Below are 93,435 nucleotides of genomic sequence, written 5' to 3'. Positions count from 1 at the left end.
CTAAGACGAGCCCGAAGGGGGTAGTCGATGGGAACCACGTTAATATTCGTGGGCCTGGTGGTGTGTGACGGATGCCGTAAATTGTTCGGGCTTATTGGATTGCTCCGGGCAGTGAAGGGGTCCCAGGAAATAGCCCCACCGTATAGACCGTACCCTAAACCGACACAGGTGGAATGGTAGAGTATACCAAGGCGTTTGAGAGAAGTATCCTGAAGGAACTCGGCAAATTGCCTCCGTACCTTCGGAAGAAGGAGGCCCCATCTTAAGGCAACTTTTGATGGGGGGCACAGGCCAGGGGGTAGCGACTGTTTAGCAAAAACACAGGGCTCTGCTAAGTCGGCTTCAAGACGACGTATAGGGCCTGACGCCTGCCCGGTGCCTGAAGGTTAAGAGGAGGAGTGCAAGCTCTGAATTGAAGCCCAGGTAAACGGCGGCCGTAACTATAACGGTCCTAAGGTAGCGAAATTCCTTGTCGGGTAAGTTCCGACCTGCACGAATGGCGTAACGACTTCCCCACTGTCTCCAGGATATGCTCAGCGAAATTGAATTCTCCGTGAAGATGCGGAGTACCCGCGGTTAGACGGAAAGACCCCGTGCACCTTTACTGCAGCTTCAGAGTGGCATTAGGAAAGAACTGTGTAGCATAGGTGGGAGGCTTTGAAGCATTGACGCCAGTTGATGTGGAGCCATAGGTGAAATACCACCCTGTTGTTTTCTGATGTCTAACCTCGCACCGTTATCCGGTGCAGGGACCCTCTGTGGCGGGTAGTTTGACTGGGGCGGTCGCCTCCTAAAGAGTAACGGAGGCGCGCGATGGTGGGCTCAGGACGGTTGGAAACCGTCTGTTAGAGTGCAATGGCATAAGCCCGCCTGACTGCGAGACTGACAAGTCGAGCAGAGACGAAAGTCGGTCATAGTGATCCGGTGGTCCCTCGTGGAAGGGCCATCGCTCAACGGATAAAAGGTACGCCGGGGATAACAGGCTGATGATTCCCAAGAGCTCATATCGACGGAATCGTTTGGCACCTCGATGTCGGCTCATCACATCCTGGGGCTGGAGCAGGTCCCAAGGGTTTGGCTGTTCGCCAATTAAAGTGGTACGTGAGCTGGGTTCAGAACGTCGCGAGACAGTTTGGTCCCTATCTGCCGTGGGCGTCGAAATTTGAGAGGAGTTGACCCTAGTACGAGAGGACCGGGTTGAACATACCTCTGGTGTACCTGTCGTCACGCCAGTGGCGCAGCAGGGTAGCTATGTATGGACGGGATAACCGCTGAAAGCATCTAAGCGGGAAGCCTCCCTCAAGATAAGATTTCATCGAGCCGTCGTAGACCACGACGTTGATAGGCTGGATGTGGAAGTGCGGTAACGCATGGAGCTAACCAGTCCTAATTGCTCTGTTCGCGCTTAAGAGTCCCACCATCAACGACAATGCTGGAAACAGCTAGGACGCTGATGGCGTGGTTTTAAGCCAGCCCAGATATACGAACATACAAACACACAAAATTGTGCACGGTATCGATTAAAAACCCGCAGTTATGCGCCTGCTTCATTGCTTGGTGACCATAGCGTCTGTGACCCACCCGATCCCATCCCGAACTCGGCCGTGAAACCAGTCTGCGCCGATGGTACTATTGCTCAAGCACTGGAAGAGTAGGGCGTCGCCAGGCATTGAAGCACGCGCATAGCAACGGATCAAAAACCCATCACAATGTTACAAAACAGGGCGGCCCGCAAAGCCGCCCTTTTTGCATGTCAGGGCCACAAAAGCCCAGTGTCGCGGGATGGAGCAGCCCGGTAGCTCGTCAGGCTCATAACCTGAAGGTCGTAGGTTCAAATCCTACTCCCGCAACCACCGACATAGAACTATAAACACCGCCCCAGGATCTCCCCGGGGCGGTGTTGTCGTTCAGGGCGTAAACCGCCAGATCCGCCACCTTCGCGACGATCTCCGCCTCAGGGCCATTGGCGCCTTCAGGATAGATCGTCACGCTCTCGATCAATCTGTCCATCAGTTCCGCTGCTTCCGTGCGAATGCTCTCGTCGTTCAGCGTATCGCGCAGCGCACCGATCTTCTCCCTGAACTTTTGGAGCAGTTCCGGGTGAGGGACAATCTGGACACCTCGAATAACCGGGTGATTTTGGTCTGATGGCGTAGGAAGGGGCACGCGGCGCTGATGAAAGGCGGCGTTTCGGCTGCATTGGCGGCGTGATCGCGGTATCGGCCGAGTTCGGGACGCCAATTCCATGTCATGCAGGCGCAGTTCTGCCCTCGAGCCATGCAAGGCGCTGGAAGTTATAGACCAGGTTGGCCATGCCGATCTTGATCCTGGCACGAGCGATGCCGATGGTACGGACGACGAGGCCCATGCGGTGTTTCTGTCCGGCAAAGACATGCTCAACGGCGGCGCGTACCTTTGAGCGCCTTGCATTGGCTCTGGCTATCCGTTCAGGCAGCGGCCGCCTAGGCAAGCGCTTCTGGTGGATATTGCTGGTGAACATGCCCCTCGCGAGGAATGCCTCGTTCTTCTTAGATCGATAGGCGGTATCGGCCCAAACGCCCGAGGCGGTGTTCTCCTTGCTGATCAGATCGGGCAGTCGCGCCCCATCATGGGCATTGGCGGCGCTCGCATCCCAGGTGCGGATCAGGCCGTGAGTCCGATCGATGCCGATATGATTTTTATAGCCGAACATCGGAATGGCCAGATCGACCGGTTTTGTCGCCCTGGGATCGGCGCCTTCCTGGGCCTTGGCCTTGGTATATTTGATCGACCAGCGCGCATCGCGGTCTTTCTGCCGAACCCTGGCCGGCGTCCAGTCCTTGGGGATGCGGCCTTCCTTGATCGCCGTTTTCTCCTCCTGGGTGTTGCGCTGCTTGGGCGCGGGCACGACGGTGGCATCAATGATCTGACCGCCCATGGCCAGATATCCCCGGTCCTTGAGCGCGGCATCGAAGCGCGCGAATAGCCGGTCGATCGCCTTGGCCTTCACAAGCCGTTCGCGGAACAGCCAAACCGTGGTGGCATCGGGCACGGTGCCTTCCAGCCCCACGCCCAGGAAACGCTGGAACGATAGCCGGTCCTTGATCTGGAACTCGGTCGCCTCGTCGGACAGCGAATACAACGCCTGTAGAACCAGGATCTTGAACATCAGCACTGGATCGAACGGCGGTCGTCCGCCCTTGTTACGAGGGCCGCGTCGCAGCGCGGCCACCAGCGGTCCCCGGAATAGCTCGAAGTCCACCACGGCCGACAACCGTTCCAGGGGATCGCCCGCCGCGCTCAGCGCCTCGTATCGGTCCGAAAGATCAAAGAAACCCGGCTGTACTGCCATCTCTGCCTCCGCTGTCGCGTACCGGCAGTGAATCACCTCAAGCCGTCAGACGCCACCGGTTTTTCGAGGTGTCCATCTGGGCGATCGGTTTCGTCGGTGCTGTACGGGAGAGGCGTGTTTCCAGATCCGCCTTCTCCGCTTCCCGATCTGACAGCATCTTCATGAGCGTCGGGCTGAGAAGGCCAGACAGCATATTGGCGGACAGATTTTCGAGTTCCGTCTCGATCACCGCGAGACGATTTCTCGTGATCCTTTCCCGATCAATCTCATTGCCGCTGATCTTCTTCACCTCCCGATTGAAGGTCTCCGTGAAGATCTTTGCATGCTCTTCCGTGAAAAGATGGTGTTGGAGAACGGCCATGGCGGCCTGTTCCAGCGCGCCCTTGCGCACGGACAGCGTGTTGCCGCAGGTGCCGCGCTCCTTATGACCGGCACACCGGTAATAATCCTTGCCGCTGATCGTATAATTGGAGCCGCAGTGGCTGCATTTGATCAGGCCGGAGAGCAGGTGCTTCTTGCGCGGTTTGCCTGCAGGCGACTCCGGCTTGTCTGCTTCGCCCTCTCTGGGCTTATTGGAGATGGATCGACGCTGCATCTCAGCGCGAACGGCTTCCCAAAGACCATCGTCAATGATGCGCAGGTCCGGCACTTCGATTTCCAGCCATTCGGACTGATCGCGCATCTTGTAGCGCCGTTCGCGATTTTCGCTGTCGGGATTGCGGCGCCATTTGCGACGGCCCCAGATCAGGCGACCCACATAAAGCGGGTTATTCAATATGCCGGTATGTTTTTTCGGATCGCCGCGGATCGTCGACGCATTCCATTCGCCGCCGCGTGGGCCGGGAATAGCCTCGAGATTCAGTGCCGTTGCGATATCGATGGAGGAAAGACCGCTCGCAAAATCCCGGAAAATTCTTTCTACGACTTCGGCTTTGACTGGCACGATGTCTAGATAACCCCGAATCCGTTCGCCCTCCTGATCATAAATCTTCCTGCTGTCATAGCCATAGGATCGGCCGCCTGCGATCCGGCCTGCTGCGACCGCCGCCGCCATGCCGCGCAGCGTCTTATCGACGAGGTTCTTGAGAAAGATCGCGCCGAGCAGCGCTGCGATACCGAACTTTACCTGGTCGACGTGATTTTCCGACACAGTGTATAATTCTGCCCCATGATAGGCCAGCTTCTTCCCCAACCAGGCCACATCCTCGCCATCACGCGCCAGGCGGTCCAGAGACTCGCACACTACCATGTCCGCTTCGCCATCCTCCACCAGGCGCAGCAGTTGTTTGAGGCCGGGGAGATTGCGCTTGTAGCCAGACATTTCCGGATCATGGAAGGTCGCGACCACCGTGCCATTGAGATAATCGACCAGCTTCATGCAGGACGCCGTCTGGTCCTGGCTCGAGGTGATCGTCTGCAAGCTGGTGGAGTGGCGGCCGTACAAGACGATACGCGGCGCGGACTTCATGAGCATGATGCGCTGTCCTTTTCGGGGGAATGGTTGGAACATGGGTCGGCACATGGCTCAGCGCAATGGGCATGTGCGGCCTGTCTGGCGAGCAGGCGCACAAGATCGGCCAGCGCCTTCTGCGCTGACGGATCCAGTTTCATTGTGCCTTTCTTGCCGACCATGAGCCGGTGTTAGGACGGTGCTTTTCTGGCTATGCATCAACTACACACGCCTGCTATTATTTTTTGATGTCCGATGAAATCAGGCCGTATCGTTTCCGTCTGCCAGCAGGGCTGAGCCATTTTGACAGCCGCTTTGCCAAAGCGCTGAAGGCGCTTCGGGCAGATCGGAAGGAGACGCAGCAGGTGGTCGCTGATGCCATTGGGATTACCCGGACCGCCTATGCCAGGTTTGAAAACGGAAAAAGCTGGCCACGCCCCGACACGTTCGAAGCATTGCAGGACTATTTTGAAGTTTTCGGTGAGCAATTGGCTGTGGCCCGGCAACCTGGAGAGAGGGCGACTGGGCGCGTGAAACCAAATTTCGACACAATTCGGGCAGGCGCCATCCTAGACATGGGACGGTATCTCAGGGAATGTCGAAAGAAGAAGAAATATACCCTGCGACAAGTCGCAGCATGGTCGGGCATATCTGCTGCGCAACTCTCACGCATCGAACGTGGTGAATGCGCGAACTCGCGGGTCATCGGCGCCGTGGAAGAAGACAAGAATCTCCACAAGGATGAAAAGCGGCTGACGTTCACAAATCAGGTCATCCGAGAAATATACCAGGGAACATTCATTCCGCCGAAGAATGAATAAGGGCACTGGCGAACAGCGCGGCCCGCGTAAATCGACCCTTTGTCGCCATTCAGGCACCAATTTCGCATCCCCAGGTCCGGACTGTCCGGTAACCGGCAGGTCGCGACCACAATGCGCCGTTCGTCGGGAGGCCCGGGAACGTCGGCTTGCGCCGCAACCCGCCGTTCGGCGGAAATCTACCTGATAGGCAGCAACGCGCCCCATCAAAGCCGTTCGGGAGCGATTTTGTCTCTCTTGGAAGCGGACAGTTAACCGTCAGTGGAAAAGGCTGATGATGAACGCTTCGATAAACGGTTCCCAGACCAGCGAGATCACCGTCAGGACGGTCGAAATGCTGAGAAGCATGAGCGTGGAACGCGCGGCGCGGCGACCCGTATTCCGGCCCTGTCGCCACACCATGATCCATGCGGCCGCGACGATAAGCACGGACAATATGCGCAGCCACGGCGAGGCGCCTTCGAACCAGCTGAGGGTTGTGCCCAATCCGGCCAGGGCCGCAGCGGGCAGTGCGAGCGGGAGGACACAACACGCCGCGCAGCTTAGAACGGCGGCAGACGAGGTGATCGTCGCGGCCACACCGACACTCGTTTCCGCGACGACGTCGTTTTCAGTCGTTTCGATCCGGGTGGCCATCACTTTGTTCCTTCCGGCCTGCAGCCACACGCCCCGTCGATTTTGCAAGCTGTCACCCGAGGTCGTCGACGTTGCACGACGTATGCGGCAGCGATCCCGGCAAGTAATAATCCACCGATCAGCTTCATGGCTCCGATCGCGCTCACAAGCCCCAGAACACCAAGAGCGGTCGCTCCAGACACGAGCGGGAAGGCGCAGCAGGCTCCGACGCCCAATGCCAATTGCCATTTCATCCTATGCCCCTTCACAGCCAATTTTGATCCGGGTATGGCCTATACGACCTCAAGTTACTTGAGGTGCAAGCAAAAAGAGCGACTTCCCATGAGCAGCGAAATGATGATTGGCGAAGCAGCGAAACGGGCAGGATGCTCCGTCCCGACTATCCGCTATTATGAAAGCGTCGGCTTACTCGCCGAAGCCCATCGGACATCAGGGGGACACCGTTCCTACAGGCGGCAGGATGTCGAGCGCCTGACGCTTATCCGTCGCTGCCGCGACTTCGGCATGACGATTGACCAGGTGAAGACGCTGATAGCGATCCGCCAGAGCCCATCGTCTTGCGACAATGCGCTGGAGGCCGTGACACTCCATCGTCAGCAACTCAACGCCAGGATCACCGAGCTGAAGGCTCTCGACCGTGCCCTGGCACTGATCATCGCGCGCTGCGATAGCGACTGCGCCGGTGGAGCGTCATCCTGCTGCACCATTTATGACGATCTCTCGGCCGTCTGAGGAGAAGTGCATTCATCTCGTGAATGAAGGCAGAAACAAAGCGTGCAGGTGGCTCGATACGGCCGTAATGGCGATCGACGTTCCCTCCGAGAACGCCGACGCCTTATCTGCCAAGCCGGGGCATGACACGGATGAAGATCAATTCGGCCACTAGCTCAACGAGCGTTTGCGCAACGATGATCGCGGGCAGTAGCGGCACTGCCCCGGGCACCGCCAAGGCCAGCGGTAGCACGACCAGCGAATTGCGCGTCGCCGCACTGAACGCCATCGCGCGGCAGGCCTCCGCATCGAGCTTCGCGGCCCGCGCAGCGAACCACCCGAGCAGCGGCGCTATGATGGCGAACGCAACATAGGCTGGCACAACGCGCAGCGCAGCGCCGATCGCCTGACCGAGCTGTGGGACGACTGCGGCTATAACGATCAGCAGGACCAGCGCCGTTGCCGGCACCGGCAGCAGGCCGAGGGCGGCCGACACCCGTTCGCCCGCCACTGATCGCCGCGACCACAGTTGAACCAGAACCGCGAGTGCGAGCGGGATTGCGATCAACCACAGGAAAGCGTGCAGAAAGGGACCGGCTTGCACAAGGTCTGAGGCGGCAGAGCCGAGGAATAGCCTGAGATAGATCGGCAATAGTAGCATCTGCACGATGAGAAGCGCTGGGGTGGAAGCCAGCAAAAGCTTGGCATCGGCGCGACCGAGATGGGCGAACGTCACCACATAGTCGATACAGGGACAGAGCAGCACGAGCAGCACACCCAGACGGATCATCGGTTCATTGGGCACGAACTGGACGAGGACCGCTACCAGCAATGGCACCGCGATGAAGTTGACAGCGAGCAGTGCTCCCAGGAAGTGGAGTCGACCGAAAGCACCGGCTAGTTCCGCGAGTGGCACTTGCAGGAAGGTAACAAACAGCATCAAAGCGAGCGCGGGATTGATCGCTGCTTCCCATGAGGCGGTTCCGGTCACCGCGAGCGCGATCAGCGCTCCCGCGATCACCGCCGCGAAGTAGATCACGATCTGGCTCCCTTCGAGTAAGCGTGGCGCGGAGGCCGCCTTGCGCTGTTGGGGGATGAAGGGCTGATTGCCACTCGGATAGGGAGCGGCGATGGATAACGAGATCGAAGGTGGGCCAGCGAGCAGTCATATGAGTGCTCATACGAGCGATCGTATGAGCAGTCGGATCGAGGTCGTTGCGGGTCGGCGCCGCTGGACAGTAGAGCAGAAGCTGGCGATCCTGCGCGATGCCTTCGGCCCCGAGGGTTCGGTTGGCGATGCCTGCAAGCGGCACGCGATCGGCAGCGGGTCGATCTATACCTGGCGGCGGCAGGCGATGTCGGGTGAGCTTGGCGGTGCCAGGCCAGCGGCATTGCCCACTTTCGCGGCGGTCGAGCTCTCAGCCCCGGTTCGAGCGTTACCGGCGCCCGGCGGTCATATCGGGATCGAACTGCCCTCGGGCGTGAAGCTGACCGTGGACGCCGGTGTCGATGCCGAGGCCCTGGCACGGGTCATTGCCGTTCTCACGCGATGATCCCACTGCCACCTTCCACCCGGATCTATCTGGCCTGTGGCGCCACCGACATGCGCAAGGGCTTTGACGGTCTGGCAGTGCTGGCCCAGCAGGTGCTGGAGCAGAGCCCGCATTCTGGGGCGCTATTTGCCTTCCGGGGCAAGCGTGGCGATCTGGTGAAGCTGCTCTGGTATGATGGCCAGGGCCTATGCCTGTTTTCCAAGCGGATGGACCGTGGCCGGTTCGTCTGGCCAGTGACGAAGACGGGCAAGGTCGGCCTGACCTCGGCGCAGCTTTCCATGCTGCTTGAAGGCATAGACTGGCGACGCCCGGAACGGACAGCCGCGCCGCTGCTGGCGGGCTAAAAAGTGCGGATTCCTGTGGGTTTATCTGGCATCGATGGTGCCGCTTTGATACTATTCCGAGGTGTCGGATCGAAGCTCTTCCCCCGTCGATAAGGACGCCCGCATCGCCGAGCTGGAGGCAGCTCTGGCGGCCCGCGACACGCTGATCGATACCTTGCGTTTCCAACTGGCCCAGCTCCGGCGGCTCACCTTTGGCCAGTCTTCGGAGAAGCTGTCCCTCCAGATCGAACAGCTCGAACTCACCCTTGAGGAGTTGGAAGGCGAAGCTGAGCTTGCCGATATCCGCAAGGTCCAGGCGGATCAGAGGGAGCGACCGGCGCCGATCCGCGCCTTGCCGGCCCATCTGCCGCGGGCCGAACGCCAGATCGAGCCGGAAGCAGGCACCTGCACCTGTCCTTCCTGCGGAGGCGCCCTGCGTCCGCTCGGGCAGGACAGCGACGAGATGCTCGATGTCGCGCCGGTGCAATGGCGCGTCATCCGCACCGTCCGTCCTAAATATAGCTGCCGATCCTGCGAGCAGATCGTGCAAGCCCCGGCGCCCGTAAAGGCGATTGCCCGGGGCAAGGCCAGCTTCGCCACACTCGCCCATGTCGTCGTCGCCAAGTTCGATCATCATCTCCCCCTCTATCGCCAGGCCGAGATGATGGCGGCACAGGGCCTCGATATCGACCGATCGACGCTGGCAGGCTGGGCAGCACAGGCCGCACATCTGCTTGACCCGATCGTCAGTCGCATCCGGGAAGAAGGGATCAAGACCGACAAGATCCATGTCGATGACACGCCCGTGCCGATGCTGATGCCCGGCCCGCGCGCGGATGCGCGCAGAATCAATGGGCAGCCTGACTGTGTCAGGCGGGGCAAGACGGTGCAGGCAAGGCTCTGGGCCTATGTCGTCGATGATCGTGCCGCTGGCGCATCCACGCCCGTGCTGGCGTGGTATCGCTTCACCCCTGACCGCAGCGGCGTCCACCCGCAAGGCGAGCTCAAGGACTTTACCGGGCTGCTACAGGCTGATGCCTATGCAGGCTTCGACAAGCTCTACAGGGGCAACCGCATTCGGGAGGTCGCCTGCTGGGCGCATTTCCGGCGCAAGATATTCGAGAACCATGCCACCAGCCCGACGCCATTGACGAACAACCTGCTGGACCGGATCGCCGCTCTCTACCGGATCGAGGAAGAGATACGCGGGCAGCCGCCCGACCAGCGCCGCCGGCATCGGCAGGGCAGAAGCAGGCCTCAGGTGAACGAGTTACGCTCGATCATCGACGATGCGCTGCGCCGCCTGTCACCCAAGTCCAACATGGCCAAGGCGCTCAGCTATGGCCGCAAGCGGTGGGATGCGCTCACCCGCTACATCGACGAGGGCGTTGCCGAGATCGACAACAACATCGCCGAGCGCGCGATCCGCCCCGTGGCGATCGGCCGCAAGAACTGGATCTTTGCCGGATCGAAGGCTGGCGGCGAACGGGCTGCCGCCATCTATTCCGTCATCGAGACTGCCAAACTCAACGGCATCGAACCGCAGGCCTACATCGCCGATGTCATCGAGAAAATCGCTGGCGACTGGCCCGCTACTCGCTGGGACGAACTCATGCCGTGGAACTGGCAGCCAACCCAGCAAGACGTCGCCCAAGCCGCTTAATTGCGGTGCTCAGGCCACGCTTACTTAGCGCCCGCTGCCGACATTGTGACAACGGCTGCTCTCGACAAGACTTTGATCGGTCGATGGAGCTTATCTCGCACGCTAGTTATTCCACTCGGCGGTCACTGCAATAACGGCGGCCGCCATCCGTGAGCGCGGCTTGAGGCGACAATTCGAGTGTCTGCTCATGGGCTAGCGCGTAGACTCATTACGCGTTGCACCTTCAACCGCATCAAGCAGTTCCGCGGCATCGCCACCCGCTACGACAAGGATCCCGCCAACTTCCTCGCCGCCATCAAACTCATATGCGTTCGCCTCTGGTGCAACGCGTAATGAGTCTACGCGCTAGTCATTTTCGCACATGCTCGCGCGCAACACCGACATGCTGCAAGGCTGCGGCCAAACATTTTCAGCGTCAGCTTATCAGTCCAGCGCCATTGATGATCAAGGCTAGCCCGATCGGGTTTTGGGCTGCGGCTGGGACATGGGCGTCGAGTGCGCCAGCAGATCGCTCCGTTTACGCTTGCAGTAGCGGCTGTTTGCACCGTCATAGGTTTGGAAGCTGCATCAGCCAGGGTCCACAACCGGCCTGTTCGTCGACCAGACGCTGTCGCGCGGACCGGTCGCCGCACGACGGGCCGCGGCCCGCGCCGACAGGAGCAAAAGCACTGCCAGCAGCACCGCCGTGAGATCCACCAGCATCAGTGCGGGCGCATCATACCAGCCGGTCCCCGCGATCAGGCTCGCGGCCGGGATGCACAGCATCGCCACCGCGCCCAGCATAGCCAGTTCGACGCCCGATCGCGCTGCGCCACGTACCAGTGCCCAGCCGGTCGCGATCAGGAAGACGGCATAATAGATGGCGCTGTGCAGGCCATAGCTGGCATGTCCGCCCAGCAGCTTGGCCGCCGCCAGCGTCACCGAAATGCCGGCAATGCTGCCCATCGGTACGCCCACGGTCAGCGCGCCCAGGATACGAGTCGCCCGCGTCTGTTCGACTGCTCCGGCCTTGCGCTCCTTCTTGCGGCGCGATTCCACCCAGAGGAGATTGCCGGTGTAGAAGAGGAAGGCACCGGCCAGCCCCAGCAGGAAATAGGCCCAGCGGATCGTGTTCCCGCCGAAATTGCCGAAATGCAGGGCAAAGAAGCTGGTGATGGTCGCCGACCAGCCATCCTGCATGCCGGGCATATAGTCGGTGCCGGTGATCGCACCGGTCTGCGGATCTATCCCGGCCATGCCATAGGTCGGCGCGCGCAGGCCATAGCGGGCATCGCTGCCCTGCACCCGCAGCGCCGGCAGGCCGCCACGCCCCTGACCATAGACCAGCGTTTCGGGCGTGAAGCCGGGCGCCTGTTCGCGCACGCGGGCGACGATCTGCGCCGGCGTCAGGGTGGCGGGCGGCGGCCCCTCCGCCGGGGCTGACAGGCTTGGCCGTGCCCGCTCCGCGCCGCCGCCAAAGGCCAGCCCCTGCGCACCATAGAATTGGTCATGGAAGGCGAAGACCACAGCGGTCAGCGCCATGATGATGTGGAAAGGCAGGCTGAAAAGGCCCAGCACATTATGCACATCGAGCCACATGCGCTTCACATTCCTGCCGATGCGCAGCGCGAACAGATCGCTGACCAGGCTGGGCAGCAGCACGACCAGCCCCGACACAAGGGCGATGGTGTAGAGCAGCGCGATCGCACCCATGATCGGCATGGAAATCTCATGGTCGAAGGGCAGGCCGACCTGCTGGTGCAGCACATCGATCAATTGCGCGACCTCGGAGGGCCCCTGGCTTCCAACCTGCAGCGCGCCGTCCGGCGTCAGCGAGGCGTAATAGCGTTGACCGCCGCCATGCTCGTCCGCTTCGCCACGCACCATCCATGTCATTCGGGCCGGATGGGCGGCATCGATGACGAGGTTGATGTCATAGCCCTTTGCTGCCTGCGGATGGGCGGCCAGCACCTTGGCGACCAGTTCCGGCGTCCGTTCCAGCGAAGGGGCCGGCGCCAGCGTTGGCGGGGGCGAGGCCCAGCGCTGCAAGGGCAGCTCGAACATGGTCAGCGCCCCGGCATAGAAGGCGATGAACAGGCACAGGCCGGAAATGATGCCGACCCAGCCATGCACTTCCTTGTACATCTTCACGACGTCGGTCGGCAGTTTCACGGCCGCAGCCCTCCCATCAGCAGCACCGGCACCCAGACCAGCAAATTGGCGGCGACAAGCCACAGCCAGGCGCGCAGGCCCGAACGAAACAGGAAGCAGAAACTCAAGCTTAACGCCCAGATCGGCGACATCAGCCACATGGCGAACTGCCCCTTGGTGGAGAAATAGCCCTCCCCCACATCCATCAGTTCGCGAAACAGGCCGGCGAAGCCGAGCGCCAGCGTGAAGCCCAGGATGAAAGCGGCCGATACTTTGCCGAACCAGTCACGGCTGGAAAGCGGCCACCGCGATCCGATCCGGCTCATCGCTTGCCCTCTGGCGCGCCGCGCCGCCATGCGATCGTGACAGGCACCACCGACCAGATCGTCATCACCAGCGTCAGGGCGATGAAGATCGCCGTCGCCACCCCGGCCCAGCCGAGCAACAGACCGGTGCCGGCGATCAGCAACGCCAGGCCGCCCCATCCGGCCAGGCGCGGCGGGCAGCGCAGTTGCCCCATCTGCTGGTGCGGCGCCGCCAGATAGAGCAGCATCGCCGCGACACAGACCAGCAGGCCGCCAAGGATTGCGTATATCATTTCGTTTCCGTTCCAAATGCCATGGCAATGCCGTCCGTCATCATCGCCATCATTGTCGATCCATGACTATGCCCCGGCAGCAGCCGGAACTGCGCCTCGACCCCATGGGTCGCGAAAAGGGCCGCTACCCTGTCACCTTCGCTGTCGCCCTTGGTCGGGCCGCCCTCGCGGTCGCCACTGGCCGCCAGCAGCCGCTTGCCCGGCCCAGGCGCCATGGCTTCGACCTCCCGCGCGACCAGGCCATTGCCGAACCAGAAGGACGGGCTGACCGCGACATAACGGCTGAAGGGCGCGCCCTTGGCCAGCGCGTGCAGCGCCAGCAGCCCGCCAAAGCTGTGGCCCATCAGCGTCTGCCGGCTGGCATCGATCTTCCAGCGCGCCACGATCTGAGGCCGGACCTGCTGCTCGATGAAGCGTAGGAAGGCCTCGGCGCCGCCGGTCGGCAGGCCACTGGCCGGCGCTCCGGCGGGAATGGCATAGCCCGGCGCTGCCGGCGTATAATCGAACACCCGCCGGGCCAGCGGCCCGGAATCGATCGCGACGATCAGCCCCGGCCCGATCCCGGATCGCGCCCCGGCGCGCGCCAGTCTTCGGGCAGTGGTCGCGGCGATCGGGAAATTATCCTCGCCATCCAGCATCCACAGCAAAGGCCAGCCGCCGGCGGGCGGCTCGCCCTCCGGCCAGGCAACCAGCACACGATAGGCATGGCCATCAGGCGACCTGATGGTCAGCACGTCGGATCGTTCCAGCTGCCATGGCGCCGCCACCGCAGGCGATGACGCCACCCCCGGCGCCATCGTCAACAGGCCGAGCGCCGCAAGGGCCGACAGCCGCCTCACCAGTTGAACTGCAGGCGAGCGGTAAGGCTGCGGCCCTGGCCATAATAGCAGGCTGAAACCGCGCTGCAGGTCGCGACATAACGCTTGTCGGCAATGTTGCGGCCGTTGATCGAGAAGGTCATGCCCTCCAGTGCGTCCGACGCCTTGCCCAGGTCATAGCGGATGAACAGGTCGAACAATGTATAGTCGGGAATGCGGAGCGAATTGGCGGTGTCGCCATAGCTCTTGCCGGTGTAGCGCACGCCGCCGCCAAAGCCGAGGCCGGCAAGCGAACCGCCCTCGATCGTCTGGTTGAGGAACAGCGACGCCATCCATTCAGGCACCTGCGGCAACTCGTTGCCGACCTGGCCCGCCGTGTTCGACTTGGTGACCTTGCTGTCCATGCGGGTCGCGGTCGCGATCACCGCCATGCCCCAGGGCAGGGTTGCCTTGCTCTCCAACTCCAGGCCGCGCACCCGCCCTTCGCCAGTCTGTACCAGACAGGTCGAGGTGCCGCACAGCGTGCCGGCCGGATCGGGCGTGGTCATATTCTGCTGGGTGATCTGATAGGCGCCCAGCGTCACATAGATATTATTGCCATGCTGGTAACGGATGCCCGCTTCATATTGCTGGCCGGTCGTCGGCTTGAACGGCGCGCCGGTCAGGCTGGTGCTCGGGTCGCTGACCTGCGGCTGGAAGCTTTCGGAATAGCTGGCATAGGGCGCCAAACCATTGTCGAACATATAGACAGCGCCGGCGCGCCAGGTGAAGGCATCGCTCTTGGTGATGTAGCGAACGCCGCTGACGGGGTTGTAGGTATTGTCCTTGGCCCAGTCCTGCCGGCCGCCCACGGTGAGGCGCAGCTTGCCCAGCTTGATCTGGTCCTGAAGATAGACGCCCGCCTGCTTGCTGACGGTCTCGGTATAGACCTGCGGCGACATGTTGCTGGCATAGCCGGCCGAGCCACGCGACACCGGATCGAAGATATCCAGGATCGGCAGCACCAGCGACGAACTGACGAGATCGCGATAATGCTCCCACTCGGTGTGGAAATAGTCGAAGCCGCCCAGCAGCGTGTGCTCCACCGGACCGGTGGTGAACTTGGCCTCCAACTGGGTGTCGGTGGCCAGGCCGTCGCTCTCGCCCTTGCCCTGCACCGCGCGGCGGCTGATCGTCTGGCCGGGAATGCAGCCCGCTATGGTCGACGGGCAGGTCGTCAGCGTGTTCCCGGACAATACGACCACGCGGTAGAGCGTGTCGAGATGGGTATAACGGCTGTTGTTGCGGATCGTGATCGCATCGTTGAACTTGTGCTCGAAGAAGGATCCGATCAGATACTGGTTGCGGTCGAACGTGTTCCAGTCCGGCTCGCCCAGATTGTCGTCATTGGCGATATATTTGCCGTTGCTGGGATAGAGCGCACCGAGCGCTGGCAGGAACTGGAAGGTCGAACCGCCCTTATCCTGCTGATACTGGCCCAGGATCGTCCAGGTCGTGGCATCGTCCGGCTTCCAGGTCAGGCTCGGCGAGATATAGCGGCGGCCGATCGACACATCCTCGACCTGGGTATCGCCATAGCGCGACAGGCCGACGATCCGGCCCGACAGGGTGGAGGTGATCGGTCCGCTGACATCGGCCGCCGCCTGATAGTTCCAGTTGTTGAGATCGGTCGTGCCGATCGCCTGGAGCATGACATTGGCCTGGAATTCGTCGGTCGGCCGCTTGGTGACGATATTGACCAGGCCACCCGGCGCGGTCTGGCCGTAAAGCGCGCCCGAAGGCCCCTTGAGCACTTCGATCTGTTCCAGCGCATAGGAATCGAAGCCCGGCCGCGTCCATTGCCCACCCGAAGGCAGGCGCAGCCCATCGACGAAATTATTGTTGGACGAAAAACCGCCTGCGCCAAAGCCGCGCACCGACACTTCGTCGACGCGGCTGTCCACGCCCCAGCTTTCCGACTGCACGCCCGCCGTATAGGCCAGCGCATCAGCGATCGTGGGCGAAGCGCGCAGGTTGATCTCCTCGCGGCTGATGATCGAGATCGACTGGGGCGACTCGATGATCGGCGTGGCGCTCTTGGTCGTCGAAATGGCCGACGACTGGCCGGTCGCGGTGACGATGATGATGTCGTCGCGGTTCGCCTCCGCGGGCGCCGCTTGGGCATGGGCGATGGTGGAGGTACCCGCCAGAATGACGGCGGTGGCGATGGAAATTCTGCGCATGACTGTCCCCTAAATTCGGGGTTGAGCTAATGCGAATCGGTCGCGTTAGCAACCGTGGAGATATTTCAGCTTCTTTGCAGGATGTTGCAAAGCGCCTGTTTGCGCGTCGGAGCAGAGCAATATCAGCCATTTCCTCGCGGGTTGTCTATTACGCTGACCGGACGGGACGCGTTCCTAAACTGTCGACAGGAACTGGCTTTTTAGAAAATCACCGTCATTTGAGCAGCATTTTCGGAGGTAATCCGTAACTAATGAACTTGGCCTTTTCGTTGCGTTCTTCTGCAACAACCTGTTCATCAGCCTTTCACAACAGCCTATGAGAAGCTCTCGTTATGCCGGTGGGGCCCGCACAATTACGCTCGTCTCATCCAAGGGAGGCGACGATGGCCGACGAAACGCACAGCCAACTGCATCAGGGCGCGATCCTGGAGGGGGCGGGTGGCGACCAGTCGAGTTGGCTCGATCCCGAGCCTATCAATATCCTCGCCGACCCGAAGCCTATCATTGCCGACAGCGATGAGAAGGCTCGCGCGATCGAAGACGCTGGTCGCGAAGCGCTCGACCACAGCTATATGGGGCAGGCCAAGCGGATCATCCAGACAGCGCAGGAGGCGGGTGTGACACTGCGCCTGGCCGTCGGTCGCTTCGGTGATTGGCGCTCGCAATTCGCCGGTTCGCCCGAGCCGTTCCGCCGCTTCCGTGAGGAAGTGGTGCCGATCCTGCAAGCGCGAGGCCTGTTCCGCACCGAATATGCGCATGATACGCTGCGCGGCCATCTTGGCCTGCCGGTGCCGGAAAGCCGCTACAGCGCGATTGTGCCTTCGCCCGCCGCTGTTGCCGCCGAATGAGCGAATCCGCGCCGATCACGCGCAGCGCCGATGTCCTGATCATCGGCGGTGGCATGGCCGCCTGCTGGGCAGCGATCATGGCGGCACAAGCGGGTGCCGAGGTGCTGCTGGTGGACAAGGGCTTTGTCGGGACCCGCGGCGTCACGGCGACCGGCGGTCCCAATCATTGGTGGGTCGCGCCCGAGCCTGGCCGGCGCGAGGCCGCGATCGAGGAGCGTTACGGCCGCAGCTTTGGCCTGGCCGAACGGGACTGGATGGCGCGTATCATCGATGAAACCTGGCGTGCCCTGCCGCAGCTGGCGGGCTATTATCCTTTTGCCGGCGACGGCAAGGGCGGAACTTTCTATTCCGGTGTGCGCGGGCCGGAATATATGCGCGCCCTGCGTCGCTTTGCGCAGGATGCCGGTGTCACCATATTGGATCATCATCCTGCATTGGAACTGCTGCTGCATGCCGATGGATCGGTGGCGGGGGCGGCTGGCTATGCGCGGCTGAAGCAACAGGCCTGGACAGTGCGCGCTGGTGCAGTCGTGATCGCGACCGGAGGCTGCGCCTTCCGATCCGGGCTGATCGGAAGCCATGGCAATAGCGGCGACGGATTGCTGATGGCGGCGGAGGCCGGCGCGGTGCTGTCGGGCATGGAATTTTCCGTATCCTACTCCCTCTCGCCGGCCTGGAATTCGACCCGGACGCTGCCCTATTTCGCAGCCCGCTTCTTCGATACCGAAGGCCGCGAACTGGACGTGCCGCCACCGATGAGCGGAGAGGCGGCGCATCTGCGTGCCCTGGCCCGCGCGCTGGAGGCTGGACCGGTACTGGCCGACCTGTCCGACGCGCCGGACGCTCTGAAACAAGGCTTGCGTCGTATCCAGCCCGCCTCGCTCGCCCCGTTCGAGCGCAAGCGGATCGATCTGTTCCGCGATCGCTTCCCGGTGCGACTATTCGGCGAAGGCACGGTTCGCGGCACCGGCGGGCTGCAGATCGTCGGCGACGGCTGCGAGACCAACGTCCCCAATCTCTATGCGGCGGGTGACAGCGCCACGCGCGAACTGGTCGCCGGCGCCACCAGCGGCGGCGGCGCGCAAAATGCCGCCTGGGCGCTGACCTCCGGCCGGATCGCCGGCGCCGCTGCGGCGGCCCATGCACGTCGGACCGGACGACGAGGCGACACGCCGGTGCTGGCGGCCACCATCGGCTATGATGCGGCGCTCTGGCGCTGCGCGGACAAGCTTGTGCGGCACCGGGACGCGGTCGAGGCCGTCTGGCGCACGATCGCGGATCATGGCCGTGCGGAGGGGCTGGGGGCGGTGGCCTTGCGCGAACATGCGGCGATGGCGGCGTGCGCGCGCTGGATACTCGCGGCGGCGCTGGCGCGCGACGAAAGTCGCGGCATGCATATGCGCATCGACCGGCCGGGGACCGATCCGGCGCAGCAGAGCCGCTTGCTGGTCGCAGGGCTGGATCGCGTCTGGACCCGTCCGGAACGGCCCGCAGCGCGGGAGATCGCCGCATGATCGCGCAGATATTCGCAGAGCGCTGCACCGGTTGCCAGGCCTGCGTTGCGGCCTGTCCCACCCATGTCTTCGATGTCGGAGCCGATGGCGTGCCGCTGATCGCACGGCTGGATCAGTGCCAGACCTGTTTCATGTGCGAACTCTATTGCCCGGCCGATGCCCTCTATGTCGCGCCCGAGCAGGAGGGCGCGCAAGCCTGTCCGGAGCTGAGGCGCTGGCCATGGGGCATGTCGGGCGGCTACGCCATGATTATGGCTGGGATCGCGATGCACCGCCAGAGGCACCGCATCTGCAGGACTTCTGGCAACTCGGCCCCTTGTTGCGCGAAGGGGCGGAGATTGCCGCCCGCCGTTATGCCGCGCGACGGGCGGACACGGACATCGCCTAGCGGAAACTATAGCCACCATCGCAGAACAGGGTGGCGCCGGTCATGTTGCCATTGTCGAGCAGGAACAAGGCAGCATGTGCCTGTTCCTCGACATGGGCGGGGCGCCCGGTCAGGCAAAGTCCGTTCCAATGGGCGTAGGCGGCCTCACGCTGCGGCGCGGGGCGACCCCGCCACAGATCGCTGTCGGTGGTGCCGGGCGACAGGCAATTGACCCGGATCGGGGACAATTCGAAAGCGAGGCCACGCGCCAATCCCTCCAGCGCTGCATTGCAGGCGGCATAGGCCGGCGCGCCAATCGGTCGGACCGAGGCCGCACCCGACATCAGCAGGATCGATGCTGTCTGTTTCAACATCGGAAGGGCGGCGTGGACGGTCCAATATTGCCCCCAGAATTTGGCGTCGAACAGCGCTTCGCTTGTGTCAACATCGCCGTCACGAAAGGCCCCGGTGCGATAGCTGGCGGCCGGGGTGAATAGTCCGTCGAGCGCCGGCACATCGTTGAAGAAGGCCGCGATCGACGCGCGATCGCCGGTGTCGATGGGACGGGCGGAGGCCTGATCCCCCAATGTCGCGATGGCGCTGGACAATCGGTCGGGCGATCTCCCGCCGATCAGCACCCTGTCGCCGCGCGCGACCAGCAATTTCGCCACGGCAAGGCCGATGCCGCTGCTGCCGCCGACGATGGCATAATGCCGGCCCGCTTGTTCCGTCGCAGCGCCCATCAGCTACGCTCGATCGCGACCGTCGGCCGGGTATTGGGATAGATTTGTTCCACGGCCGGCTCGCCAGCCGCAAGGTCCGGCTTCTTCATGCCATAGGCGTTGACCGGCTGCGACCGGTTCACCCACAGGGCATAATGGAGGTGGTCGGCGCGCGGATCGTCGGTATTGGGATGGACAAGGATGGTCAGGCCCAGGCTGTTGAGCTGGAGCCAGGGCAGGATCAGCGGCTGCAGGTCGGTGCCGAAGCCGAAATAGAAGGATGGCGTGACATGCGGGCCGCGCGGCTCCGCATTCCAGTTGCCCAACTCCACCGCAAAGCGTTCCGCCGTCCATTGCCGGATGCGGACTGCCTTCTCGTAACTATCCTCGTCGAAATAGATATGGGCGTGGTAGCTTTTGATATCGGTATAGGCGCGGGGCCGATCGGGTAGGCCGTTCTCCTCGCCGGGGCGCACCGCCAGGGGACGGGGCGTCGGTTCCGTGGCGGTAGCATAGCCCCAGGGGCTCTTGCCCGTATGGGCGGCGATGGCGGCGGGAGAGGGCGCAGGACCGGCGGCAAAGGCCGGCGCCCCGATCAGGCCACCGACAGCCGCCAGTCCGCCGGCGCGCAGCAATTGCCGTCGGCCGGGGGAGAGAAGATCTGCCCAATGCTGGTCGATTGGGTCATGGGTCTGGGACATGTCCGGTTCCTTGTTCTAAGATTTTGGAAATGAAGCGCCGCTCAGTTCCTGACAGCCGCCACGGCCGAAGGACGGGTGAAGCGGTTGTCCGGGCGATCGAGGCCCAGATTGTCGCGCAGCGTGGCGCCTTCATAGGCGGTGCGGAACAGGCCGCGCCGCTGCAGTTCCGGCACGACCTCTTCGACGAAACGATCGACCGATCCGTGCAGGTCGGGGAACATGATGTTGAACCCGTCGGCCGCGCCGGCATGGAACCAATGTTCGAAATCATCGGCGATGTCGCGCGCGCTGCCGAACAGGATGCGATGGCCGCCGGCGACCATCTTGCGCAGCAATTGCCGCACGGTCGGCTGTTCGCGGCGGATCAGGTCGATCACCAGTTGCTGGCGGCTCTTGTGCGTGTTGGTGACGGGGATCGCGGCGGGCAGTATGACCGGTTCGTCCAGCGGCAGAGTCCACAGGTCGATGCCGATATTGACGAAGCGGGATATGCCCTTGAGCGCGGAAACCGGATCGAGCAGATCCTGAAGCGCTTCGTAGCGGGCACGGGCTTCCTCGGCATTCTGGCCGACATAGACCGATATGCCGGGGAGTATCCGGACATCGCTGCGCTTGCGGCCATAGCGGCCGAGGCGGGCGGCGATGTCCGCGCCGAAGGCCAGCGCCTCGTCGATCGTCTGGGCGGCGGTAAAGATGATCTCCGCCGTCCGTGCCGCCAGTTCGCGCCCGTCATCGGATGATCCGGCCTGGGCGATCACGGGATAGCCCTGAACTGGGCGGGCTGCGTTGAGCGGCCCCTGCACCGAAAAATGCGTACCCTTGTGATCGAGCCGGTGGAGCTTGGCGGGATCGGCCCAGATGCCGCTCTGCTTGTCCTGGATGAAGGCGTCATCTTCCCAGCTATCCCACAGCCCTGTGATGACGTCGAAAAACTCCTCCGCGCGCTGATAGCGCTGGGCATGCAGGACATGATCCTCCCGGTTAAAATTCTCGCCGCCGCCGAGCGACGTGACCAGGTTCCAGCCGGCCCGTCCCGCGCTCAGATGATCGAGCGAGGCGAGGCGGCGGGCCAGCGTATAGGGTTCGTTATAGGTGGTGTTGGCCGTGCTGATCAGGCCGATCCGGCTGGTAACGACGGCCAGGGCGGGCAGCAGCGTCAACGGATCCCAGCGCATGCCCTGCGCCGTGCGGGCCAGCGAATCCGTGTCGAGGTCGGGAATGGCGACGCTGTCGTTGAGGAAGATCGCGTCGAACAGCCCCTGTTCCAGCTTCCGCGCGACGCGGGCATAGGGGGCGAAGCTGCGCGAGGCATCGACATCTGCCTCCGGCAGGCGCCAGCTCGCATTATGCGAGCCGTGCCCCGACAGGAAGGCGCCGAGCTTGAGCGTGCCGGATGGATGGGTCATGCCTGCGTCTCCATCAGAAGCTGAAGGCCAGGCGGCCATAATAATAGCCGCCATAGAAGCCGAACGGGGACTGGGCCGGATAGGGCGGGAAGCCGTTGGTATCCGGCAGCGTGTTCTTGTCGGGATAGGTGTCGAAGAAATTGTTCGCGCCGATCGCGACGTTGATGTTGCGGGTCGCCTGGAAGGACAGGTCGATATCGGCGATCCACTTGGCGCCGTAGAACTGGTCGGTCGCGGCCGTGGTGCCGAGGAAGCCCACCTTGGCGTAGCGGGTCTCGCGCAGGTTGAGCTGGAGATTGCCGAGCTTCAAATCCTGTCCCAGGATCAGTTTGGATCGCGGCAGGTTGCCGGCGATATAGCCCTGCGCCTGACGGTCGAACAGAGTGAGGTTGAGCGCAGCGAGTTCCGACGGATTGTCGGCCACGCGCGTGATCTTGGTCTTGTTATAGTTGTAGCCGAGCGTGAAGCGGATCGACTTGTCCTCGCCCAGCAGCTGTAGATAGTTGGCGACCGCTTCGACGCCGCGGGTCCGGGTGTCGATCGCATTGGCGAAATAGCGCACCGAATAATTGGGATCGAAGCCGTTGGCGACCAGGATAGCGCTGACGCCCGCGCCGGTCAGATAACCAGTCTGGGCGATGCGATCGTCCAGCTTGATCTGATAGGCGTCGACCGACAGGTTGAAGCGCGTGCCCAGTCTGTAGGTGAAACCGGCGCTCAGGTTGAAGGATTTCTCCGGCGTCAGCGGCTTGGCGCCGAGCGCATCGCCAATCGGCGTGCCGGGACGCACTGATTTGGCGGTGATGAAGGTCTGGACGCCGTTGACGGTGGTATATTGGTTCGATGTCTGGGCAAAGGCGGACTGGGCCAGCGAGGGCGCGCGGAAGCCGTTGCTGATCGTGCCGCGGATGGCGAAATGATCGGTGAAGTCATAGCGGGTGGTGAACTTGCCATTCAGCGTGTCGCCGGCGCTGTCGTCATAATGTTCGGCCCGACCAGCCAGCCCAATGAACCAGCGCGGCACCGGATTGATGCCCATGTCGACATAGGCGGCATAGCTGTTGCGGGTCAGCTTGGCGGCATCCTCGGGCGTGAGCACGATCGCGCCCTGCGCGCCGATGGTGGCATAGCGGCCGGCCAGCGGCGTGCCGGCGGGATATTGGTAAAGGCCGTTGGCATAGGCTTCCGGGTCGCCGGCGATGGTCTGGAAGCGCTCGTAGCGATGTTCGGCGCCGAAGGATATTTTCAGCGGTTCGGCAAGGCCGATGTCCACGCCCCTGGAAATGTCGAGATTGTTGGTCCACTGGGCGAACTTCGCGGTGAAGGTCCAGAATTCGGTTGGACTTGCATCGCCCAAGGAGGCGTTGAGGCTCTCCGTAGAGCCGTTCTTCGACCGGTTCTCGCCATAGGTGCTGGACAGATCCCAGCTCCAGCTCCCCGCTTCGCCCTTGATGCCGGCGAGGATCTGGAAATCATTCTCGTCCAGCGTGTAGTTGGGCGCATAGCCATCGGGATAGATGGACAGCACTGCATTGGTGGAATTGGGGCGGCGGAAATTCTGCCCGATGATCGCTTCGCGGGTTGACCATGTCGATGAAGAGTAAAGGGTCGCGGCCGGCGAAAGCGGCAGTTCCGCATTATAGAGGACCGTCAGGGCGCGCAGGTCAGGCAGGCCGCCGGTGAACACCGTCTTGTCCCGGTTTTCGCGCGGATCGGGCTGCCCATTGGCCAGCGGATAATAGAAGGCGCCGGTCGCGGGAATGGCGCGGCGGGCATGATTATTGTCCTTGGCGCTGGCGGCGATGTTGACGAACCCGTCCGGCCCCAGCTTGAAGCCGATATTGCCGCCTGCCTCGATATTGCGCCCATCGGAATTGCCGCGATAGCTGTAGCGCTTGCCGCCGTTCACCGTCAGCGTGCCGCCATGGTCATCATCCTTGAGCACGATGTTGATGACGCCGGCGATCGCGTCCGATCCATATTGGGCGGCAGCACCATCGCGCAGCACCTCGATCCGTTTGATGGCGGCCGCCGGGATCAGGTCGATATCGACCGAATTGGCACCCTGGTCGACACTGCCGGTCGACAGGTTGAGCAAGGAGCTATTGTGGCGCCGCTTGCCATTCACCAGCACCAGCACATGCGACCCGCCCAGACCGCGCAGGCCCGCCGGGCGTGCAACGCTGTTCCAGGACGAGGAACTGACGGTCAGCGAGTTGAAGCTGGGCAGCAATACGCCCAGTGCGTCACGCAGCGAACTATTGGCCCCCAATGTCGCCAACTGGCTTTCGTCGATCACATCGATCGGCACCGGGCTTTCCAGCGCGGTGGTGGCGCGGCTGCGGTTGCCGACGACGACGATCGTCCCCTCGGCATCGGCTGGGGCGGGGGCTGCAGCCGGGGTAGGCAGTTCCTGGGCAAGTGCCGACGAACCGATCCCGAGCGCGGCCAGCGTCGCGGTAGAAAGCCATAGCTGGCGCAGCACTCCAAAGGCTGGTCGGCTGATTTCATGTCGCATAAATTCCCCCTTTTTTGAGATGTTCGTGACGGTCGGCCGATCAGATCAGGCCCGGTTCCCACAGCGCCGACAGGTCGAAGCGATCCCGCACCAGCGCGAAGCGGGCGAGATCGTCGGCGACATGCTGCAGGCTCGCGATGGCGGCCTTGGCTGGCGGGACGATCAGGGCAGGCCGGCTTGCCTCGCGGGCCAGGCGCCGGAACAGGGTGGCGGGCTGGCTGCTGAGCGTTGCCGACAGCGCCGCCCAGCGTTCCGGGTTTCGGTCGATCCATTGCCAGGTCGCCTGTTCCCGGCGCAGATAGTCACGGATCGCCGCCCGCTTGAGCGGATCGGCCAGCGCGGCCGGATGGGCAGAGATGCAGAAATTGCCTGAATAGAGACCGGCGACCGATCGGACGATCCAGCGCCCGCCGAGCAGGCTTTCGGTCAACAGGGCGGAAATGCCGCCGGTGACGATCGCTTCGACATGACCACGCGTGAAGGCGGCATTGGCGTCGTTGGCGGGCAGGCCGATGGCCTGCACCTCGGACAGGCGCAGATCATGCGCTTCGAGCAGCTTGAGCAGATAATAATGATTGTTGGTGTTGGGCGTGTAGGCAATGGTGCGTCCGCGCAGATCGGAAAATCGCCGTGCGCTCGATCCCTTCACCACCAGCACGCCGCTATTGTTCACGTCGCCCTGGTGGGTCGCGATCAGCCTGAGCGGCGTGCCCGACTGCAGCGCGAAAGCCGGCGGGATTTCGCTCATATAGGCATAGTCGAGCGCGCCGGCGGCATAGGCGTTGAGCACCAGCGGGCCGCCGGGCAGGTCGACATAGCGGACCTGATAGGGCGTGTCGGCCTGTCCCGCCGCCGCCATGAAATTGCCGGCCGTCGTCTTGTAGCGCCAGACGCTCAGGGTCACGTCGGACAATGCCCGTTCCGTGGCCGCGCCGCATCCGGCCAGCGTCAGGGCGCCGGCGCCGGCTAGCAGCGCCCGCCGGGAATAAAGCTGACGGGGCATCAGTCGAGCAGATCGGGCTGCGCGCGGACGATCTCGTCCCAATAAGGCAGGAAGCTGAGCCAGGCCCATCCTTCCCGCTGGTCGGGAGAGGGGCTCTGGGTCGGCGGATCGACGATCGCTGTTCCGGCGGCCCGTGCCGCCAGTTGCACGCGGGCCGCGCTTTCATAGGCAATGAAGCGCCAGGCCGCGCTTTCGACGCTGTTGCCGACGGTCCAATGACCATGATTGGCCCATAGGAGAATGTTGCGGTCACCCAGTGACCGGACGAACTGTTGCGCGACGGCGTCACGACCAGCGGTGGCATCCGACAGGCGATCGGGCACGAAGACCACCTGATCCCCATGGAAGGCGGCGAGGTCGGCGATGATCGGCTCGATCGGCTGCCGGAAGGCGGACCAGGTCTTGGCATGGAAACTATGGGCATGGACGATGCCGACGACATCCGGCCGGGCGCGCTGGACGGCATGATGATAGGGGATGCCGGATATGTTGACCGGCCCGTCGCCCTCGACGACCCGCCCGTCGCTGTCGATCCGCAGCAGGTCCGAAACCCGGATATGGGAAAAGGGGACGCCGACCGGATTGACCCAGAAATGGTCCACATGTTCGGGGTCGCGGGCGCTCAGATGGCCGGCCAGGCTAGGCTCGACGCCATGCTGGGCCAGCAGGCGCAGCGACGCGGCCAGTTGCTGCTTGCGGTGCAGCCGTTCGTCCAGAACTGTGCGCCGGGCCGCGTCCGCATGCAGCCGTGGCGCATCGCCATCGCGGGGGACATCATGGATGCGAGGGCGCCGTAGCGCCGGGTGCGAGAATTCATCCGCGTGACTTTGCGATATTATCGTCATTCACCGCTCTCGTTGGTAAACGTGGCTGGTGATGTTTTTTTAGATATGTTCCGTGTTATGTATCAAATGACTATGACGTCATTTGAATTGTAAGATTGAATAGGTGGACATTATTTTCTTATGATTTTCTCATTTTTATCATTGCTGCAATTTATCGATCGTTGATCGACATGCTCAATCTGGCGGGATCAGGGCCAGATTCTGGATCGCCGCCAGCCCCCATTGGGCTGCGCCGTTTGTCGATAGGCCGGGAATCTCCACGCTGCCGTCGCCCGCCTGGATGGTCGTCAGGCCTGGTTTCAGTTCGCCATCCTGAAATTCGTTCCAGGCGCGCGCTGCCAGCGCCGTGTCCTGCAGCGCGTGCGCGGCATAGGCGGTCAGGCGCGAATGGGCCTGGCGCAGATTATGACCGCGTGGCGCTTCGCCAAAACGCCTTTTCCATTGGTCGGCGGGGGCGTTGTACCATTTGCAATAATCGATCCAGGCCGCCCGATAGCCGGGCGCATCGACCAGTGGCAGAAGTTCGGCCATGATTTCGACAATGCCGAAGACCGCGTTGAGGTGGCTGACGCTGATATGATCGCCGCCGGACACGAAGCGGCCGCTGGCGAGATCGAAATTGGCGCCGCCGGCCCACCATTGGCGGGGCAGGGCGGCGATGCTGTCCATGCCGGCCAGGATCCGGTCGCGCCAGCGGCGGTCGCCGGTCCTTTCCCATTCGGTGAACCAGGCCGCGACCAGGCTGCCCCAGCTCGTGCCGAAGGACAGCTGGATCACGCCGTCCGGTAATCCTGCGGGTTTGACGACAGCGCCGACCCCGCCGGGCGGCAGCGATTCCGGCGCTCGATCGGCAACCTTGCGGCCAATATCCACATGTTGCAGCACGCGGTCGGAATGGACCAGCGCCCGCATCAGGTCGCCGACCCGTTCGTCGCCGGTCAGATAATAGAAGATGCGGCGATAGGCAGCATTGGATACGCGCGGCTGCTTGCTGCTGTCGCTCCAGTGCTGGACGCCATGGCGCGTGCCAAGGCCAGCCCAGGGGCCGGCATGATAGACGTCGACCTCGCCTGTGTGCCGGGTCATGGCTTCCGCCATGCGGAATATGTCCGCCCGGCCCGATCGCAAATAGCTGTACCAGAACCACAGGTCAGTCGACAATTCGCTATTGTCCCAGGCATAGCCACCAATGTCGTAACGCCATTGATGCCGGTCGCTGTCATAGCTGTGCATCACGTCGCCATGGTTCCAGAAACCATACCAGTGGCGCCGGTCAATCTCGTCGCGATAATGATCGATCAACAGGTCATTCTGTCGCTCGATCGCCAGTGACAAGGCGCCACTGGTCGCGCGCGGCGCCCAATCGCCGAACACGCCGGCGGCATGAATGCGATCCGGCTGGACCTGCAACCGGGCGGGGCTGGCCACCTGGGCGGCATAGCTGTCCAGCGTTGCGGCATCGGGCGTCGCGGGCAGCGCCCAGAGCCATAATTCATTGGTTCGGGCGATGCCTTTGGCCTGATCCCAGCCGGGTTCATAATCCTCATAGGTCATGTCCAGCCCGTCATTCTGGCGGGCATAGTCGGTCATCCGCAGCACATCGCGATAGGAGCGCATGTCCATGGCAGGCGCGTCTGGTGCGTGCAGCCAGGCGGTCAGGTCGGCCGCGTCCCCCGCCGCGCCGTCAATGTCGAGCTGGACCGGATGGCGTTTCCAGAAATCGGCCATGCCGATCGCCGCGCCGCCCGAGGGCGTGCCGACATAGGCCAGCCCACGGGCGCGATCGCCTTCGAGCGACTGGATCGGCGCACGCCCCTTGCGGGTGCGCTTGGTCAGGGTGAAACCCTGGGCATTGCCCTGGAACAGCCGGAAATCGCCCCATGCCGGGATATTGTCGAGCAACTGGCGCAGCCGATCCGGCAGCGTGTCGACCGATGGGGTTGCGCGTCCGACAATCTGTGCCTGACGAAAGGCTTCGCCGACATCGCGGCGCAGGCCCGTGAGCGGCCGAACTGCTTCACTGAACAGGCCATGATCGGTGGCGATGCGGACATGTCGATCGTGCAAGGGCGCGGCCATCGGCACCTGCGCCCGGATGCCGAGACCGCGCAGGAAATCGCGATCGGCGTCGCCATCCCAAATGAAGCTGTGGACGATGCGGACGGCCGGACTGTCGGCGGTGAAATAGAGGCGCAGGCTGAAGGGCAGCCATTGGCGGCTGTTGTCGGTATGATTGCCCTCCACCTTGACGACGGCACGGACCGGACCGCTTTGTTCGACGGTCAGCGCGTCGATCCGGCTGGTGTAGCACTGGATCGACAGATTTTCCGATTCCTCGTCGGACGCCGCATTCTGGACGCTGGCCAGCAGATGGACATTGCGCAGCAGGGCGCGGCCATCCCGTTCTGCCGCGGCGATGATGGCGCTGCCCGTGCGCGGTAGGCGCCAGGACGTCGCGCCAACATGCACCAGCACGGCATCGGCCTGCTGTTCGACGCGGACAGGATGCGCGGGAGCGGGATTGCGTCCGATGCCGATCGAGACATGGGAGGGGCCTCTGTCGATCATCGCCGGCAGCGCATGGCCGCTCCATTTGATCGATCCGTCCGGCCAATAGGCCAGCGGCCAGCTTTGCAGCGGCAGCGCGATACCATCCGCATCATGCGCCTGAAGCCTGTCCGTCCCGCGCAGCGTGCCGCGGGGCCAGGGCGTGCCCCAGATCTGGCCGCCGTCCCAGGCCGGTGGGCTGCCGTCCAGCCAATGCACATTCGTTGCCGGCGGCGCCTTCGCGGCGCGCGCTGGTGTCGGCAGGGCGAGCACGGCGCCACCCAACAGGCTGGACTGGAGCAGAGCGCGGCGGGAGAGGGGCATGCGGTTTCCTTGGGTCAGCGAAGTGCGCGAACGGTGAAGTCGCGGATTTTCAGATGGCTGGCGGTGGTGCGCAGGGCGAAGTGGCCATGGGTGTAGGGATGATCGTCCTGAAAGGCGAACAGTCGCTGGCCATCGCGCAAGAAGGCGATCTTGTCTCCGTCGGCAATCAGGACGATATCCTGCCAGCGATTGGCGACCAGCATGTCTTCGGACCCGCGCCGGTCATTTTCCGGCAAAAGGGGCCGGTCACCATCGCGGCCGACATAGCGGCGAAAGCGGGTGGTGCTGTTGCCGTTGCCGCCCAGCCCGACATAATAGGTCTTCAGGCCGTCATACTCCTCGAACTTGCCGCTGCGCGGTCGGGCCAGGACATCGCCGTCTGGCAGCGCGGGGTCGTTGGCCATCCAGAAGCAGTTGAGGTCGCTCACCCGATCATGCGGTCCGCCCTGCGCCACGGCCTGCGCCCGATAGCGGATTTCGAGAGGCCCGTAGAGCAGCGGGCGGAACCACAGGGTAAGCCCAGCGGGCGCTTCGATATCGAGCAGCCCGCCCTGCGCGCGCACGGTGGCGAGCTTTTCGGCTTCGATCTGCCATTGGCCCAGCCCATGCCGGAAATCGTCCCGATGCAGCAGGTGGCCGATAGCGGCACGGGCAAAGGCCGGCAGGAGCGAAGCCCCCGCCAGGCCTGCCAGCGTATCGCGCCGCGTCACAGCTTTGCCCGGACGCCGAAATAGATGCGGCGGCCATAGGTCTCGATGACGTTGCGACGATAGATGCTGTTGGCATTCTCGATCCGGGTGGAATCGGTCAGATTGACGCCCTCTAGGAACAGCGAGACATGCGGGTTGACGACATAGCTGGCTGACCCGTCCAACTGGCCGAACGCTTCGCCAAAGGACGGATTGTTGCCGCGATCGACCGCGTTGATCAGATAGCGGCTGCGCCAGTTATAGGATCCGCGAATGGCGAAGCGCCCGTCATCGTAGAAGAGCGAGGCATTATAGCTGTTCCGTGATACGCCGGGGAAGGGCAGGCTGGCATTGGTGAAATAGTCACGCCCTTCATAGCCCTTGTCCTTGTTGTAGGTATAGTTGGCGATCACCCCCAAATGGCTCAATATACCGGGCAGGAAATCGAGGCCCAGTTGCACGCCGGCTTCCACGCCCTGGATGGTGACATGCTGAGTGCCGTTGACCGGCAGGCGAATGGTGTAGACCTGCCCGTCAATTTCCTCCTCACGGCTGTCGGTGTCGATGAAGGACTTAATGTCCTTGCGGAAAGCCGTGACGGAGAGATAGTTGGTGCGCGAGATATAATATTCGACACCCAGATCATATTGCCAGGCCCGATAGGGCTTCAGCCCCGGATTGCCGCGCGATCCGGTCAGCCCAACGGGATCGAGCCGGACATTGGGCGCCATTTGCGAAGGGGCGGGGCGGGCCAGCACGTCAGACGCGGTGGCCCGCACCACCAGCCTGTTGGGGACGAGTTCGGCGCGCAGGTTCGCGGACGGCAGCAGCACGGTATATTCGCCGGTATAGCGGGCGGGCGTGATGACGCCGCCGCTGCTCTGGCTGCCGGTCGATATGGTGCGGGTGTGGACCAGGCGCGCGCCGAACACGCCCGACAGGTCGAAGCCCAGATCCGCCTTGAACGCGGCCTGACCATAGCCGGCGATGGTTTCTTCCTTCACCCGATAGGTGTCGAGCGGCGAGATGCTGGTATAGGGATCGGGAATGCCGATCGCATTGGCGAGGTCATCGCCCAGATTCCACCAGCGGTCGATGCCGGAAAAGCCCAGATCGCCGGTCTTGAAGAAGCTGCCGTCGCCCATGCCGCCATAATTGTTGAGCAGGCTCTGGATGGTGGCCAATTGAGCGGCCGGCGTGGTGGTGGCCAGAACCTGCGCGCCGGTGATGCCTGACCGGGTCAAGGTGGTCTGGCCCGTGATGCCGTTCAGCGTATAGACCGCGTTGCTGAAGCGGCTGCTCGAAACCAGCCTATTCTGTTCGATGCCGCCCTTCAGCGATGTCAGCAGGCCGTCATTGTCGGGGCGATATTCGGCGTCGAATTTGGCGCCTTGCTCCTGCTGGCGATTGAGGCGCGGCCGCGCCTCGACGGACAACGTGTTGATGCCCTGGGTCGTGGTGGTGTCGATCGGCAGGATGATGTTGGGCGCATGCTGCGGATTGTCATAGTCGATGGTGATCCAGGGCAGGGCATCCTTGCCGGATACCGACGCGGTCACGTCGACCTCATCATTGAAGACGCGCGATGCGGCATAGGTGCCGCGGGCCGACAGCTTGACCTTGCCGACCTGCCATTCGGCGCCGACGATGCCGTTGAAGGTGCGACGGCGCAGCCCGCCGATGACGCTGCGATAATTGACGCTGGGGCCGGTCCCGGCGGCGCTGTTGTTCACGAAGGTGACGGTCTGGGCCGTTTCGTCGCGGATCACGACGCCGGTCGGGTCGACCCCGCCATTGGCCACTGACTGGGTGGTGGAGAGTTGCAGATACTGGTCGTCCGATCGCGTATCGCTCTTGGTAAAGGTACCCTCGACATAGGCCTTGAAATTATCGTCCGGGCGCCATTCGACAATGCCATTGAGGGCATAGCGCTTGGTGGGCTCGGTCGCGGTGATATAGCGCGGAATGTCCGGGTAGAAATCGCCAAAGCCGCTGCCGTCCAGGTCGACGCAGCGGGCCTGGTTGCGGCCCGACAGGCAGTTCTGGCTGGCGGGCGTTGCCGGTTGCACCGTTTCCACCTGGCGCCAGCCGGTGGTGCGCGCCTGATCATAGCGGATGGTGCGATCTTCATAGGTGCCCGAAAGCAGCACGCCGATCGTGTCATGCGCGAACAGCTTGGAGCCGATCAGCGCGAATTTCGGATCCACCTTGTCCGCCAGTTCATTGTAGATGCCCTGTGCCGACCCGGCCAGATAGCCTTCCTTCGCATCGAACGGGCGGCGCGTGATGATCCGTACCGTGCCGCCCAGGCCGCCTTCGGTCATGTCGGGCGTGGCGGACTTGAGCACTTCGAGGCGCGAGACGAATTCGGCGGGCAGGTCGCGAAAGTCGACCGCGCGGTTGCTGCCATTGCCGGCGGCCGCTGCGATCGAGGTTGAGAGGGCAGACTGGCCGTTGATCTCGACCCGGTTGAGTGATGGATCGGCGCCGCGAATGGTGATCGCCTGCCCCTCACCGCCGCCGCGGGTGATTTGCACGCCAGTCACGCGCTGGAGCGCTTCACCGATATTCTTGTCGGGAAACTTGCCGACATCCTCGGCCGAGATGACGTCGACGACCTGTGCGGACTGGCGCTTCACTGCCAGCGCGTCGGCCAGGCTCTTGCGGATACCGGTCACGACGATGTCGGAGCGTTCCGTTGCCCCTTCCTGAGTGGCTTGCGGCGTGGATTGATCCTGCGCCTGGGCGAAGGTGGATGTCGTAGAGAGCAGCAGGAAGACGGCGCTGGTAAGACGATGCACGACAGAGGACCCCTTTTTGTCGGACTATTGGACGAGGGGCGGGCTAAAGATAACGGAATTGGTAGACAAAAAAGTTTTTCTACCCCGGTATGAAGAGAGAGGCGGTGGCTGCTGCTCCTATTGGCAACGCTAAACGTTTTAAATTGGGCTATTGGTGCTGGAGAGGATGGCGATACGGGAATTAGGCATCGTCGGCGCGCATGGGGACATCGGGCTCGGCCACGACCTATGAGATATACTCATGGGTCAACAGCGGGGCTATTTGCTTCTGAACGCCAAGGCACGCCGCACGCCCCCTCCTTCCCACTGCCTGGTTCGATCTTAGCAGACCCGAATGGAGCCGTTTATTTGGTTATCTGGGGCCACGAAGTGGCAGTAGATGACCCGGCCGTCGGTCGGCCTTGGTCGGGTTGCTGCCATGGGGGGGTGGCGGAAGCGGTGTCTTTGTCCGCCATATTTCCACACGCTGCGACCCGTCGAATTATTGGCTGTTTTTCGCCATTTTTGGAATGTTCCCTGATGCCTCACGTTGCCACTTGTTGCGGCCCGTCGCAACGGTTATGATGGGTTGGTAGGTGGGTTAACGGAGTTCGAATCCCATGCCAAAACTTGCCAAGGTTCTAGGCCCGCTGGCCGTGAGGAACCTCAAGACGCCCGGTCTGCATTTCGTCGGGGAAGTGGCTGGACTGGCGTTGCAGGTTTCGCCTACGACCGCGCGGACCTGGATACTGCGCATAAAGATCGGTGACAAGCGCCGGGACATGGGCTTGGGGGCCTTCCCGGAAGTCTCGCTGGCCGATGCGCGCGACATGGCCCGGAAGGCACGCCAGCGTGTGCGGGAGGGGCACGACCCTATCGAGGAACGTCGCGCGTTACGCGAGGCCCTCAAACTGCCGCGGGCAAAGGGCATGACGTTCGAAAAGGCATCATTGGCCTACATCGCGGGCAAGGCGCCGGAATGGAAGAACGAGAAGCACGCAGCACAGTGGGAATCGACGCTGAGGAAATATGCATTCCCAGCAGTCGGCGAGCTGTCGGTGGCAGATATCGAGCTGCCGCAGGTGCTGGAGGTTCTTGAACCCATCTGGCGAGACAAGCCGGAAACGGCCAGCCGCCTGCGCGGACGCATGGAAGCTGTGCTAGATTGGGCGACCACGCGCGGCCATCGCGAGGGCCTGAACCCAGCCCGTTGGCGCGGTCATCTGGACAATCAGCTACCCAAGACCGGCAAGCTCAAGAGCGCCAAGCATCACCGCACCGGCAGCGATGGCCACCATGCGGCGATGGCCATCGACGACGCGCCGGTATTCCTGACACGGCTTCAAGAGGCCGAGGGGATGGGCGCGAGGGCATTGGAGTTCGCGATATTGACCGCTGCCCGGTCCGGTGAAGTGCGCGGGGCGACATGGGCGGAGTTCGACTTGACCAAGGGCCTGTGGACCATTCCGGGCGCACGGATGAAGGCCGGGAAGGAGCATCGCGTTCCCCTGTCCAAGTCCGCCCTGGCGCTTCTGGAGGGCTTGCCCTGTATGGGCGACACCGAAATCGTGTTCTGGGCACCGCGCGGCGGGAAGCTGTCGGACATGACGCTGAGCGCCGTCATGCGGCGGATGGAAGCGGGCGCAACGCCGCACGGCTTCCGCAGCACATTCCGCGATTGGGTGTCGGAACGGACCAGTTATCCGGGCGACATGGCGGAAATGGCACTGGCGCACACGATCGGCGACAAGGTGGAAGCGGCCTATCGGCGCGGCGACCAGTTCGAAAAGCGCCGGCGCATGATGCAGGACTGGGCCGACTATCTCGCCAAGCCGCAGGGGGAGGGTAAGGTCGTGCCGATCGGGGCGGGGCGGGCGTGACCGAAGTTATAGCCGCCCATATCCTTTGCAGTGAGACCGACCCTCGACAGGCAGCGGCCTCCTACCTGTCATGGCTAGCCTACCCCGAGAGGGAGAAGGTTAAGAAGGGCGCTGAGTTCTTTGAGGCGGTGGTAGCTGGCACGCTCAAGGCGCAGGGGCACCACGCGCCAACAGCGTTTCGCATGAAACGGGAAAAGGCAATTTCGATAATGAACGCAGGCCTTCGCCGGATTGCACGGAGGCGACTGCCGGCAGCATGGCTTGCACTACGCATGGTCGAACACCAAGGTCTGTCAATTCGCGAGGCGGCCGAACGCTTGTGCAAGTTGGTCGATGGCGATTCCGCTGATGCCAGACTTCTTCCTGACAATATCCGCAGAGATATTTGGTATGAGACCGCCCCCGCCATTCCGATGGCGATGGCCATAGTGCTGAGCAGGTCGCCGCAATATCGTTCCTTGGCAACAACGGGAAAGGTATCGGACTTCCTGGCGGATCCCTCTTGGGTTGATGATGCAGTTGCCTGCGCTAGCGAGATTTGTGTGCCCATCGCACGAAAATTTGCTCTCAAGGCTGTATTTAGGCCCATCCTCATTAAATCGCCGGTTTCTTGATACCGACCGAGTTGCAACGCACCGCTACTTGAAGGGCCTTGGCGCAACATGAGGTGTTCAAATGGCGTGCGAAAGCCCCGAAAATCTCGATTTCGACAACCTGCCTGACAGCGCATTCGTCCGCGAGCCGGTTGTTTCCATGTTGACCGGTGGCGCGCACCGCTCGACCATCTGGCGCTGGGTTCGGGCCGGTAAGTTCCCCGCCCCCCGTAAACTTGCCCCGCAGACTTCGGTTTGGAATGTCGGCGAGTTGCGCCAGCATTTCGCTTCGCTGGTAGCGGCCTAACGGCCATGAAGTATAACGCCCCCGGTCATAAGACCGAAGGCGCTCTCTGTTCTTCTGACGGGTCGAACGGCGGCGTTTATAGCACGGCTCCCGCCACGCGCAAAGTGGAGGCGGCATGACCTCCACCAATCTCGAAATTGAAATGGTCGCTGCTTGCTCACGGGTTCGCCAGGAGCATATCGACCGCATGCTGGCACTTGGCGTCCCCGGCGCCGCCATCGCAGCCTTGGGTGCGATCCAGCCGGTTTTCGGTATCACCGCCGCGCTGCCCGAGCGTTCGCATATCTACCAGCCCGGCGATGGCCCCGCGCATGTTGTCATGCCCGTGATGGACATGGGCGAGATGGTCGACCTTATTGCCTGGCGCACGACCAATCCGGCGCGCTGGTTCTGGAGGACTGGCCTTGGCTGGGCGCTTGGCACCGACTGGCTGCTGCCCCGATGGGATAATGGGCCGGTGCGCCTGTTCGCCACGCCACTTGAATGGCTGGCGAACGCTGGCGAAGGCATGTGCATCCTTGATTGGGCTGCGCCTGAGATCCGTCAAATGGCGATGCTCGATGCGATCGAGGCTGACGAGATGGTCGGCCGGCGCTTGCTCTCCATTCTGTCGAAACCCGTGCGCCTGCCGCGCATGGTCTATCGGAAGGCGGTGCGACGTGCCGCATAACGACGCCGCAAACCGTGACGCAAACGATGACTTCGTGCAGTTCGGCCCTGAGCCGATCCGCGCGGCGATAGCTGCCGCTCGTTCGCCCCGGCGCAAACCTGATGAGCCATCCGAAGATGACGTGGCAAGGGCCTTCACTAAGGTCCATGGCGACACACTGCGCTATGACCATGATGCGGGCACGTGGTTCGAATGGTCCGGGCAGCGCTGGCAGAAAGATGGCTGTCATCGCGCTTTTACCTATGCGCGCACAATGGCGCGGAAAATCGGAGGCGCTGGCAAGGCGTCGTTCGCTGGAGGCGTTGAGAAGTTTGCCCGCGCTGATCCTGCGCATGCGGTCACATCAGAAATATGGGACAGCGATCCCCTCCTGTTGGGAACGCCAGGCGGCACGGTGGATTTGCGGGATGGTGAGTATGCCGCATCCCGTCCGGGCGATCACATCACCAAATTGACCGGCGTTGCGCCAGAGCGTGGCGTCCCCGTTCGCTGGCTCCAGTTTCTGGACGAGGCGACCGCGGGTGATCGTGATCTGGTGCGCTTCCTCCAGCAGATGGCGGGTTATTGCCTCACTGGCCTAACCGACGAGCATGCCCTGTTCTTCATCTATGGACCGGGCGGCAACGGCAAATCCGTATTCCTCAACATGCTGAACCATGTCCTGGGCGACTATGCCACGACGGCAGGCATGGACACCTTCACGGCTAGCAGGAGCGATCGGCATCCGACCGATCTGGCGATGTTGAAAGGGGCGAGGCTGGTATCAGCCAGTGAGACGGAAGAGGGCAGGGCATGGGCTGAGGCTCGGATTAAGCAGCTCACCGGCGGCGACAAGATCAGCGCGCGGTTTATGCGGCAGGACTTTTTTGAGTTCACGCCCGCGTTCAAGCTGGTGATCGTGGGCAACCATGCCCCCGTGCTGGCGAACGTGGATGACGCGGCGCGCCGGCGTTTCAACATCGTGCCGTTTACGCACAAGCCCGCCCGGCCCGATCCGATGCTGGAGCAGAAGCTGAAAGAGGAAGCGCCGCAAATCCTCGCCTGGGCAATCGCTGGATGTCTGGACTGGCAGCGCAATCGCCTCGTCCGGCCTGAGATCGTCACAGCAGCGACGCAGGACTATTTTGATGACCAGGATCTGTTTGGCCAGTGGATAGCTGATCGGTGCGACCGCGCTTCCGGCAAATGGGAAGCTCCAACCACGCTCTATAACGATTGGGCCGGATATGCCCGCGCGGCTGGTGATGAGCCAGGCACGCAAACGGCCATGAGTAGCAAGCTCAAACGGGCAGGTTTCCAGCGCGGCAAGGTCGCTGGCGTCCGATGCTATCGCGGGTTGGCGCTCAAGGGGAAGAGTGCTGCGCATGACTGAGGGACAGGTTGGACAGGTCTGGACACCTTTTCCTGATGATCGTTCATGCGCGCGCACGCACGTATGGGGAGATAGGTTCAACCTGTCCGAACCTGTCCAGCTTGTCCTTAGCTCCGAAAGTGGAGGGGGGGGGTGATTGGCCCCGCACTCGCAAAGGCCCAGCCGAGCGACTTTTCTCGCCGGCCTGTTGGCGCACGCTCAGATTGCGATGGCGGACGCAGCGTCCGCCGCAAGTCTAGCTTTGTGGGGATAATTGACCATTCTATAAGTTCATGCCATCATTCTACCCATCATAAAGATAGGTCGACCATGCCGCCGTCCAGCCCCAAGTCAGCCCTCCCCAAACCCCAAGCGCGGACCCGCATAGGCAATGGCCGCGTGGTCCTTCAGGACGTAGACGCCCGCTCCATCACGTTCCGCCGCTACCGCGAGATCCTGGCCAGCCTGATTGCGGACATGGGCGGCGATCCGACCGAGGCCCAGTCTCAGATCGCCCGGCGCGCTGCATCGCTCTCCATCTGGTGCGAGGAGCAGGACACGGCAGCCGCGAATGGCACGCCGATCGACATCGGGGCTTACACCACTGCCAGCAATTCCTTGCGCCGGCTGCTGGAGTCACTGGGGCTGGAGCGCAAGCAGCGAAACGTCACCCCCACCATTGCCGAGTATGCAGCCCAGAAGGCGGCTGAGAAGGCGAGGGCGGCATGATCACCTTCGCTGAGGCCTGCCGTGACCCGCAACTGTTCGGGGCGTGGTTCACCGGGGATAGCTGGGCAGTCTGGCGTGTCATCGACAAGGCGCTGTTCGGCGAGCAGCTGGATGCTGACGAGCTGGCGATCTTCACCGAGATCACCGGACGCACCGAGGCGCCCACCGGGCCATCGAGCGAAGCGTGGTTCGTCTGCGGCCGGCGCAGTGGCAAGGACGTGAAGGCATCGGCGCTTGCTGCATTCCTTGCCACCTTCGGCGCCGAGCAGCTGGGTTTCCTCGATCGGCTGGTGAAGGGCGAGACGGGCGTGGTCCAGTTGATCGCGGTCGATCGTCGCCAGGCCAAGGTCTGCCTGTCCTACCTGCGCGCCTATTTCGAGCAGCCCCTGCTTGCCCAGATGGTTGCCAAGTCCACCGCCGAGGGGCTGGAGCTGACCAACGGGCTGGCGATCGAGATCACGACCAATGACCAGCGCTCCAGCCGTGGCCGCACCGTCGTCGCTGCCGTGTTCGATGAGGTGGCCTTCTGGAGCGCCGAGAACAGCGCGAACCCGGATCAGGACGTTTACAACGCCGTGAAGCCGGCCATGGCCACGATCCCCGGCGCCATGCTGATCGGTATCTCGTCGCCCTACGCCCGGCGCGGCCTGCTCTGGAACAAGCACAAGAAGCACTATGGCAAGCCTGGCAATGTGCTGGTGGTGCAAGCTCCGACCTGGCGCATGAACCCGACCGTGCCGCGTGATGGCGACTTCCTGACCGAGGCCTTCAAGGATGATGCAGCATCGGCTGCAGCAGAATATGGCGCCGAGTTCCGCAAGGATGTGGAGGCGTTCGTCTCGATCGAGGTGGTCGAGGCTTGTGTCGAGCTGGGCACCTATGAGCGCGGGCCTATCTCCAGCATTAGCTATGCCGCGTTCGTGGACCCATCGGGCGGCTCGCAGGACAGCATGACGCTGGCGATCAGCCATCAGGAAGGCGAACAGGACGACGGGTTGACCGTCATCGATGCCGTGCGCGAGGTGAAGCCGCCGTTTAGCCCCGAGGGCGTGGTGGCCGAGTTCTGCGACCTCATGAAGCTCTATGGCATCACCAGCGTGACGGGCGATCGCTATGCCGGCGAATGGCCCCGTGAGCAGTTCCGCAAGCACGGCATCAACTATGACATTTCCGAACGGTCCCGATCGGACCTGTATCGCGAGATGCTGCCGATCCTGAATAGCGGCCGTGCGGTCCTGCTGGATGACGAGAAGACCGTGAACCAGATCGTGGGCCTGGAGCGCCGTGTTGCACGCGGCGGCCGTGACAGCATCGATCACGCACCCGGCCAGCATGACGACCGGGCCAACGCCGTCGCGGGAGCGCTGCTGAGCGCTGCGAAGCCGAGATGGAAACCATGGCTTTTCCTGTTCCCCGGCGAAGGGGGCAAGGACTGGAAGAACCCGAAAAACACCCAGCGGAGTTATATCCCATGACCAATGTGATTCAGCAGTTTCTCGCTGGCCGCGCCGAAAGGCAGGCGAGCCATATCACCAACGCCGAACAGCCAGTCACGCGCGCGGAGTTCAACACTTTGGTGCGCGCCGTCCATGGCCTGATCGAGGATGTCGACGCCGCTCTGTCGCCCGAGAAGCTGACGGCGACCATGAATGCAGCGTTTGGCGAGGCGATGAAGGGCCGCGCACCGATCTCCAATGCCCGGCGCGGCAATCCGCTGAGCCAGTATCTCGCCCCGTCCGATGATGACGAGGGCCAGACGATCGCCAATCAGCGCAATGGGCGCCCGGCCGCCAACAATCGCCTGTTTCTCGCACCCGAGGGGGACTAAGCCATGGACCTGTCGAATCTGAGCCGCAACACGATGTTGGGCAAACCCTTCCCTGTGCCTGGACAGTCCGCGCAGACCCATACCGCGATCGACATGACGCATGTCCTCGATCCGGCCGAGTTCTGGCCCGATCCGATGTCGTGTCCCGACTGGCCGATGGAATATAGCGATAGCTTCTCCACGCGCCGCTATGAGGGGCCGCGCGGCAAGGCTGGCGCCGAGATGCGGATGCAGATGCTCGGAAGCGCCCTCAACCGCGGGATCACCAGTCTGCGCAAGCCGACACAGGAGGAGCGGGCAGCGGAATTTGCGCGGATCTTCAAGCGCGCGGGCTCACCCTTCTATCGATACGGCATCAATGACCTGGCGGCGCGCGATCGCCTGACCGAGGATCAGGCCCGCCATATGGTCGATGCCCTCCATGTTCGCGGCTATCTCCGCAAGCTGGAGGCGATCGAGGCGCGGCAGGAAGAGGCCAGGAAGGAGCGCCCGCGCGCCGAGGCCCGCCAGACCCTCGCCAGTTATCGCAATACCGTGGAGGGCAGCACCGAGGAAATCGCGGCGCTGGCGGAAGCGGCGGCCCGGCATCAGCAGCGGATCGATGATGAGAAGGCATTCAACCGTTCGCGGATGCTGCGCCAGAATCTGGAGACATTGCACGCCAATGCGGTGATGGCGGCGCATGTGCTGGGCGAAGAGGCGCCGGCGCGCCCGGCTTTCGGCTGAGGGGGGGCAGGCATGAAGCAGTTCAATCTCTCGTCCGCCGAATGGACGCAGATCGTGCCGCCTGATGGGGGCAAGGACGTGGATATTCGTCCGCTGGTGGGGGCATGCCTCACCAGCCTCCATGTCCCCAACGAGCGGGGCGCGGCGACGCTCTCGATGCCGCCTGTTTCAGTGCAGGATTGGGTGTGGACCGGCCGCGAGGTCACTGCTGGCATCGCAGTCTATGCCAAGGGCGTCGGCGGTCCTGCCGTCGTCGCTGTCGGCGCTCTGGCCAGGTAGGAGCGCCAGTTGGGCTTCGTCAAAAAACTGGTAGCGTTGGTCGCCATCGCGGCGCTGACCTATTACACCTTCGGCGCCGGCGGCTTGGTTGCATCCGGCGCCCTGGGTTCTGGCTTTCTTGGCGTGGCGATCGGCTCGGCAATTGTCGCGGCCGGCACCTACATCATTCAAACCGCGCTCATGAGTTCGGGCCGGGCACCGAAGATGGATGCGGGCAAGGTCAACGTCCGCATCTCCGATCCCCCGCGCTGGCTCCATTGTGGTCGCGCCCGCTCCGGCGGTGGCGCCATGTTCGGCGAGTTCGATGGCCAGGGGCGGTGGTGGTATCTGATCGTCCACAGCGACGAGATCCTGCACGCCCCCTACAGCTACTTCCTCGATGACGAGCCGGTCACGCTGGGAAGTGATGGCTATGTCCAACAAGCCGCGTTCCGCCTGAAGACGAACAAGGATAAGGATCCGGCCGACGTCGACGGGGAGGGAAAAGGCTACGTCCGCATCTGGACCACGACCTACAGCGCGACCGACCCCGTGCCTCCCCGCATCGCTGCCCTGGATGCCGCGCTAGGCACTCTGTGGACCCCAGATCATAAGCTCGTTGGGACGACGTTCTCCGTCGTGTGCATGGATGCAATCAAGATCGAGCATCGCCACAAGATCTATCGCTGGCGTGGGCCGTTTGGGATGGGTGAGCCTGCCGTGAGCATCGTGGGCGACTGGAGCAGCGCCTATGACCCCCGCGACCCGACCCAGACGCTGGGCAACCGCACCAGCTATAAACCGACCCGCAATGCTGCCCTCGCATGGGCCTGGTTCCGCACGCATCCCTTTGGTCGAGGCAAGGCCGAAGCGTCGATCAATTGGGAGCGGATCGCTCAGCAGGCCGACATATGCGACCAGACTGTCACTGGCATCGAGGGAACGCAGAAGCGCTATGAGGCTGCCCTTGCCATCGTGGACAGCAAGCGCCGCGCGGATGCCGAGCGCGAAATCCTCCTGTCCTGCGACGGGCAGCTGGTGTTTGATGAGGATGGGCGATCATGGGTCCGGGTAGGCCAATGGGAGACCCCGACGCTCGCGTTCAGCCGTAATCGCGACATAATGGCGATGTCCAGCGTCGAGCCTCAAGACGGGGAGAGCGAGACACAAGGGGTGATCGTCAATTATGTCGAGCCGGATGCCAACTATACCACCCAACCATCGGCCGCCTGGCTGAACCCGCTTTACTACGACCCCCTCTCGACACCGAAATTCCTGACGGTCGACGTTCTGGCTTGCACCAATCACAATCAGGCCATGCGCTTGGCCAAAGCGATCGGGATGCGGTCGCAGCCAAGGCACAAGATCACGCCTGTGGTGAACCTGCGCGGCCTTCAGGCACGGCAACAGCGCATCGTCACAATCAACTACGACAACACCTTCGCGGGCGACTATGAGATCGCCACGAATGTCGAGCTGGACGCATCAGGCATCATGACGGGCTTCGGCGCGGTCCCTGTCGATCCGGCGCGCTGGACCCTCCTGCCGGGCGAGGAGGCGCCCAAGCCTGTAGTTGACGGGACATCGGGCACAGTCAGCTATCCCCCGATCGCGGGCGAGAATGTCTATTATGCGGACTCGACGCTGCGGATCGACTTCCCGGCCCTGGCGCGAGACGATGCGGCCTATGTCGCCGAATATATCCCGACCAGCGCCATCACGGGCGCCGAGACGGACCCATGGACCCCCATGGCGATCAACGAGGTTACGGCGGTCAGCGCGACCGTTCCGGCCGGTGTCAGCTATACGGTGCGCTATCGCTATGTCGTAGGCTCTGGCGCCGGCTCTGCTTGGGAATATAGCGTCATCTCGCCCGAGACGCCCATGCCGGCGCCTGAGGGCCTGACGGCGACCGGCGGGGTAGGGCAGGCGGTTATCGGCTGGCAGAACCCGCAAGACCTGCGGTTCAAGTCCTCCGACACCTGGCGCGGATCCACGACCGATTTCGGATCGGCCACCAAGATCGTGGCGAACTATCCCGGCGGTGTCGGCCAGGTCCAATCCATCACGGACACTGTGGCGCCGGGCGTCTGGTATTTTTGGAATGTCGCGACGGACGGGGCGACGGTCGAATCCGACCCTGCCGGCCCGGTGAGCGCGACCGTGACCTGATCAGTTAGCGCGGCGGCGGGTTCCCCCCCCTCCGTTGCCGCGCCGGAGCCGGGAGGGGGAATGCCTCGTCCACCCTCCCGGCTTTGACTGCATCGCCTAAAGCACTCCGAAAAAGCTGGGGCCGGCGTAAGAAACGTTCATCCGGAGTGTCGGTGTCCCATTACCGGCGACATAATAATTGAACAATTTTTCGACCTGATATGGATAGATCTCGCCGCCGAGATCAAGCTCGACCTGGTCGCCTACTTCCGGAACGCTTGCAAACGACCAGTCGCCCACTTTCTCGCCATTATACCAGATTTCGATTGGCATTCTTTCCTCCCGTTGTGTCACTTGCTGTCGATAAATCCTTCAGGAGCACCTTCCATCACGACAACGCGGACACCTCCTTTGTCTCCGCCGAACAAGTCGGTAATGAAAAATTCCCTCGTCTGTCGAATGATGATGATATGTCGCTGAAGTAGGTAGCCGAGAGCGTTATGCCATTCGACTAATTGGCCGAGATCATAACGTCGCGCTTTCTTTCTCAAGACGTTTTTGGCTGGCCCACGATGTAGAATGTTGCCAAGCCTGCCGTAAAGTGTGTTCATCTCCTCGAAAGATAAGCGGCCGGAGATGATTTCGATCTGCCTTTTTCCGTTGGTTTCAGAAAACTGGATGGCTCGCGGGAAGCTCCGGCTGTTCAATTCTTCTAAGCGCTTCAGAGCTTCGCCCGCGCTCCATTCATCTAACAGTTTGCTGTTCAAGCCGAGCTTATGGTGAGCGATCAAAGACCCGATCGATACCAGTTCGCAGATGAAGCGAAGGTGGACGCAGCAAAGTTCATAATCATAGTAATGATGCTCGCCAATATCCGCCGGATCAGCGGCACGAAGCGCCGCAATGCGTTCCCGGCAGTCCAACAGGCGCGATCGAACTTCGGCCATCAATTGGCTGTAGAGATCGACCTGCTCGTCGGTATTCAAGGCTTGGGGGAAAGCATTTCAGCAAGCAATCCCTCAACGCTGGCAAGCGAAAGGCCGCTGATTTTCGTTCCGTTCGGGTCCGTCAAGGTGAAGGCTGATTTCCTGCGAATGGTGCCGGTGAGCTTCCAACCGCGCCCGGCTAACTCTCTTTGAAGACGATCCAGGTTCTGCTGGGTGTGAGCCTTGGCATGGCGCTCCAGCAATGCCGCTGCCTCAAGGCGGATTTCGTCCATTTCGTCCGGTGTCACGCAATCCTCCCCTGCGGCTGATCATAAGAGGTTAAGATGGCAGGTCGCTTTCGTCGGCGCCTATGCTGATGAGCATGTCGCGATAATCTTGGACCCACAAGGCCATAGCCTCTCGCATGACATCTGAACGGCTGGTGCCAGCTTGAGCGCAATACATATCCATCAGCGCCAGCATTTTTGGATCGAGGCGAACGGGGACGCGTGGGTTTACGCCTGTGGAAGGGCGTCCGCGTTTTTTTTGTGTGCCATTAATTGACATGATTATTTATGTGTGCCAGAAAATGTGGAGCGGTGCAAGGACGGCAATCCTCGCTCCGCTCCTAACCGCAACCGTCTTTAGTGGAGACGACCATGGCTAATGCCGCCCCTATCACGGGCGCACCGCTGCGTGCATCCAAAATTCGCCCCCGTGGCGTCGCATCCCCGGCTTTCGATCTGCTGCCCCGCATCGAGCGGGCCTGTGCCGATCGGAACATCCTGCCCAGCCGCTTCGGCCGCCGGGCGACCAATGATCCCCAGCTCGTCTATGACATCCGCCGCGGGCGCCGCCTGCGCGCTGAAACCCGCGATCGCATCGAAACCTATCTGCGCCGGCTGGAATGGCTGGCGTCGATGAAGGGGGAGGGCTGATCATGGGCACAATGCATCTGCATCCCGCCAGCCAGCCCAACATGCCAGCTGTGGCGCGCATCCTGTCCCGATATGACCGGGAGAGCCTTGAGGCCTTCTTGGAGGTCGCGCTGGAACTGCTCGACACCATGGACGGCAACCCCGATCTGGAGGACGGCGGCGACAACGAACCTGATGGCGACGCGCAAGGCGATATAAGCTGGCCCGAATGGCACACGCGTGGCTGGCGCACTCAGCGCAAGGCTGGTGCTGAAATGGCATCCACCTGCGAGATCGGGGATCAGGAGGATGACGAGAACGACGACCATGCAGAGGAAGACGACGATAGCGGCGACCATGCCAGCGAGGACGAGCCGGCCGGTTACCGCGTGCAGTCGCGCAGCGACTTTGGCCCAGGCTGCCCGATCAGCGATCCCGGTGGTGGAAATGTGGAGGACGAGGCGCAGATCGATTCTCTGCCGCCCTACACTGGCCCGCTTCACTGATGGATGAAGGGGCGCCCCGGTTCGACAGGATCGGGGCGTTTTGCTTATGATGGGTAGTTTGGCTTTGCACTTTATTAATTTGGAAAATATCCAATTAATTCAATGGCAAATGGCGGAAGCGGTGGGATTCGAACCCACGGTGAGCTTGCACCCACGGCGGTTTTCAAGACCGCTGCCTTAAACCACTCGGCCACACTTCCGTTGCGACGCTTCCTAGCGAAGCCGGCGAACAAGCCAAGGGCAAAAATGACAATATTGAGGGGAATGGTCGTCCATTCGCGACTTCGTATCGGATAGGGGTTTCGCCGGTCGCCCTGGCTGTGCCACAAAAGGTCATGGCAGATTCTCGGTTCAATTCGCTGGCCATTGCGCTGATGATGGGTTTTTCGACGGTTGTGGCGGGATTGGCCGCGCCGCAGGTCGCGGTTGCGCAGGATGATGGGGACTTTCGCGCCTATCTGGAATCGCTGCGGTCCAAGGCACGCGCCATGGGCATTCGGGATGCGACGCTGGACGCCGTCTTCCCGACCCTGACGATCAACCCGCGCGTCGTGGCGCTCGACCAGAGCCAGCCGGGCGGGGGCGCCTATTCGCCCATTCCCAATTTCGAACCCTATCGGGTCAAGCATGTCGATGCCGCGCGGATCAGCCGCGGGCGGGCAGTCTATGCCGCCAATCGCGCACGACTGGCCCGGATCGAGGCGGAAACCGGGGTGCCCGAGGAAATCATGGTCGCCATTTTCGGCCACGAAACCAATTATGGCTCCTATACCGGCGATTTCGACCTGATCCGGTCGCTGGCCACGCTCGCGCATGAGGGGCGCCGCCGCACCTTGTTCGAGCCGGAATTGCTGGCGACGCTCAAGATGCTGAACGATGGCGTGCCGCGCAGCCGGCTGGTCGGCAGCTGGGCCGGGGCGACCGGCTATCCGCAATTCCTGCCCTCGGTCTATCTCAAGCTCGCCAAGGATGGCGACGGCGATGGCCGGGCGGATATCTGGACCAGCCAGGCGGATGCGCTGGCGTCGATCGCCAATTATTTCGTCGCGGCCGGATGGCGGCGGGGCCAGCCCTGGGGCGTAGCCGTCAGTGTGCCGACCAGCTTCAACCGCGCTTCGGTGGCGGCGCGCACGACGGCGCCGCGCTGCCCGCGGGTGTTCAACCGCCACAGCCGCTGGCTGACCATGGCCGAATGGCGCAAGCTGGGCCTGTTCCCGGCCAGCGGCATCTGGCCGGCGGACACTGTCATGGCAACCCTGCTGGAGCCGGATGGGCCGGGCAAGACCGCCTATCTGCTGACCAGCAATTATCGCGCGATCCTCGACTATAATTGCTCCAATTTCTACGCTCTTTCCGTGGGGTTGCTGGCCGATGCGGTCAAGCAATAGGAACTGGATCACGCTGGGCGCCGCGGCGTCTCTGCTCGCCTCCTGCGGCAGCGAGCAGGCCGCGGCGCCGCCGGCGCCACGCCCCGCGCCACCTGTAACGGCGCCAGCGGTTGCGGACGAACCGGTCAAGATCGGCGAACCCTATAGCGTGGGCGGCAAGACCTATGTCCCGGCCGATCCGGTTAATTATGACGAGGTCGGTTATGCTAGCTGGTATGGCGAGGAGGCGATCGGCAAGCCGACGGCCAATGGCGAGGGTTTCGTGCCGTCGGCGATCAGCGGCGCCCACAAGACCTTGCCCCTGCCAAGCTATGTCGAGGTGACGGCGCTGGGCAGCGGTCGCACCATTCTGGTCCGGCTCAACGATCGTGGTCCGTTCAGCGACGACAAGCTCATCGACCTGTCGCGTGGCGCGGCCGAGCAACTGGGCATTACCGGCGACGGCGCTGCGGCCGTTCGCGTTCGCCGGGTCAATCCGCCCGAGCAGGAAAAGGCGCTGCTGCGCGCTCATCACCGCGCGCCCGCGCGGATCGAGACGCCACAGCCTTTGCTCAAGGTGCTGCGCGAGCGTCTGGCGCAAGTGCCGGCAAGCCCGCCAGCGCAGGTTCAGACCGCACGCCCCGTCGTTCAGGCGATCCCGGTCGCGAGCAGCCCCAGCCGTCCCGGCGCATCCTTCGATACGTCCACGCCGCCCACTCCCAAGCCGGCCCCGAAGGCCACGGCACCGGTAAAACCGGTGTCTGGCGGCTATGTCGTTCAGGTTGCTGCTCTTTCCTCGCAGAGCCGGGCCGAGGCGCTCGCCAGGCAGATCGGCGCGCACGCCGTGGCGGCCGGTTCGGTCTGGCGGGTGCGCTATGGTCCCTATCCCTCGCAGGAAGCGGCGCAGGCCGGCGTGAAGGCGGCGGCAGGGAAGGGCTTTGCGAATGTCCGTGTCATGGCTAATGACGCGCGCTAATCATAGCGATGCGTCCAGCGAATCTATCCAGTCGAAGGCTTGAGTTCATGAAGAAAACCGTTGCCGCCACTCTCTTCGTCGGTCTGCTGGCCCAGCCGCTGGTTGCCGCGGCCCCGCCCTATACGAGCGAGGCGCCGATCGCCTATCTCAAGGATCTTTCCTCGGGCGCGGTCCTCTATGACAAGGGCGGCGAGACCCGGATGCCGCCGGCTTCGATGGCCAAGATGATGACGGCGCATGTTGCCTTCCGCCTGATCCAGAAGGGCGAACTCAAGCTCGACACCAAATTCACGGTCCGTCCGGAAACCTGGCAGCAATGGCACGGCCCCAAGGCCGGATCGACCATGTTCCTGTCGGTGGGCGAGCAGGTGTCGGTCGAAAATCTGCTGCACGGCATCGTAACCCTGTCGGGCAATGACGCCTGCGTCGTGCTGGCTGAGGGCATTGCCGGCACCGAGCAGGCGTTCGTCGCGCTGATGAACGAAGAGGCCAAGCGCATGGGGCTCAAGAACAGCCATTTCGGCACCAGCAATGGCTGGCCTGACGAGGGCGTGACCTATGTCACCGCCGAAGATCTGGCCAAGCTTGCCGAAGCCACGATCGTCGAGACGCCGGACCTCTACAAGAAATTCTACGCCACCCGCTCCTTCACCTGGGGCAAGACCATGGGCGGCTCCGACATTGCACAGGCCAATCGCAATCCGATCCTGGGCAAGATCGCGGGTGCCGACGGCCTCAAGACCGGCCACACCGAGGAAGCTGGCTTCGGCTTCACCGGTTCGGCCGAGCAGGATGGTCGCCGCCTGGTGATGGTGGTCGCCGGCCTGACCAGCTTCAACGGCCGGATTACCGAATCCGTCCGCTTCATGGATTGGGGCTTCCGCGCCTGGAAGGCACAGCCGCTGTTCAAGAAGGGGCAGACGGTCGAGACGGCCGCGGTTCAGTTGGGCAGCGCGTCGACCGTGTCGCTGGTCGCGCCGCAGAATATGGCCGTCACCATGCCGCGCACCGCGTCGGCCAATGTGAAGGTGAAGGTCGTCTATACCGGCCCGATCAAGGCGCCGATCGCCAAGGGCCAGCAGATCGCCCAGCTCATCGTCCAGACCCCGGATACGCCGCCACAGGTGCTGCCGCTGGTCGCTGGTGAAGATGTCGCGGAAGCGGGCATTTTCGGTCGTCTCTGGAATGGTCTGAAGTCCTTCTTCGGGTGATCACAGGCCGTTTCATCACGCTCGAAGGCGGCGAGGGCGCCGGCAAGTCGACCCAGCTTCGTGCGCTGGCGGCGGCTCTGCGGGCGCGCGGGCTTGAGGTTGTCGAGACCCGCGAGCCGGGCGGCAGCGAGGGGGCGGAGGCGATCCGTGCCATGCTGCTGACCGGTGGTGCGGACCGCTGGAATGCCCGCGCCGAAGCGTTGCTGTTCGCGGCCGCGCGCGCCGACCATATCGAAAAGACGATCCGCCCGGCGCTGGCCCGTGGCGCCTGGGTGCTGTCCGATCGGTTCCTCGACAGCAGCCGTGCCTATCAGGGGCAGGGCGAACTTAGCGACGCCGACATATTGGCGCTGCACCAGATCGGCAGCGCTTGCTTCCTGCCCGATCGCACCTTGTTCCTGACCCTGCCGGAAGCGGAGGCGGAAGCTCGCGCCCATGCCCGTGACGGCGACGTGTCGGACCGGATCGGCGGTCGCGACCGCGCCTTTCATCGGGCCGTGGCCGAAGCGTTCGTCCGCTTTGCGGCCGATGAGCCGGAACGGGTCCGCGCAATCGATGCGTCGGGCGCGGCGGACGATGTCACTGCCCGGCTGCTCGCGGCACTGGACGACCTGCTGTCATGACGTCACTGGTCGGGCATGATGCCCAGGCGCAGACCCTGCTGGCGGCGGCAAGCAGCGGCCGCATGCATCATGGCTGGATATTGACCGGCCCGCGCGGCATCGGCAAGGCCAGCTTTGCCCGCGCCATGGCAATGCGCCTGCTGGCGGACGCGGCCGGCCCGAAGATTGCGGGCGAGGGGCTCGACGTTCCCGAAAACCACCCGATCCGTCGCCTGATCGAGGCGAGCGCGCATCCCGATTATGCCGAACTGGCGCCGCTGGAAAAGGACGGCGTTGCCGCGCGGAACATCAGCGTCGACCAGGTGCGCGGCCTGCAGCGGCTGATCCAGTCGGCGCCCTCGCTCTCTTCGCGGCGCATCGTCGTGATCGACAGTGCCGATGATCTGGAGCGCGGTGCGGCCAACGCCCTGCTCAAGACGTTGGAAGAGCCGCCGGCGGACATGATCTTCCTGCTGGTCAGCCATGCGCCGGGCCGGCTACTGCCCACCATTCGTTCGCGCTGCCGCACGATGCGCTTCGATCCGCTGTCGGACAGCGCCATGGCGACGGTGCTCCGGCGCGAGGATGAAAGCCTGTCCGGGCCGGAACTCGATGCGCTGCTGCGCGCGGGGGAGGGTTCACCCGGTCGCGCGCTGCGCTATGCGGGGCTCGACCTTGCGGGCCTCGAAAAATCGCTGCTGGCGATCGCGGCCGACGGTGATCCCGGCAATCGGGAGCGCTTGCGCCTGGCCAAGGCGCTGGCGGGCAAGGCGGCCAAGCCGCGTTACGAAGCCTTTCTGGAGCGCGCGCCCGCCTTCATTGCCCAGGCCGCCCGGACCCGCCATGGCTCGGCACTGGGCAGTGCGCTCGATCATTGGGAAGCAGCCCGGCATCTGGCGGGCGGCGCGGTGATCCTGTCGCTCGACCCGGCCTCTGTCGTTTTCGAGCTGGGCGGCCATGTCGCGACACTGGCTGAGGCGGCGACCTGAAAAGCGGCTTTGCGGCGACGCGAACAGCCGCTAGGGAGGCTGCATGTCGCAGCCTTACACCATCACCACCGCCATCTCCTATCCCAACGGCCGTCCGCATATCGGCCATGCCTATGAGGTGATCGCCACCGACGCGATCGCCCGGTTCCAGCGGATGATGGGCCGCGATGTCTTCTTCCAGACCGGGACCGACGAACATGGGCTGAAAATGGCCCAGACGGCGCGCAACCGGGGCATCGAGCCGCGCGAACTGGCCGATGAGATGTCGTCCTATTTCAAGCAGATGAACGATAGCCTGAATATCAGCTATGATCGTTTCATCCGCACCAGCGAACCCGATCACCACCGCGCCAGCCAGGCCATCTGGCAGGCGATGGAGGCCAATGGCGACCTGTATCTGGGCCGCTACGAAGGCTGGTATTCGGTCCGCGACGAAGCCTTCTATGACGAGAAGGAAATCACCGACGGCGAGGGCGGCGTAAAGCTGTCGCCGCAGGGAACGCCGGTCGAATGGACCGTCGAGGAAAGCTGGTTTTTCCGCCTGTCCAAATATCAGGACAAGCTGCTGGAGCTCTATAACAGCCAGCCCGATTTCATCCGTCCGGAAAGCCGGCGCAACGAAATCCTGCGCTTCGTCGAAGGCGGGCTGTCCGATCTCAGCATTTCGCGCACCAGCTTCGACTGGGGTGTCCAGGTGCCTGGCGCAGACGGCCATGTCATGTATGTCTGGGTCGATGCGCTGACCAATTATATCACCGGCTGTGGCTATCCTGACGATGCCGAACGGATGGCGCGCTATTGGGCCGAAGGGGGCGATATCACCCATATCATCGGCAAGGATATCGTGCGTTTTCATACGGTGTACTGGCCGGCTTTCCTGATGAGCGCGAATCTGCCGCTGCCCAAGCAGGTGTTCGGCCATGGCTTCCTGCTGAACCGCGGCGAGAAGATGTCGAAGTCGGTCGGCAATGTCGCCGATCCGATGGAATTGGCCGAACGCTTCGGCGTCGATCAGCTGCGCTATTTCCTGCTGTCCGAAGTGACCTTCGGCAATGACGGCAGCTATAGCGCCGAAGCGATCGTCCAGCGCTCGAACAGCGACCTTGGCAATGCGTTCGGCAACCTCGCCCAGCGCACGCTGAGCTTCATCGCGAAAAATCTGGAAGGCCGACTGCCGGCAATCAATGGTCATGACGCGGCCGATACGGAGCTGTTCGCGCTGATCGACAAGGTCGTGCGCGGCGACATGCCGGCGGCCATGGCCGATCTGGCACCGTCGGTGGCGATCGATGCCTGGCTGCGCGCGGCCTTTGCCTGCAACCAATATATCGATGCGCAGGCGCCCTGGTCGCTGCGCAAGACCGATCCCCAGCGGATGGAGACGGTGCTGGCCACCCTCTATATCGCCATTGCCCAGCTGGCGGTCGCGATCCAGCCGGTGATCCCGGCGAGTGCCACCGCGCTGCTCGACCATATGGGCGTGTCGGCGGACAAGCGCAGCTATGGCGCGATCGGCGATCATTGGTATAGCGATCTGGCCGAAAGCGATTTCGTGCTGGCCGCGCCCAAGCCGCTCTTCCCGCGCCTGGAACTGACCGAAGCGGACGCCTGACGCATGCTGATCGACAGTCATTGTCACCTCAATTACAAGGGGTTAATCGAGGATCAGCCTAATGTGCTGGAACGTGCCCGTGCGCGGGGCGTCGACCTGATGCTCAACATCGCCACCCGCGAAAGCGAGTGGGACGATGTGTTGGGCACGGCGGTGCGCGAAGCGGACGTGTGGGCGACCGTCGGCATCCATCCGCATGAGGCGGACGAGCATCCCCATGTCGACACCGCCAAGCTGGTCGAGCGCGCGGCCCATCCGCGCGTCGTTGGCATCGGCGAAACGGGCCTCGATTATTATTACAACCATAGCGATCGCGAGCGGCAGCAGAAGAGCTTCCGCAGTCATATCGCCGCCTGCCGCGAGACCGGCCTGCCGCTGATCGTCCATACCCGCGAAGCGGAAGAGGATACGCTGGCGATCATGCGGGACGAAATGGGGAAGAGGGCCTATAGCGGCGTCATCCACTGCTTCACCGCCAGCGGTGCCTTTGCTGATGCGGCGATGGACCTTGGCTTCTACATCAGCATTTCGGGCATCGTGACCTTCAAGAGCGCGAAGGATCTGCAGGAAACGGCCGCGCGCCTGCCGCTCGACCGGCTGCTGGTGGAAACGGACTCGCCCTTTCTCGCTCCGGCGCCCCATCGCGGCAAGTCGTGCGAGCCGGCCTTCGTCGCCGACACGGCGCGCTTCCTGGCTGATCTGCGCGGCGAGAGCATCGAGGATCTGGCGGCAGCGACATCGGCCAATTTCCTGCGTCTCTTTGCCAAGATCGAGGGCCGGCCGCAGGCATGAGCCTCAAGCTGACCATCCTTGGCAGCGGCACATCCTCCGGCGTTCCCCGGATCGGCAATGATTGGGGCGCCTGCGATCCCACGGAACCCAGGAACCGCCGCACCCGCGTCTCGATCCTGGTGGAAAGCGCGACGACCCGGATATTGGTCGATACCTCGCCCGACATGCGGGCGCAGTTGCTGGCGGCCGACGCGATCGACATCGACGCGATCTTGTGGACCCATGACCATGCCGATCACAGCCATGGGATCGACGATGTTCGCCAGTTGTTCCATCACCGCGGCAGCCCGATCCCCGGCTATGCCCGTGCCCAGACGATGCGTCTGCTTCAGGCCCGCTTCGCCTATGCCTTTGCGGGGAGGGGGGGCTATCCGCCGATCATCGTCCCGCATGACCTGCCCGATGGGCTGCGGATCGGCGATATCGACATTGCCTGCACCGACATGCCCCATGGCGACATTTATTCGACTGGATTTCGTTTCAGTCATGATGATAGTCATGTCGGATATGCCACGGATTTTCATGAAATAACCCCGGATATGCTGGCGCTGTTCGATGATCTCGACATCTGGGTGGTCGATGCGCTGCGCGCGCGGCCGCATCCCACCCATGCCCATCTGGAGATGACGTTGGCGGGGATCGCGGCGACCCGGCCCGGTCGCGCGATCCTCACGCATATGGACCAGAGCATGGATTATGCCACCCTGTGCGCCACGCTCCCCAAAGGCGTCGAGCCGGGCTATGACGGGTTGGTCATCGACCTCAACGACGGAGCACCCCACTGATGGACGGCACGGATCAGGCGATGTCCAGCATCTGGTATCTGCTCGCCCTGGTCCTGGTCGCCTCCGCGCTCATCGGCCGCCGCATCGCTCTGGGCAGCTTCGTGCGGATGGCCCTGCTCTGGGTGCTGATCTTCGGTGCCCTGCTCGGCCTCTTCACCTTTGCCCAGAAGGCGGGATTGATGCCGGCACGGTTCGCGGCGGAGGAGGGGGCTTTGCTCCAGCCACAGAACAGTGCCGAGCCTATATCACAGCCCGCGCCGCCGCCGGCCCCACCGCCGATCCAGTCCGATGGTCAGGTGGTGCGCATTCCGGTGGCGCCGGACGGTCATTATTGGGTGGAGGGCATGGTCAACGGCATGTCCGCGCGTTTCCTGATCGACAGTGGCGCGACCATCACCGCCCTTTCGGAAAATACCGCCCGCGCCACCGGCCTCAATATCGACATGAATGCGCCCCCGATCCCGCTCAACACGGCCAATGGCAAGATCGACGCGCGCCGCGCCAGCATCTCGACGCTGACGGTCGGGCCGCTGCGCGCCAATGATGTCGAGGTCGTCGTTTCCCCGGCGCTGGGCGACGTCAATGTCATCGGCATGAACATGCTGTCCCGTCTCAAGAGCTGGAGCGTTGAAAATGGTGAAATGGTGCTGACGCCATGACGTCACATGAGGGTCAGGGTGCAGCACCCGATAAACGCGCCCGGCTCAAGGCGATCATCGGCGGTTCCACCGGCAATCTGGTCGAATGGTATGACTGGTATGCCTATGCCGCCTTCACCCTCTATTTCGCCCCGCATTTCTTCCCGAGCGAGGATCGCACCGCCCAGTTGCTGAGCGCGGCCGGCATCTTTGCCGTCGGCTTCCTGATGCGACCGATCGGCGCCTGGCTGATGGGCGTCTATGCCGACCGTCATGGACGCAAGAGTGGCCTGACCCTGTCGGTCTCGCTGATGTGTGCCGGATCGCTGCTGATCGCGGTGACGCCGGGCTATGAGGTGATCGGCGTCGGCGCGCCGCTGCTGCTCGTGCTGGCCCGGCTGATGCAGGGGCTGTCGATCGGCGGCGAATATGGCGCCAGCGCGACCTATCTCACCGAAATGGCCGGCAAGGACCGGCGCGGTTTCTATTCCAGCTTCCAATATGTGACGCTGATCGCCGGGCAGCTGGTGGCGATCTGCGTGCTGCTACTGCTCCAGTCTATCCTGACGGAGGCGCAGCTTGACGCCTGGGGCTGGCGCATTCCCTTCGCCATTGGCGGCGCGCTGGCGGTCATCGTCTTCTGGCTGCGGCGCGGTCTTGCCGAAACCCAGAGCTATGAAGTGGCCAAGGCCGAAGGCGCCCCCAAGTCCGGCTTCATCGAACTCATCACCAACCATCCGCGCGAAACGCTGACGGTGATGCTGCTGACCGCCGGCGGCACGATCGCCTTCTATGCCTATTCCATCTACATGCAGAAATTCCTGGTCAATACGGCGGGCTTCGGTCGTGAAACAGCATCGGAAATCAATGGGATAACATTGTTTGTTTTCATGTTGTTGCAACCGGTAGCCGGCGCCTTGTCCGACCGCATCGGACGCAAGCCGCTGATGATCGGCTTCGGCGTCATGGGCATGCTCTGTACCTATCCGATCTTCGCCACGCTGGCGGTGACGCGCGATCCGCTGGTCGCCGGGCTGCTGGTGATGGCGGGCCTGGTGATCGTCACCGGCTATACTTCGATCAACGCGGTGGTGAAGGCCGAGCTGTTTCCGGCGCATATTCGTGCGCTCGGCGTCGCGCTGCCTTATGCGCTCGCCAATACCTTGTTCGGCGGCACGGCCGAGTTCGTCGCACTCTGGTTCAAGCAGTCCGGGATGGAATCCGCTTTCTATATCTATGTCAGCGTCATGATCGCGATCTCGCTGACCGTCTATGTCCGCATGCGCGACACCAAAGCCCATAGCCGCATCCTAGAGAATTGAGATGGATGAGGAGGAATATCTCCCATCCGTCCAACCCGTGATTTAACATAATATATATTATCAAACTTTTATCGTGTAGCAGCAACGTTCAAATGTCACAGTCGCGCAAGTTTGAGATGTCTCACCTGCGCTATCGTGCCCTCCAGCTGTTTGGAGGTGTTATGCATGGCGGTGTTGCGGATGAGTACCGAAGAGCTTTCGCGGGTTGAGACGCTGGTTCAGGTGGCTTCCGGCCGATTGACGGTTACGGAAGCTGCACGGATCATGGGCATTACACGACGACACGCGCACCGTCTGCTGACCCGGTTCATGGACGACGGTTCCTCCGGGCTTATTTCGCGCCGCCGTGGTCGCCCCAGTAACCGGCGCATGGACGACGCGATCCGCACCCGGATCGTCGCGCTTGTCCGGGAGCATTATTACGACTTCGGCCCGACGCTGGCCGCTGAGTATCTGGCCGAGCGGCACGATATCCGCGTTTCGCGCGAGACGCTGCGCAAGCTGATGATCGAGGCTGGCATCTGGCGTGATCGCGTGGCCCGGCGCCCACGCCCATATCAGCCGCGCTACCGACGGGACTGCCGAGGCGAGCTGATCCAGATCGACGGATCGAAGCACTGGTGGTTCGAGGATCGCGGGCCGCAATGCACCCTGCTCGTTTATATCGACGACGCGACGAGCGAACTGATGCACCTCAAGATGGTCGAGAGCGAGAGCACCTTCGCCTATATGGAGGCGACGCGTGAGTATATCGAGCGGCACGGCAAGCCGGTGGCCTTCTATTCCGATCAGCACAGCGTTTTCCGCAACTCCCGCGCCAGCGCCGCGCGAGGCGATGGCATGACGCATTTCGGTCGGGCTCTCGATGCGCTCAACATCGAGATCATCTGCGCCAACTCACCGCAAGCCAAGGGCCGGGTCGAACGTGCCAACGGCACCTTGCAGGACCGGCTGGTCAAAGCGATGCGGCTTGATGGCATCTCATCCATCGCCGAGGCCAACGCCTTTCTCGCCAGCTACATGGCCAGGCACAATGCACGGTTCGCCCGCCCTGCCTTCGATACCCGCGATCTGCACCGCCCCCTCGCCCCGCATGACGATCTGCGCTCGATTATGGTCTGGCGCGAGCAGCGGACCGTGACAGCGGCGCTGACGCTCCACTACAACAAGGCGATGTTCATCCTGGAGCCGACCGCGATTAGCAAGGCACTGGCGCGCAAGCGGGTGACGGTGTGCGAATATCCCGATGGCCGGCTTGAGATCCAGCATGAGGGCCATGTCCTGCCCTACCGTCAGTTCGACAAGATGCGGCAGGTCAACCAGCCCGCCATTGTCGAGAACAAGCATCTCGATGCCGCGTTGATGCTGGCAAAACAGATGCAGGCCATCATGCCGCATCACCGCAAGCGCAACAACGACGCCCCTGCCCGCCGCGACCAGCCCCTGCATCTCTTCCCCGAGCCAGAACCGCCGCCAAAGATTGACCGCCGCAAACTGGGTGGTTCAAAGCTCAAGCGCGGTCTCAGGCTCAGTGACGAGGCGTTGCGCGAACGCGGCACGCTCAGCTTCGTGCAAAGGGCATGACCGGGCCCACTGCAGAGCAGCGGGTCCCCAAGGTCAGCGCATCAGCAGGGTCTGCGCTGCGCTGTATGGATGGCTCCACGCAGCCCCTGCTGTCCACGAGCGTGTGACATTTCTAAATGGCAGAGATTGTGACTTCTCTAAATGGCAGGAACAAATCTGCGAAGTGAGGGCTCATTAATCGAAGCGTCTCCAAGCCGCTTGAGCCCCATCAGCGGAGCGCCGCGCCGCGCCGACATCACAGGCGTTCAATAAATGGCCTCCCGTCACCTGCCCCGCCCGCGAAAAAGTGCCGCCGATCACGCGATCGGCGGCACTTCAAATTCAGGTGATCGATCATTCGCAATAGACGTTGCCGCGATCAATCTCACGGCCCAGCGCGCCGCCGACGCCTGCGCCCAGGATCGTGCTCAGCACGCCGGAATCGCCGTCACCCAGCGCATTGCCCAGGAGGCCGCCGACGGCCGCACCGACAATCAGGCCGGTCGATCCATCGTTCCGGCGGCAATAATAGCGCCCATTACCACCGCGATAGATGCGCGTGTTCCGGTCGATGCGATAGCGGTCGCGCGACGAACCCGGGCGATAATGCTGATCCGGATAATATTTGCCGCCGTGAGAGGCCGAATGGGACGGCCTCCCCGGTGCCGGCGGGCGTCCATTATTATGGGATGGCTTGCCGTGGGATGCGCCAGGGCCCGGCCCGCTATTATGGCCCGGCGGTCGGTTGCCCGGACCGTTGCCATTATTGTGCGAAGGCTTGTTCTGCCCATGGCCGGGCGGATGTTGAGCCGTTGCCGCAATCGGGGCCGCGATCACAGCCAAGGCCAATACCATCGCAAATTTTCTCATGCCTTTCTCCTTCCGCCGGAACATCCGGTCCGCATCGCGCAGGCGCAATGCGCAACGGCCTGTCAGCGCAAGAGTTCCGCATTTTCGTTGCAGGACCAAAACAAAAAAAAGGGCGCTGCCATCGGCAACGCCCTTCCCTGTTTCTCGCCTGTGGTCGCGCCTCAGCTCAGCGCACCATGGCAATGCTTGTATTTCTGACCCGAACCGCAGGGGCAAAGCGCGTTGCGGCTGATGTCGAGATTGGCGAACTCGCCCGGCGCGACATTGTCCACCGGCGCGCGCGGAATGGTGGTGGTGATGCCCGCCAGCTGGCTGCCATCGATATCCGCGCTGTTATCCTCGCCCGAGAAGGGGTCGATATGGGTGGTGATGAAGTCCGGCAGCACCGGCAGGTCGAACTGCGGCTGCGGCGCCTCCATACGGAACTGCACCCGCGCGATCGAGCTGGTCACGTCCTCGCGGATATTCTCGAGCATGCGCTCGAACAGGGCGAAGGCTTCCTGCTTATATTCGTTGATCGGCGTCTTCTGCGCATAGGCGCGCAGATGCACCACCTGGCGCAGCGCGTCGAGCGTCGAGAGATGCTCCTTCCAGTGATGGTCGAGGCTCTGGAGCATGATGCTCTTCTCGATCATGTGCCAGTCGGCCGCTTCGACTTCCTGCGTCTTCTCGGCAATGGCCGCGTCGGCCAGACCGGCAAGCCGCTCCTCGATCATTTCCGGATCGACGGCATCCTCGGCCAGCCAGGCGTCGAAATCAGGCTCCAGGCCCAGCACTTCGGCGGTGCGCAGCTTAAGCCGCTCCATATCCCACTGTTCGGGATAGGTGCCCGGCGGGCAGGACGCGCCGACCAGGTCGTTGACCGTTTCATGGCGCATGTCGGTGACGACATCGTCCACCGTCTCGGCGTCCATGATGTCGCTGCGCTGCTCGTAGATCACCTTGCGCTGGTCGTTCATGACATCGTCATATTCGACGACCTGCTTGCGGATGTCGTAGTTGCGGGCCTCGACCTTGCGCTGGGCCGTCTCGATCGCCTTGCTCAGCCACTTGGACGGGGGCAGCGCCTCGCCATCCTCCAGGTTGGAACGGATCATCTTGGCGAACATCGTGTCCGGGCCGAAGATGCGCATCAGGTCATCGTCGAGGCTGAGGTAGAAGCGCGACAGGCCGGGGTCGCCCTGACGGCCCGAACGGCCACGCAGCTGATTGTCGATGCGGCGGCTTTCGTGCCGCTCGGTCGCCAGCACGAACAGGCCGCCGGCGGCCAGCACTTCCTGCTTCTCTGCCTCGATCTCGACCTCAATGCGGGCGATCGCCGCGTCACGCTCCGGGCCTTCCGGCATATCACGCAGTTCGTCCTCGACGCGCATCTCCAGATTGCCGCCCAGCTTGATGTCGGTGCCGCGGCCAGCCATGTTGGTGGCGATCGTCACTGCGCCCTTGCGGCCTGCCTGGGCCACGATATGGGCTTCGCTCTCGTGGAAGCGGGCGTTCAGGACCGCATGCTTGACGCCTTCCTGATTGAGGAATTCCGACAGCATTTCCGACTTTTCGATCGACACGGTGCCGACCAGCACCGGCTGACCCTTTTCAGCATGTTCCTTGATGGTGCGCGCGATGCCCCGGAACTTGTCTTCCAGATTCTTGTAGAACGTGTCTTCCTCGTCGACGCGCTGCACCGGCCGGTTGGTCGGGATGGTGACGACGTTCATCTTGTAGATTTCGTAGAATTCGGTCGCCTCGGTCGATGCGGTGCCGGTCATGCCCGAAATCTTGGGGTACATGCGGAAATAATTCTGGAAGGTGATCGACGCCAGCGTCTGGTTTTCCGGCTCGATCTGGACGCCTTCCTTGGCTTCCACCGCCTGGTGCAGACCGTCCGACCAGCGGCGGCCATCCATCATGCGGCCGGTGAATTCGTCAATGATGACGACCTTGCCGTCCTTGACGATATAATCGATGTCGCGGCGGAACATCACCACCGCGCGCAGCGCCTGGTTGACGTGATGGACGACCTGCGTGTTCTCGAAATCGTAGAGATTATTGCCCTGGAGCAGGCCGGCGGCCTCCAGCAGGCGCTCGATCTTCTCGGTGCCGTCTTCGGTCAGCGTAATCGTGCGCTGCTTCTCGTCCTTCTCATAATCCTCCTCGACCAGCTGCTTCACGATCGCGTCGACCGCGACATACAGCTCCGACTTGTCGTCGGTCGGACCGGAAATGATCAGCGGCGTGCGCGCTTCGTCGATCAGGATCGAATCGACTTCGTCGACGATCGCATGGTTGAACGGGCGCTGGACCATCGCACCGCGATCGAACTTCATGTTATCGCGCAGATAATCGAAGCCGAGTTCATTGTTGGTCGCATAGGTGATGTCGGCATTATAGGCCTCGCGGCGCTGGTCTTCCGACAGGTTGGGCACGATCACACCGGTGGTGAGGCCCAGGAAGCGATAGACCTGACCCATCCATTCGCAGTCACGGCTGGCCAGATAGTCGTTCACGGTGACGACATGGACGCCCTTGCCCTCAAGCGCGTTCAGATAGGTGGCGAGCGTCGCCACCAGCGTCTTGCCCTCGCCGGTGCGCATTTCGGCGATCTCGCCGCGATGCAGGACGATGCCACCGATCATCTGGACGTCGAAGTGACGCATGCCGAGCACGCGGACCGAGGCTTCACGAACGGTCGCAAAGGCTTCGGGCAGCAGGCCGTCCAAGGTTTCGCCATTGGCCAAGCGCTCGCGGAAACGTGCCGTCTGGCCGACCAGTTCTTCATCGCTCATCGCCTGGATAGTCGGTTCGAAGGCGGCAATCTGGTCGATGATCTTGCCCAGCGACTTTACATAACGTTCGTTGGACGATCCGAAGATGGACTTGGCGAGTGCGCCGAACATGCAAATTCCTGACAATGAGGGGGCCATGGGTCCAACGGACACATGGGCAGATATGCGCCGCGATTTAGGCACGGCACAGCCGATAGTCAATCAATGCGACGGACTGTCGCACGGCTGTAATGGCTTTGCCCGATGCGGTTTTGCCGTAGCCGCGCCGTCCTGCCGTCGTGCAGGCGCGACGCGCCGCCGAAAATATTTTGCGTTTGGGCGCACGCCGCCGCAAGAGCGCCACGACAACAAGGGTCGCAAACAGGGTGTATCGTTCCATTTCCATGGCGCCGTCGCGCCGATTGCGCCTGCCTCTGGCGGCGCTGCTGGTCAGCGCATTGACCGGCTGGTTCCTGATCGCCGCGATTGCCGCGCCCTTCGATCATGACGAAAGCCAATATGTCGCCGGTGCCTATTTCAGCGGCCATGCGGTCATGTTTCGCGACTTTCTCTATCTTCAGCCGCCGCTGCACGCCTGGGTGCTGGCACCGCTGAGCCTATTGGCATCGGGCCATATGGTACTGGCGATGCGCCTTGCCACCGCCGTCATGGCACTCTCGACACTTGCGCTCATCTGGGCGGCCCAGCGTGCGGCAGGCATATCCCGCTCCAGCGCTACCCTGGCCATGTTACTGATGGCGGCGACAGCCGCGTTCCAGTTCAGCGGCTCCGTTGTCCGGAACGATATGCTGGCGACCCTGCTGGCCTCCGCCGCCATGCTGCTGACCTTGCTTGGCCTGCGCCATCGCTCGGACAGCCAATGGCTTGGGGCCGGCCTGCTGTTTGGCCTGGCGATCGCGACAAAGCTCAATTTCGCTCCGCTCGGCGCGACCGTCGGCCTTTTCGTTATCGCCAGCGGCGGCCGGCACGCTATTCGCGCCGCCCTGTTCCTGGCACTCGGTGCGCTGCTGGGCATGGCGCCCATGGCCATTGCCTGGATATCGGGGCCGGACAGCTTTCTGTACGGCATCCTGACCTATGGCATGACCGCGCCCCACGCCTGGTATGCCGCCAACGGCGCCGCGCAGGAGCTGGCGACGGCGGAAAAGCTGCGCGACCTTCTCAAATATCTCTGGAAGGGGCCGGCGCTTGTCGCCTTGCTGCTGCTCATCGCCAACTGGATCGCGACCCGTGGCCGCACGCGCTCATCCGGGCGTCGGCTGGCGATCTGGATGAGTGCCGGCGCGCTGATCGGGGCCGCGCTGCCGACCCCTACGCAATTGCAATATCTGATGCCGCTGTTGCCGCCGCTCGCCCTTGCCCTCGGCTATCTGCTCGACGATGCCCGTCACTGGCGGCCGCTGCGGCGCAAGGCGATGCTGGCGCTGCTCTGCCTGGCAGCGATCCCCGGTCTCATTCCCTCGATCCGGGATCTGGTAACGGCCGCCCGTGCCGGATCGCCGCTATTGGCTGCACAGGCCAATGCCCATTGGCTGGGCACGACGGTGCGCGCCGCGGGCGGCGCCGATATCCTCACCCTCTCGCCGCATCTCGCGATCGACAGCGGCCTGACGCTCGATCCGCGCCTTGCAACCGGCCCGTTCGTCTATCGCACCGGCTGGACGCTCCGCCCCGAGCAGGCGCGCCGGCTCCATGCACTGACGCCCGCTACCCTGCCGGACCTGGATCGCGCCATGCCGGCGGCGATCCTTATCGGCTATGAAAATGGCACACGGAAATTGCCGCTGCGCCCCGACGACGGTCTGGACAATTACGCCCGCCGCCATGGCTATCGCATGGTCCCGATGCCCGACGGCGTCGGGTGCCTCTATCTGCGGGACTAGCGCCCGATCGAGCCATTGACGCAAAGGGGGATTTCGCTCATGCCGCGCCCCATGACCGACCGTTCCCCCCTCGCCCCCGCCGCCTTTCCCGCCCTGCCCGCCATTGCCGGCGTGACGTTGCGTGTCGCCAAGGCGCGATACAAGAATTGGGACCGGTGCGACCTTACCTATGTCGAGCTGGACGCAGGCACGGCGGTCGCCGGCGTGACGACGCAGAGCAAATGCCCCTCGCCCGAGGTCGAATGGTGCCGGGACGCCATCCCGATGGGCCAGGCCCGCGCCGTCGTCGTCAATGCCGGCAACGCCAACGCCTTCACTGGCCATCGCGGCCGCGCCGCCGTGGAGGCGATCGCGGCCAAGGTCGCCAATCACCTGTCCTGCCAGCCCTCCAATATCTTCGTTTCCTCGACCGGCGTGATCGGCGTGCCGCTGCCGATCGACAAGGCCGAGGCCGGCCTGGACGCCGCCTTCACCGCCGCGCCCTGCGGCTGGGAGGATGCGGCCAACACCATCGGCACCACCGACACCTATGCCAAGGGCGCCCATGTCTCCGCAATGATCGGCGACACTCGCGTCGACCTGGTCGGCATCATCAAGGGATCGGGCATGATCGCGCCCGACATGGCGACGATGCTCGGCTATATCTTCACCGATGCAGCGATCGATCCGGCGCTGCTGCAGCAGATGCTGTCGGCTGCCAACAAGCGGACCTTCTCCTGTATCACCGTCGACAGCGACACCTCGACCAGCGACACGGTGCTGGCCTTCGCCACCGGCAAGGCCGGCAATGCCCCGCTCGCGTCGATGGAAGATGCCGGCGTCGACGCTTTCGCCGCCGCGCTCTCCGACCTTTGCCGCCAACTCGCCCATCTGGTCGTACGCGACGGCGAAGGCGCCAGCAAGTTCATCGAGATCACGGTCGAGGGCGCCGAGAGCGACGCCAGCGCCCATCGCATTGCCCTTTCGATCGCCAATTCGCCGCTGGTGAAGACCGCGATCGCCGGCGAGGACGCCAATTGGGGTCGCGTCGTCATGGCCGTCGGCAAGGCGGGCGAACCGGCCGAGCGCGACAAGCTCGCCATCCGCTTCGGCGCGACCCAGGTGGCAGCCGGCGGCCTGGCGCTTGACGGCTATGACGAGGCGCCGGTGACCGCCCATCTCAAGGGGCAGGATATCGTCATCGGCGTCGATATCGGCCTGGGCGAGGGCCGCGCCACGGTGTGGACCTGCGACCTGACCCACGGCTATATCTCGATCAACGCGGATTATCGCAGCTAAGGGGACCGGCGCATGATGGTGGAACTGCATGATCCCGTCGTCGCGCTGATGCGACAGGTGGGGCGCGACATCGTCATGCCCCGCTACCAGAATCTGGCGGCGGAAGAGATTAGCGAGAAGGCGGCGAACGACTTCGTCACCATCGCCGACAAGGAAAGCGAAATCCGGCTGGCCGAGGGGCTGACGTCGATCCTGCCCGAAGCCGGGGTCATCGGCGAAGAGGCCTGCGCAGCCAACCCGTCGATCCTCGACCGCGCCGGCGACGGCCTCAACTGGATCATCGATCCGATCGATGGCACGGGCAATTTCGCGTCGGGCAAGCCGCCCTTCGGCATCATGATCGCGCTGGCCGACAATGGCGCCACTTTGGCCGGCTGGATCCTCGATCCGCTGACCGGGCGACTGTGCCATGCGACCCTGGGCGGCGGCAGCCATGTCGATGGCGAACGGATCATGGCGAAGGAAAGTAGCGGCGACCTGCCGATCGCGGCCATCTCCACCATCTTCATGGAGGCGGAGGAACGGGCCGAAATGGAGCGCAAGTCGCAGGCCATTTTCACCATGGTGGACATTCCCCGCTGCGCGGCGGAGCAATATCCCCGGCTGGTGCTGGGCCAGAATGACGTGTCGATCTTCGCGCGCGTGCTGCCCTGGGACCATGCGGCCGGCACCCTGTTCGTCAATGAGGCAGGTGGCTGCTGCCAGCGGCTCGACGGCAGCGCCTATCGGGTCGGTGAACAGCGCCGGGGCCTGATGGGTGCGTCCTCGCCGCGCCTGTGGGATCTGGCGGCCAAGACCTATTACGCCTGACCGAAGGAAGACCGAACATGCTGACGATCTGGGGCCGCCTCAATTCGCATAATGTGAAGAAGGTCGCCTGGTTCGCGCAGGAAATCGGCCTGCCCTTCGTGCGCCATGATGTCGGCATGGAACATGGCATGTCCGACGCCTATCTGGCGATGAACCCCAACCGGCTGATCCCGACGATCGAGGATGGCGATGTCGTGCTGTGGGAGTCCAACGCGATCCTGCGCTATCTCGCCCATCGCTACGCCCCGGAGGAGATCTATCCCACCAACCCCGCACTGCGGGCGCAGGGCGACAAATGGATGGACTGGCAATTCAGCTTTGCCGACGCCCAGCGCGACGCCTTCATCCAACTGGTGCGACGCCAAGATGGACAGCGAAATTTACAGGTCATCGAGCAATCGGCGCAGGCATCCGGCGCGGCGATGACGATCCTCGACCGGGCGCTGGCGGATCAAGAATGGCTTTCGGGTGTCAATTTCGGTGTCGCGGATGTGCCGATGGGCGTCTACGCCCACACCTATTTCACGCTCGACATGCCGCGGCCCGCCCTGCCGCATCTGCGCGCCTGGTATGACCGGCTGCGCGAAAAGCCGGCCTATGCCGAACTGGTGATGATCCCGCTCAGCTAACAAAAAAGGGACGGCAACCGGGCTGCCGTCCCTTTTTAGATTTACCAGCGACTTAGAGGACGCTTTCGATCCAGCCCTTGAGCGCGCTCTTGGGTGCGGCGCCGACCTTGGTCGCGGCGACTTCGCCATTCTTGAACAGGATCATCGTCGGGATGCCGCGCACGCCATACTGGCCCGGCGCATCGGGATTTTCGTCGATGTTGATCTTGGCGATCGTGACCTTGTCGGCCAGTTCCTCGCTAATCTCTTCCAGAGCCGGGCCGATCATCTTGCACGGGCCGCACCATTCCGCCCAGAAGTCGACAAGCACGGGCTTGTCGGCGTCGATCACGTCCTGCTTGAAGCTGACATCGGTAACTGCCTTGGTGGCCATAACTGCAAACTCCTTAAGTTGGTCGATATCTAGGATGGCTGCGCCCGCTGCTCAACGGGTCACAGCAGCAAATATTGCTGCGTGGGCGAAAAGCCCGGCTTGTAGGGCGCCAGTTGCGCCGCCGGCAGCGCGATGAGCCGCGCCGCGCTGGTATAGAGCAGGGCCGCTTCCACCACGCGGCCGGGGAAGATCACTTCCAGCGCGGCGACATAGGCCGCCATCTGCCGGACATGGGCGACCGGCACCTCCTCCGCATCGCGCGGCGTCATCCGCCCGGTCTTGAAATCGACCAGCTGGACCCGGTCGGCCTCGACCCGCAGCCGGTCGACGGTGCCGGCAATCACCGCTTCGCCCACGACCGCGGCGATCGGCGCTTCGGCCAGCGCACCCGGCGCGAACAGGGCGGCGAAATGCGGATCCTCGATCACGCGCAGTGCATGATCGATCACATCCCGGCGCAGAGTGGCATCCCCTGCCCCCTGCTGTTCCAGCCAGCGCTCCGCCCCCTCGCGCCGCCGCTCGGCCGGCAGGTCGGGCAGACGCTGGAACAGGGCATGGAGCCAGCGACCGCGCTCGGCGGCCTGCCGCATCGCGGCGGTCGGCGGCGGGTTGGGGACATCATCCTCGACCGGCGCGGACGGCGCCAGCGGCCGGGGCGGACGCTGTTCCGCCGGCGCCTGCGCGCGCAGCCAGTCCGGCTCGACCACCACGGGCTTGTCTTCGGCGCTTTCGGGCTGCGCGGCCTTGGGCGTCAACACCTCGGTCCCGCGCCAGCGGCGGCGCGCACCCCAGAGCGGATCGGCTTCCCAGTCGCAGCCCATGTCGACCATCGCCGCATCGACCGCGCCATACCAGCTTTGCGGCTTCACCTCACCCTTCGCCCTTGGCCCGAGCGATCCGGCAACGATCAGTTTCTCCTCGGCACGGGTCAGCGCGACATAGAGAAGGCGCCAATGCTCCTCCCGCTCGATTGCCGCGGCATCGGCCGCGACCTCGCCGATCGGCCCCAGTCGCTCGCCCTTGCGCGGGGCCAGGATCGGCAGGCCGTTCCATTCAAGCGAATCCATGCGGTTGCCGGCGTCGGGATCAAGACAGGCATCGGCGAGTATGACGATCGGCGCCTGCAGCCCCTTGGCGCCATGCACGGTCAGCAACCGCAGCGCATCGCCCTGTGCCGCCGCGTCGCGGACGATTTCGACTTCGCCGCGATCGAACCAGTCGATGAAACGCTGCAGCGAAGGATGGTCGTCCGCCTCGAAACCTAGCGCGGCGTTCAGCAATTCCTCGATCGGGTCTGCCGCTTCCGCGCCCAGCCGCTCGATCAGCCGGCGGCGCCCGTCCATCGGGCCGGACAGGATCGCCTCCAGATAGCGATAGGGGGTGGTGAAGTCCGCCTGCCCCAGCAATTGGCGCAGCGGCAGCAATTGCGCGTCGTCCAGCCGCTGGAGCAGATGGCGCCACAGGCCACCCTTGCGCCCGATCGCCCGCTCCATCAGTTCGTCCTGGGTCCAGCCGATCAGCGGCGACACCAGCAGGGCGGCCAGGTTCAGGTCATCGTCGGGCTGCGTGGCAAAGCGCAGCGCGGCCAGCAGGTCGCGCACCGCCAGTGGCGCATTGAGGCGCAGGCGGTCTATCCCCGCAACCGCGACCTTTTCCTCATAGAGACGGGCGACGATCAGCCGCGCAAGTTCGCTGCGGCGGCGGACCAGGATCATGATGTCGCCAGGGCGGACCGGGCGCCCACGCGCCTCCAGCATCATCTTGTCGTCGATCCATTGCCGGATCTGGCGCGCGATCTTGCCGGCCAGTTCCCGTTCCTGATCGGCGACCCAATCCTCCTCGCCCTCGACCTCGTCGGCCAGGCCCGCGATCGTCGGCTTCCACAGCAGCACCTCGCCCGGATGCCGATTGGCGCTGATATGCCGCACCTCGCCATCGGACAGGCCCAGCGACTGCGCCCGCAAGGTGGCGATCGTCCGGTCGACCAGGTCGAGCACCGGCGGGGTCGAGCGAAAACTGCGATCGAGCGACAGGTCGTGGAAGGCATGACCGGCCATATCGGCATGGCGGGCGAACACCATCTGCGCGGCGGCGAACGCCTGCGGGCTGGTGCCCTGGAAACCGAAGATCGCCTGCTTGAAATCGCCCACGGTGAAGATGGTGCGAACCTTGTCGGCCTTGGCACCGTCACCGGCGAAGAACTCGGCGGCCAGCGCACCGACGATCGCCCATTGGTGGACGTTGGTGTCCTGCGCTTCGTCGACCAGGATATGGTCGATCCGCTGGTCCAGCTTGTAGCGTATCCATTCGGCGATCCCCTCCTTCTGGAGCAGGGACGCCGTGCGCGCGATCAGGTCGTCGAAATCGACCGCACCGGCGAGCCGCTTGGCCTCGTCATAGGCGCGGGCATAGGCGCGCCCGGCATGGAGCGCGCGGGCCAGCAACGCAGCATAATCGGCCTGCAGCTTGACGCCGATCAGTTCGGCGCAACGGGCATGGAGGCGCGCGGTCGCCTCGCCATAGCCGTCGATCGGCGGCACCCAGCCCTTGGCGGAGATGAGGTCGCCATCCGCCTTCGCCCAGGCGCTGTGCAGGTCGGTCAGGGTTGCGGCACGCGCGGCGGGATCGCGGCCGCGCCAGGCGGCGATCCGGTCGCAGCGCTCCAGTGCCCGCCCCGTGCCCCAGTCGGCATTGGCCTGCGCCACCCAGGCAAGGTTGCGCATGTCGAACATGTCGTCGCTGCACTGATCCGCCAGCCAGGCGTCGATATCGCCTTCGGGCAGGCCCAGTTCGCGCGCCAGCCAGGGACCGATATCGCCGGGTAGCTCTGTCAGTGCGGAGAGGCGCGCGGCACAGCGCAGCAGGAAAGTCTCGGCCGCCCCCTCTCCCAGTCGCAGGCTCAAAGCCTGCAACGCGTCGATCAGGTCGCCATCGCCCAGTTCCTCGGCGCGGATGACCATGTCGGCCAGCGTCTGGCGGGCCAGCACACCCTGTTCGCGTGCGTCGAGCGGGCGGAAGCCGGGGGCCAGGTCCGCCTCCAGCGGGAAGGAGGCAAGCAATTGCTGGCAGAAGCCATGAATAGTCTGGATGCGCAGGCCGCCACCGGTCGATTCCAGCACTTCGGCGAACAGGCGGCGGGCGCGGTCGCGCGCTTCCGGCCCGCTCTCTTCGCCGAGTGCCTCCAGATCGTTGAACAGGTCGCGTTCCTCGGCCTGCACCCAGGTGGCGAGCCGGTCATGGATGCGGTCGGCCATTTCCGCCGCACCGGCCTTGGTGAAGGTCAGGCACAGGATATTTTCCGGCCGCACGCCCTGGAGCAGCAGGCGGAAGACACGCGCGGTCAGCACATGGGTCTTGCCGGTGCCGGCCGATGCCGACAGCCAGACATGGGCGTCGGGCGCAGCGGCCAGCGCCTGCGCGCCGGCCAGCGGTTGCAAAGGGCTGGAGCCTTTAGCCATCGTCGCGCCCATACCATTCCTCCAGCCGCATCAGCTGGTCATAATCACCATAATTGGCCACTTCCGGATTGACCTGCGCGGCGAAGGGCGCAGCGCCGGTCAGCCAGGTTTCGGCCGCGTCGCGGAACTGGTCGTAAACGAAGGCGGTGAAATCGGCGGTGACGACCTTGTCGCGCTTGCCCATCGGATCGACCGGACTCTCGCGATAGCCAAAGGCGTCGCCCTTCTTGGCCAGCGACCAATATTCGAAACTGCCCGCCACCCGCGCGCCGGCCACGCCGGGAAAGGCGCCATCGGCGGATTCCGCGATCAGGCCGAGCAGGCCCAATTGCAGCGCATAGCCGCCGCGCACCTGCCGCGCGCTGGGCGGCTTGCCAGTCTTGTAGTCGACGATGCCGATGCTGCCGTCGGGCATCCGGTCGATGCGGTCGGCCTTGCCGGTCAGCAGCACGCCGGCAATCTCTGCCTTCCCTTCGGTCTCCACCGCCAGGATATGGCGGCCAGCAGCCTGATCCTTCGCCACTTCGGCCGCGATCCAGCGGATCGCCTCGATCAGGCGCGGCTGCCACAGGGCACGCAGCAGCGGATGGACATCGGGCCGGGCGAACATGGCGCGTGCCCGCGCCTCCAGATCGGCCGGATCACGGCTGCCGCCCTGCGCCCAATGCTCCAATATCTCATGCACGACCGTGCCACGCCAGGCCGGGCCGGCATCGGCATCGACCGGATCGAGCCGATTGAGCTTCAGGATACGCCGGGCATAGAAAGCGAAGGGATCGGCCTTCAGCCGGTCGACATCGGTGACCGGAATGCGGGTCGGCCGGGCGGCGAGCGGCGGCACCGGCGCGGGGCGCGCGGACGGCCGGTGGCTGGGCGGCAGGTCCAGCGCATCGGCCAGCAGGTGATAACGATCGGCGGTTTTCCATTGCGGCCCGGCCATCGCCTTCAGCCGCAGCCAGAAGCGCGAGGCGATCGCCGGGCCACCGCTGCCGCGCCGGGCGCGGGTGATGAGGACATGCGGGGCGCCCAGCGCGCTCGCAAAATCATGCGCGGCAAGCCCGATCCGGGTTTCGAGGCCCGGCAGACCCAGTTCGCGGCGAATGCGCGGCGCCAGCCAGGGGTCGGGCGATGGCAGGCCCGGCCAGCTACCTTCGTTGAGGCCGCCCAGGATCATCAGGTCCGCCTGCACCAGCTGCGCCTCGACCAGTCCCAATATGGCGATGCGCGGATGGCCGCCCTGTGGCGGGCGCACCGACACGACGCCCAGCATATGGTCGAGCAGTGCCGGCAACGACCGGATATCGGCCTGGCGCGGACCTTCGATGGCGGCCGCCTCCATCTCGGCGAACAGGTCGGCGGCGGCATGGCCCTGATGCCCGGCCCAGAGCGCGTCATTGGTCAGCGCCCCGGCCTGTTCGCGCACCGCCGCCAATTGCCCGGCCAGATCGGGCGCGAGCGCGAAGGCGGCCTCCAGCGGTTCGAGCAGATCGCGCGCCCATGGCCACCAGGCGCGGGCCTGCGCACGCAGATCCTTCTGCCGGTCATCACCCTCGCGCGCTTCCAGCAGCAGGTCGATGCCGCGCAGCCCCGCCTGCGGCCGCGGTCCGCGCAGCAGCAGGTCGAGTTCGCGCACGCCCTCCAGCCAGGGCAGACGCATTTCGCCGCGCATTACCAGCGGATGCTTGAGCAGGGTCAGCAGCGCGACCGGCGCAAAACGCTCGGCCGCCGCCTTCGCCATCGCGATCAGCAGGGTGCCGGGCGGCAGGCGGGACAAGGGCTGACCGGCGGAATCGTCGGCCTCTATGCCCCAGCGGCGCAGATGCGCGGAAACCCGCACCGCCAGTTGCCGATCGGGCGTCACTAGCGCGGCGGTGCGTTCGGGTGTTTCCAGCGCCTCGCGCAGCGCGATGGCAATGGCCTGCGCTTCCTCGCCCGGCGTGGCCACCTCCAGCGCCTCCACTCCGGCCAGCGAGCGATCGGCGGTCTTGAGGTCGCGCCAGCGACTGGTCAGGCGCGGCGGCAGCATCGCGTTGGAAATATTGCGGCCGCGCACGGCGCGGGCATCATGCTCGCTGCCCCAGCGCCACTGGGCGACATCCTCGCGGCTGGCGCTCATGCGGTCGAGCAGGCGCTTGAGCGCATATTGCGGATGGGTCTCATGGCCCGCGGCGCTGCGGCCAGTAACGGGATCGGGCGGGAATGGACCCATCGCCGTCCAGGCATCTTCATCCAAATTCTGGTCGAGGCCGGCGAACACCACCTGTCCATTGGGCAGTTCGGCGATCCGCCGCAGCAACCCCGCGATCGCCGGTGCGGTTGCGCTGATGCCGGCCGCGACGATGAAGCCGGGTGGTGGAGCCTCAGCCCAGCGTGCGGCAACCCGATCGAACAGCCGATTGCGCCGATCCGCGAGGTCGATGAAGCCCAGCCGCACCAGCTCGGCCGGCCAGCGGGCAATCAGGATGGAGAAGAGGTCGAGCGATTTTTCCCAATGGCTCGACAGCCCCTCGATCAGGTCGAGCTTCGACAGCGCATCGAGCGGCGCCCGCTCAACCTGCATCTGGTCGAGCACGGCGCCGAGCGCCTGCCCCAGTTGCAGCGCCTGACCGGCATCGGCTGCGCCGCCCGCATCCTGTACCATGCGCGCCAGGATCATCTGCCGCCGCATCGGCGGGATGGCGGCGGGAACGGCATCGCCCTCCCAGAGCGGATCGAGCGCGCCGCCGACTTCCTCGCCCAGTTCCGGGTCGCCCAGCGCGACCAGACGGGGCAGCAGCAGGCCGCCTTCGGCCCGGCGGACAAAGGCGTCGCTGACGGCGCGGACCGCGCGATTGCTGGGCAGCAAGATCATGCCCTGCGCCAGGCGGACGGGATCGTTCCCCTGCTGCGCCAATATGCCGGCGACCAGCGCGTCGGCGAAGGCGCGGTGCGCCGGGATGGTGTACAGCGCCGGCTTGGCCCGGTCACCCATGGGCGATCATCGACTCCACGACGGGAATGGCCTGCGGCGTGCCCACGTCGAACCACAGCCCCTGATGCACCGCGCCATAGAGGCGCCCGGCCGCGATCGCGCGGTTCCAGAAGATATTGGTCGAAAAGACATCCGCCGGCGGATCGATCAGCAGGCGGGGCGAGAGGATCTGGACGCCGGTGAAGACGAACGGCGCCACATGAGCGATCTTGCGCCGGGTCAGACGGCCATTGGCATCCATATGAAAATCGCCCGGTCCGCTATGGCAATTGGCCCGCGCCAGCGGCACCAGCAGCAGCAGCGCGTCCATCCGTTCGGGATCCCATAGCCGCTGCATCATGCCCAGCGTCTCGGCCGGACCGTCGATCCACAGATTGTCGCTATTGGCGCAGATGAAAGGCTTGTCGCCGAGCAGTGGCCTGGCGTGGATCAACCCGCCGCCGGTTTCCAAGAGCTTGGCCCGCTCGTCGGAAATACGGAAGTCCATGTCCTTGCGCGTCCTGAGATGCGCTTCGACCGTGTCAGCAAGATAATGGACATTGACCACCACCGTCTTGATGCCGCCGGCTGCGAGCCGATCGAGCGCATGGTCCATCAGCGCCTTGCCGGCGACCTTTACCAGCGGCTTGGGCCGCGTTGCGGTCAATGGCCGCATCCGCTTGCCGAGGCCTGCTGCCATGAGCATGGCGGTATCGATCATGCCTGGGCAAACTCCGCGAGCGCATGATGGCGCTTGTCGGCGGGGATATTGGCGTCAAACCAGACCTTCACCGGCGCCAGCGCCGGATGGGCGAGATCGCGTTCCAGCAGCCCCCACATGCGCGGCAGGTAGGACAGATAGCGCGGCTTGTGGTCGCGCTTCCAAAGGCGGGTGAAGATGCCGATGATCTTGGCGTTGCGCTGGGCGCCCAGCACCGCATAGGCGGCGTCGAAATCGGCCGGCGGATTGGCCACCGCGTGATAATGGGCGAGCATCGCGGCCTCCAGTTCCGGCGACACGTCACGCCGGGCATCCTGCAGCAGCGAGACGAGGTCATAGGCCGGGTGGCCGGCCAGCGCGTCCTGGAAATCGAGCAGGCCCAGGCCGCCCACTTCGGGCCGGTCAATCAGCATGATATTTTCGGCATGATAGTCGCGCAGCACGGTGACCACCGGGCTGGCCGACTGTTCGGCGATGGGCAGTACCGCGTCCCAGGCTGCATGATAGGCGTCGGCATCGACGTCCAGCCCAAGCGCCGGGCAATACCATTCGGTCAGCAGCCCGACCTCGCGCTGATAGACCGCGCGGTCGTAGGGCGGGACATCGGCGGCGGGCAGCTTGTGCAGGTCGGCCAGCAGATCGATCGCGCGGCGATAGACCGCCAGTTCACCCGCCGGATCATCCTCGACGTGCTCCTTCAGGCGCTCGTCACCAAAATCTTCGATCAGGACGAGGCCCTGCGTCAGATCCTGCGCCAGGATTGCCGGCGCGGCAAAGCCCTGACCCAGCAGATGCTGAGCAATCACGATGAACGGACGCGGATCTTCATGCGGCGGCGGCGCGTCCATCAGCACGGCACGGCGGCCGCCGTCGACCACGCGGAAATAGCGGCGGAAGGAGGCATCGCCGGCAAGCGGCACGATGGCGGCGCCATCCCAACCCGCCTGCGTGAGGAAAGCGGGGGCGGTTGCGGGGGGGATCATATCTGTGACCATCGGTCCGTCCAAGCGTCGGGCACGCGCGCTGTCAAGCGCCGTGCGCCATCCGGCTCGATCATGATGGTCAGAAACAGGGCGTGCGACCAGAGCCCATCGCCCAGCCTGTCGGGCCATTCGATGATCAGCAGGCTGTCCTGCAGATATTCGTCCAGCGCCAGCTCGGCCGCTTCCTCCGCATCATCAAGCCGGTAGAGATCGACATGGGCGACCGGCAGGCGGACATCGGGAATGTCATAGGGCTGGACGATCGCGAAGCTGGGGCTGGGCGCCTCCCCCTCCAGGCCAAGCCCCTCCAACAGGCCGCGCGCCAACGTCGTCTTGCCGGCGCCGAGGCCGCCTTCCAGCGCGATGACGTCACCGATGCGGACATGGCCCGCCAGTCGTCGGCCCAGATCGAGCTGAGCCCCCTCGCCCTCCAGGATCATATCCAGCTCAGCCACGGGGCAGCTCGATCACGACCATCGTTCCCTGCCCCGGCTCCGATACCAGTTCGAACGTGCCGCCATGGGCTTGTGCCAACTGCTTGACCAGCGGCAGGCCGATCGTCGCGCGGGCGCCCTTGCGATTCTGTTCGGCGCGGCTGATCGCATCGAAGATCGTGGCTTGCCGGGTGGCATCGATGCCGGGGCCATTGTCCGACACGACAAGGCGGGCGAGATCGGGGCCGCCATCGCCGTGCAACAGCACCCGTGCGCCCGAGCCGCAATAGCGTACCGCATTTTCCAGAAGATGATCGACCGCCTGGCCGATCCGGCGTGCATCGCCCTGGATCACCCCCAGCGTATCCTGCAGGGTGACGGCAAGATCGATCCCCTTGGCCTTTGCCTCGGCGTCGATGCGCGCGACGCTGGCGCGCACCAGCGCCGCCAGATCGACCTCGCTGCGTTCGATCGGCAAGGTGCCGGCCTCGCCCTGGGTCAGGTCGAGCACATTGTCGATCAGCATCGACAGGCGCCCGGTGCTCTGCAGGATACCGTTCACATATTCGACCGCGCTGTCGCTGAGTTCGCCGGCATAGCCGGCACTCATCATCTCGGCAAAGCCGGCGATGGTCGTCAGCGGCGTGCGCAATTCATAGCTCATGTTGGTGACGAAGGCGGTCTTGACCTTGTCGGCCTGCTCCAGCGCCTCGTTGCGGTCGCGCAACATCTGCTCGACCCGCCGGCTGTCGGTGACATCCAGCATGGTGAACAGCGCATTGCCATCCGGCAGCGGAATGGCGGCAAATTCGAAGATGCGCCCGTCGGCAAAGCCGACATGGCCGACACGCTGCTTGCGCTCGACCGTCGCCGCGCGGACCAGTTCGCGCACCAGATTGCTCTGCTGCGGCTTGGCAAGGCGGCTCTGCACGGCGCGCATCAACTCATCGATGCGAGGATGTTTGCCCAGCGCCTCTTCGCTGATGTCCCAGATGGTGCGGAAACGGCTGTTCCACAGATGCAAGCGCCCATCCGACGAGAAGACGCCGATCGCCTCGAACAGATTGTCGAAGGTCGCGGTCCGCACCCGCAGCAGCGTATCGCGCGCGCTCGACAATTGCACCTGCTCGGTCCGATCCTCGAAGATCAGCAACAGGCCGCCATCGGGCAGCGGCTGGGCATAGACGCGCAAATGCGTGCCATCGACCAGCAGCCAGTTCTCCTCCAGCGGATCAGGAGACAGGAACCAGTCGCGCCGCTCCGCGCGCCAGGCCGGAAAGTCGCGATTTTCCGGCAGGCGGCGCGCATCGCGCATCTGATCCAGCACACGCTCGAACAGCGGTGCATCCGTGAGCGCTTCCTGTTTCAGGCCGAACAGGCTGATGAAGGGCTGGTTCCAGAAACGCAGCGCCCGGTCGGGACCGAAGCGCGCAACACCGGCCGACAGCCGATCGAGCAGATCGCGCTGCGCCGCTTCCAGCCGGCGATGCTCGACCCGCGCCTGTTCCAGCTCATGCTGGTCCATTGCGAAACCTGCGACACCGGCCGCGCCCAGCGGCACGTCGACGACGCGCATGGTCCGCCGTTCGCCGTCGATTGTTGCCGGAACGATACGCGCAAGCGAATTGCCCTCGTCGAGCGCCTGTGCTGCGGCGTCCTGCGGGCTGAAGCCGTTCACATTCTCGACCAGTTCGGTGCCGTTCATGATCACGTCATGGGCGCCGGCGCCATCGACGGCGCGGACATAGGCGCTGTTGACCAGGCTCAGGCGCAGATCGGGCGTGCGGTGCCACATCGGGAAGGGTGCGGCCTCGACCAGCCCGGCGAGCGCCTCCAGCGCCTCGCGCAATTGCCCGACGGTCGCGCTCAGCGCCTGGATTTCCGCCTGGCTGTCGGTCGCGTCGAAGATCCACAGCACGACGCCGCCATTGGCGGCCAGCGCCGGCCCGGCGGGCGCACCGCGAACCAGCAGCGTGCGCGACGAACCGCTGCCCCGGATCGGCAGCGAAAAACTCTTGCCCGCTTTCTGTGCGGCGCCGATCTCGCGCCCCAGTGCGGCAGCATCGGCCGGCTCAAGCCCGCCATCGGGCGCCGTCAGTTCGGACACGAAGGTCGGCACGCGGTCCCGGCCCAGCCATTTGCCCAGCCGGTCGGCGGCCTCCATCCGGCCGTCAGGATGAATGATGACGGGCGCAGCCGGCGCCGACGCCAGCAGCGTCGTCAGCCGATCCAGCTTGCCCTGCGCCTGCATCCCTGCGCGGCGCATGCGCTGACCCGTGATCAGCGCCCATATCGCAGCCCCCAGCCAGCCGGCCATCACCGTGCCCAGCAACAAAGTGGCAAGCGGGCTCATAGACCCCATTGCGCCATTCCCATCCCGTTCGCGACCAGTTGTTTATCGTTCATACAGACCAATGGCCACGGGCCTAACGCAACTTGGCGCCGGCGGAAAGCGCCCAGATATGATGAATGCCCGGCACAGCATGGTCCGGGCATCGGATAAGGTAAAAGGGGGAGGATGGCCCTCCCCCTTTCCAATTTTTAGTAGCGGTAGTGGTCCGGCTTGAACGGGCCTTCGACCGGCACGCCGATATAGTCGGCCTGACGCTGGCTGAGCTGGGTCAGCTTGACGCCCAGCTTTTCCAGGTGCAGCGCGGCGACCTTCTCGTCCAGATGCTTGGGCAGGACATAGACGTCGTTGCCGTAGGTCTCGCTCTTGGTCCACAGCTCGATCTGCGCCAGCGTCTGGTTGGTGAAGCTGGCCGACATCACGAAGCTGGGGTGGCCAGTGGCGTTGCCCAGGTTGACCAGACGGCCCTTCGACAGGACGATGATCTTCTTGCCATCGGGGAATTCGACTTCGTCGACCTGCGGCTTGATCTCGGTCCACTTCATGTTGGCGAGGCCGGCGATTTCGATCTCGCTGTCGAAGTGACCGATGTTCGACACGATCGCCATATTCTTCATGGCGCGCATATGATCGACGGTCAGAACGCCTTCATTGCCGGTCGCGGTGACGAAGATGTCGGCGCGCGGCGCGGCTTCTTCCATCGTCACGACTTCATAACCTTCCATCGCGGCCTGCAGGGCGCAGATCGGATCGACTTCAGTCACGAGGACGCGGGCGCCGCCATTGCGCAGCGATGCGGCCGAACCCTTGCCGACGTCACCGAAACCGGCAACGCAGGCGACCTTGCCGGCCAGCATGACGTCGGTGCCGCGACGGATGGCGTCGACCAGCGATTCCTTGCAGCCATAAAGGTTGTCGAACTTCGACTTGGTGACGCTGTCGTTGACGTTGATCGCCGGGAAGGGCAGCTTGCCCTTCTTCGACAGTTCATACAGGCGGTGAACGCCGGTGGTGGTTTCTTCCGACACGCCCTTGATCGACTGGACGGTCTTGGTCAGGAAGCCCGGACGCTCGGCCAGAACGCGCTTCAGCACGGCGCAGAAGATTTCTTCTTCCTCGTTCGACGGCGTGAACAGCTCTTCGCCAGCTTCGACGCGGGCGCCCCACAGGGCGAACATGGTGGCGTCGCCGCCATCGTCGAGGATCAGGTTGCAGACGCCGCTGTCGTCATTGTGCCAGTCGAAGATGCGCTCGACATAGTCCCAATATTCCTGAAGGCTTTCACCCTTGACGGCGAAGACCGGCACGCCCGACGCGGCAATCGCGGCGGCGGCATGGTCCTGCGTCGAATAGATGTTGCAGGTCGCCCAGCGGACCTGCGCGCCCAGCGCGGTCAGCGTCTCGATCAGAACGGCGGTCTGGATCGTCATGTGCAGCGAGCCGGTGATGCGCGCGCCCTTGAGCGGCTGCGACGCACCGAATTCGGCGCGCAGAGCCATCAGGCCGGGCATTTCGGTTTCGGCGATCTCGATTTCCTTGCGACCAAAGGCGGCAAGGCCGATATCGGCGATCACATAATCCTGCGCCTTGTCAGCGGGTACGGTGGCCACGAGCCTGTCTCCATCATTAGAAATTGACCGGCCGCCGGCATAAGGAAGGCGGCGGCGATGGTCGGGCTTTACCAATCGCCGCCAAGCATGGCAACTCAATATAAAGTTTTCTTTATGTGTTAATTGGCCGGACCCCGAGCCTGTGCGGACGGCAGGCGCGCTGCCCCTTCGGCCATGGCGATGGATCGGCCCACAGAGCCGCCGCTTACACCTTCGTCGGCCAGCAGATCATTGGCCAGCGCGATCGCCATGTCGCACTGGGGCGCATCGATCCGCGGCGCAATGCCGGCAGATTCCGACAATTTCCAGATCGCAGCCCGATTGGCCGGGACCGCATTGGCCGCCGCCTGGATCGCCTGAAGATCCCGGCATTCCAGCCCGCCGGCACCCGCGCCATAGCTGTTCGCCAGCATGATGACATAATCATCATAGGCGTCGAGACCGCCTTCCAGACCCGCAACGTCCGCAAAGTGGCTGCGCAGCGCGTCATTCACCTCGACCAGGGCCGTCCGCTTTTCACGCACGAACTGGTTATAGGCCGGCAGGAAATCATAGGCGCTCGTATTGCAGCGAAGCGCCGACACCATCAGCATCATCTCGAAATTGCGGACCTGCGCCGCCTCGACATGATCCTTCTTCCAGCAGGTCGCTGCCGACGCCGGCGCGAGCGGCATCGCTGCGGCAAGCGCCGCACAGATAATCTTCTTCATGAAATAACCCCGCATATTCCCCAAGGACGGAGAATGAGCGGAACCGATTGCTGCAATCTATCGCGCTATGGTTAAGGCGAATTTACCCTAAACGGTTCAGTTACGATGACAGAACAAGCGGCCAATGGCTGGTGTTGTTCTGGCTCTACAACGGTCGAAAATCGACAGCGCAACGGATCAAAAAAGTCAGGCCGACCCGCCGCCACTCACCAGATGGGCCGAATCGACCCCCGCGGCGGCATAGGCCGCGCGCCATTTGCGGTGCGCAGGCGTGTCGAACAGCAGGGCCGCATCGCCCTCGGCCAGGAACCAGCTTTCGCCCGCCATTTCCCGTTCCAGCTGGCCCGCGCCCCAGCCCGCATAGCCCAGCGCGACAAGATAGCGGCTCGGGCCGCGCCCTTCGGCAATCGCCTTCAATATGTCGAGCGAGCCGGAAAGTCCCCAGTCCGGCCCGGAATGCACCATGTCCTGCCCGGCCCAATCGAGCGAATGCAGCACGAAGCCGCGCCGCGGCTCCACCGGTCCGCCTTTCAGGACGGGCTGGTCAGGAATGCCCGAAGCGTCGATATCGAAACTCTGGAGCAGGTCGCGCAAGCCGACCCCCTCGACCTCCTCGCTCAGGGAAATACCCAGCGCCCCATCCTCGTCATGCACGCACAGCGCAATCACGGAATGGTCGAAGCGCTCATCCTCCATGCCCGGCAATGCCAGAAGGAAGCGGCCGCCAAAAAAGCGCGGATCGGTCATGCCAGCGAATATAGGCACAATCGCGACGATGCCAATCGGCGACCGTCGCAGCAAAGGGGCGTCATGTCATATTCCACATTCGCACCCTTGACAGGGGAAGCGCGAGCAACGAACTCCGCGACGCCACAGGCCAGGAGACAAGATATGACCATCACCAAGGGTGATCGCCTTCCCAGCACGACCTTCACGAAGATGACCGAAAACGGCCCCGAACAGGTTGTTTCGGACGAATATTTCGCAGGCCGCACCGTTGCCCTCTTCTCGGTGCCCGGCGCCTTCACGCCGACCTGCTCGGCCAAGCATCTGCCCGGCTTCATCGAAAAGGCCGAGGCCCTCAAGGGCAAGGGCGTCGACGAGATCGCCTGCACCGCCGTCAACGACGCCTTCGTCATGGGCGCATGGGGCAAGTCGGCCGGCGCCGATGACAAGGTGACCATGCTGGCCGACGGCAATGGCAGCTTCGCACAGGCCGTGGGCCTGACCATGGACGGCAGCAAGTTCGGCCTCGGCGAGCGCGGCCAGCGCTTCTCGATGATCGTCAAGGACGGCGTGGTCGAGGAACTGAACGTCGAGGCTCCGGGCGACTTCAAGGTCTCCTCGGCCGACTTCATGCTCGAACAGCTCTGAATTTTCGGGTCGCACGCCCGGCCGGAACGGTCGGGCGTGCGATTGTTTCGCTGGCATCTTCCTTCCGTCACACAAGTGCGGTAGCAAGAGGTGATGACACAGAGCATCGGCACAGCGATCGTCGCGCAACTCGACGCCATCTATCAGACATCCATCGAAAATCTGCGGGATGCTATGCGTGCCTATGCCCGCGATGGCAGCATTCCGCCGCCCGAGGCCCGGGCCGATCGGCGCTTCTGCTACCCCGAACTGCGGGTCACCTATCAGGATGACAGCCAGGCACCACCGCCGGGCCGCTCCTTCGCGCGCCTGTCGAAGCCCGGCCGCTATGTGACCACGGTCACCCGGCCCGCCATGTTCGCCGATTATCTCGCCGAGCAGATCGACCTTCTGGTCCGCGACTATGGCGTGGAGGTCGAAACCGGCCTGTCGGATCAGCAGATCCCCTTCCCCTATGTCCTGGACGGACTCGACATCAATGCGCTCGACGGCACGCCACCGACCGAACTGGCGCGCCACTTCCCGGCAACGGAACTGGCCGAGATCGGCGACGAGATCGCCGACGGGCTGTTCACCCCGGATGCCGAAGGCGACCGCCCGCTTGCCCTGTTCGACGGGCTGCGCACGGATTTCTCGCTGGCGCGCCTGAAGCACTATACCGGCACCCCGGCCGAGCATGTGCAGCGCTATATCCTGTTCACCAACTATCATCGCTATGTCGACGAGTTCGTGGACTGGGCCTGCAAGGAACTGCAGCGCCCAGATAGCCGCTTCACCGCCCTGTCGGGTGCCGGCGGCGTCTTCGTTACGCCCGAAACCGCCGATCCCGCGCAGATGATCGCCGACAGCGCCTGGCGCAAGCATCAGATGCCGGCCTATCATCTGATCGCCGCGGATCGCAGCGGCATCACCCTTGTCAATATCGGTGTCGGCCCGTCCAACGCCAAGACGATCTGTGACCATCTCGCTGTCGTCCGCCCCGAAGCCTGGCTGATGATCGGCCATTGCGGCGGCCTGCGCCCCAGCCAGCGGATCGGCGACTATGTGCTGGCCCACGCCTATCTGCGTGACGACCATGTGCTGGACGAGATGCTGCCGCCGGAAATCCCGGTGCCGGCGATCGCCGAGGTTCAGGTCGCGATGGCGAGCGCCGCCGAAGCAATATTGGGCGGCGGCAACCCGGAGGATTTCAAGCGCCGCCTGCGCACCGGCACGGTCGTCACCACCGACGATCGCAACTGGGAATTGCGCTATTCCAGCTCCGCCCTGCGCTTCAGCCTGTCGCGCGCGGTCGGCATCGACATGGAATCCGCCACGATTGCGGCGCAGGGTTATCGCTTCCGCGTCCCCTATGGCACCTTGCTCTGCGTATCGGACAAGCCGATCCATGGCGAACTGAAGCTGCCCGGCCAGGCCAACCGTTTCTATGAGGAAGCCATTGCCGGCCATCTGCGCGTCGGGCTGATGGCCTGCGAACTGTTGCGCCAGGAAGGTCCAAAGTTGCATAGCCGCAAGCTGCGCGCCTTCAACGAGCCGCCCTTCCGGTAAAGCGGAAATCCCCGCGTCGTTGCCCGATCCCGATGGATCAGGCGGCGGCGCGGGATACCGTGACCCGGTTCTTGCCCTCGCGCTTCGCCGCATAGAGCGCCGCATCGGCCCGCGCGACCAGATCGTCCAACTCCCGATCATCCGGCCGCAAATCGGTAACGCCAAAGCTCGCCCGCAGCAACGCCTGGGGAGCTTCGCCAAGGCGCAGGCAACTGATTTCCGCCCGCACGCGCTCCATCGCATCGGCCGCGACCTCTGCACCGGTATCCACCATCAGCAGGCCGAACTCGTCGCCACCCAGGCGGCCGACCACATCACCGCGCCGTACCGCGTTGGTCAGCAGATGGGCAAAGCCGCGCAACGCGGCGTCGCCCGCCATATGACCATAGCCGTCATTCAGCCCCTTGAAGCCATCCAGGTCACAAATGACCAGCGCGACAGGGCGCCCCTGTCGCCGGGCATTGGCGATCGCCCGCTCGGCGGCTTCCTCGATACCGCGACGATTGAGGACGTTGGTCAGCGGGTCATGCATCATCTGCTGCCGAAGCTGTTGGGCCAGGTCGCCCGCCACCACCAGCACGGCCGTGACCGCCGTGCCGACATAGACGGTCGGCATGAACAGCCCCAGGATCGCGCGATAGAGTTCCTTGCCCTCCTCCGGACCACGGATCAGGGCTGCCGATGTGGCAAGCGCCAACTGACCCAGGGCAAAGGCGAGCAGCGCGGCGAAGAAGGCCAGTTCGGGCGGCGTGAAGGACCGGTTGCGCGGCCAGAGTGACAGCGCACTGACCGCCATGAGCAGACCGACATAGGCAGGAATGATCATCCCCTGCATGATCTGACTACCCACCGGCCCGATCGCAATCGCCATTGCCAGGCTCACCAGGACAGCCGGGACGGCAAAGGCGAGCAACTGCAATGGGCGGCCAGAACGCTGACGGATGCCGATCGCCAGTAGCGACGCGCTGACAATGAGGCCGATGCCGGTCAGGATGAACAGCCAGCGGCTGTGCAGGAAATAGCCACCTGCATTGGCGATCCATTGGAGGATGGCGACCGCATAGGATGCGGTCCAGGTCAGCACATGCCTCTGGCGGCCGAAATGCAGCCATGAAACACCCATGGCGATGGTCATCACCAGGGCAGTACCGAAAAGCAGGGAAAGAATAACGGCCGGCGCGCTCATGCGCCGGCCATTTACCAATTTTTACGGCGACTTACCAGCCGCAGGACTTGCCCTTATTCTGCGTCTTCAACCATGTCTGAAGCGGCGCAAAATAATTGACCAGCGCCTTGCCTGACATCTCGCGGCTGCCGGTGAAGGCCTGCAGCGCGTCGGGCCAGGGCTTGGATGCACCCATCTTCAACATGGCATCAAGTTTCTCGCCTACTGCCTTGTTTCCATAGAAGGAGCAACGATGGAGCGGCCCCTTCCAGCCGGACTGGCGGCAGGCCGCTTCATAGAATTGGAACTGCAGCACACGCGCCAGGAAGTAGCGGGTATAGGGCGTATTGCCGGGTATATGGAATTTCGCGCCGGCATCGAACTTCGTCTCGTCACGGGACACCGGCGGGACAATGCCCTGATACTGGCGGCGCAGGTCGGTCCAGGCCGACTCATATTTGGATTCCGGGATCGATCCGTCGAACACACCCCAACGCCATTTGTCGATCAGCAGGCCGAACGGCAGGAAGGCGACCTTGTCCATCGCCTGGCGCAGCAACAGGCCCAGATCCTTGTCGGTGCCCGGCACCTTGGCCGGATCGAGCAGGCCGATCTTCACCAGATAGTCGGGCGTGATCGACAGCGCGATGAAATCGCCAATCGCCTCGTGGAAGCCGTCATTGGCGCCGTCGAGATAGAGCGGCTTCTGGATATTATAGGCGCGCTGGTAATAATTATGGCCTAGCTCATGATGGATGGTGACGAAATCATCGCCATTCACCTTGGTACACATCTTGATGCGGATATCGTCCTTGTTATCCAGATCCCAGGCGGAGGCGTGGCAGATAACTTCGCGGTCGCGCGGCTTGGTAATCTGCGACCGTTCCCAGAAAGTCTGGGGCAGCGGCGCGAAGCCGAGCGAGCTGTAGAAGCCCTCCCCCGTCTTCACCATTTTGATGGGGTCGTAATTCTTGGCCGTCAGCAGGTCGGTGACGTCATAGCCGAGATCGCCGGCACCGGCGGGCGCGACGATGTCATAGATATTGCCCCATTCCTGCGCCCACATGTTTCCGAGCAGGTCCGCGCGGATCGGCCCGGTCTTGGCCTGGACTGCATCGCCATATTTCTCGTTGAGCTTGGTGCGAGTGTAGCAGTGCAGATCATCGTAGAGCGGTTTTACTTCGGCCCAGATCTTGTCGGTCAGCTTGGCGAAGTCATCGGCCGGCATGTCATATTTCGACCGCCACATCGCGCCGGTGTCGGCAAAGCCCAGTTCCTTGGCCCCCTGGTTGGCGATCGTCACCAGCTTGGCATAGTCGCCGCGCATCGGGGCGCCGACATTATCGTGCCAGCTGACCCACATTTCCTTGAGTTCGTCCGGATTGCGGTCCGTGCCCATCTTCTCTTCAATGTCGCTGCCGTTGATCGGCTGGCCGTTCAGCGTGCCCTTGCCCTTGCCATAGGTGGACTGGAGCTTGGTCGCGAGATCGTTCAGTTCCTGCGAGGCGCCCGGCGTGGTCGGCGCGGGCAAGGTGAGCGCCGTGCGCAGCAGCGTCAGGCGGCGCCTGGTCTCTTCGGTCAGACCCGGCGCAGTCGCGAACTTGGCCGCCTCCAGTGCATAATCGACCCGCATCGTCGTATCGATCGCGCCGAAATAGGAAGCAAGCGCATCGGTATCGTCGGTGATGTAGGTCGCATTGATCCAGGCGGCCCGGCTGCTGATCAGCGACTGATCGAACAGCGCCTTCTCCGCCTTGGTCAGGAAAGCTTCGGCCTCGGCAGCGGTCGGCTGCTGCGTGGTCGGCGCCTGCTGCGCCAGCACCGGCGATGCAACAAGGGCAGCCGCAAGCGCGGCGATCGAAATGGCGATTTTCATGGAACTTGGCCCCTCAGGTCTTCTTATGGGGCCAAGGTGGATTAGGCGGACGAGACAGTCAAGCGGTCAGGAAATCGACCATCGCCTGGCCCAGTTCCTTGCGGGTCACGGCGTTCATATGATTGCCCGGAATCTCGACATAGCGGCCGTTGGGCAGTGCATCGACCAGTTCCTGCGCAATCCCATTATCCTGATCGTCGGCGCCGCAGATCACTTCGGTCGGCTGCTGGAAGCCGGCAATGGTCGCCTCGTCGGTATCGACGAAGGTATTGAGGATATGCAGCATCGCCACCGGGTCGCCCTTGGTGGTCTTGAGGAACGCCTCCGTCATCCATTCCGACGTGCCGCGCTCGAACGTGCCGAGATTGGTCAGCACCTTCTTGTAATAACCACCCTTGTCGAGCGTCTTGGTCAGCCCGCGCAGGCCCATGCCGGCCAGGATCACCCGACGCGGCGTCGCGCCGCGCGCCAGCATCCGCACGGTCGTGCGCGCGCCCAGCGAATAGCCGCCGAGGTCATAGTCGGTGAGGCCCATCTGCTCGACTAGCGCCAGATTGTCGTCGGTCAGCGCATCGGCCGGATAGGCGGCTGGATCGTGCGGCTTGCCGCTTTCGCCATGGCCGCGCAGGTCCGGCATGATCAGGCGGAAACCCGCCTCCACCAGCTTGGCGGCATGACCGTAGCGGATCCAGTTGGTCCAGGCGTTGGAGAAATAGCCGTGGATCAGCACCAAATCGCGCCCCTGTCCCACGACATGCACCGCGATCGGCAGGCCGCCCAGGCCCTTGATATCATGGCGTTCGATCTGCAGGTCGGTCATTGTGCTGGTCCTTCGGGGCTTGGGGCCTCGCCGATAGGATCTCCGCCGCGCCCGCGCAAGAGCGCGATCAGGGCAAGGGCGCTGCCGATCTGGGCGGCGGCCATGTCCTTCTGCGGATCCCACACATCGCCCTGCTGGCCATTATAATAATCGGCGGTCTCGCCGGCGGCGATCACCGTCAGCAGCCATTCGAAAATCTCGTAAAGCGCACTGCCAAGGCCGATCGCGGCAAAGGCGAAGGCCAGGCTCCAGCCATGGCGCAGGCTGCCCTTGCGTCGCGCAATCTCCGCCACCGGTGCGGTCAGCAATGCCCCAAAGGCGAAATGGACGAGCCGGTCATAGGCATTGCGATGGAGGCCAAGCAGGCTGGAAATATCATGTCCGCTGAGCATCCGCGCCCAATCGTCATAGGGCACATAGCTGTAGATCCAGCGCGCGCCCAATGTGTGAAGCAGCAGGAACAGCCAGATGCAGCCGACCGATTGGCTCGACAGCGGCCAGCGTCTCAGCATCCAAGGCGCGCCGATCGTCAGCAGCACAGTCGGCCCATGCTGCAACGGCGCGAGATCGGGAAAGGGCTGCGCGACATTGGCCAGCCCGATTGCCACCAGCAGGGTGGCGATCATCCGGCGCTGCGCGACAGGAAGGGCTTTCCATGTCGCGACAGCGCCGGAGATCATGTGCAGGCTCAGCCCTTCTTGAGGTGGCGACGGCCCAGCAGTTCGGCGATCTGCACTGCGTTCAGCGCCGCGCCCTTGCGCAGATTGTCGCTGACGCACCACAGGTTGATGCCGTTCTCGATGGTCGAATCCTCACGCACGCGGCTGATGAAGGTCGCGAAGTCGCCAACGCATTCGATCGGGGTGATGTAACCACCATCCTCGCGCTTATCGACGAGCATGATGCCCGGCGCCTCACGCAGGATGTCCTGCGCTTCCTTGGCCGAGATCTCATTCTCGAACTCGATGTTGATCGCTTCGCTATGGCCGACGAACACCGGCACGCGTACACAGGTCGCGGTCAGCTTGATCTTGGGATCGAGGATCTTCTTGGTTTCCGCGACCATCTTCCATTCTTCCTTGGTCGAACCATCGTCCAAGAAGACGTCGATGTGCGGGATCACGTTGAAGGCGATCTGCTTGGTGAACTTCTTCGGCTCGGCCGGATCGCCGACGAAGATGTTGCGCGACTGCTCGAACAGCTCGTCCATGCCTTCCTTGCCGGCGCCCGACACCGACTGGTAGGTGGCGACGACGACGCGCTTGATCTTGGCGGCGTCATGCAAGGGCTTGAGCGCCACGACCATCTGCGCGGTCGAGCAGTTGGGGTTGGCGATGATGTTCTTCTTCACATAGCCATCGATCGCGTCCGGGTTCACTTCGGGCACGATCAGCGGAACGTCCGGGTCCATGCGATAGAGCGACGAATTGTCGATCACGACGCAGCCGGCCGCCGCCGCCTTGGGCGCATATTCGGCGGTCGGGCCGGAGCCGGCCGCGAACAGGGCAATGTCCCAGCCGGTGAAATCGAAATGTTCAATATTTTTGCATTTGAGTGTCTTGCCGGTGTCACCGAAATCAATTTCGGTGCCCTGCGACCGGGGCGATGCAACCGCCGCGATCTCGTCAATCGGGAATTCGCGTTCGGCGAGAATGGTCAGCATCTCGCGGCCCACATTACCGGTGGCACCAACGACGACGACCTTATAACCCATGACTTAACACTCCACTCCATGCAGCATTGCGGGGTGGCGCATAGCGCAGTGGCGCGATTTGTCCAGAAAGAAGGGCTATTGCCAGCGATAGTCACGGGGTGGGAGGTGGCGTCAGCACGGCCGACACCACCCATCCGTTACTCTCTACCCCCGGCCTTCACTTGGCCGGATCAACACCTTGATCGCGCAGAAAATTCTCGATCGTGGTCCAGAGGTGACCGCTGATCTTGGGACCGCCGACGCGGTGCGTCTGCCCCGGATAGACCATCAGTTCGAACGGCACGGCCGCGCCCTGCATCTTGGCCATCAGCGCGGTGGAATTGTCGAACACGACATTGTCGTCCGACATGCCGTGGATCAACAGCAGCGGATCCTTGATCTTCACCGCGTCATCGACCGCGTCCGAGCCGGGATAGGCGCTGGGCTTGTCCTGTGGCTGACCCAGATAACGCTCGGTATAATGGGTGTCGTAAAACTCCCACTTCGTCACCGGCGCGCCCGAGACGATCGCGGCGAACGTGCCCGGCGCCTTTTCCGCCAGCTTGAGCGACATATAGCCGCCATAGGACCAGCCATAGGTGGCGATCCGCTTGGGATCGACGAAGGGCTGGGCCTTCAGCCATTCGACGCCCTTCAACTGATCGTCGACCTCGACCGTGCCCATGGCGCGATGGATCTGGTCCTCGAATGCCTTGCCGCGATCGGGCGTGCCGCGATTGTCGATCGAGAAGACGATCCAGCCCCGGTCGACCAGATATTGGTTGAGCGCGCCGCTCCAGGTGTTGGTCACCTGGCGCCCGGCACCCGGACCGCCATAATGGATCATGAAGACGGGATAGCGCTTGCCCGGCTGCATCGGCGGGGTCAGCATCTTGGTGTAGAGGGTGCTGCCATCGGCCGCCTTGACGGTGCCGAAAACGGTCCTGGCATGGCTCGCCAGATAGGGCGCATAGGGATGATCGCCCTTCAGCGCATTTTCCGAAATCCACTGCAGCTGCTTGCCGCTGCTATCAGCCAGATAGACCTGCTTGGGCTGGTCGGCATTCTGGCGCGAGACGACGATCCGGCTCGCCGCACCATCCATCACCGCATCGTTCCACCAGCCCTCGGCAGTCAGCGCCTTGAGCGGGCCGGCCTTGGCTAGCGACGTGACATAAAGCTGCTGCTCCAGCGGCGTCTCGCGGTTGCCGGTGAAATAGACCAGGCTCTTGCCCTCATCCACACCAACGATATCGCGTACTTCCCATTCGCCGCTGGTCAGCGCGGTCCATTTGCCGCCCCGCACATGATAGAGATGGCCATGGCCGGTCTTTTCCGACCACCACAGAAAACTGCCGTCACTCAGCGGCATGAAATTGTTGCTGAGGTTGATCCAGCTTTTCGACGTTTCGGTGAGGACGATCTTGGCCTTGCCGGTCGTCGGATCGACCGCAAGCAGGTCGAGGCGCTGCTGGTCCCGGCTTTCGCGCTGGACATAGAGGGTCTTGCCATCCTTCGACCAGTCGACACGGGCGAGATAGACGTTCTTGTCCGCGCCGAGATCGACCTGGACCTGGCCTGAGCCGTCCGCCTTCATGACGAAAAGGTCTACGATGGCGTTGGGCGTGCCGGCAGCCGGATAGCGCTGCTGATAAACCTTGGTGCCCTCCCCGCCAATCGCGGTGCGGGTGACAATCCCGACCGGGCTTTCATCAACCCGCGCGACCGCGATCATCGCGTCGGTCGGTGACCACCAATAGCCGGTGCGCCGATCCATTTCCTCCTGCGCGACGAATTCCGACACGCCCCAGCTGACCGTATCGCTGGCGCCCTGGGTCAGTTGCTTCTCGCTGCCGTTCATCGGCTGCACGAACAGGTTACCGCCGCGCACGAAGGACACGAAGCCGCCCTTGGGGCTGACCACCCCATTGAGTTCGCCGTCCGGCGTGTCGGTGAGGCGGGTGACCTTGCCGTCGAGCGCGGCGAGATAGAGATCGCCATCGACCGGCACCAGGATGCTCTTGCCATCGGGCGACCAGTCATAGCTGGTGATGCCGGTGCTGCCAGCGACCGAGCGGTCGCGTTCGCGCTGCATCTTTTCCGCTTCGCTCAGTTCCGCGCCGCTGCCGGTCTTCTTCGAATCCACCAGCATGCGTTCGGCGCCGGTTGCGGTGTCGATCGCCCACAGGTCGAGCCGCTCCTTCTCGTCGGCACGCGGCTTGAGCAGGGTCACCAGCTTGCCGTCGGGCGAGAGCTTGAGAGCACGCGGCTGCGGGCCGGCAAGGTCGGGGCTTGCGAACACCCGCTCCAGCGTCAGCTTTTGCTGCGCCTGCGCGGCTGTGACGGGAAACAGCAGCAAGGCGCCCAACGCAGCGCCGGCCTTCAGATATGGGGACATGCTCATCCTTTCCGGGCAGCACCCGATCGGGCGCCACAATATCGGCCGGGCTTAGCGCGATGCGACGGAAAAGATCAATCGGTTGGAAGAATATGTCCTCCTTCCACGGGAGCCCCTGACACTCAGACCAGCCCGCTCCGCACCTGCCATTTGCGCGCGATTGTCGGCCAGTCGGCAAAGGGCTGGGCCGGGTCGCCGCGCAGGCCGACGCCATGACTGCCTTCGTCGAACAGATGCATGTCGATCGCCCCCTGCGCCGCGCGCACCGCGCCGAACAGGGTCAGCGACTGGTCGACCGGGACGGTGCGGTCATGGACCGAATGGAATAGGATCATTGGCGGCGTGGTCGACGCCACGATCTTGTCCAGCGAATATGCCGTAATCTGGGCGTCAGTCGGATTGTCGCCGATCAGCGACCTTCGACTCCCGCCATTGGTGGCGCCGGCCATCGTCACCACCGGATAGAGCAGGATCGCCCCGTCCGGCCGGGCCGACAGATGGTCCGCACTTTCCGCCATCGGATAGATGCGGTCATTGGGCCGCATGCACAGGCTTCCGGCCAGATGGCCGCCGGCCGATCCGCCCAGCACCAGCACCCGCTGCGGATCGACGGTCCAGCCGCCGCTGCGCCCGGCCCGGATCAGTCGCATCGCCCGTTGCGCATCCTGCAACGCGACATCTGCCCCCGCCGCCCAGCGATCGGCCGGCAGGCGATAGCGCAGGACGAAGGCATGGATACCCATGTCAGCCATCCAGCGCGCGCATTCATAGCCTTCCCGGTCGATGCCGACCCGCGAATAGCCGCCACCCGGAATGATCAGCACTGCCGCGCCAGTCGGCTTGGCCGCCGCGAACCAGGACAGGGTCGGCCGCGTCACATGGATGCCGACGCGGTAGCGATAGCCCAGCGTGTCGATCTGGTCGTCCACCACTTCGGTGATGGCCGGTATCTTGCCGCCCGGCACGCCATCGGGCCAGAGCGGGATGATCTGCGTCGGCTCGTCGGTGGCCGCGGAAAAGCGGCCGAACAACGGTGAACTTGCCACCGCCGCCAGAAATTCGCGTCGACTGCCGATCATCCCGTCTCCCTTTCAGTTCGTGACCTGCGTCAGATAGACGCTGCCGGTGGTGCTGTTCACATCGGTCGGCGCGGCCCCATAGATGATGTCGGTGTCGGCCGACAGCGGCACCGTGGTAAGCCGGGTTATCGCCTTGCCGGGCGCGAGGTCGGTAATCGTCCAGCCCGACGCCGTCGATGTCTTGAGCCCCTGGCGCAGCCCTTCGCCGGTGGTGGCGAAATAGACGCGGACCTGCGCCGCCGTGCGCGATATGCCCAGCGCCGCGGGCACATTGTTGCTGGCGGCGTAGACTTTTTCCCGGCTGGTCCAGCCGGTGCCGCTCCAGCGCACGCGCCAGACGTCGAAATTGGCGTCGCCGCTGCCGTCGGTCGGACGATAGCGATAGGCGATGGTCGGCTGGTTATAATCGTCGAGCGCCAGCTTGGCGCTCTGCAAGCCTTTGAGCGTCTGGTCGGTGGTGAAGACCTCGCCCGACTGGAGCGGCAGGAAGAAGAGCTTGGCATTGGCGAGGCCCACCGGCAGCGTCGCCGCTGTGCCATCGGCATAGCTCCAGCCGCCGCCGGTCGGCGAGTAGCGCAGATAGCTGCCATAATGACGCAGCGACCGGGGCAGCGACTTGGCCCATTCCCACAGCAGATGAACGCTGCCGTCGCTGCCGAATGTCATGTCGTCGGGATAGACGACCGCATCATTGGCGGCGGCAAAGGTGCCGACATGGCTCCAAGCGCTGCCGCCGCCCGACATGGCCCAGCGATATAGTTCGCCCTCGCCATCATAGGTTGCCGCGTCATAGCTGCGGATCATCAGATAGATGTCGCCATTGGGCGCCCGCTTGGCGACCGGATAGGTATAGAGGCCGGTGGCGGGGATATCGGTCTGGCGGGTGAAGCTCATGCCACCGGGCGCATCGGCGCGGAAATAGCGCATGCCATCCGACAGATTGTGCATGTCGGCCCAGACATGCAGCACGCCCGCGCCGTCGACCGCGATGGTCGGCTGCTTGTGGCCGATATCGTCCGCCTCAGTCCAGACCGTGCCATCGGGATTGCGCAGCACGGCGAAGGTCCAGGTGCCACTTGTGTCGCGCTTGCCGATCTTGACCTCATGGCTGCCGGCCGCGCCGGAGGCTGGCGGACTGTCGAAGGCGACATAGAGCGTGCCGTCGGGGGCCAGCGCGATCGGTACCCACCAGGCCGCCTGGTTGGAGGAATCCGCGTCGCGCGGCACCCGTTCGACACTGATGCTGGCGGCGAGCGCAGCGGCCATGGGTTCTTCCGCCGTCGCCTGGAGCGGGCTGCCGAGGCTGACCCAGTTGGCGATAGCGCTGGTCGCCGCCGGACCCGTGCCGGTCGTTGTCGCATCGCTCAGCAGCAGCGCGGCCGAGGCCGTTCCGGCAAGGGCCAGTCCCCCTGCCAGTCCATAGAAACGCTTCATCTTCCTCTCCCACTTGTTGTTATGCGTGGACGAGTTGCCCTTCCCCATTGGATCGGCGCGCACTGCGCAGCGCCAGGAAGGCAAGCAGAAAGGCGATCGGATGGAGCAGCGCCATCAGCAGGAAGCTGCGTTCGAACGCACCGCCCGCGACAAGCTGGCCGACCAATTGGGTCGAGAGCAGCCCGCCAAGCCCGCTGCCCGCCGCGACCACGCCGAACACGGTGGCGACGATTCGGGTGGGATAGAGATCGACGATCAGCGTGCTGATATTGATCTGGAACACCAGATGGGCGAAGGCCACGGCGGAGGCGAGCGCGAACAGGATCGGCAGGGCCGGATGGCTGGCCGCGATCGCGCCGAGCGGCGCCACCAGCGCGGCCGCGCCCATCAAGATGATGCGGCTGGTTGCCGGCGCCACACCGCGAGCGATCAACCGGCTGGAGAAGAAGCCGCCGCCGATGCTGCCAAGGTCGGCCGCGAGATAGACGATCCACGCCATGGACGCGACCGCGATCAGGGTCAGGCCATAGATGTCCGTCAGATATTTGGGGAACCAGAAGAGGTAGAAATACCAGACTGGATCGGCGACCGCACGGGCACCGGCAAGCAGCCAGACCGACCGGTCGCGCAGGATGCGGCCCCATAGGGCGCCCTCGCTGATCCGCTCCTCCTTCGGCTCCGGCGCGCTGCGCGGATAGACCATCAGCCAGACGACCAGCCAAGCAAGGCCCGCCGCGCCGGTGGCGATGAACGCCGCGCGCCAGCCGAAATGCAGCGCGATGCCGGCGATCAGCGGTGGCGCCAGCGTTGCGCCGATCATCGCGCCGGCCGTATAGATGCCAAGCGCAATGCCGCGTTCCCTGGGTGGAAAATGTTCCGAAACCGCCTTGGGCCCGGCGGTATAATTGCCCGCCTCGCCCAGCCCCAGCGCGAAGCGCGTCGCGCCCAGTTCCCCTGCCGACCGGACGAAGCCGGTCAGCAGGTTCGCCA

At 63.7% G+C, this 93,435-nt stretch carries 81 protein-coding genes, 2 tRNA genes, 2 rRNA genes and 2 pseudogenes (2 of these 87 only partly in view); 43 read left to right on the top strand and 44 right to left on the bottom strand.

The genetic code is table 11. The features are described from left to right. From ACI6S0_RS08255 to ACI6S0_RS08245, 3 genes are all read left to right on the top strand, one after another. Positions 1-1,409, top strand: a 23S ribosomal RNA gene (locus tag ACI6S0_RS08255); it begins 1,384 nt to the left of the window's first position. A gap of 144 nt (positions 1,410-1,553) precedes the next feature. After that, positions 1,554-1,668, top strand: a 5S ribosomal RNA gene (gene rrf, locus ACI6S0_RS08250). Between the two features lie 108 nt (positions 1,669-1,776). Beyond that, a tRNA-Met gene (locus tag ACI6S0_RS08245) sits at positions 1,777-1,853 on the top strand. Between the two features lie 395 nt (positions 1,854-2,248). Here the strand turns inward: ACI6S0_RS08245 and ACI6S0_RS08240 are convergent. Then, positions 2,249-3,331: an IS5 family transposase gene (locus tag ACI6S0_RS08240; protein ID WP_017501924.1), complete on the bottom strand. Its 1,083-nt coding sequence runs from the start codon at positions 3,329-3,331 to the stop codon at positions 2,249-2,251. 37 nt (positions 3,332-3,368) lie between these two features. Continuing rightward, positions 3,369-4,805: a recombinase family protein gene (locus tag ACI6S0_RS08235; RefSeq protein ID WP_434405479.1), complete on the bottom strand. Its 1,437-nt coding sequence runs from the start codon at positions 4,803-4,805 to the stop codon at positions 3,369-3,371. 224 nt (positions 4,806-5,029) lie between these two features. Between ACI6S0_RS08235 and ACI6S0_RS08230 the strand changes: the two genes are divergently transcribed. Then, positions 5,030-5,602 carry a helix-turn-helix domain-containing protein gene (locus ACI6S0_RS08230; protein WP_434405478.1) on the top strand — a complete coding sequence of 191 codons (573 nt, stop codon included), beginning with the start codon at positions 5,030-5,032 and terminating at the stop codon, positions 5,600-5,602. A gap of 255 nt (positions 5,603-5,857) precedes the next feature. Here ACI6S0_RS08230 and ACI6S0_RS08225 read toward each other — a convergent pair whose 3' ends face one another. Continuing rightward, on the bottom strand, positions 5,858-6,235 hold the full coding sequence (locus ACI6S0_RS08225; protein ID WP_434405477.1) for a hypothetical protein: 378 nt from the start codon (positions 6,233-6,235) through the stop codon (positions 5,858-5,860). A 321-nt stretch (positions 6,236-6,556) separates the two neighbouring features. On the opposite strand from ACI6S0_RS08225, the gene ACI6S0_RS08220 reads away from it, so the two are divergent. Further along, the gene (locus tag ACI6S0_RS08220) at positions 6,557-6,967 is read left to right on the top strand and encodes a MerR family transcriptional regulator (protein ID WP_434405476.1); all 411 of its coding nucleotides are present in this window, start codon (positions 6,557-6,559) and stop codon (positions 6,965-6,967) included. A 103-nt stretch (positions 6,968-7,070) separates the two neighbouring features. Here the strand turns inward: ACI6S0_RS08220 and ACI6S0_RS08215 are convergent, their stop codons facing one another. After that, complete coding sequence (locus tag ACI6S0_RS08215; RefSeq protein ID WP_434405475.1) at positions 7,071-7,985, bottom strand: arsenic resistance protein; 915 nt, start codon at positions 7,983-7,985, stop codon at positions 7,071-7,073. 91 nt (positions 7,986-8,076) lie between these two features. Here ACI6S0_RS08215 and tnpA point away from each other — a divergent pair, with 91 nt between their 5' ends. The 4 genes and pseudogenes from tnpA to ACI6S0_RS08195 form a co-directional block, all read left to right on the top strand. Further along, positions 8,077-8,499 carry an IS66-like element accessory protein TnpA gene (tnpA, locus tag ACI6S0_RS08210; protein ID WP_434404615.1) on the top strand — a complete coding sequence of 141 codons (423 nt, stop codon included), beginning with the start codon at positions 8,077-8,079 and terminating at the stop codon, positions 8,497-8,499. Continuing rightward, the gene (tnpB, locus tag ACI6S0_RS08205; RefSeq protein WP_009824048.1) at positions 8,496-8,843 is read left to right on the top strand and encodes an IS66 family insertion sequence element accessory protein TnpB; all 348 of its coding nucleotides are present in this window, start codon (positions 8,496-8,498) and stop codon (positions 8,841-8,843) included. The genes tnpA and tnpB overlap by 4 nt, the downstream gene beginning before the upstream one ends. A gap of 61 nt (positions 8,844-8,904) precedes the next feature. Continuing rightward, a complete protein-coding gene (gene tnpC, locus ACI6S0_RS08200) occupies positions 8,905-10,485 on the top strand; it encodes an IS66 family transposase (RefSeq protein ID WP_434405180.1) in 1,581 nt (526 codons plus the stop codon). A 222-nt stretch (positions 10,486-10,707) separates the two neighbouring features. After that, positions 10,708-10,818 (top strand): annotated as a pseudogene (locus tag ACI6S0_RS08195) (IS5-like element ISRhru5 family transposase); the annotation flags it as partial. Between the two features lie 234 nt (positions 10,819-11,052). Here the strand turns inward: ACI6S0_RS08195 and ACI6S0_RS08190 are convergent. From ACI6S0_RS08190 to ACI6S0_RS08170, 5 genes are read right to left on the bottom strand one after another with little or no spacing between them, the layout of a single operon-like run. Next, positions 11,053-12,636 carry a PepSY-associated TM helix domain-containing protein gene (locus ACI6S0_RS08190; RefSeq protein ID WP_434405474.1) on the bottom strand — a complete coding sequence of 528 codons (1,584 nt, stop codon included), beginning with the start codon at positions 12,634-12,636 and terminating at the stop codon, positions 11,053-11,055. Continuing rightward, entirely contained in the window at positions 12,633-12,941 is a 309-nt protein-coding gene (locus tag ACI6S0_RS08185; RefSeq protein WP_434405473.1) for a hypothetical protein, read from the bottom strand. Before ACI6S0_RS08185 ends, ACI6S0_RS08190 begins: the two co-directional genes overlap by 4 nt. Next, positions 12,938-13,213, bottom strand: a complete 276-nt coding sequence (locus tag ACI6S0_RS08180) for a hypothetical protein (RefSeq protein WP_434405472.1) — start codon at positions 13,211-13,213, stop codon at positions 12,938-12,940. The genes ACI6S0_RS08185 and ACI6S0_RS08180 overlap by 4 nt, the downstream gene beginning before the upstream one ends. Further along, positions 13,210-14,052, bottom strand: coding sequence for an alpha/beta hydrolase (locus ACI6S0_RS08175; protein ID WP_434405471.1), 843 nt, complete (start codon positions 14,050-14,052; stop codon positions 13,210-13,212). Before ACI6S0_RS08175 ends, ACI6S0_RS08180 begins: the two co-directional genes overlap by 4 nt. Further along, complete coding sequence (locus ACI6S0_RS08170) at positions 14,049-16,253, bottom strand: TonB-dependent siderophore receptor (protein ID WP_434405470.1); 2,205 nt, start codon at positions 16,251-16,253, stop codon at positions 14,049-14,051. Before ACI6S0_RS08170 ends, ACI6S0_RS08175 begins: the two co-directional genes overlap by 4 nt. A gap of 383 nt (positions 16,254-16,636) precedes the next feature. Between ACI6S0_RS08170 and ACI6S0_RS08165 the strand changes: the two genes are divergently transcribed. The 4 genes and pseudogenes from ACI6S0_RS08165 to ACI6S0_RS08150 all read left to right on the top strand — a co-directional run bounded on the left by ACI6S0_RS08165 (position 16,637) and on the right by ACI6S0_RS08150 (position 19,003). Further along, positions 16,637-17,101: a hypothetical protein gene (locus ACI6S0_RS08165; RefSeq protein WP_434405469.1), complete on the top strand. Its 465-nt coding sequence runs from the start codon at positions 16,637-16,639 to the stop codon at positions 17,099-17,101. After that, entirely contained in the window at positions 17,098-18,615 is a 1,518-nt protein-coding gene (locus tag ACI6S0_RS08160) for an FAD-dependent oxidoreductase (protein ID WP_434405468.1), read from the top strand. Before ACI6S0_RS08165 ends, ACI6S0_RS08160 begins: the two co-directional genes overlap by 4 nt. After that, positions 18,612-18,716, top strand: a pseudogene (locus ACI6S0_RS08155) (4Fe-4S binding protein); the annotation flags it as partial. The gene ACI6S0_RS08160 and the pseudogene ACI6S0_RS08155, both read left to right, overlap by 4 nt. A gap of 119 nt (positions 18,717-18,835) precedes the next feature. After that, on the top strand, positions 18,836-19,003 hold the full coding sequence (locus ACI6S0_RS08150; protein ID WP_434405999.1) for a hypothetical protein: 168 nt from the start codon (positions 18,836-18,838) through the stop codon (positions 19,001-19,003). Here ACI6S0_RS08150 and ACI6S0_RS08145 read toward each other — a convergent pair. The 9 genes from ACI6S0_RS08145 to ACI6S0_RS08105 all read right to left on the bottom strand — a co-directional run bounded on the left by ACI6S0_RS08145 (position 19,000) and on the right by ACI6S0_RS08105 (position 32,538). After that, a complete protein-coding gene (locus ACI6S0_RS08145) occupies positions 19,000-19,725 on the bottom strand; it encodes an SDR family oxidoreductase (protein ID WP_434405467.1) in 726 nt (241 codons plus the stop codon). The two genes, ACI6S0_RS08150 and ACI6S0_RS08145, sit on opposite strands and share 4 nt — an antisense overlap. Then, complete coding sequence (locus tag ACI6S0_RS08140) at positions 19,725-20,405, bottom strand: DOPA 4,5-dioxygenase family protein (RefSeq protein WP_434405466.1); 681 nt, start codon at positions 20,403-20,405, stop codon at positions 19,725-19,727. The genes ACI6S0_RS08145 and ACI6S0_RS08140 overlap by 1 nt, the downstream gene beginning before the upstream one ends. Positions 20,406-20,446: 41 nt before the next feature. Next, on the bottom strand, positions 20,447-21,811 hold the full coding sequence (locus ACI6S0_RS08135; RefSeq protein ID WP_434405465.1) for an LLM class flavin-dependent oxidoreductase: 1,365 nt from the start codon (positions 21,809-21,811) through the stop codon (positions 20,447-20,449). Positions 21,812-21,824: 13 nt separating this feature from the next. Next, positions 21,825-24,329, bottom strand: coding sequence for a TonB-dependent receptor plug domain-containing protein (locus ACI6S0_RS08130; RefSeq protein ID WP_434405464.1), 2,505 nt, complete (start codon positions 24,327-24,329; stop codon positions 21,825-21,827). 40 nt (positions 24,330-24,369) lie between these two features. Continuing rightward, positions 24,370-25,332, bottom strand: coding sequence for an ABC transporter substrate-binding protein (locus tag ACI6S0_RS08125; RefSeq protein WP_434405463.1), 963 nt, complete (start codon positions 25,330-25,332; stop codon positions 24,370-24,372). Next, complete coding sequence (locus ACI6S0_RS08120) at positions 25,332-26,177, bottom strand: class II aldolase/adducin family protein (protein WP_434405462.1); 846 nt, start codon at positions 26,175-26,177, stop codon at positions 25,332-25,334. Before ACI6S0_RS08120 ends, ACI6S0_RS08125 begins: the two co-directional genes overlap by 1 nt. 174 nt (positions 26,178-26,351) lie before the next feature. Then, positions 26,352-29,048 carry a Tat pathway signal sequence domain protein gene (locus tag ACI6S0_RS08115; protein WP_434405461.1) on the bottom strand — a complete coding sequence of 899 codons (2,697 nt, stop codon included), beginning with the start codon at positions 29,046-29,048 and terminating at the stop codon, positions 26,352-26,354. Between the two features lie 14 nt (positions 29,049-29,062). Then, positions 29,063-29,758 (bottom strand): DUF6250 domain-containing protein, encoded by a 696-nt coding sequence (locus tag ACI6S0_RS08110; RefSeq protein ID WP_434405460.1) that lies wholly within the window; start codon positions 29,756-29,758, stop codon positions 29,063-29,065. Continuing rightward, positions 29,755-32,538 (bottom strand): TonB-dependent receptor, encoded by a 2,784-nt coding sequence (locus tag ACI6S0_RS08105; protein ID WP_434405459.1) that lies wholly within the window; start codon positions 32,536-32,538, stop codon positions 29,755-29,757. The genes ACI6S0_RS08110 and ACI6S0_RS08105 overlap by 4 nt, the downstream gene beginning before the upstream one ends. Positions 32,539-33,137: 599 nt before the next feature. Between ACI6S0_RS08105 and ACI6S0_RS08100 the strand changes: the two genes are divergently transcribed. The 11 genes from ACI6S0_RS08100 to ACI6S0_RS08050 all read left to right on the top strand — a co-directional run bounded on the left by ACI6S0_RS08100 (position 33,138) and on the right by ACI6S0_RS08050 (position 43,031). Continuing rightward, positions 33,138-34,397: a tyrosine-type recombinase/integrase gene (locus ACI6S0_RS08100; protein WP_434405458.1), complete on the top strand. Its 1,260-nt coding sequence runs from the start codon at positions 33,138-33,140 to the stop codon at positions 34,395-34,397. Next, positions 34,394-35,011 carry a hypothetical protein gene (locus tag ACI6S0_RS08095; protein WP_434405457.1) on the top strand — a complete coding sequence of 206 codons (618 nt, stop codon included), beginning with the start codon at positions 34,394-34,396 and terminating at the stop codon, positions 35,009-35,011. The genes ACI6S0_RS08100 and ACI6S0_RS08095 overlap by 4 nt, the downstream gene beginning before the upstream one ends. Positions 35,012-35,072: 61 nt before the next feature. Continuing rightward, complete coding sequence (locus tag ACI6S0_RS08090) at positions 35,073-35,297, top strand: helix-turn-helix transcriptional regulator (RefSeq protein WP_434405456.1); 225 nt, start codon at positions 35,073-35,075, stop codon at positions 35,295-35,297. A 115-nt stretch (positions 35,298-35,412) separates the two neighbouring features. Further along, entirely contained in the window at positions 35,413-35,967 is a 555-nt protein-coding gene (locus tag ACI6S0_RS08085) for a hypothetical protein (RefSeq protein ID WP_434405455.1), read from the top strand. Further along, a complete protein-coding gene (locus tag ACI6S0_RS08080) occupies positions 35,957-37,339 on the top strand; it encodes a phage/plasmid primase, P4 family (protein WP_434405454.1) in 1,383 nt (460 codons plus the stop codon). Before ACI6S0_RS08085 ends, ACI6S0_RS08080 begins: the two co-directional genes overlap by 11 nt. Before the next feature lie 378 nt (positions 37,340-37,717). Next, entirely contained in the window at positions 37,718-38,047 is a 330-nt protein-coding gene (locus tag ACI6S0_RS08075; protein WP_434405453.1) for a hypothetical protein, read from the top strand. After that, positions 38,044-39,522, top strand: coding sequence for a hypothetical protein (locus tag ACI6S0_RS08070; RefSeq protein ID WP_434405452.1), 1,479 nt, complete (start codon positions 38,044-38,046; stop codon positions 39,520-39,522). Before ACI6S0_RS08075 ends, ACI6S0_RS08070 begins: the two co-directional genes overlap by 4 nt. Continuing rightward, complete coding sequence (locus ACI6S0_RS08065) at positions 39,519-39,875, top strand: hypothetical protein (protein ID WP_434405451.1); 357 nt, start codon at positions 39,519-39,521, stop codon at positions 39,873-39,875. Before ACI6S0_RS08070 ends, ACI6S0_RS08065 begins: the two co-directional genes overlap by 4 nt. Before the next feature lie 3 nt (positions 39,876-39,878). Continuing rightward, positions 39,879-40,601, top strand: coding sequence for a hypothetical protein (locus tag ACI6S0_RS08060; protein WP_434405450.1), 723 nt, complete (start codon positions 39,879-39,881; stop codon positions 40,599-40,601). A 12-nt stretch (positions 40,602-40,613) separates the two neighbouring features. Next, positions 40,614-40,880, top strand: coding sequence for a hypothetical protein (locus ACI6S0_RS08055; protein WP_284113344.1), 267 nt, complete (start codon positions 40,614-40,616; stop codon positions 40,878-40,880). 9 nt (positions 40,881-40,889) lie between these two features. After that, complete coding sequence (locus ACI6S0_RS08050; RefSeq protein ID WP_434405449.1) at positions 40,890-43,031, top strand: hypothetical protein; 2,142 nt, start codon at positions 40,890-40,892, stop codon at positions 43,029-43,031. Positions 43,032-43,127: 96 nt separating this feature from the next. On the opposite strand, the gene ACI6S0_RS08045 is transcribed toward ACI6S0_RS08050, so the two are convergent. Genes ACI6S0_RS08045 through ACI6S0_RS08030 form a run of 4 tightly spaced genes read right to left on the bottom strand, consistent with a single transcriptional unit; the run spans position 43,128 to position 44,503 of the window. Beyond that, complete coding sequence (locus ACI6S0_RS08045; protein ID WP_434405448.1) at positions 43,128-43,343, bottom strand: hypothetical protein; 216 nt, start codon at positions 43,341-43,343, stop codon at positions 43,128-43,130. Positions 43,344-43,360: 17 nt separating this feature from the next. Beyond that, the gene (locus tag ACI6S0_RS08040) at positions 43,361-43,996 is read right to left on the bottom strand and encodes a hypothetical protein (protein ID WP_434405447.1); all 636 of its coding nucleotides are present in this window, start codon (positions 43,994-43,996) and stop codon (positions 43,361-43,363) included. Then, complete coding sequence (locus tag ACI6S0_RS08035) at positions 43,993-44,244, bottom strand: hypothetical protein (RefSeq protein ID WP_434405446.1); 252 nt, start codon at positions 44,242-44,244, stop codon at positions 43,993-43,995. Before ACI6S0_RS08035 ends, ACI6S0_RS08040 begins: the two co-directional genes overlap by 4 nt. 31 nt (positions 44,245-44,275) lie before the next feature. Beyond that, positions 44,276-44,503: a ribbon-helix-helix domain-containing protein gene (locus ACI6S0_RS08030; protein WP_434405445.1), complete on the bottom strand. Its 228-nt coding sequence runs from the start codon at positions 44,501-44,503 to the stop codon at positions 44,276-44,278. Positions 44,504-44,595: 92 nt separating this feature from the next. Here ACI6S0_RS08030 and ACI6S0_RS08025 point away from each other — a divergent pair, with 92 nt between their 5' ends. Together ACI6S0_RS08025 and ACI6S0_RS08020 are read left to right on the top strand one after the other, a co-directional pair. Then, positions 44,596-44,874, top strand: coding sequence for a hypothetical protein (locus tag ACI6S0_RS08025; protein ID WP_234780491.1), 279 nt, complete (start codon positions 44,596-44,598; stop codon positions 44,872-44,874). A 2-nt stretch (positions 44,875-44,876) separates the two neighbouring features. After that, complete coding sequence (locus ACI6S0_RS08020) at positions 44,877-45,359, top strand: hypothetical protein (protein WP_434405444.1); 483 nt, start codon at positions 44,877-44,879, stop codon at positions 45,357-45,359. A gap of 110 nt (positions 45,360-45,469) precedes the next feature. On the opposite strand, the gene ACI6S0_RS08015 is transcribed toward ACI6S0_RS08020, so the two are convergent. Beyond that, positions 45,470-45,559 (bottom strand) — tRNA-Ser (locus ACI6S0_RS08015). Positions 45,560-45,694: 135 nt separating this feature from the next. Between ACI6S0_RS08015 and ACI6S0_RS08010 the strand changes: the two genes are divergently transcribed. The 11 genes from ACI6S0_RS08010 to ACI6S0_RS07960 all read left to right on the top strand — a co-directional run bounded on the left by ACI6S0_RS08010 (position 45,695) and on the right by ACI6S0_RS07960 (position 57,237). Beyond that, positions 45,695-46,747, top strand: a complete 1,053-nt coding sequence (locus ACI6S0_RS08010; RefSeq protein WP_434405443.1) for a lytic murein transglycosylase — start codon at positions 45,695-45,697, stop codon at positions 46,745-46,747. After that, on the top strand, positions 46,731-47,702 hold the full coding sequence (locus ACI6S0_RS08005) for a septal ring lytic transglycosylase RlpA family protein (protein WP_434405442.1): 972 nt from the start codon (positions 46,731-46,733) through the stop codon (positions 47,700-47,702). The genes ACI6S0_RS08010 and ACI6S0_RS08005 overlap by 17 nt, the downstream gene beginning before the upstream one ends. 47 nt (positions 47,703-47,749) lie before the next feature. Then, a complete protein-coding gene (locus ACI6S0_RS08000; RefSeq protein ID WP_004207133.1) occupies positions 47,750-48,913 on the top strand; it encodes a D-alanyl-D-alanine carboxypeptidase family protein in 1,164 nt (387 codons plus the stop codon). Beyond that, on the top strand, positions 48,910-49,536 hold the full coding sequence (tmk, locus tag ACI6S0_RS07995; protein ID WP_434405441.1) for a dTMP kinase: 627 nt from the start codon (positions 48,910-48,912) through the stop codon (positions 49,534-49,536). Before ACI6S0_RS08000 ends, tmk begins: the two co-directional genes overlap by 4 nt. After that, entirely contained in the window at positions 49,533-50,504 is a 972-nt protein-coding gene (locus ACI6S0_RS07990; RefSeq protein ID WP_434405440.1) for an AAA family ATPase, read from the top strand. Before tmk ends, ACI6S0_RS07990 begins: the two co-directional genes overlap by 4 nt. 43 nt (positions 50,505-50,547) lie before the next feature. Beyond that, positions 50,548-52,116: a methionine--tRNA ligase gene (gene metG / locus ACI6S0_RS07985; protein WP_434405439.1), complete on the top strand. Its 1,569-nt coding sequence runs from the start codon at positions 50,548-50,550 to the stop codon at positions 52,114-52,116. Positions 52,117-52,119: 3 nt separating this feature from the next. Next, positions 52,120-52,908, top strand: a complete 789-nt coding sequence (locus tag ACI6S0_RS07980) for a TatD family hydrolase (RefSeq protein WP_434405438.1) — start codon at positions 52,120-52,122, stop codon at positions 52,906-52,908. Next, entirely contained in the window at positions 52,905-53,693 is a 789-nt protein-coding gene (locus ACI6S0_RS07975; protein WP_434405437.1) for an MBL fold metallo-hydrolase, read from the top strand. The genes ACI6S0_RS07980 and ACI6S0_RS07975 overlap by 4 nt, the downstream gene beginning before the upstream one ends. Then, positions 53,693-54,352, top strand: a complete 660-nt coding sequence (locus ACI6S0_RS07970; protein WP_434405436.1) for a retropepsin-like aspartic protease family protein — start codon at positions 53,693-53,695, stop codon at positions 54,350-54,352. Before ACI6S0_RS07975 ends, ACI6S0_RS07970 begins: the two co-directional genes overlap by 1 nt. After that, entirely contained in the window at positions 54,349-55,653 is a 1,305-nt protein-coding gene (locus ACI6S0_RS07965) for an MFS transporter (protein ID WP_434405435.1), read from the top strand. Before ACI6S0_RS07970 ends, ACI6S0_RS07965 begins: the two co-directional genes overlap by 4 nt. 165 nt (positions 55,654-55,818) lie before the next feature. Next, on the top strand, positions 55,819-57,237 hold the full coding sequence (locus ACI6S0_RS07960) for an ISNCY family transposase (RefSeq protein ID WP_333885800.1): 1,419 nt from the start codon (positions 55,819-55,821) through the stop codon (positions 57,235-57,237). Between the two features lie 333 nt (positions 57,238-57,570). On the opposite strand, the gene ACI6S0_RS07955 is transcribed toward ACI6S0_RS07960, so the two are convergent. Together ACI6S0_RS07955 and secA are read right to left on the bottom strand one after the other, a co-directional pair. Beyond that, positions 57,571-58,086 (bottom strand): glycine zipper 2TM domain-containing protein, encoded by a 516-nt coding sequence (locus ACI6S0_RS07955; RefSeq protein ID WP_434405434.1) that lies wholly within the window; start codon positions 58,084-58,086, stop codon positions 57,571-57,573. 161 nt (positions 58,087-58,247) lie between these two features. After that, positions 58,248-60,980, bottom strand: a complete 2,733-nt coding sequence (gene secA / locus ACI6S0_RS07950; RefSeq protein ID WP_434405433.1) for a preprotein translocase subunit SecA — start codon at positions 60,978-60,980, stop codon at positions 58,248-58,250. 254 nt (positions 60,981-61,234) lie between these two features. Here secA and ACI6S0_RS07945 point away from each other — a divergent pair, with 254 nt between their 5' ends. The 4 genes from ACI6S0_RS07945 to ACI6S0_RS07930 are packed head-to-tail and all read left to right on the top strand — an operon-like array spanning position 61,235 to position 65,469. Further along, a complete protein-coding gene (locus ACI6S0_RS07945; protein ID WP_434405432.1) occupies positions 61,235-62,752 on the top strand; it encodes a glycosyltransferase family 39 protein in 1,518 nt (505 codons plus the stop codon). A gap of 51 nt (positions 62,753-62,803) precedes the next feature. Next, positions 62,804-64,030 carry a bifunctional glutamate N-acetyltransferase/amino-acid acetyltransferase ArgJ gene (argJ, locus tag ACI6S0_RS07940; protein ID WP_434405431.1) on the top strand — a complete coding sequence of 409 codons (1,227 nt, stop codon included), beginning with the start codon at positions 62,804-62,806 and terminating at the stop codon, positions 64,028-64,030. 12 nt (positions 64,031-64,042) lie between these two features. Continuing rightward, entirely contained in the window at positions 64,043-64,840 is a 798-nt protein-coding gene (locus tag ACI6S0_RS07935; protein ID WP_434405430.1) for an inositol monophosphatase family protein, read from the top strand. A 17-nt stretch (positions 64,841-64,857) separates the two neighbouring features. After that, complete coding sequence (locus ACI6S0_RS07930) at positions 64,858-65,469, top strand: glutathione S-transferase family protein (protein ID WP_434405429.1); 612 nt, start codon at positions 64,858-64,860, stop codon at positions 65,467-65,469. 52 nt (positions 65,470-65,521) lie between these two features. Here ACI6S0_RS07930 and trxA read toward each other — a convergent pair whose 3' ends face one another. From trxA to ACI6S0_RS07880, 10 genes are all read right to left on the bottom strand, one after another. Beyond that, positions 65,522-65,869 (bottom strand): thioredoxin TrxA, encoded by a 348-nt coding sequence (gene trxA / locus ACI6S0_RS07925; RefSeq protein WP_257011054.1) that lies wholly within the window; start codon positions 65,867-65,869, stop codon positions 65,522-65,524. 32 nt (positions 65,870-65,901) lie between these two features. Further along, positions 65,902-69,312, bottom strand: a complete 3,411-nt coding sequence (addA, locus tag ACI6S0_RS07920; RefSeq protein WP_434405428.1) for a double-strand break repair helicase AddA — start codon at positions 69,310-69,312, stop codon at positions 65,902-65,904. Continuing rightward, the gene (addB, locus tag ACI6S0_RS07915; protein WP_434405427.1) at positions 69,293-72,271 is read right to left on the bottom strand and encodes a double-strand break repair protein AddB; all 2,979 of its coding nucleotides are present in this window, start codon (positions 72,269-72,271) and stop codon (positions 69,293-69,295) included. Before addB ends, addA begins: the two co-directional genes overlap by 20 nt. After that, complete coding sequence (locus tag ACI6S0_RS07910) at positions 72,264-72,971, bottom strand: nucleotidyltransferase family protein (protein WP_434405426.1); 708 nt, start codon at positions 72,969-72,971, stop codon at positions 72,264-72,266. Before ACI6S0_RS07910 ends, addB begins: the two co-directional genes overlap by 8 nt. Then, positions 72,968-73,954, bottom strand: a complete 987-nt coding sequence (locus tag ACI6S0_RS07905; RefSeq protein ID WP_434405425.1) for an aminoglycoside phosphotransferase family protein — start codon at positions 73,952-73,954, stop codon at positions 72,968-72,970. The genes ACI6S0_RS07910 and ACI6S0_RS07905 overlap by 4 nt, the downstream gene beginning before the upstream one ends. Then, entirely contained in the window at positions 73,951-74,394 is a 444-nt protein-coding gene (gene tsaE, locus ACI6S0_RS07900; RefSeq protein ID WP_080993544.1) for a tRNA (adenosine(37)-N6)-threonylcarbamoyltransferase complex ATPase subunit type 1 TsaE, read from the bottom strand. Before tsaE ends, ACI6S0_RS07905 begins: the two co-directional genes overlap by 4 nt. Before the next feature lie 7 nt (positions 74,395-74,401). After that, complete coding sequence (locus ACI6S0_RS07895) at positions 74,402-76,750, bottom strand: sensor histidine kinase (RefSeq protein WP_004207175.1); 2,349 nt, start codon at positions 76,748-76,750, stop codon at positions 74,402-74,404. A gap of 179 nt (positions 76,751-76,929) precedes the next feature. Then, on the bottom strand, positions 76,930-78,348 hold the full coding sequence (ahcY, locus tag ACI6S0_RS07890) for an adenosylhomocysteinase (protein ID WP_010338767.1): 1,419 nt from the start codon (positions 78,346-78,348) through the stop codon (positions 76,930-76,932). A 119-nt stretch (positions 78,349-78,467) separates the two neighbouring features. Next, positions 78,468-79,058, bottom strand: coding sequence for a hypothetical protein (locus ACI6S0_RS07885; RefSeq protein WP_004207177.1), 591 nt, complete (start codon positions 79,056-79,058; stop codon positions 78,468-78,470). Between the two features lie 186 nt (positions 79,059-79,244). Continuing rightward, positions 79,245-79,805, bottom strand: coding sequence for a YqgE/AlgH family protein (locus ACI6S0_RS07880; protein ID WP_434405424.1), 561 nt, complete (start codon positions 79,803-79,805; stop codon positions 79,245-79,247). Positions 79,806-79,949: 144 nt separating this feature from the next. On the opposite strand from ACI6S0_RS07880, the gene ACI6S0_RS07875 reads away from it, so the two are divergent. Further along, on the top strand, positions 79,950-80,432 hold the full coding sequence (locus ACI6S0_RS07875; protein ID WP_434405423.1) for a peroxiredoxin: 483 nt from the start codon (positions 79,950-79,952) through the stop codon (positions 80,430-80,432). 93 nt (positions 80,433-80,525) lie between these two features. Beyond that, on the top strand, positions 80,526-81,980 hold the full coding sequence (locus ACI6S0_RS07870) for an AMP nucleosidase (protein WP_434405422.1): 1,455 nt from the start codon (positions 80,526-80,528) through the stop codon (positions 81,978-81,980). Between the two features lie 37 nt (positions 81,981-82,017). Here ACI6S0_RS07870 and ACI6S0_RS07865 read toward each other — a convergent pair whose 3' ends face one another. The 9 genes from ACI6S0_RS07865 to ACI6S0_RS07825 form a co-directional block, all read right to left on the bottom strand. Continuing rightward, on the bottom strand, positions 82,018-83,166 hold the full coding sequence (locus ACI6S0_RS07865) for a GGDEF domain-containing protein (protein ID WP_169860944.1): 1,149 nt from the start codon (positions 83,164-83,166) through the stop codon (positions 82,018-82,020). 31 nt (positions 83,167-83,197) lie between these two features. Continuing rightward, a complete protein-coding gene (locus ACI6S0_RS07860) occupies positions 83,198-85,021 on the bottom strand; it encodes a M2 family metallopeptidase (protein WP_434405421.1) in 1,824 nt (607 codons plus the stop codon). Positions 85,022-85,079: 58 nt separating this feature from the next. Then, complete coding sequence (locus tag ACI6S0_RS07855) at positions 85,080-85,841, bottom strand: alpha/beta fold hydrolase (RefSeq protein WP_214866596.1); 762 nt, start codon at positions 85,839-85,841, stop codon at positions 85,080-85,082. After that, positions 85,838-86,521 (bottom strand): DUF2238 domain-containing protein, encoded by a 684-nt coding sequence (locus ACI6S0_RS07850; RefSeq protein WP_434405420.1) that lies wholly within the window; start codon positions 86,519-86,521, stop codon positions 85,838-85,840. Before ACI6S0_RS07850 ends, ACI6S0_RS07855 begins: the two co-directional genes overlap by 4 nt. Before the next feature lie 8 nt (positions 86,522-86,529). Continuing rightward, a complete protein-coding gene (locus ACI6S0_RS07845; RefSeq protein ID WP_004207185.1) occupies positions 86,530-87,555 on the bottom strand; it encodes an aspartate-semialdehyde dehydrogenase in 1,026 nt (341 codons plus the stop codon). Positions 87,556-87,712: 157 nt separating this feature from the next. Next, positions 87,713-89,932, bottom strand: coding sequence for an alpha/beta fold hydrolase (locus ACI6S0_RS07840; protein ID WP_434405419.1), 2,220 nt, complete (start codon positions 89,930-89,932; stop codon positions 87,713-87,715). Positions 89,933-90,054: 122 nt separating this feature from the next. After that, positions 90,055-91,011 carry an alpha/beta hydrolase gene (locus tag ACI6S0_RS07835; protein WP_136187277.1) on the bottom strand — a complete coding sequence of 319 codons (957 nt, stop codon included), beginning with the start codon at positions 91,009-91,011 and terminating at the stop codon, positions 90,055-90,057. A 12-nt stretch (positions 91,012-91,023) separates the two neighbouring features. Further along, a complete protein-coding gene (locus tag ACI6S0_RS07830) occupies positions 91,024-92,445 on the bottom strand; it encodes a BNR-4 repeat-containing protein (RefSeq protein WP_434405418.1) in 1,422 nt (473 codons plus the stop codon). 19 nt (positions 92,446-92,464) lie between these two features. After that, positions 92,465-93,435: the 3' portion of an MFS transporter gene (locus ACI6S0_RS07825; RefSeq protein ID WP_434405417.1), read on the bottom strand. The gene runs 265 nt beyond the window's last position; 971 of the gene's 1,236 nt are visible here — the last part of the coding sequence; its start codon lies beyond the right edge, outside the window; the stop codon is at positions 92,465-92,467.

The organism is Sphingobium sp. DN12 (genome assembly GCF_051058005.1).
Taxonomy (GTDB): Bacteria; Pseudomonadota; Alphaproteobacteria; order Sphingomonadales; family Sphingomonadaceae; genus Sphingobium; species Sphingobium yanoikuyae.
The sequence above is the reverse complement of the archived record's forward strand: the minus strand, read 5'-3'. Positions and strand labels throughout refer to the sequence as shown.

Coding starts and splice junctions, on each gene's coding strand:
- ACI6S0_RS08135 (WP_434405465.1), bottom strand. CDS start 21,811: ATGACCCATCCATCCGGCACGCTCAAGCTCGGCGCCTTCCTGTCGGGG.
- ACI6S0_RS07880 (WP_434405424.1), bottom strand. CDS start 79,805: ATGACCGATCCGCGCTTTTTTGGCGGCCGCTTCCTTCTGGCATTGCCG.
- ACI6S0_RS08235 (WP_434405479.1), bottom strand. CDS start 4,805: ATGCTCATGAAGTCCGCGCCGCGTATCGTCTTGTACGGCCGCCACTCC.
- tnpA (WP_434404615.1), top strand. CDS start 8,077: ATGGATAACGAGATCGAAGGTGGGCCAGCGAGCAGTCATATGAGTGCT.
- ACI6S0_RS07905 (WP_434405425.1), bottom strand. CDS start 73,954: ATGATCCCCCCCGCAACCGCCCCCGCTTTCCTCACGCAGGCGGGTTGG.
- ACI6S0_RS08005 (WP_434405442.1), top strand. CDS start 46,731: ATGCGGTCAAGCAATAGGAACTGGATCACGCTGGGCGCCGCGGCGTCT.
- ACI6S0_RS08115 (WP_434405461.1), bottom strand. CDS start 29,048: ATGCCCCTCTCCCGCCGCGCTCTGCTCCAGTCCAGCCTGTTGGGTGGC.
- ACI6S0_RS08220 (WP_434405476.1), top strand. CDS start 6,557: ATGAGCAGCGAAATGATGATTGGCGAAGCAGCGAAACGGGCAGGATGC.
- secA (WP_434405433.1), bottom strand. CDS start 60,980: ATGTTCGGCGCACTCGCCAAGTCCATCTTCGGATCGTCCAACGAACGT.
- ACI6S0_RS07980 (WP_434405438.1), top strand. CDS start 52,120: ATGCTGATCGACAGTCATTGTCACCTCAATTACAAGGGGTTAATCGAG.
- ACI6S0_RS07955 (WP_434405434.1), bottom strand. CDS start 58,086: ATGAGAAAATTTGCGATGGTATTGGCCTTGGCTGTGATCGCGGCCCCG.
- ACI6S0_RS08000 (WP_004207133.1), top strand. CDS start 47,750: ATGAAGAAAACCGTTGCCGCCACTCTCTTCGTCGGTCTGCTGGCCCAG.
- ACI6S0_RS08170 (WP_434405470.1), bottom strand. CDS start 16,253: ATGCGCAGAATTTCCATCGCCACCGCCGTCATTCTGGCGGGTACCTCC.
- ACI6S0_RS08020 (WP_434405444.1), top strand. CDS start 44,877: ATGGGCACAATGCATCTGCATCCCGCCAGCCAGCCCAACATGCCAGCT.
- addB (WP_434405427.1), bottom strand. CDS start 72,271: ATGGGTGACCGGGCCAAGCCGGCGCTGTACACCATCCCGGCGCACCGC.
- ACI6S0_RS08160 (WP_434405468.1), top strand. CDS start 17,098: ATGAGCGAATCCGCGCCGATCACGCGCAGCGCCGATGTCCTGATCATC.
- ACI6S0_RS08185 (WP_434405473.1), bottom strand. CDS start 12,941: ATGAGCCGGATCGGATCGCGGTGGCCGCTTTCCAGCCGTGACTGGTTC.
- ACI6S0_RS08225 (WP_434405477.1), bottom strand. CDS start 6,235: ATGGCCACCCGGATCGAAACGACTGAAAACGACGTCGTCGCGGAAACG.
- ACI6S0_RS07885 (WP_004207177.1), bottom strand. CDS start 79,058: ATGAAGAAGATTATCTGTGCGGCGCTTGCCGCAGCGATGCCGCTCGCG.
- ACI6S0_RS07830 (WP_434405418.1), bottom strand. CDS start 92,445: ATGAAGCGTTTCTATGGACTGGCAGGGGGACTGGCCCTTGCCGGAACG.
- ACI6S0_RS07840 (WP_434405419.1), bottom strand. CDS start 89,932: ATGTCCCCATATCTGAAGGCCGGCGCTGCGTTGGGCGCCTTGCTGCTG.
- ACI6S0_RS07965 (WP_434405435.1), top strand. CDS start 54,349: ATGACGTCACATGAGGGTCAGGGTGCAGCACCCGATAAACGCGCCCGG.
- ACI6S0_RS07990 (WP_434405440.1), top strand. CDS start 49,533: ATGACGTCACTGGTCGGGCATGATGCCCAGGCGCAGACCCTGCTGGCG.
- ACI6S0_RS07975 (WP_434405437.1), top strand. CDS start 52,905: ATGAGCCTCAAGCTGACCATCCTTGGCAGCGGCACATCCTCCGGCGTT.
- ACI6S0_RS07860 (WP_434405421.1), bottom strand. CDS start 85,021: ATGAAAATCGCCATTTCGATCGCCGCGCTTGCGGCTGCCCTTGTTGCA.
- ACI6S0_RS08230 (WP_434405478.1), top strand. CDS start 5,030: ATGTCCGATGAAATCAGGCCGTATCGTTTCCGTCTGCCAGCAGGGCTG.
- ACI6S0_RS07910 (WP_434405426.1), bottom strand. CDS start 72,971: ATGATCGATACCGCCATGCTCATGGCAGCAGGCCTCGGCAAGCGGATG.
- ACI6S0_RS08150 (WP_434405999.1), top strand. CDS start 18,836: ATGGGGCATGTCGGGCGGCTACGCCATGATTATGGCTGGGATCGCGAT.
- tnpB (WP_009824048.1), top strand. CDS start 8,496: ATGATCCCACTGCCACCTTCCACCCGGATCTATCTGGCCTGTGGCGCC.
- ACI6S0_RS08060 (WP_434405450.1), top strand. CDS start 39,879: ATGGACCTGTCGAATCTGAGCCGCAACACGATGTTGGGCAAACCCTTC.
- addA (WP_434405428.1), bottom strand. CDS start 69,312: ATGGGCGCGACGATGGCTAAAGGCTCCAGCCCTTTGCAACCGCTGGCC.
- ACI6S0_RS08125 (WP_434405463.1), bottom strand. CDS start 25,332: ATGCCCCGTCAGCTTTATTCCCGGCGGGCGCTGCTAGCCGGCGCCGGC.
- ACI6S0_RS07850 (WP_434405420.1), bottom strand. CDS start 86,521: ATGATCTCCGGCGCTGTCGCGACATGGAAAGCCCTTCCTGTCGCGCAG.
- ACI6S0_RS07865 (WP_169860944.1), bottom strand. CDS start 83,166: ATGAGCGCGCCGGCCGTTATTCTTTCCCTGCTTTTCGGTACTGCCCTG.
- ACI6S0_RS08145 (WP_434405467.1), bottom strand. CDS start 19,725: ATGGGCGCTGCGACGGAACAAGCGGGCCGGCATTATGCCATCGTCGGC.
- ACI6S0_RS08100 (WP_434405458.1), top strand. CDS start 33,138: ATGCCAAAACTTGCCAAGGTTCTAGGCCCGCTGGCCGTGAGGAACCTC.
- ACI6S0_RS08025 (WP_234780491.1), top strand. CDS start 44,596: ATGGCTAATGCCGCCCCTATCACGGGCGCACCGCTGCGTGCATCCAAA.
- ACI6S0_RS07935 (WP_434405430.1), top strand. CDS start 64,043: ATGATGGTGGAACTGCATGATCCCGTCGTCGCGCTGATGCGACAGGTG.
- ACI6S0_RS08055 (WP_284113344.1), top strand. CDS start 40,614: ATGAAGCAGTTCAATCTCTCGTCCGCCGAATGGACGCAGATCGTGCCG.
- ACI6S0_RS08130 (WP_434405464.1), bottom strand. CDS start 24,329: ATGCGACATGAAATCAGCCGACCAGCCTTTGGAGTGCTGCGCCAGCTA.
- ACI6S0_RS08120 (WP_434405462.1), bottom strand. CDS start 26,177: ATGACGATAATATCGCAAAGTCACGCGGATGAATTCTCGCACCCGGCG.
- argJ (WP_434405431.1), top strand. CDS start 62,804: ATGACCGACCGTTCCCCCCTCGCCCCCGCCGCCTTTCCCGCCCTGCCC.
- ACI6S0_RS08070 (WP_434405452.1), top strand. CDS start 38,044: ATGATCACCTTCGCTGAGGCCTGCCGTGACCCGCAACTGTTCGGGGCG.
- ACI6S0_RS08030 (WP_434405445.1), bottom strand. CDS start 44,503: ATGTCAATTAATGGCACACAAAAAAAACGCGGACGCCCTTCCACAGGC.
- ACI6S0_RS08180 (WP_434405472.1), bottom strand. CDS start 13,213: ATGATATACGCAATCCTTGGCGGCCTGCTGGTCTGTGTCGCGGCGATG.
- ACI6S0_RS08090 (WP_434405456.1), top strand. CDS start 35,073: ATGGCGTGCGAAAGCCCCGAAAATCTCGATTTCGACAACCTGCCTGAC.
- ACI6S0_RS08065 (WP_434405451.1), top strand. CDS start 39,519: ATGACCAATGTGATTCAGCAGTTTCTCGCTGGCCGCGCCGAAAGGCAG.
- ACI6S0_RS07845 (WP_004207185.1), bottom strand. CDS start 87,555: ATGGGTTATAAGGTCGTCGTCGTTGGTGCCACCGGTAATGTGGGCCGC.
- ACI6S0_RS08045 (WP_434405448.1), bottom strand. CDS start 43,343: ATGCCAATCGAAATCTGGTATAATGGCGAGAAAGTGGGCGACTGGTCG.
- ACI6S0_RS07875 (WP_434405423.1), top strand. CDS start 79,950: ATGACCATCACCAAGGGTGATCGCCTTCCCAGCACGACCTTCACGAAG.
- ACI6S0_RS07960 (WP_333885800.1), top strand. CDS start 55,819: ATGGCGGTGTTGCGGATGAGTACCGAAGAGCTTTCGCGGGTTGAGACG.
- ACI6S0_RS08240 (WP_017501924.1), bottom strand. CDS start 3,331: ATGGCAGTACAGCCGGGTTTCTTTGATCTTTCGGACCGATACGAGGCG.
- ACI6S0_RS08085 (WP_434405455.1), top strand. CDS start 35,413: ATGACCTCCACCAATCTCGAAATTGAAATGGTCGCTGCTTGCTCACGG.
- ACI6S0_RS07855 (WP_214866596.1), bottom strand. CDS start 85,841: ATGACCGACCTGCAGATCGAACGCCATGATATCAAGGGCCTGGGCGGC.
- ACI6S0_RS08140 (WP_434405466.1), bottom strand. CDS start 20,405: ATGTCCCAGACCCATGACCCAATCGACCAGCATTGGGCAGATCTTCTC.
- ACI6S0_RS07970 (WP_434405436.1), top strand. CDS start 53,693: ATGGACGGCACGGATCAGGCGATGTCCAGCATCTGGTATCTGCTCGCC.
- ACI6S0_RS08010 (WP_434405443.1), top strand. CDS start 45,695: ATGGCAGATTCTCGGTTCAATTCGCTGGCCATTGCGCTGATGATGGGT.
- ACI6S0_RS08165 (WP_434405469.1), top strand. CDS start 16,637: ATGGCCGACGAAACGCACAGCCAACTGCATCAGGGCGCGATCCTGGAG.
- ACI6S0_RS07895 (WP_004207175.1), bottom strand. CDS start 76,750: ATGGGGTCTATGAGCCCGCTTGCCACTTTGTTGCTGGGCACGGTGATG.
- tsaE (WP_080993544.1), bottom strand. CDS start 74,394: ATGATCCTGGAGGGCGAGGGGGCTCAGCTCGATCTGGGCCGACGACTG.
- ACI6S0_RS07870 (WP_434405422.1), top strand. CDS start 80,526: ATGACACAGAGCATCGGCACAGCGATCGTCGCGCAACTCGACGCCATC.
- ACI6S0_RS07930 (WP_434405429.1), top strand. CDS start 64,858: ATGCTGACGATCTGGGGCCGCCTCAATTCGCATAATGTGAAGAAGGTC.
- metG (WP_434405439.1), top strand. CDS start 50,548: ATGTCGCAGCCTTACACCATCACCACCGCCATCTCCTATCCCAACGGC.
- ACI6S0_RS07835 (WP_136187277.1), bottom strand. CDS start 91,011: ATGATCGGCAGTCGACGCGAATTTCTGGCGGCGGTGGCAAGTTCACCG.